The organism is Methylobacterium sp. R2-1, assembly GCF_014191355.1.
In the GTDB taxonomy this organism is placed as follows: domain Bacteria; phylum Pseudomonadota; class Alphaproteobacteria; order Rhizobiales; family Beijerinckiaceae; genus Methylobacterium.
This window is the reverse complement of record NZ_JACHWM010000011.1, coordinates 1-111,226: the sequence shown is the minus strand read 5'-3', so window position 1 is coordinate 111,226 and position 111,226 is coordinate 1. Positions and strand designations below refer to the sequence as shown.

The 111,226-nt window shown below is 68.1% G+C and carries 107 protein-coding genes, 2 tRNA genes, 1 other RNA gene and 1 pseudogene (1 of these 111 cut by a window edge); 52 read left to right on the top strand and 59 right to left on the bottom strand.

Annotated features, from left to right (window positions below):
* The 4 genes in view from FHU13_RS16355 to FHU13_RS16340 are tightly spaced (at most 26 nt apart) and all read left to right on the top strand, a layout consistent with a single transcriptional unit that may run on beyond the window.
* Positions 1-921 carry the 3' portion of an NAD(P)-dependent oxidoreductase gene (locus FHU13_RS16355; RefSeq protein WP_183436910.1) on the top strand. Its footprint begins 51 nt before the window's first position, so only the last 921 of its 972 coding nucleotides appear in the window; its start codon lies beyond the left edge, outside the window; the stop codon is at positions 919-921.
* Between the two features lie 9 nt (positions 922-930).
* Positions 931-1,869 carry a GDP-L-fucose synthase gene (locus FHU13_RS16350; protein WP_183436909.1) on the top strand — a complete coding sequence of 313 codons (939 nt, stop codon included), beginning with the start codon at positions 931-933 and terminating at the stop codon, positions 1,867-1,869.
* Positions 1,870-1,888: 19 nt separating this feature from the next.
* Positions 1,889-2,740, top strand: a complete 852-nt coding sequence (locus tag FHU13_RS16345; RefSeq protein ID WP_246714701.1) for a WecB/TagA/CpsF family glycosyltransferase — start codon at positions 1,889-1,891, stop codon at positions 2,738-2,740.
* A gap of 26 nt (positions 2,741-2,766) precedes the next feature.
* Complete coding sequence (locus FHU13_RS16340) at positions 2,767-3,978, top strand: glycosyltransferase (protein ID WP_183437017.1); 1,212 nt, start codon at positions 2,767-2,769, stop codon at positions 3,976-3,978.
* Between the two features lie 306 nt (positions 3,979-4,284).
* On the opposite strand, the gene FHU13_RS16335 is transcribed toward FHU13_RS16340, so the two are convergent.
* The 5 genes from FHU13_RS16335 to FHU13_RS16315 form a co-directional block, all read right to left on the bottom strand.
* Complete coding sequence (locus FHU13_RS16335; RefSeq protein WP_183436907.1) at positions 4,285-6,834, bottom strand: condensation domain-containing protein; 2,550 nt, start codon at positions 6,832-6,834, stop codon at positions 4,285-4,287.
* An 11-nt stretch (positions 6,835-6,845) separates the two neighbouring features.
* Positions 6,846-10,325, bottom strand: coding sequence for a non-ribosomal peptide synthetase (locus FHU13_RS16330; RefSeq protein WP_183436906.1), 3,480 nt, complete (start codon positions 10,323-10,325; stop codon positions 6,846-6,848).
* A gap of 329 nt (positions 10,326-10,654) precedes the next feature.
* A complete protein-coding gene (locus tag FHU13_RS16325; RefSeq protein WP_183436905.1) occupies positions 10,655-11,917 on the bottom strand; it encodes a hypothetical protein in 1,263 nt (420 codons plus the stop codon).
* Positions 11,918-12,025: 108 nt separating this feature from the next.
* Positions 12,026-12,553, bottom strand: coding sequence for a SixA phosphatase family protein (locus tag FHU13_RS16320; RefSeq protein ID WP_183436904.1), 528 nt, complete (start codon positions 12,551-12,553; stop codon positions 12,026-12,028).
* The gene (locus tag FHU13_RS16315) at positions 12,553-13,533 is read right to left on the bottom strand and encodes an aldo/keto reductase (protein WP_183436903.1); all 981 of its coding nucleotides are present in this window, start codon (positions 13,531-13,533) and stop codon (positions 12,553-12,555) included. The genes FHU13_RS16320 and FHU13_RS16315 overlap by 1 nt, the downstream gene beginning before the upstream one ends.
* Before the next feature lie 228 nt (positions 13,534-13,761).
* Between FHU13_RS16315 and FHU13_RS16310 the strand changes: the two genes are divergently transcribed.
* Complete coding sequence (locus FHU13_RS16310) at positions 13,762-14,727, top strand: catalase family peroxidase (RefSeq protein WP_183437016.1); 966 nt, start codon at positions 13,762-13,764, stop codon at positions 14,725-14,727.
* Between the two features lie 21 nt (positions 14,728-14,748).
* Here the strand turns inward: FHU13_RS16310 and FHU13_RS16305 are convergent, their stop codons facing one another.
* On the bottom strand, positions 14,749-15,600 hold the full coding sequence (locus FHU13_RS16305; protein WP_183436902.1) for a MoxR family ATPase: 852 nt from the start codon (positions 15,598-15,600) through the stop codon (positions 14,749-14,751).
* 381 nt (positions 15,601-15,981) lie between these two features.
* Between FHU13_RS16305 and FHU13_RS16300 the strand changes: the two genes are divergently transcribed.
* Both FHU13_RS16300 and FHU13_RS16295 read left to right on the top strand, forming a co-directional pair.
* Positions 15,982-16,854, top strand: a complete 873-nt coding sequence (locus FHU13_RS16300; protein WP_183436901.1) for an N-acetylmuramoyl-L-alanine amidase — start codon at positions 15,982-15,984, stop codon at positions 16,852-16,854.
* 44 nt (positions 16,855-16,898) lie between these two features.
* The gene (locus FHU13_RS16295) at positions 16,899-17,558 is read left to right on the top strand and encodes a glycoside hydrolase family 19 protein (RefSeq protein WP_183436900.1); all 660 of its coding nucleotides are present in this window, start codon (positions 16,899-16,901) and stop codon (positions 17,556-17,558) included.
* Positions 17,559-17,677: 119 nt separating this feature from the next.
* Here the strand turns inward: FHU13_RS16295 and FHU13_RS16290 are convergent, their stop codons facing one another.
* Both FHU13_RS16290 and FHU13_RS16285 read right to left on the bottom strand, forming a co-directional pair.
* Positions 17,678-18,331, bottom strand: coding sequence for a hypothetical protein (locus FHU13_RS16290; RefSeq protein WP_183436899.1), 654 nt, complete (start codon positions 18,329-18,331; stop codon positions 17,678-17,680).
* Positions 18,332-18,458: 127 nt separating this feature from the next.
* Positions 18,459-19,682 (bottom strand): ATPase, encoded by a 1,224-nt coding sequence (locus FHU13_RS16285; protein ID WP_183436898.1) that lies wholly within the window; start codon positions 19,680-19,682, stop codon positions 18,459-18,461.
* Positions 19,683-20,068: 386 nt separating this feature from the next.
* On the opposite strand from FHU13_RS16285, the gene FHU13_RS16280 reads away from it, so the two are divergent.
* On the top strand, positions 20,069-21,973 hold the full coding sequence (locus tag FHU13_RS16280) for a cation:proton antiporter (protein ID WP_183436897.1): 1,905 nt from the start codon (positions 20,069-20,071) through the stop codon (positions 21,971-21,973).
* An 8-nt stretch (positions 21,974-21,981) separates the two neighbouring features.
* Here FHU13_RS16280 and murD read toward each other — a convergent pair whose 3' ends face one another.
* The 9 genes from murD to ligA form a co-directional block, all read right to left on the bottom strand.
* Positions 21,982-23,358, bottom strand: coding sequence for a UDP-N-acetylmuramoyl-L-alanine--D-glutamate ligase (murD, locus tag FHU13_RS16275; RefSeq protein ID WP_183436896.1), 1,377 nt, complete (start codon positions 23,356-23,358; stop codon positions 21,982-21,984).
* Between the two features lie 26 nt (positions 23,359-23,384).
* On the bottom strand, positions 23,385-24,467 hold the full coding sequence (gene mraY / locus FHU13_RS16270; RefSeq protein ID WP_183437015.1) for a phospho-N-acetylmuramoyl-pentapeptide-transferase: 1,083 nt from the start codon (positions 24,465-24,467) through the stop codon (positions 23,385-23,387).
* Between the two features lie 104 nt (positions 24,468-24,571).
* Complete coding sequence (locus tag FHU13_RS16265) at positions 24,572-26,035, bottom strand: UDP-N-acetylmuramoylalanyl-D-glutamyl-2,6-diaminopimelate--D-alanyl-D-alanine ligase (protein ID WP_183436895.1); 1,464 nt, start codon at positions 26,033-26,035, stop codon at positions 24,572-24,574.
* A complete protein-coding gene (locus FHU13_RS16260; RefSeq protein WP_183436894.1) occupies positions 26,032-27,510 on the bottom strand; it encodes a UDP-N-acetylmuramoyl-L-alanyl-D-glutamate--2,6-diaminopimelate ligase in 1,479 nt (492 codons plus the stop codon). Before FHU13_RS16260 ends, FHU13_RS16265 begins: the two co-directional genes overlap by 4 nt.
* Before the next feature lie 57 nt (positions 27,511-27,567).
* Positions 27,568-29,469, bottom strand: a complete 1,902-nt coding sequence (locus FHU13_RS16255; RefSeq protein WP_409518509.1) for a peptidoglycan D,D-transpeptidase FtsI family protein — start codon at positions 29,467-29,469, stop codon at positions 27,568-27,570.
* A 7-nt stretch (positions 29,470-29,476) separates the two neighbouring features.
* Positions 29,477-29,908 (bottom strand): hypothetical protein, encoded by a 432-nt coding sequence (locus FHU13_RS16250; protein WP_183436893.1) that lies wholly within the window; start codon positions 29,906-29,908, stop codon positions 29,477-29,479.
* Positions 29,905-30,990, bottom strand: a complete 1,086-nt coding sequence (gene rsmH / locus FHU13_RS16245) for a 16S rRNA (cytosine(1402)-N(4))-methyltransferase RsmH (protein ID WP_183436892.1) — start codon at positions 30,988-30,990, stop codon at positions 29,905-29,907. Before rsmH ends, FHU13_RS16250 begins: the two co-directional genes overlap by 4 nt.
* 463 nt (positions 30,991-31,453) lie before the next feature.
* Positions 31,454-31,858: RNase P RNA component class A (gene rnpB, locus FHU13_RS16240), an RNA gene on the bottom strand.
* 53 nt (positions 31,859-31,911) lie between these two features.
* Positions 31,912-34,359, bottom strand: a complete 2,448-nt coding sequence (gene ligA, locus FHU13_RS16235; RefSeq protein ID WP_183436891.1) for an NAD-dependent DNA ligase LigA — start codon at positions 34,357-34,359, stop codon at positions 31,912-31,914.
* A 115-nt stretch (positions 34,360-34,474) separates the two neighbouring features.
* Here ligA and FHU13_RS16230 point away from each other — a divergent pair, with 115 nt between their 5' ends.
* Complete coding sequence (locus FHU13_RS16230; RefSeq protein ID WP_183436890.1) at positions 34,475-34,795, top strand: hypothetical protein; 321 nt, start codon at positions 34,475-34,477, stop codon at positions 34,793-34,795.
* 363 nt (positions 34,796-35,158) lie between these two features.
* Positions 35,159-36,172 carry an adenosine kinase gene (locus tag FHU13_RS16225; protein ID WP_183436889.1) on the top strand — a complete coding sequence of 338 codons (1,014 nt, stop codon included), beginning with the start codon at positions 35,159-35,161 and terminating at the stop codon, positions 36,170-36,172.
* A gap of 66 nt (positions 36,173-36,238) precedes the next feature.
* Here FHU13_RS16225 and FHU13_RS16220 read toward each other — a convergent pair whose 3' ends face one another.
* Both FHU13_RS16220 and FHU13_RS16215 read right to left on the bottom strand, forming a co-directional pair.
* Positions 36,239-36,661: an FKBP-type peptidyl-prolyl cis-trans isomerase gene (locus FHU13_RS16220; RefSeq protein ID WP_003602245.1), complete on the bottom strand. Its 423-nt coding sequence runs from the start codon at positions 36,659-36,661 to the stop codon at positions 36,239-36,241.
* A gap of 67 nt (positions 36,662-36,728) precedes the next feature.
* A complete protein-coding gene (locus FHU13_RS16215; RefSeq protein ID WP_183436888.1) occupies positions 36,729-37,196 on the bottom strand; it encodes a hypothetical protein in 468 nt (155 codons plus the stop codon).
* A 345-nt stretch (positions 37,197-37,541) separates the two neighbouring features.
* Between FHU13_RS16215 and FHU13_RS16210 the strand changes: the two genes are divergently transcribed.
* On the top strand, positions 37,542-38,762 hold the full coding sequence (locus FHU13_RS16210; RefSeq protein WP_183437013.1) for a CaiB/BaiF CoA transferase family protein: 1,221 nt from the start codon (positions 37,542-37,544) through the stop codon (positions 38,760-38,762).
* 25 nt (positions 38,763-38,787) lie between these two features.
* The gene (locus FHU13_RS16205; RefSeq protein WP_183436887.1) at positions 38,788-39,612 is read left to right on the top strand and encodes an enoyl-CoA hydratase; all 825 of its coding nucleotides are present in this window, start codon (positions 38,788-38,790) and stop codon (positions 39,610-39,612) included.
* Between the two features lie 107 nt (positions 39,613-39,719).
* Here the strand turns inward: FHU13_RS16205 and FHU13_RS16200 are convergent, their stop codons facing one another.
* The gene (locus FHU13_RS16200; RefSeq protein WP_183437012.1) at positions 39,720-40,397 is read right to left on the bottom strand and encodes a GntR family transcriptional regulator; all 678 of its coding nucleotides are present in this window, start codon (positions 40,395-40,397) and stop codon (positions 39,720-39,722) included.
* Between the two features lie 272 nt (positions 40,398-40,669).
* Here FHU13_RS16200 and FHU13_RS16195 point away from each other — a divergent pair, with 272 nt between their 5' ends.
* Positions 40,670-41,716: a threonine aldolase family protein gene (locus FHU13_RS16195; protein ID WP_183436886.1), complete on the top strand. Its 1,047-nt coding sequence runs from the start codon at positions 40,670-40,672 to the stop codon at positions 41,714-41,716.
* 106 nt (positions 41,717-41,822) lie between these two features.
* Here FHU13_RS16195 and FHU13_RS16190 read toward each other — a convergent pair whose 3' ends face one another.
* From FHU13_RS16190 to FHU13_RS16170, 5 genes are all read right to left on the bottom strand, one after another.
* Entirely contained in the window at positions 41,823-42,368 is a 546-nt protein-coding gene (locus FHU13_RS16190) for a DUF4142 domain-containing protein (protein WP_183436885.1), read from the bottom strand.
* A gap of 83 nt (positions 42,369-42,451) precedes the next feature.
* On the bottom strand, positions 42,452-43,579 hold the full coding sequence (locus tag FHU13_RS16185) for a carboxylate-amine ligase (protein ID WP_183436884.1): 1,128 nt from the start codon (positions 43,577-43,579) through the stop codon (positions 42,452-42,454).
* Between the two features lie 68 nt (positions 43,580-43,647).
* Complete coding sequence (locus FHU13_RS16180; protein ID WP_183436883.1) at positions 43,648-44,019, bottom strand: hypothetical protein; 372 nt, start codon at positions 44,017-44,019, stop codon at positions 43,648-43,650.
* Entirely contained in the window at positions 44,016-45,680 is a 1,665-nt protein-coding gene (locus FHU13_RS16175) for a S10 family peptidase (RefSeq protein ID WP_183436882.1), read from the bottom strand. Before FHU13_RS16175 ends, FHU13_RS16180 begins: the two co-directional genes overlap by 4 nt.
* An 85-nt stretch (positions 45,681-45,765) precedes the next feature.
* The gene (locus FHU13_RS16170) at positions 45,766-46,218 is read right to left on the bottom strand and encodes a DNA polymerase III subunit chi (protein WP_183436881.1); all 453 of its coding nucleotides are present in this window, start codon (positions 46,216-46,218) and stop codon (positions 45,766-45,768) included.
* A gap of 162 nt (positions 46,219-46,380) precedes the next feature.
* Between FHU13_RS16170 and FHU13_RS16165 the strand changes: the two genes are divergently transcribed.
* Complete coding sequence (locus FHU13_RS16165) at positions 46,381-46,692, top strand: hypothetical protein (RefSeq protein WP_183436880.1); 312 nt, start codon at positions 46,381-46,383, stop codon at positions 46,690-46,692.
* 79 nt (positions 46,693-46,771) lie between these two features.
* Here FHU13_RS16165 and FHU13_RS16160 read toward each other — a convergent pair whose 3' ends face one another.
* The 5 genes from FHU13_RS16160 to secG all read right to left on the bottom strand — a co-directional run bounded on the left by FHU13_RS16160 (position 46,772) and on the right by secG (position 51,278).
* Entirely contained in the window at positions 46,772-47,935 is a 1,164-nt protein-coding gene (locus FHU13_RS16160) for a glutathionylspermidine synthase family protein (RefSeq protein ID WP_183436879.1), read from the bottom strand.
* The gene (locus tag FHU13_RS16155) at positions 47,935-48,567 is read right to left on the bottom strand and encodes a DUF1190 domain-containing protein (protein WP_183436878.1); all 633 of its coding nucleotides are present in this window, start codon (positions 48,565-48,567) and stop codon (positions 47,935-47,937) included. Before FHU13_RS16155 ends, FHU13_RS16160 begins: the two co-directional genes overlap by 1 nt.
* 4 nt (positions 48,568-48,571) lie before the next feature.
* Positions 48,572-48,970, bottom strand: coding sequence for a DUF350 domain-containing protein (locus tag FHU13_RS16150; protein WP_183436877.1), 399 nt, complete (start codon positions 48,968-48,970; stop codon positions 48,572-48,574).
* Positions 48,971-48,987: 17 nt separating this feature from the next.
* Positions 48,988-50,616 carry a CTP synthase gene (locus FHU13_RS16145; protein ID WP_183436876.1) on the bottom strand — a complete coding sequence of 543 codons (1,629 nt, stop codon included), beginning with the start codon at positions 50,614-50,616 and terminating at the stop codon, positions 48,988-48,990.
* A 191-nt stretch (positions 50,617-50,807) separates the two neighbouring features.
* Positions 50,808-51,278: a preprotein translocase subunit SecG gene (gene secG / locus FHU13_RS16140; RefSeq protein ID WP_183436875.1), complete on the bottom strand. Its 471-nt coding sequence runs from the start codon at positions 51,276-51,278 to the stop codon at positions 50,808-50,810.
* Between the two features lie 269 nt (positions 51,279-51,547).
* On the opposite strand from secG, the gene FHU13_RS16135 reads away from it, so the two are divergent.
* Both FHU13_RS16135 and FHU13_RS16130 read left to right on the top strand, forming a co-directional pair.
* The gene (locus tag FHU13_RS16135) at positions 51,548-51,829 is read left to right on the top strand and encodes a hypothetical protein (protein ID WP_183436874.1); all 282 of its coding nucleotides are present in this window, start codon (positions 51,548-51,550) and stop codon (positions 51,827-51,829) included.
* Between the two features lie 23 nt (positions 51,830-51,852).
* On the top strand, positions 51,853-52,359 hold the full coding sequence (locus FHU13_RS16130) for a cysteine hydrolase family protein (RefSeq protein WP_183436873.1): 507 nt from the start codon (positions 51,853-51,855) through the stop codon (positions 52,357-52,359).
* Here FHU13_RS16130 and tpiA read toward each other — a convergent pair.
* On the bottom strand, positions 52,347-53,111 hold the full coding sequence (gene tpiA / locus FHU13_RS16125; protein ID WP_183436872.1) for a triose-phosphate isomerase: 765 nt from the start codon (positions 53,109-53,111) through the stop codon (positions 52,347-52,349). The genes FHU13_RS16130 and tpiA overlap by 13 nt on opposite strands.
* Before the next feature lie 233 nt (positions 53,112-53,344).
* Here tpiA and FHU13_RS16120 point away from each other — a divergent pair, with 233 nt between their 5' ends.
* The 12 genes from FHU13_RS16120 (at position 53,345) to FHU13_RS16065 (ending at position 65,240) form a co-directional block, all read left to right on the top strand.
* Entirely contained in the window at positions 53,345-55,249 is a 1,905-nt protein-coding gene (locus tag FHU13_RS16120; protein WP_183436871.1) for a SurA N-terminal domain-containing protein, read from the top strand.
* A gap of 9 nt (positions 55,250-55,258) precedes the next feature.
* Complete coding sequence (trpE, locus tag FHU13_RS16115) at positions 55,259-56,794, top strand: anthranilate synthase component I (protein WP_183436870.1); 1,536 nt, start codon at positions 55,259-55,261, stop codon at positions 56,792-56,794.
* Positions 56,795-57,010: 216 nt separating this feature from the next.
* Positions 57,011-57,613 (top strand): anthranilate synthase component II, encoded by a 603-nt coding sequence (locus FHU13_RS16110; protein ID WP_183436869.1) that lies wholly within the window; start codon positions 57,011-57,013, stop codon positions 57,611-57,613.
* Between the two features lie 89 nt (positions 57,614-57,702).
* Positions 57,703-58,716 carry an anthranilate phosphoribosyltransferase gene (gene trpD / locus FHU13_RS16105; protein ID WP_183436868.1) on the top strand — a complete coding sequence of 338 codons (1,014 nt, stop codon included), beginning with the start codon at positions 57,703-57,705 and terminating at the stop codon, positions 58,714-58,716.
* Between the two features lie 33 nt (positions 58,717-58,749).
* Entirely contained in the window at positions 58,750-59,607 is an 858-nt protein-coding gene (trpC, locus tag FHU13_RS16100; RefSeq protein ID WP_183436867.1) for an indole-3-glycerol phosphate synthase TrpC, read from the top strand.
* Positions 59,604-60,089 (top strand): cyclic pyranopterin monophosphate synthase MoaC, encoded by a 486-nt coding sequence (moaC, locus tag FHU13_RS16095; protein ID WP_183436866.1) that lies wholly within the window; start codon positions 59,604-59,606, stop codon positions 60,087-60,089. Before trpC ends, moaC begins: the two co-directional genes overlap by 4 nt.
* Entirely contained in the window at positions 60,086-61,312 is a 1,227-nt protein-coding gene (gene glp, locus FHU13_RS16090; protein WP_183436865.1) for a gephyrin-like molybdotransferase Glp, read from the top strand. Before moaC ends, glp begins: the two co-directional genes overlap by 4 nt.
* A gap of 158 nt (positions 61,313-61,470) precedes the next feature.
* Positions 61,471-61,932, top strand: a complete 462-nt coding sequence (gene fabZ / locus FHU13_RS16085; RefSeq protein WP_183437011.1) for a 3-hydroxyacyl-ACP dehydratase FabZ — start codon at positions 61,471-61,473, stop codon at positions 61,930-61,932.
* 5 nt (positions 61,933-61,937) lie between these two features.
* Positions 61,938-62,744, top strand: coding sequence for an acyl-ACP--UDP-N-acetylglucosamine O-acyltransferase (lpxA, locus tag FHU13_RS16080; protein ID WP_183437010.1), 807 nt, complete (start codon positions 61,938-61,940; stop codon positions 62,742-62,744).
* Between the two features lie 11 nt (positions 62,745-62,755).
* Positions 62,756-63,604, top strand: a complete 849-nt coding sequence (locus FHU13_RS16075) for an LpxI family protein (protein WP_183436864.1) — start codon at positions 62,756-62,758, stop codon at positions 63,602-63,604.
* A complete protein-coding gene (gene lpxB / locus FHU13_RS16070) occupies positions 63,601-64,761 on the top strand; it encodes a lipid-A-disaccharide synthase (protein WP_183436863.1) in 1,161 nt (386 codons plus the stop codon). Before FHU13_RS16075 ends, lpxB begins: the two co-directional genes overlap by 4 nt.
* Positions 64,758-65,240, top strand: a complete 483-nt coding sequence (locus FHU13_RS16065) for a YaiI/YqxD family protein (RefSeq protein ID WP_183436862.1) — start codon at positions 64,758-64,760, stop codon at positions 65,238-65,240. The genes lpxB and FHU13_RS16065 overlap by 4 nt, the downstream gene beginning before the upstream one ends.
* Positions 65,241-65,285: 45 nt before the next feature.
* Here the strand turns inward: FHU13_RS16065 and gltA are convergent, their stop codons facing one another.
* A complete protein-coding gene (gene gltA / locus FHU13_RS16060) occupies positions 65,286-66,575 on the bottom strand; it encodes a citrate synthase (RefSeq protein ID WP_183436861.1) in 1,290 nt (429 codons plus the stop codon).
* A gap of 477 nt (positions 66,576-67,052) precedes the next feature.
* Positions 67,053-68,477 carry a glutamate--tRNA ligase gene (gene gltX / locus FHU13_RS16055; RefSeq protein ID WP_183436860.1) on the bottom strand — a complete coding sequence of 475 codons (1,425 nt, stop codon included), beginning with the start codon at positions 68,475-68,477 and terminating at the stop codon, positions 67,053-67,055.
* 157 nt (positions 68,478-68,634) lie between these two features.
* Between gltX and FHU13_RS16050 the strand changes: the two genes are divergently transcribed.
* The gene (locus FHU13_RS16050) at positions 68,635-70,893 is read left to right on the top strand and encodes a ComEC/Rec2 family competence protein (RefSeq protein ID WP_183436859.1); all 2,259 of its coding nucleotides are present in this window, start codon (positions 68,635-68,637) and stop codon (positions 70,891-70,893) included.
* Here the strand turns inward: FHU13_RS16050 and lexA are convergent.
* Positions 70,887-71,612 (bottom strand): transcriptional repressor LexA, encoded by a 726-nt coding sequence (gene lexA / locus FHU13_RS16045; RefSeq protein ID WP_183436858.1) that lies wholly within the window; start codon positions 71,610-71,612, stop codon positions 70,887-70,889. The two genes, FHU13_RS16050 and lexA, sit on opposite strands and share 7 nt — an antisense overlap.
* Positions 71,613-71,777: 165 nt before the next feature.
* Positions 71,778-72,620, bottom strand: a complete 843-nt coding sequence (locus FHU13_RS16040; protein WP_183436857.1) for a DUF1236 domain-containing protein — start codon at positions 72,618-72,620, stop codon at positions 71,778-71,780.
* Positions 72,621-73,082: 462 nt separating this feature from the next.
* Here FHU13_RS16040 and FHU13_RS16035 point away from each other — a divergent pair, with 462 nt between their 5' ends.
* On the top strand, positions 73,083-74,438 hold the full coding sequence (locus FHU13_RS16035) for an MFS family transporter (RefSeq protein ID WP_183436856.1): 1,356 nt from the start codon (positions 73,083-73,085) through the stop codon (positions 74,436-74,438).
* 12 nt (positions 74,439-74,450) lie between these two features.
* On the opposite strand, the gene FHU13_RS16030 is transcribed toward FHU13_RS16035, so the two are convergent.
* From FHU13_RS16030 to FHU13_RS15975, 12 genes are all read right to left on the bottom strand, one after another.
* Entirely contained in the window at positions 74,451-75,275 is an 825-nt protein-coding gene (locus FHU13_RS16030; protein ID WP_183436855.1) for a 3-keto-5-aminohexanoate cleavage protein, read from the bottom strand.
* A 13-nt stretch (positions 75,276-75,288) separates the two neighbouring features.
* Complete coding sequence (locus FHU13_RS16025; RefSeq protein WP_183436854.1) at positions 75,289-76,368, bottom strand: tartrate dehydrogenase; 1,080 nt, start codon at positions 76,366-76,368, stop codon at positions 75,289-75,291.
* A 72-nt stretch (positions 76,369-76,440) separates the two neighbouring features.
* A complete protein-coding gene (locus tag FHU13_RS16020; protein ID WP_183436853.1) occupies positions 76,441-76,890 on the bottom strand; it encodes a hypothetical protein in 450 nt (149 codons plus the stop codon).
* 108 nt (positions 76,891-76,998) lie between these two features.
* Entirely contained in the window at positions 76,999-77,880 is an 882-nt protein-coding gene (locus FHU13_RS16015) for an aldo/keto reductase (RefSeq protein WP_183436852.1), read from the bottom strand.
* Between the two features lie 142 nt (positions 77,881-78,022).
* Positions 78,023-78,169, bottom strand: a complete 147-nt coding sequence (locus FHU13_RS16010) for a hypothetical protein (protein WP_246714699.1) — start codon at positions 78,167-78,169, stop codon at positions 78,023-78,025.
* Between the two features lie 215 nt (positions 78,170-78,384).
* Positions 78,385-79,896 (bottom strand): Do family serine endopeptidase, encoded by a 1,512-nt coding sequence (locus FHU13_RS16005; protein WP_183436851.1) that lies wholly within the window; start codon positions 79,894-79,896, stop codon positions 78,385-78,387.
* Positions 79,897-80,011: 115 nt separating this feature from the next.
* Positions 80,012-80,749, bottom strand: a complete 738-nt coding sequence (locus FHU13_RS16000; protein ID WP_183436850.1) for a DUF2459 domain-containing protein — start codon at positions 80,747-80,749, stop codon at positions 80,012-80,014.
* On the bottom strand, positions 80,746-83,466 hold the full coding sequence (locus FHU13_RS15995) for a valine--tRNA ligase (protein WP_183436849.1): 2,721 nt from the start codon (positions 83,464-83,466) through the stop codon (positions 80,746-80,748). The genes FHU13_RS16000 and FHU13_RS15995 overlap by 4 nt, the downstream gene beginning before the upstream one ends.
* Before the next feature lie 134 nt (positions 83,467-83,600).
* Positions 83,601-84,194 carry a PopZ family protein gene (locus FHU13_RS28245; RefSeq protein ID WP_183436848.1) on the bottom strand — a complete coding sequence of 198 codons (594 nt, stop codon included), beginning with the start codon at positions 84,192-84,194 and terminating at the stop codon, positions 83,601-83,603.
* 124 nt (positions 84,195-84,318) lie between these two features.
* Positions 84,319-85,716, bottom strand: a complete 1,398-nt coding sequence (locus FHU13_RS15985; RefSeq protein WP_312889598.1) for a TolC family outer membrane protein — start codon at positions 85,714-85,716, stop codon at positions 84,319-84,321.
* 433 nt (positions 85,717-86,149) lie between these two features.
* Positions 86,150-86,800 carry a protein-L-isoaspartate O-methyltransferase gene (locus FHU13_RS15980; protein ID WP_183436847.1) on the bottom strand — a complete coding sequence of 217 codons (651 nt, stop codon included), beginning with the start codon at positions 86,798-86,800 and terminating at the stop codon, positions 86,150-86,152.
* A gap of 168 nt (positions 86,801-86,968) precedes the next feature.
* Positions 86,969-87,042, bottom strand: a tRNA-Cys gene (locus tag FHU13_RS15975).
* A gap of 245 nt (positions 87,043-87,287) precedes the next feature.
* Between FHU13_RS15975 and FHU13_RS15970 the strand changes: the two genes are divergently transcribed.
* A tRNA-Asn gene (locus tag FHU13_RS15970) sits at positions 87,288-87,363 on the top strand.
* 77 nt (positions 87,364-87,440) lie between these two features.
* Here FHU13_RS15970 and FHU13_RS15965 read toward each other — a convergent pair.
* The 10 genes from FHU13_RS15965 to FHU13_RS15920 all read right to left on the bottom strand — a co-directional run bounded on the left by FHU13_RS15965 (position 87,441) and on the right by FHU13_RS15920 (position 93,818).
* On the bottom strand, positions 87,441-88,643 hold the full coding sequence (locus FHU13_RS15965) for an integrase (protein WP_246714698.1): 1,203 nt from the start codon (positions 88,641-88,643) through the stop codon (positions 87,441-87,443).
* Positions 88,606-88,911 (bottom strand): hypothetical protein, encoded by a 306-nt coding sequence (locus FHU13_RS15960; protein ID WP_183436846.1) that lies wholly within the window; start codon positions 88,909-88,911, stop codon positions 88,606-88,608. The genes FHU13_RS15965 and FHU13_RS15960 overlap by 38 nt, the downstream gene beginning before the upstream one ends.
* Positions 88,904-89,362 (bottom strand): SLOG family protein, encoded by a 459-nt coding sequence (locus FHU13_RS15955; RefSeq protein WP_183436845.1) that lies wholly within the window; start codon positions 89,360-89,362, stop codon positions 88,904-88,906. The genes FHU13_RS15960 and FHU13_RS15955 overlap by 8 nt, the downstream gene beginning before the upstream one ends.
* On the bottom strand, positions 89,352-89,564 hold the full coding sequence (locus FHU13_RS15950; protein WP_183436844.1) for a hypothetical protein: 213 nt from the start codon (positions 89,562-89,564) through the stop codon (positions 89,352-89,354). The genes FHU13_RS15955 and FHU13_RS15950 overlap by 11 nt, the downstream gene beginning before the upstream one ends.
* Before the next feature lie 67 nt (positions 89,565-89,631).
* Positions 89,632-90,165, bottom strand: a complete 534-nt coding sequence (locus FHU13_RS15945; RefSeq protein WP_183436843.1) for a DUF1643 domain-containing protein — start codon at positions 90,163-90,165, stop codon at positions 89,632-89,634.
* Positions 90,162-90,947 carry a hypothetical protein gene (locus tag FHU13_RS15940; RefSeq protein WP_210287680.1) on the bottom strand — a complete coding sequence of 262 codons (786 nt, stop codon included), beginning with the start codon at positions 90,945-90,947 and terminating at the stop codon, positions 90,162-90,164. The genes FHU13_RS15945 and FHU13_RS15940 overlap by 4 nt, the downstream gene beginning before the upstream one ends.
* A 103-nt stretch (positions 90,948-91,050) precedes the next feature.
* On the bottom strand, positions 91,051-91,704 hold the full coding sequence (locus tag FHU13_RS15935; protein ID WP_183436841.1) for a hypothetical protein: 654 nt from the start codon (positions 91,702-91,704) through the stop codon (positions 91,051-91,053).
* Between the two features lie 25 nt (positions 91,705-91,729).
* Complete coding sequence (locus tag FHU13_RS15930) at positions 91,730-92,737, bottom strand: hypothetical protein (protein ID WP_246714696.1); 1,008 nt, start codon at positions 92,735-92,737, stop codon at positions 91,730-91,732.
* Entirely contained in the window at positions 92,734-93,453 is a 720-nt protein-coding gene (locus tag FHU13_RS15925) for a YqaJ viral recombinase family protein (RefSeq protein WP_183436840.1), read from the bottom strand. Before FHU13_RS15925 ends, FHU13_RS15930 begins: the two co-directional genes overlap by 4 nt.
* A 5-nt stretch (positions 93,454-93,458) precedes the next feature.
* The gene (locus tag FHU13_RS15920; protein WP_183436839.1) at positions 93,459-93,818 is read right to left on the bottom strand and encodes a hypothetical protein; all 360 of its coding nucleotides are present in this window, start codon (positions 93,816-93,818) and stop codon (positions 93,459-93,461) included.
* Between the two features lie 229 nt (positions 93,819-94,047).
* Here FHU13_RS15920 and FHU13_RS15915 point away from each other — a divergent pair, with 229 nt between their 5' ends.
* The 14 genes and pseudogenes from FHU13_RS15915 (at position 94,048) to FHU13_RS15850 (ending at position 101,551) form a co-directional block, all read left to right on the top strand.
* Positions 94,048-94,218, top strand: coding sequence for a hypothetical protein (locus FHU13_RS15915; protein ID WP_183436838.1), 171 nt, complete (start codon positions 94,048-94,050; stop codon positions 94,216-94,218).
* A 631-nt stretch (positions 94,219-94,849) separates the two neighbouring features.
* Positions 94,850-95,023, top strand: a complete 174-nt coding sequence (locus FHU13_RS15910; RefSeq protein ID WP_183436837.1) for a hypothetical protein — start codon at positions 94,850-94,852, stop codon at positions 95,021-95,023.
* A gap of 64 nt (positions 95,024-95,087) precedes the next feature.
* Entirely contained in the window at positions 95,088-95,672 is a 585-nt protein-coding gene (locus FHU13_RS28405) for a Gp49 family protein (RefSeq protein ID WP_312889597.1), read from the top strand.
* Positions 95,673-95,674: 2 nt separating this feature from the next.
* Positions 95,675-95,995, top strand: a complete 321-nt coding sequence (locus FHU13_RS15900) for a hypothetical protein (RefSeq protein ID WP_183436836.1) — start codon at positions 95,675-95,677, stop codon at positions 95,993-95,995.
* A gap of 71 nt (positions 95,996-96,066) precedes the next feature.
* Positions 96,067-96,333: pseudogene (locus FHU13_RS15895) on the top strand (DUF2312 domain-containing protein); the annotation flags it as partial.
* A gap of 246 nt (positions 96,334-96,579) precedes the next feature.
* A complete protein-coding gene (locus FHU13_RS15890; RefSeq protein WP_183436835.1) occupies positions 96,580-96,936 on the top strand; it encodes a hypothetical protein in 357 nt (118 codons plus the stop codon).
* On the top strand, positions 96,933-97,175 hold the full coding sequence (locus FHU13_RS15885; RefSeq protein WP_183436834.1) for a hypothetical protein: 243 nt from the start codon (positions 96,933-96,935) through the stop codon (positions 97,173-97,175). The genes FHU13_RS15890 and FHU13_RS15885 overlap by 4 nt, the downstream gene beginning before the upstream one ends.
* Positions 97,172-98,578: a DNA-methyltransferase gene (locus FHU13_RS15880; protein WP_183436833.1), complete on the top strand. Its 1,407-nt coding sequence runs from the start codon at positions 97,172-97,174 to the stop codon at positions 98,576-98,578. The genes FHU13_RS15885 and FHU13_RS15880 overlap by 4 nt, the downstream gene beginning before the upstream one ends.
* Before the next feature lie 5 nt (positions 98,579-98,583).
* Entirely contained in the window at positions 98,584-98,937 is a 354-nt protein-coding gene (locus tag FHU13_RS15875; RefSeq protein WP_183436832.1) for a DUF1376 domain-containing protein, read from the top strand.
* Complete coding sequence (locus FHU13_RS15870; protein WP_312889596.1) at positions 98,873-99,496, top strand: hypothetical protein; 624 nt, start codon at positions 98,873-98,875, stop codon at positions 99,494-99,496. Before FHU13_RS15875 ends, FHU13_RS15870 begins: the two co-directional genes overlap by 65 nt.
* Positions 99,489-99,953 (top strand): hypothetical protein, encoded by a 465-nt coding sequence (locus FHU13_RS15865; protein WP_183436831.1) that lies wholly within the window; start codon positions 99,489-99,491, stop codon positions 99,951-99,953. The genes FHU13_RS15870 and FHU13_RS15865 overlap by 8 nt, the downstream gene beginning before the upstream one ends.
* A gap of 56 nt (positions 99,954-100,009) precedes the next feature.
* On the top strand, positions 100,010-100,462 hold the full coding sequence (locus tag FHU13_RS15860; RefSeq protein ID WP_183436830.1) for a MucR family transcriptional regulator: 453 nt from the start codon (positions 100,010-100,012) through the stop codon (positions 100,460-100,462).
* A gap of 231 nt (positions 100,463-100,693) precedes the next feature.
* Positions 100,694-101,134 carry a MucR family transcriptional regulator gene (locus FHU13_RS15855; protein ID WP_183436829.1) on the top strand — a complete coding sequence of 147 codons (441 nt, stop codon included), beginning with the start codon at positions 100,694-100,696 and terminating at the stop codon, positions 101,132-101,134.
* An 18-nt stretch (positions 101,135-101,152) separates the two neighbouring features.
* On the top strand, positions 101,153-101,551 hold the full coding sequence (locus FHU13_RS15850; RefSeq protein ID WP_183436828.1) for a hypothetical protein: 399 nt from the start codon (positions 101,153-101,155) through the stop codon (positions 101,549-101,551).
* 274 nt (positions 101,552-101,825) lie between these two features.
* Here FHU13_RS15850 and FHU13_RS15845 read toward each other — a convergent pair whose 3' ends face one another.
* Positions 101,826-102,740 carry a hypothetical protein gene (locus FHU13_RS15845; protein ID WP_183436827.1) on the bottom strand — a complete coding sequence of 305 codons (915 nt, stop codon included), beginning with the start codon at positions 102,738-102,740 and terminating at the stop codon, positions 101,826-101,828.
* 599 nt (positions 102,741-103,339) lie between these two features.
* Between FHU13_RS15845 and FHU13_RS15840 the strand changes: the two genes are divergently transcribed.
* From FHU13_RS15840 to FHU13_RS15820, 5 genes are all read left to right on the top strand, one after another.
* The gene (locus FHU13_RS15840; RefSeq protein ID WP_183436826.1) at positions 103,340-104,014 is read left to right on the top strand and encodes a hypothetical protein; all 675 of its coding nucleotides are present in this window, start codon (positions 103,340-103,342) and stop codon (positions 104,012-104,014) included.
* A gap of 1,014 nt (positions 104,015-105,028) precedes the next feature.
* On the top strand, positions 105,029-105,265 hold the full coding sequence (locus FHU13_RS15835; protein ID WP_183436825.1) for a hypothetical protein: 237 nt from the start codon (positions 105,029-105,031) through the stop codon (positions 105,263-105,265).
* Positions 105,266-105,351: 86 nt separating this feature from the next.
* Positions 105,352-106,869 carry a recombinase family protein gene (locus FHU13_RS27840; protein ID WP_312889601.1) on the top strand — a complete coding sequence of 506 codons (1,518 nt, stop codon included), beginning with the start codon at positions 105,352-105,354 and terminating at the stop codon, positions 106,867-106,869.
* Positions 106,859-107,131 (top strand): hypothetical protein, encoded by a 273-nt coding sequence (locus tag FHU13_RS15825; protein ID WP_183436824.1) that lies wholly within the window; start codon positions 106,859-106,861, stop codon positions 107,129-107,131. The genes FHU13_RS27840 and FHU13_RS15825 overlap by 11 nt, the downstream gene beginning before the upstream one ends.
* Before the next feature lie 11 nt (positions 107,132-107,142).
* On the top strand, positions 107,143-108,732 hold the full coding sequence (locus tag FHU13_RS15820; RefSeq protein WP_183436823.1) for a hypothetical protein: 1,590 nt from the start codon (positions 107,143-107,145) through the stop codon (positions 108,730-108,732).
* On the opposite strand, the gene FHU13_RS15815 is transcribed toward FHU13_RS15820, so the two are convergent.
* Complete coding sequence (locus FHU13_RS15815; protein WP_183436822.1) at positions 108,719-109,744, bottom strand: Hint domain-containing protein; 1,026 nt, start codon at positions 109,742-109,744, stop codon at positions 108,719-108,721. The two genes, FHU13_RS15820 and FHU13_RS15815, sit on opposite strands and share 14 nt — an antisense overlap.
* A 172-nt stretch (positions 109,745-109,916) precedes the next feature.
* Between FHU13_RS15815 and FHU13_RS15810 the strand changes: the two genes are divergently transcribed.
* Together FHU13_RS15810 and FHU13_RS15805 are read left to right on the top strand one after the other, a co-directional pair.
* Positions 109,917-110,273 carry a septal ring lytic transglycosylase RlpA family protein gene (locus tag FHU13_RS15810; RefSeq protein ID WP_183436821.1) on the top strand — a complete coding sequence of 119 codons (357 nt, stop codon included), beginning with the start codon at positions 109,917-109,919 and terminating at the stop codon, positions 110,271-110,273.
* A gap of 143 nt (positions 110,274-110,416) precedes the next feature.
* A partial coding sequence (locus FHU13_RS15805; RefSeq protein ID WP_183436820.1) for an N-acetylmuramidase family protein occupies positions 110,417-111,226 on the top strand: 810 nt, incomplete at its 3' end.

Here is a 111,226-nt window from a genome sequence, read left to right as displayed (position 1 = left end):
ACCCGCGCGCTCCTGTCCGAGGGGCACGAGGTCGTCGCGATCGACAACTACATCCGCGGTCAGGCTTCGCGCCTGGCCAGCGCTCAGGGCGCGATCGAGCGCGCGACGCTCGACGTGCGTGACAAGGATGCGCTGGTCGAGGCGCTCCGGGGCGTCGAGTGCGTGTTTCATCTGGCCGCCGTCAACGGCACGGAGAACTTCTACACGCAGCCGCAGCTCGTGCTCGATGTCGGCGTGCGCGGTGCGCTCGCCGTCACCGAGGCCTGCATCGAGGCCGGCGTGCCCGACCTCGTCGTTGCCTCCTCGGCGGAGGTCTACCAGACCCCGCGCGTCGTACCGACGAACGAGGACATCGAGATGGTGATCCCCGACTCATTGAACCCGCGCTACTCCTACGGCGGGTCGAAGCTGATCTCGGAGCTGATCGCCTTCAACTACGGCCGCGACAAGCTGCGCAAGATCCAGGTCTTCCGGCCGCACAACGTCTACGGACCCGACATGGGCTGGAAGCACGTCGTGCCGCAGCTGATCGAGAAGATCGTCGCGGCCGGCGACGGCGGGTCGATCACGCTTCAGGGCGACGGCAGCGAGACCCGCGCCTTCTGCTACGTCAGCGACGTCGTTGACGGCATCGTCCGGATGTGGCGCTCGGGCGAGAGCATGAACGTCTACCACATCGGCTCGATGGAGGAGGTCGCGATCCGCGATCTCGCCCGGATCACCGCCGAAGCGCTCGGGACCCGGGTCGATCTGATTGCCGGACCGGCCGCCGCCGGGGCGACGCCGCGCCGCTGCCCCGACATCGGCAAGATGCGGGCGATCGGCTACGCGCCGGGCGTTTCCCTGGTCCAGGGCATCGAGCGCACGGTCGCATGGTACCGCGAGAACCCGGCACCGACCGATTCCAACCCGCTTCTGTAAGGACGCTCCATGTACAGCTTGGCGGGCAAGACCGTCTTCGTGGCCGGACACCGCGGCCTCGTCGGAAGCGCCCTGATGCGGCGTCTGAAGGGCGAGGATTGCGAGATCCTCACCGCCACCCGTGCGGAACTCGACCTGCGCGACCAGGCAGCGGTGCGTGCCTGGATGCGCGACCGGCGGCCGGATGCGGTGTTCCTGGCCGCGGCAAAGGTCGGCGGCATCCTCGCCAACGCGACCTACCCGGCCGACTTCCTCTACGAAAACCTGATGATCGAGGCCAACGTCATCGAGGCGGCGTTCCGCGAGAATGTCGGCAAGCTGCTGTTTCTCGGATCGAGCTGCATCTACCCGAAATTCGCCGAGCAGCCGATCGTCGAGTCGAGCCTGCTGACCGGATCGCTGGAGCCGACCAACGAGTGGTACGCGATCGCCAAGATCGCCGGGATCAAGCTCGCGCAAGCCTATCGCCAGCAGCACGGCCGCGACTTCATCTCGGCCATGCCGACCAACCTCTACGGACCCGGCGATAATTTCGATCTGACGTCGAGCCACGTCCTGCCGGCCCTGATCCGCAAGGCTCACGAGGCCAAGCGCAACGGGGCCAAGGAGATGGTGATCTGGGGCACCGGCTCGCCGCGCCGCGAGTTCCTGCACGTCGACGACTGTGCCGACGCCTGCATCCACCTGATGAAGACGTACTCGGAGGCCGAGCACGTCAATGTCGGCTCGGGCGAGGATATCCCGATCTACGACCTGACCCGCCTCGTCTGTGACGTCGTCGGGTTCGAGGGCGAGATCGTGCGCGATCCGACGAAGCCCGACGGCACTCCGCGCAAGCTGATGTCCGCGGACAAGCTGCGCGGCCTCGGCTGGACGCCGAAGATGCCGCTGCGGGACGGTATCGCCGCGACCTACGCGTGGTTCCGGGAGCATGTCGCCGATGCCTGAGATCGATGGATGCGTGACGATGAGTGATGCTGCCGCCATCCCGGCTTCCGGGCCCTACGCACTCCGGATCAACCGGAACGATCCCTACCTCGTCCAAGCGAACGGGCCGGCGGCGCACCGCCTGCCGGCGACCCGCATCCTTGGGGTCCCGGTAAGCGTCATCGACATGCCGTTCGCCGTGCGCACCATCATCGGCTGGGCGCGGGCGCGGCGCACCAGCATGATCTGCGTGCGCGACGTGCACGGGATCATGTGCGCCCAGGATCAGCCCGACCTGAGGGCCGCGCACGAGCGGGCGAGCATGATCACTCCCGACGGGGCACCGCTCACCATCATCAGCCGGTTCCTGCGCGCACACGGCACCGGCCGCGTGCCGGGGCCCTCGCTGATGGAGGAGATGTTCTCGGCAACGCAGAACATGGGCATCCGCCACTATCTCTACGGCGGCAAGGAAGGCGTGGCCGAACAGGTCGCGGCCAACTTCGCGCGCAAGTATCCCGGCACGCAGGTCTGTGGGCTCGCCTGCCCGCCTTTCGGTGCCGTCCCGCCGGACCTCGACGCGGAGCTCACCGATGCGATCAAGCGGGCCGAGCCGCACATCGTCTGGGTCGGCATGTCGACGCCGAAGCAGGACATCTGGATGAACGACCATCTCGACCGCCTGCCCGGCATGGTGCTGATCGGCGTCGGCGCCGCCTTCGATTTCCATTCCGGGGCGGTGAAGCGGGCGCCGAAGATCATGCAGGTGCTCGCCCTCGAATGGCTGCACCGGCTCGTCAGCGAGCCCCGGCGCCTCTGGCGGCGCTACCTCGTCATGGCGCCCGTCTTCCTCTGGAAGATGGCGCGGCAGCCCGAGCCGCGCCGGTCCTGAGGAGCGAGCCCAACGTGAGTCAGCCCTTGCGCGTCCTCATCGTCCACAACCACTACCAGATCCGGGGCGGCGAGGACGCGGTGGTGGAGCACGAGGCCGCGGCACTCGCCGCGGCCGGCTGCACGGTCGAGACACTGGCCTTCCACAACGACGACATCCGCACGCCCCTTGATCGCCTTCGCACGGCGTTCGAGGCGCCGCACGCGCCACGCGGCGTCGCCCGGGTCGTCGCGGCGGTGGAGCGTTTCCAGCCCGACGTAGTCCACGCCCACAACACCTTTCCCCTGGTGTCGCCCGCCATGCACGGGGCGGTGCGGGCGCTCGGCCCGGTGACGGTGCAGACGCTGCACAACTTCCGACTCGCCTGCGCCGGCGCCATGCTGATGCGCGACGGTGCCCCCTGCGAGACCTGCCTCACCGGCTCCTCCTACGCGGCCGTGCGCCACGCCTGCTACCGCGGCTCGCGGCTCGGCACTTTTGCCGTGGCGCGGATGATCGACCGGCACCGCCGCGCCGGTACCTGGACGCGGGACGTCGACGCCTTCGTCGCGTTGACCGAGTTCGCCCGCGGGCGCTTCGTCGCGTCGGGGCTGCCCGCGCACCGCATCTTCGTGAAGCCGAACGGTCTGCCCGATCCGGGGCCGCCGCCCGTGGGTCCGCGCGAGGGAATTCTGTTCGCCGGTCGCCTCAGCCCGGAGAAGGGCGTCGAGATCCTGAAGCAGGCCGCCGAGCGGCTCGCCACGCCCGTCGAGGTCGCCGGCGAGGGGCCGCTGCGGGCGACGCTGGAGGGTGCGGCCGGGCTGACCCTTCTCGGCGCCCTGCCCCGTGCGGAGATGCGGGCCCGGATGGGGCAGGCCACCGCCCTCGTCGTGCCGTCCCTCTGGTACGAGGGTCTGCCGATGGTCGTGGCCGAGGCTTATGCCGCGGGTACGCCGGTCATCGCTTCGCGGATCGGCGCCCTGGCCCACCTCATCGAGGACGGCGTGACCGGCCTGCTGGTGACGCCGGGTGATCCCGCCGCCCTGGCGGGAGCCATCGAGCGGCTGCGAGCCCGGCCGGAGGAAGCCCGGCAGATGGGCGCGGCCGCCCGCGCCGCCTATCTGCGCGACTGGACCGAAGAGGCGACGACCGCCGCGCTGCTGACGATCTATCGGACGGCGCTGGCCGCGCGCCTGCGGGATCAGCGTGAGAGCGCGTCACGAGCGCCGAGCCGCCTCATCCAAGGACAGATAGCGTAATCTCTCCTTCTCGATTTCCGACAACGCTTGTTCCTGTTCGAGTTCGTCCTCGTAGGGTGCATTCCTGAGTTCGTGTAGGAGAAACAGCGCTGCCATGAGGCCAAAGCCCGTCGCTCCCCAGATCACAAGCGAAACGGTCGTCATTGGCCCCCGCTTATCATTGAATAGTCTTTAACATAATTTACTCATTCTGGAACAGGTAGGGCAATCAGTTCATCGTTTGACGTCGATAGACGGGCAAATGGCACTGATGTCCGCGCGCTTGCCCTTCCGGTGCCCGCTGAGATCCTTCGGCAACGGGCTGAGTTACCGCCAAGCCATCAGGCTGATCTTGGCGGCCATCACCTGGCATCCGGCCGCTGAGAAGGCTCCTTCGTGGCCGAAGCCCGGAACGCTGACGGTCTCGCCATTCTCGGCAAAGGCGCGCCAGCCCAGCATCGGGTCGAGTGCCGGGCCGACCGGGATGCTCTCGCTGCGCACGATCAGCACCTGTCCTGAATGAGGGCGCGGCTCGTAGGCCAGGGCGAGCGCGTCGAGATCGTCGGTCACTTGCCAGAATGCTTCCTCGGGATTCGGCGCTGCGAACCCCGCCCGATGCATGCGCCGCCGCAATCCGCGCCAGGCCCGGTTCGAGCGGAGCCGGAGACGCGCCCGCGAGACGAGGTAGCCGGCGCCATCGCGGCGCAGGTGGCGGACGAGCGCGGCGAGCCGCCCGCGCCGGTAGGCGGAAGCGGCCCGGATCCGCTCGCGCGGCTCGAGACGCCGGAAATAGCCGGGCTCCCAGCAGTCAATGAGGACGACGAGGGCGACGTCGCGGCCCCTTTCCGCGAACTGGCGAGCGATTTCGAAGGCGAGGACGCCGGAGCGGCAGAACCCGACGAGGCGGATCGGTCCTCGCGGCTGCGCGGCATCGATGGCATCGCGATAGGCGCCGGCGAGCCGCTCCAGCGTCTCCTCGTGCGGCGGAAGCCGGCTCTCGAGCTGCAGCGTCGCGAAGGGCTGGTCCACGCCCAGGGCCTCGGCCAGCGGTCGGTAGAGTTCCTGATCGGCTGCGGCATGATGGATCGCGGTGAAGCCGGGCCGTGTCTCCGCCTTCACATCCTGCAGCGAGCGGTGCCGCACGCCCGCCGAGGCCTTGCCGCTCAGCAGGGCGCAGAGCCGCGCGACCGTGCCCGCCTCGAAGAAGGACCAGAGCGGAACCGATCGGCCCGTTGCCGCCTCGATCCGGGCGACGACGCGGGCCGCCAGCAGCGAGTGGCCGCCGGACGCGAAGAAATCGTCGTCGTCGGAAAGGTTCGGGCGCCCCAGCATCTCGCGCCAGATCGTCCGCATCGCGGGCAGGAGGTCATCGGACCCGCCACCCATCTCCGGGAACGTTTCGGGCCCGTTGATCTCGTCGCTGGCTGGATCCACGGGCCCGTCCCGAGGGGCATCCTCGGGCACGACCCCGGCCACACTCCCAACAGCATCTCTCGCGAAGGGTGCCGGATCGGGAAGGCGCGCACCGACCGCTGCGCAGGCGGCGCGTTCGAAGTCTGCGAGCAGGCCGGCCACGGTCAGTGCCTCGTAGAGGCTTGCATCGTACTCGCAGACCAAGCGCCATCCCGCCTCGGTCGGCGCAAGTTCGAGGTCGAGGTCGAAGAAGCTGCCGCTGGCGGCATAGTCGAGTTCGACGAGGCGGACCGGAGCGGTTCCCTCGGCCGACCCAGCCGTGGGCCGTGTCGCCCCGGGCGTCGGGCGCAGCCGAATGTTGACCGAGACCAGCGGCGGCCGCAGCCCGTCGCGGCAAGGCGCCAGAGCCTGCACCACCCGGTCGAACGGGGCGAGCGCGTGATCGCAAGCCTCGAGGATCGTCCGGCGCGTCGCCGCGAGCCGCTCGGCGAAGCTCTGCTCCGTTCCGAGATCGGCCCGGAGGACCAGCGTGTTCACGAAGGTGCCGACGACCCCTTCCAGCTCGATCTCGTCGCGCCCGAGCACTTGCGTCCCGATGGCGATGTCGAGGCGCCCGGTCCGCGCGCTCAGGAGCCCGAACAGGATGGTGCAGGCGAGAACGAAGGGCGTGGCGCCGTGCTCCCGCGCGTAAGCCTCCATGCGGGCGCCGAGTTCGGCGGGCAGCAGGCGGGTCTCGGCAGCGAAGCGGCGCTCCCGGCCGGGGCGGCGCGGATGGTCCGGCGGCAGCTCGAAAGGTGTGAGGTCGCGCAGCGATCGCGCCCAGAATGCGAGGTCGCGCTCCGCGGCCGCGGCGATGGCGGGTGAGATCTCCCATTCGGCGAAGTCGGCGTAATGCAGGGCCGGAGGGGCCGGAGCCGGTGCCTGCCCCCGGCTCAGGGCGCCGTAGATCGCGACGAACTCCCGCGCCAGCACCACCATCGACCAGCCGTCGCAGACGCTATGATGGGCGGTGACGAGCAGCAGGGAATCGCCGCGCCCGAGCCGCAGCAGCGTCACGCGCAGCAGTGGCGCGCGCGCCAGATCGAACGGCTTCCTGGCTTCCGAATCGGCGATCTCTCGTGCCTCGCCGAGGCGGTCGCCGGGCAGGCCGGAAAGGTCGATCTCGGAGAACGGCAGCGGCACGGATCCGGCGATCCGCTGCACCGGCCGCCCGCCCTCCCCGACGATCGACGTGCGCAACGCCTCGTGCCGCTCGAGAAGGATGCGGAAACCGCGAACGAGGATCTCGGCATCGAGCCGCCCGGCGATGCGCCAGCGGGCGGCGACGTGCAGGCTCGGGTCGCCGGGCCTCAATTGGTCGAGGAGCCAGAACCGCGTCTGGCTGTGGGAGCAGCGGGCGGTGAAGGCGTCACCGCCCTGAACCTCACCGAGCGCGGCCGGCGTTTCCTGCGTGAAGTGCCGCATCCTGCCCGCCCTCACGCCTGACCGACCGCGGCGCGCTCGGCGTCCGCGGGTCGGGGGCGCCGGATCGGCGCGATCGGCGCCCGACCGGCCGGCAGTTCTCCGCCCTCCCCGAGGCGACCGTGCAGCAGGGCCGCAATCCGAGCGATGGTGCGCTCCTGGAACAGGTCGCCGGCCCCGAGCGGCAGGTTCTCCCGCCGAGCCCGCGCGACGATGCGGAACATGCTGAGCGAATCTGCGCCCAGGGCAATCAGGTCATCCTCTCGCGCGACGACGGAGAGACCCAGCACCTCCCGCCAGATCGCCGCCAGCGTCGCTTCCAAGACATCGTCCGCTGTCGTGACCGGCTCGGGCGCGGGTTTGAGGAGAAGCGGTATCGCGGCGGCCGGCTCGGCGAAGCCTGAAGGCCGGGTCTCCGGGGCGGGCAGCGCCTTGCGGTCGATCTTGCCGCTCGCCGTCAGCGGCAATGCCGACAACCGGACCCATTCCGAGGGGATCATGTAGTCCGGGAGTTCGCGGGCGAGCGCCGCGCGCAGGTTTCGTAAGGTGGGGGCTGCCTCGCCGTCGGAGCGCACGAAGTAGCAGACGAGGCGATTCTCGCCATCGCGGTCGGGGCGCAGCACCACGACGGCGTGCAACCCTGTCTGGCGCAGCAGCACCGCCTCGATCTCACCGGGCTCGATCCGAAAACCGCGCAGCTTGATCTGGTGGTCGACCCGTCCCAGGATCTCGATGCGTCCGTCCGGCCGGTAGCGGGCGCGGTCGCCGGTTCGGTAGAGCCGCGCCCCGGAGCATTCCGGCAGGGTGCTCACGATGAAGCTCCGCTGCGTCAGGTCCGGCCGACCGAGATAGCCGCGGGCGAGCCCGACGCCGCCGATCAGCAATTCGCCCGTGACACCGACCGGTACCGGCTCGCCCTGCGCATCGAGGATGAAGAGGCTCGTGTTGTCGATTGGCCGTCCGACCGTGACCGTCTCCTCACCCGGATCGACCCGCGCGGCCGAGGACCAGATCGTCGTCTCCGTCGGCCCGTAGAGGTTCCACAATTCGCCGCCGCCCTCGGTGAGACGCCGTGCCAGATCGAGCGGCAGGGCCTCCCCACCGCACAGCATCTTGAAGCCGGGGCGGGAGCGGAAACCCGCCTCCAGCAGGAGCCGCCATGTCATCGGCGTCGCCTGGAGCACGGTGGCTTCGCTCCGTTCGAGCCGCGCGAGGAGAGCGTGGCCGTCGCGCGCCTCCTCGGCGGAGGCAAGCGCGATCTCGGCGCCGCGGATCAGCGGCAGCAGCAATTCGAGCCCGGCGATGTCGAAGGTCACTGTCGTCACCGCGAGAAGGCGATCGTCGCGCCCGAGCCCCGGCGCCCGCGCCATGGAGAACAGCAGGTTCGAGAGCCCACGATGGAGTACTTCGACGCCCTTCGGCGCGCCGGTGGTGCTCGACGTGTAGATCAGGTAGGCCGCCCGCTCGGCCGGAACGCGCGGGAAGCGGGTCGGTGCTGGCCCGTCGAGCCGGTCGACCTCGATGACCCGCGGGCCGGCCTCGGGCATGAGGGCGCGGTCGGCGGCGAGGGTGAGCATCGCGCCGATCCCGGCATCCGCGACGATGCCTGCGCGGCGGGCAGGCGGCATCGCCGGGTCGAGGGGGACGTAAGGGATGCCGGCGCGCAACGCGCCGAGCATCGCCGCGACGAGGCCGGGCGAGCGGCGCATGAGGAGGCCGACGCGGGCGCGCTCGGGCAGAGCGCTGTCCAGCAGGGAAGCGGCGACACGGTCGGCCCATCGGTCGAGGGCGCCGTAGGACACGGTTTCCTCACCGAAGCGGATCGCGATCCGGTCCGGGTCGCGCCGCGCATGGAGCCTGAAGGCGCGGAGTGCCCCGACATTGAGAGGATGCGCGGTCTCGGTCGCGTTCCAGGCCACCAGCATGGTCTGCCGCTCGGCCGCATCGAGCAGCGGAACGCGCCCGACCGCCTGCGCCGGATCGCGAGCGAGATGCCCGAGAAGGGTGAGATAGTGCCCGATCCAACGCTCGATCGTGGCGGGCTCGAACAGGGCGCGGTTGTAAGTGGCGTCCAGGGTCAGTCCGTCGGCTGTCTCGCTCAGGCTGACGGTCAGCTCGAAGGTCGAGAACCGCTTCGGAGCCGGCGCGATGACGCCGCGCAACCCTGCTCCGAAGTCGATGGCTTCGGGGAAGCGCTGGAGGTTGAACTGCACCTGCGCCAGCGGCGGGCGCGCAGGGTCGTGCGGCCGGTCGAGCTGGCGCAGCAGACGCCCCAGGGTGCAGTCGGCGTGGACGGCAGCCTCCGCCAGGGAGGCGCCGGTGCGGGCGAGATGGGCGGCGAAGGGCTCGCTCGGGTCGAGCCGGGCCCGCAGCGGCAGAAGGTCGGCGTGGTGCCCGACGAGGCCGGGCTCGCCGAGGCGTGGCTGCCCCGCCACGGGCAGACCGACGACGAGGTCGTCCTGGCCGGAGAGACGCGCGAGCAGCACCTGGAAGGCCGCGAGCATCGTGGCGGTCAACGTCTGACCCTGCCGCGTTGCGAGCGCTTTCAGCGCGGTCACAAGCGGCGGCGGCAGGGCGGCGCTTCGCGTGTCGCCGGCAAAGCCGCGCAGCTTCGGCCGCGGATGATCGGCCGGCAGATCGAGCGGCTCGGGCAGGCTCGCATAGAGCGCGGCCCAGTAATCCAACGCCCGTTTCGCCCCCGCCTCCGACGGTGCGCCGCCACCTTTTTGCGTGGCTGGCGCCAGCCGCTCCGGGCCGGAGCGGTAGGCACTCGCGATCTCTTCGGCCAGGACTGCGAAAGACCAGCCGTCGCAGGCGATGTGGTGGGCCGAGAGGGCGAGGACATGAAGCCGCTCGCCGAGGCGTACGAGGTCGGCCCGCGCCACCGGGCCGGCGACGGGATCGAACGACAGGCCGGCCAGCGCGTGGAGCTCGGTGGAGAATGCCGCCTCCGGCTCGACCTCACGCGAGAGATCGGCCCAGCGCACCGGCACGGAGCCCGCGGGATCGATTCGCACCGTCTCGCCGCTCGGGGAGAAGCGGCTGCGCAGGGCGCCGTGACGGCCGAGTACCGACCGGACCGCGACCAGAAGGCGCTCGGCGTCGAGGGGGCCTTCGAGTCGAAGGGTGACGATCTCGGTCATCGCGGCGTTGGCGTCCGCGCCGAACTGCGCGGCGAGCCAGATCTCGGCCTCGCCGTCGGTCAGAGGCCGAGACGCCGCCCCATCCGCCCGCGGCAGAACCGGGACGGTCTCCTCCAGTACCTGCGGCTCAAGCGGCCTCGTGCGGGTGGATGCGAAGGTCAGCGTCAGCGTGCGAAGCTGCTCCTCCACGACCCGGCACACGGCGTCGAGCTGGTGCCGGAAGACCTCCTGCAGCTCCTCCGGCGTCAGGGTGGCGGGCGGCACGACCGACCGGTTCTCCCCGCCCTCGCCCAGCGCGGTCCGTGAGGATCCCACCGCCTGGAAAACAGCCTCGCTGTCGATGCAGGACATCCCGATCCTCGTCTGGCCGTGCGGCTCGTCGACGAGGGCCGGGCATCCCGCACAGGACTCCCGCCGTGCCGCCGGGGTCGAACCGGGCGCTCTCGGCGATCGGGCGTCCGATGAGGCACACCTGCCTTCGCGTCATGAGCAGGAGAGTCATCGCGTCGCCAGGAGTGCGAAAACCGGTGTCTCGGCCGGTTTCCTTCAAGCCCCCGAAGGACGTTGCCGCGACCATACCAGCGGGAGGAAGTCGATCATCTGCCTCCTTGGGAGTAGTGCTTCTCCGCTACCCGCGGGTCATCTCGCCGGGACAGGCCGGTGCTCTTCGAGGCAAAGCCCTATAGTGCGGAGTTGGGCCGCGACTCCGACGAAGCGGTGCCGGAGAGACGTGCCTCCAGCCGCTCGATCGCCGCACTGACCAGCGCTTTCGATGCGTGCAGCGTGCCGAGTTCGACCGAGGACATGGCCAGCATCACCGGCAGGAGATTGTTGGTCGGGCGGCCGTCGTCGCGGAAGAGGCGGAGGTCGTCGTCGGGCTTGAGGCCGACGCTTGCAGCGATCCGGGCTGCGTAGTTGCGGATCCGCGTCTCGTCGCTGGCGCAGACCGGGGCCGGCAGGCTCAGATCGAGCAGGCTGCCCTTCGGCAGCGAGGCCGCGATCGAGGGCAGCGCCGCTGCCTCAGCTGCCAGCCGGTCAGACGCCAGCAGGGCGGCGGGATTGGCCGCACCGGAGGGGATGGACGAGCGGACCGCGGAAGCCGGCGGCGTCGGAGACTTGGCCGCCGCCATGTGCGCCGCCTTCGGCACCGCCGCGGCATCCCGAGCCGTGGACTCGGTCAGGCCCGCTGCGATGTCGGCTGCCGGCCGTGGCGCGGAGACGGTCGATCGTGGCGCGGCATGGAGCGCGCGACCGGGATACCCGGCGAGCCGGGCACGGGCCGACCAGGGTTGCACCCGCAAGCCCCCCGTGGCGGCGGGCGCCGCCCGCGCCACACCGCCCCGCCCGTGCCGCGCGAGGAAACGGGCGCGCAGCGTTCCGCCGATGCCTTGGGGTGCGATCGTCTTGGACACGGCGGCCATCGGCGCCTGTCGCGCCGGACGCCTCGGCTGTCCTCCGAAGGGCGCCGCAGCCATCACGGGCCGAGGTGAACCGCATTCGGCCGGAGCCCAGCGGCGAACGATGGCGAGCGCCGAGCGCCTCCCGTAATCGCGCTGGTAGCGGCGAAGGAGCTGCGCCGCCGCATCGGCACCGTCCGCGGCGGTGGCGAAGCCGGTATGGCCCTCCGCGTCGCCGCCGAGTTCGCCGCTCCAGCGCGCCTGCTTGATGCACCAGTAATTGTTGAGCCGCACGCAACGGGCGACGAAGCCTGGCTCCGTTGCCGCGTGCCGGACGACGAAGGCGAGCGAGCCCGGGGCGAGGTTCTCGCCTGCCTGTTCCCGCCAATTGGAGACGGCCCGCGCCACGAGGCTGAAGCTCGGCGGCGGAGCGGGCGCCGCCTCGGCCGCGCGGGGAAGAGCCGGCAGGCGCGCCCGCGCCGCGTCGAGCGCGGGCTCGATTCGTGGCGCCAGAAGCGTCAGGGCGAGGAGCGTTTCGAGGAGCACGCCGGTCTTCCCTCACACAGTGTCAGCTCGGCTGTTCTCGTCAGGGAACGGCGCGGGGCGGCGAAGGGTTCGGTGATCGCTGCCGGAACCTCTCAATCATCGTCCATGTCAATCATCGTCCATGTCCGCCGCGAGCTGGCGTGGGCGCACGAACCGCAGGAGACGCCCGGCACCCGTGGCGATGTCCTCCCAGCCCTCCGCGTCGAACTCCAGCACGGCGAGCGCCGCGGTCGGAAACTTTTCGCGCAGATCCTTCTGCAATTCCTTCGGCCCCTCCCCCACGAGCCGCAGGGCAAGGTCACCGAGGCCGGGATTGTGCCCGATGACGAGCAGGCTCTTCGCCTCCGCGGGGGCGGTGCGGATCACGTCGAGGATGCGCCCGGCAGGCGCCTCGTAGATCGAGGGTATCGTCTCCATCGGCGTCTCGGGCAACTCCGCCCGCGCCCCCTCCCAGGTCTCCTGGGTGCGCCGGGCCGGCGAGACCATGACATGGTCGGGCGTCAACGCTTCGCGGGCGATGTAGGCGCCCATCAGCGGCGCAGCCTCGCGCCCGCGGGGATTGAGCGGGCGGTCGATATCGCCCACGCCCTGTGGGTAGGCGGATTTGGCGTGGCGCAGGAGCAGCAGGCGGCGCATCACTGGAATCCGACCACGGCGTGCGGGACATAGGAGGCTTCGAGCCGCGCGATCTCGTCCCGCGTCAACGTGAGATCAAGGGCGGCGATGGCATCGTCGAGATGCTGGGGTTTCGAGGCGCCGATGATCGGTGCGGCCACGCCCGGCTTCTGGATCACCCAGGCGAGCGCCACCTGCGCCCGCGGCACACCGCGGTTCCGCGCCACCTCGGCCACCGCCTCGACGACCTGCCGATCGGATTCGACCGTGGCGTCGTAGAGCTTCTTACCGACGAGGTCGCTCTCCTGCCGGGCGCTTCCGGCATCGAAGTCGCGGGTGAGCCGACCGCGGGCGAGCGGACTCCAGGGCAGGAGCGGGATGCCCTGGTCGGCGCAGAGAGGGATCATCTCGCGCTCCTCCTCGCGGTGGAGCAGGTTGAGGTGGTTCTGCATGGTGGCAAACCGCGTCCAGCCGTTCAGGTCGGCGGTGTAGAGCGCCTTGGCGAACTGCCACGCGAACATCGATGAGGCGCCGATATACCGGACCTTGCCAGCCTTCACGACGTCGTGGAGCGCCTCCAGCGTCACCTCGATCGGCGTGGCATAGTCCCAGCGATGGATCTGGTAGAGATCGACGTAATCCGTGCCGAGTCGCTTGAGCGAGGCGTCGATCGCCGAAAAGATCGCCTTGCGCGATAGGCCCCCGGCATTGGGCTGACTTGTCAGCGGGTAATAGACCTTGGTGGCCAGCACGATGCTGTCGCGGTCGGCGTAGTCTTTCAGCGCGCGCCCGACAATCTCCTCCGAGGTGCCGTCGGAATAGTAGTTCGCGGTGTCGAAGAAGTTGATCCCGAAATCGAGCGCCCGCTTGATCAGCGGCCGGCTCTCCTCTTCCCGCATGGTCCACGAATGTGGACCCCGCTCCGGCACGCCGAAGGTCATGCAGCCGAGGCAGAGGGGCGAGATGTCGAGGCCGGTGCGGCCGAGTTTTTTCGTCTTCATGTCAGTGCATCGCAGTACTTCACGCGGGTGGTCGACGCGCAGTTACATGGGGCGCTGCCGGGGATCGTCACCGCGGGTCTGAGCGGTTCGCGTCCTTGGGATCCGTTGCCCTGTGACGAAGCCGTGACGAACACCACGCTTGTAAAAAGATTGCGCGCAATTCATGACGGGAGGCGTCCCGCTTGGCGTGATTCTAAACCGAGAGACTGTCCCATGATCCGGCTTCGCATGCTCCTTGGTTGCACGGCCGCGGTCGGCTGTCTCATGGGCGCCGCGCGCGCCGAGGAGGCCGACCCGGCCGCTATTGTCGCCGGAATGTTTGCGGCCGGCGGAAACCATACGGGGGTGCGTGCCAGCGGGGCCAAGGGTATCTGCCTCAAGGGCGAGTTCACCCCTGCGCCCGGCGCTGCCGCCCTGTCGAAGGCACCCCAGTTCCAGAAGGCGGTGCCGGTGACGGCCCGTTTCTCGATGGGCGGCAGCAACCCGAAGATTTCGGACAAGGCCAAGCCCGTCACCCGCGGCTTCGCCATGCGGATGAGCGATCCTTCCGGCGACATGGTGTTCGTCGTGATCTCCGCGCCGATCTTCTCGACGCGCACCCCGGAGCAACTTCTGTCCTTCCTCCAGGCTCGGGCGCCGGGTCCGGACGGCAAGCCGGATGCCGAGAAGGTCAAGGCTTTCGGGGCGGCGAATCCGGAGACGGCCCGTCAGGCAGCCTGGCTCAACGCGCGGCCAGTGCCGGCGAGCTTCGCCGGCGTCGATTACTGGGGTGTCCACGCCTACACGCTCACGAATGCGAAGGGCGAGACCAAGACGGCGAGGCTGAAGTTCGTGGCCGCCGAGAAGGCGGGTCTCAGCGACGAGGAGCTGAAAGTGAAGCCCGACAACTTCTACGCCGACGAGTTGAAGGAACGTCTGGGCCGGGGACCGGCCCGCTTCGACCTCGTCGCGATCCTGGCGGAGCCGGGCGACCCGACCGGCGATCCGACCGTCCAGTGGCCGGAGGAGCAGCGAAAGACCGAGATGCTCGGCACTCTCGCAATCACGGCGATCGAGCCGGATGCCACCTGCGACGCACGAACCTTCGACCCGGTGGTTGAACTGCCGGAGGGGATCGCCGGCCCGACCGACGATCCGATGTTCGCGGTCCGCTCCCCGGCCTACGCGGTCTCGCTCTCGCGCCGGACGAACTGACCGGCCTGGGAACGGGGCGGCTCAGCCGCCCCTGCCCTCTCGCCGCATCATGAAGGCGAGCTTCTCGAACAGGCTCACGTCCTGCTCGTTCTTGAGCAGTGCGCCGTGCAGCGGCGGGATCAACTTGGTACGATCGCGCTCGCGCAGGGTCTCGGGCTGGACATCCTCGGAGACGAGGAGCTTGAGCCAATCGAGCAGTTCCGAGGTCGAGGGCTTCTTCTTGAGGCCGGGCACCTCGCGGGTCTCCAGGAATACCCGCAGCGCCTCCTCGACGAGGCGGTGCTTGATGCCCGGATAATGCACCTCGACGATGGCCTTCAGCGTCTCGGCATCGGGGAACTTGATGTAGTGGAAGAAGCAGCGGCGCAGGAAGGCGTCCGGCAGCTCCTTCTCGTTGTTCGAGGTGATGATGACGATGGGGCGGTTGACCGCGCGGATCGTCTCGCCGGTCTCGTAGACGTGGAACTCCATACGGTCGAGTTCGGTCAGCAGGTCGTTGGGGAACTCGATATCGGCCTTGTCGATCTCATCGATCAGCAGCACCGGCCGCTGCGGGGCGGTGAACGCCTCCCACAGCTTGCCGCGGCGAATGTAGTTGGCGATGTCCGAGACCCGCGGGTCGCCGAGCTGCGAGTCGCGCAGCCGCGAGACCGCGTCATACTCGTAGAGGCCCTGCTGCGCCTTGGTCGTGGACTTGATGTTCCAAGTCAGCAGCGACGCGCCGAGGCCGCGGGCGATCTCCTCGGCCAGAACGGTCTTGCCGGTGCCGGGCTCGCCCTTCACCAGAAGCGGGCGCTCCAGCACGATCGCGGCGTTGACCGCCGTGGTGAGATCGGGCGGCGCGACGTAGGACTCGGTTCCGGTGAAGCGCATCGTTTACTCATGCGGAAGGGCTGAGCACGGTAGTTAGATTGTACGATGCATCGCCGCAAGTCTCCGGCGGCACCTAGCTGATTGCACCATGAGTTGAGAAGATTAGTGAGATATTTCATCATCACGCGTGATCGTGAGATTTAACGTTTCCCTGCCGCCTGCAATTTTCAGGAGATATCGTTTCAGGGGAGTTCGTTCTGCTTTTCGGCCATGAAGCACCTCTGCCGGGGGATCAAATCGGCCGTACGGTTGAAGCAGTTGTGGGATGATTTGACACCGGCCCTTCGGTGTGCAGAGTTGTGAGCATTGCATTTTGATTCTGCTCGAATAACATTTGAATAGAAATATTCAACGGCTTTGCTGACGGAGGTAAGATTCACGATGAGCTTCACATTCAATGATGACGCTATAATCCCCTTGAAAGCTGGTCACTCCGTCTCGAAGGGATGGACGAGCGCCACGGATCACAAGCCGATGGGCGTGACGTGGCACTGGACCGCAATCATCGACTTGGCGACGACGCGTCGCGTGCTCGGCGGCGAGAATGCGACGAACAAGGGGGTCTCATCGGCGCATTACGGTATCGGACGGACATTCGCTGAAGGTGTCGATCGATACGTCCGTCTTGATAATCGCTCGTGGCATGCCGGGAAAGAACAGCGGCTCCGTTGGGACGGCAAGAAATCAGACGGAAAAACCAAGGGTGCTCGTGCCTGTATCGGTATCGAAACATGCAATGTGGGCTACGAGCGGGCCGGCTTTCCCGCGAAGGACGACTGGATTACCGCTGTCGACACGGACTCCAAATGGGTGATGAAAGTCCAGCCCTGGACCGATGAACAAGTTGAGATGATGATTTCCGTCGGCAAGGAAATCATCGCGCGGTGGCCTCATATTCCGCATGCCCATCATCATGGCCATCATGACATCTGCCCAGGCTACAAGCAGGATGTTGCCGGATTTCCCTTCGCTACCGTTCTCCGCGGTATCTATGAGGATCCTTCGATCCCAGACGTGTGGACAGTCTTCTGGAGTACGATCGCGCGGCAGAAAGCCTTGTTATTTCTGGGATACGACCTTGGCCCATGGGGAGCCGACGGAAGTTGGGGCGAGTGGAGCCAACGGGCGCTGGATCAATTCCAAAATGATATTGGCGCGGTCAGACTTCCCTACTGGACAAGCTTTACCTGTTGGGACATGCACCGGGCCATCCGGGCCCGGGGAAAAACGATCGAGGATGTTGCTTTGTCTTGACTGAGTTGAAGTTTCTTTCCGAAGCTATTCTTGGGAGAGGTGCGATGACCGAACCGGTGGTCGATCGGCATTATTTTAAGCAGCACTTTCCAAGCTCTGCCCTCAATGGCAAGTCTCTCACGCCGGAGCGCATGCATGGCTTCGATGCCATATTCGATGTCTGGGATAAGATCGTTTCCTATGATGCCCTGGAATGGCTCGCCTACGAGTTGGCCACTGCATGGCATGAAACTGGCGCGCGCATGCAGCCCGTTCGAGAGGGATTTGCGACGACAGATAAGGATGCATATGACACGGTTACGAAATACTGCGCTAAAAAGGGCATCTATAATTACGCCACTCGTCATCCGAATGGGAATTCCTACTACGGAAGAGGATATGTCCAGCTCACACATGGCGTGAATTATAAAAAGATGGGCAAGCATCTCGGGATGAATGATCGGTTGTACGATGACCCGGATGCTGTCCTCGATCCGGCACTCGGGGCGACAATCCTCATTACGGGAATGATGGATGGGCTCTTTCGCCCTGCGAGTGGAACACTGTTTGATTACTTCAATGGCTCATCACAGCGCTGGTTCGATGCGCGCGCTCTGATCAACGGCGACAAGAATGTGAAACCGAAATGGGCCGGCGGCAAGAAAATTGGAACGATCGTTGGTGATTATGGCAAAGCGTTTTTGACGGCTTTGAAGTATCAGTAGTTTCGTTGGGCGGCGGCGCAATTCTTACGATAGCGGGCAGGCGATGCAGCGGATGCGCCTCGGTTGATCTGATGCCGAGGTTTTTCGCTTCCGCTCGATCGTCGAAGCTCATGACCCGGCTACAACGTCTTCCCGTCATGCCACACGCAGTTGGTGGCCAGGATGCCGAGGTTCACGTCTGACTTCTGCGGCTGCGGAAGCGTCTTGCCGTCCATGGCGAGGTCGATCTTGATTTCGACCTGTCCCTTCGACTCGTTCGAGCGACGGGAGAAGTAGCAATATTGCTGGAACGGCCGTTCCTCGTTGGCCTTGAAGTTCCAGCCGGTGACGATCTGCCCGTCGAGATAGGGCACCTGCTTGAACACCGTGAAGGTCGTATTCACCGGCGCCTGCGAGGCCGGCACGGCGTCGGTGCCGAGCTGGGCCTTGGTCGGCGTCGGCACCGCGTTGGCTTTCTGCGCCGGCAGGGCTTCGATCTTCAGTGTGTTGTCGGTGAGCGTGACCTCGCCCTTGGTCTTCAGCGTCACATCGGAGAGCGCCGTCTGCATGGCGCTGGCGATCTTTTCCGCCGCCGAGTCGAACTGGTTCATGTAGGCGTAGCCGTAGCAGGCGGCGCCGATACCGATCCCGGCGAGCGCCGAGAAGGCGCCGGCTCCGATCGCCCGCAGCAGGAAGGCGCGGGCGAAGTGCATCCGTGCTTCCGCCCGCAGGCGGCCGTTGACATGTTGCGCGAGCACGATGTTCTCGTGCGTGCCCTCGGTGTGGATGCTCATGGCCGGGCGCTCGACTTGAAGCAGCGCTCTCCGCCGAAGTGGCCGCCGGTTCGGCGCAGGAGAGCGCGTTGAAACAGGGATTCGAACCGCTCCCGATCACAGCGTGATCGGGAGCGGTTCGAGGAACTTACGCGGTCACGCCGGTCGGGGCGTTGCCGGATGTGTTGGCGGGCGGCGGGGGCGGCGGCACCACGGGCGCCGTGCGCCGCTCGAGCGGGATCACCGATGCGTCGCGCGTGACGGGTCTCGGCTGGGCCAGCGCCATCTCCTGGCGCACGCCCTCGGCGATGGAGGCGAGCAGGTAGGGCGTGGCCTCGGGGTTCACGGTAGCACCGAGATCGTCCTCGTCCATGAAGGTCTTGCGCACCGAGACGGCCGAGAGCGCCAGGATCGTCGAGGCGAAGGCGGCGCAGAGCGCCGGCACGAACACGAAGATGCGCAGGAAGGCGTGGACCTGCGCGTCGCTGACGTCGATCGGATCGACGCCGTAGACCATGGCGGTGAAGGAGTGGAGCTGCGAGCGGTTGACCGCGTTGCGGTAGGCCTGCTCGGCATCGGCGACCTTGCGGTCGGCGGCGCCCCGGTCGAGGAGCCCGCGCGCCTTGCGTGCCTCCTCCAGTTCCTTGACGATGCCGCTGCGGTCGTTCCCGGCCTTGGCCACCGCGGCGTTGAGGGTCGCGGTGCGCGGGTCGGTGACGCATTTGAGGTTCGAGTAGCGCATGCCGCGGCTGTTGGTGCCGTAGACGCGCTCGCAGCGCTGCGCCGGGAGCCCGGCGAGCTGAGAGGCGTTCTCGGCCGAGCGCTTCTCGATCTGCTCCAGTTCGTTCGTGTACTGCTCGACACGGGCGTTGGCGGCGGCGATCCGGGTATCGATGCTGTCGCGATCGGCCTGCGCGTCCTTGAGGGCGGTCTTGGCCTTGGCCGCATCCATCAGGCGGGGATGGAACATCATCTCGCCGAGCTGCGACACCGACTTGGTCGTCACGCCCGCGGCGAAGATGATGCCGATGATCGCTAGACCTTTCACGAACCACGAGCGCTGCGTGCGCGCCAGGATGCCGAGCGGCACGCGGCACAATTCCACCGCGGCGTAGACCAGCGGCGCGAGCAGCATGAAGTAGAACGCCCGCTCGTCGCCGTCGCTGTAATAGCCCGCGAACAGCCACGCGCCCCACAGCGAGGCGCCGATCACCATGAACTCGACGAGATAGGCGATGGCGACGTAGCCCCACTTGATGCGGTACCCGCGCTCGATGTCGCGCTCGTGCTTCCAGCGCTGCTGGTCGAGCACCCAGTCGCGCCGCTCGCGCTGCACGTCCCGGTTCGGAGGCTGTCTGCGGAAGAAATTCATGCGCTTCTTGGACTGCTGCGGGCCTCCGGAGGCGGCGGACCCGCTACCTCCTAACATCGCGTTACCCGAGCGTAAGCGCGTATTGTGCCGAAGTTGTGCCGGCCAGAGCGATGAGCGGTGGATGGCGGCGGAGCCTGACCGCCCAGGCTGGGTGTCTCCCGCGAAACGCACGCCGCGCTTTCGTCGCCGGAGCGAGAATGGTCCGAGATCGGGCGCGTTGTGAGGCACCCTGAAGCCGGGGCGCGAAAACCGCGGGCCGGCGCTGAAAACGGTTGCTCCGCGACCGGCTCGCCGCCCATGATGCGCCTGGATCCCCTGGCGGCATCGAAGCTGCAAGGAGCCGGACCGCCCTCCTTCTCGTCTTCCAGCGTCAGCGTACAACCCCGATGACCGACCCCGTGCAGGCCGGAACCCAGATCGCCGCGCAAGCGGGCGCGCATGCGGGCGGCTACCGGGAGGCGATCCTCTTTCTCGTCACGGCCGGGATCGTCGTGCCGCTGTTCCACCGCCTGAAGATCAGTCCGGTGCTCGGCTTCCTCGGCGCCGGAGCGCTGCTCGGCCCGTTCGGTCTCGGCCGCTTCGCCGACGCGCATCCGTGGCTTGCCCCCTTCACCATCGGCAACCGCTCGGAGATCGCGCATCTCGCCGAGTTCGGCGTCATCTTCCTGATGTTCATGATCGGGATCGAGCTGTCCTGGGAGCGCCTGAGGGTGTTGCGCCGGCTCGTGTTCGGCCTCGGCGCGATCCAGGTGGCGGCGTCCGCGGCCGTCATCGCCGCGATCCTCGTTGCGCTGGATCAGCCGGTGGCCGGCGCGGTCCTGGTGGGGCTCGCGCTCGCTCTCTCCTCCACCGCCGTGGTGCTGCCGGTGCTCGCCGAGCAGAAGCGGCTCGGCACGCCGGCCGGGCGCACCAGCTTCGCGATCCTGCTGTTCCAGGATCTGGCGGTCGCCCCGATCCTGTTCGCCATCGCCGTGCTCGGCCGGAAGGATGGCGGTGACCTCGGCGGCGCCCTCGCCCTTGCGCTCGGTCAGGCGGCGGTCGCCCTTGTGGTGATCGTAGTGGCCGGCCGGATGGCGCTCCGCCCGCTCTTCCACCTCGTGGCGCGAACCCGCTCGCCCGAGCTGTTCATGGCCGCCTGCCTGCTCGTCATCGTGGCGACGGCGCTGGTCGCGGCCGGAAGCGGCCTGTCGATGACGCTTGGCGCCTTCGTCGCCGGCCTGTTGCTCGCGGAGACGGAGTATCGCCGGGCGATCGAGGCGACGATTGACCCGTTCAAGGGGCTCCTGCTCGGCGTGTTCTTCGTCTCGGTCGGCATGAACCTCGACCCGGCCCAGCTCGTCGCCGCGCCGGGCGCGATCCTCGGCCTGTCGCTGGGGCTGCTCCTGATCAAGGGCGCGGTGGTGCTGGGGGGCGCCCGCATCATGGGGATCTCCCGCGCGGTCGCTCTGGAGACGGCGCTGCTGATCGGCCCCGGCGGCGAGTTCGCCTTCGTGCTGATCGGCGGTGCCATGGCCGCGGGACTGGTTCCGGAGCCGGTGGGGGGCGCCGCCCTCATCGTCACCACCGTGACTATGATCGCGATCCCCGGCCTCGCGGCGCTCGGCCGCCGGATCGGAAAGCGGGTGTCCAGGGAGGCGCTCGGCCGGGCGCGGGCCGAGCCGGTGCCGGACCCGCAGCAGAACCGGGTGATCGTCGCGGGCTACGGCCGGGTCGGGCGGCTCGTCGGCGAGATGCTGAAGCGCCACGCCATCCCCTACATCGCCCTCGATTCGGACCCCGCCCGCGTCGGCGAGCAGCGCCGGCTCGGCAGCCCGGTCTATTTCGGTGATTCCGCCAACACGGAGATGCTGCGCCGCTGCGACATCGCCACGGCCCGTGCCCTCGTGGTGACCCTCGACAATCCGCGTGCGGTGGAGGCGGTGGTGCAGGCGGCCCGCGCCGAGCGGCCGGACCTCACCATCGTCGCCCGCGCCCGCGACGCGCGCCACGCCACGCAGCTCTACGAGATGGGTGTGGACGACGCGGTGCCAGAGACGATCGAAGCCTCGCTGCAGCTCTCGGAGGCCGTGCTCGTCGATGTCGGCGTGCCGATGGGCCACGTCATCGCCTCGATCCACGAGCGGCGCGACGAGTTCCGCACCATGCTGAAGCGGCGGGAAGCGGAGGCGCGGCCCGCCTTCCGCGCCCGCCGCACGGTTGGCAAGGGGCGCCACACGGAGCGCGAGAGCGCGGTGGAAATTAACGCCGCCGAGGTGCCGGCCGAAGCGCAGCCGATCGGGAAGAGCGCCTGAGAGCGGGATCAGTCCGCCGCAGCGCCCGGCAGGGCAGCGACGAGACCGCGGAACCGGTCGCCGCGGACCTCGAAATTCGGGAACTGGTCGTAGGAGGCGCAGGCCGGCGACAGCAGCACGACGGGCGCCTCCGTCCCGGACCTGCGGGCGGCCTGCGCCGCCGCTTCGGTCGCGGCCTCCAGCGTGCCGCAGTGGGTGAAGGGCACGCGCCCTTCGAGCGTCGCGGCGAAGGCGTCGCTCGATGCGCCGATCAGGTAGGCGTGGGCCACGCGGTCGAACAGCGGCGCCAATGGTTCGATGCCACCCTCCTTCGCCTTACCGCCGACGATCCAGTGGATGTCGCGGAAGGCCAGCAGGGCCTTCTCGGTCGAATCGGCGTTGGTCGCCTTTGAATCGTTGACGAACAGCGTCGCACCGATCCGGCGCAGGGGCTCCATGCGGTGGGCGAGACCGGGGAAGCTCTTCAGCCCCGCTGCAATGGCCTCGCCGCTGAGGCCGAGCCGGATCGCAGCGGCGACCGCCGCGGCGGCGTTCTGGAGGTTGTGGTCGCCGAGCAGGGACTGGATGCCGGAAACCTCCGCGATCACGGCACCGTCGGGACCACGCACCGTGCCGGCGGCGCCGACGTAGTCGCTCGCCCCGTTGCCGTGGCCCTCGACATGGAGGCGGATGCGCTCGCCCGTGCGGCGCTCCGCGATGGCGGCGCAGTAGGCGTCATCGACGCCGATCACCGCCAGATCCGCGCCTGCCACCAGCCGCTCCTTGATCGCGGCGTAGTTCTCCATGGTGCCGTGACGGTCGAGATGGTCCGGCGTCAGGTTGAGCAGGATGCCGACGCTGGGCTTCAGCGAGGGCGTCAGGTCGATCTGAAACGAGGACAGCTCGACCACGTGGATGCGGTTCGAGGCGGGCGGCTCCAGCGACAGGATCGCGGTGCCGATATTGCCGCCCATCTGCACGTCGCGTCCGGCATGGCGCAGCAGGTGGGCGGTGAGTGCGGTGGTGGTGGACTTGCCGTTGGTGCCGGTGATGGCGACGAAGGGCGCGTCCGGCGCCAGGGCCGCGCGCTCGCGGCAGAAGATCTCGATGTCGCCGATGATCGGGAGGCCGGCCTGCTGCGCCAATCCGACCGTCCAGTGCGGCTCGGGATGGGTCAGCGGCACGCCGGGCGCCAGCACCAGGGCGGAGAAGCCCGACCAATCGGCCTCGTTGAGATCCGTGACGGTGATGCCCTGCTCGCGGGCGCGGTCGCGGCTGCCCGCGTTGTCGTCCCAGGCCAGGACGTCGGCACCGCCGGCCAGGAGCGAGCGGACCGTGGCGAGCCCGGACCCGCCGAGGCCGAACAGGGCGACCTTCTGGCCGACAAAGGTGGTGGCTGGCGTCATGGTTGTGTCTCTCGTCCGGCCGAGGCTCAGCGCAGCTTCAGCGTGGCAAGCCCGACCAGCGCCAGAATGACCGCGATGATCCAGAAGCGGATCACGACCTGCGGCTCCTTCCAGCCCTTCTGCTCGAAATGGTGGTGGATCGGCGCCATGCGGAAGACGCGCTTGCCCGTGAGCTTGAACGACAGGACCTGGATGATCACCGACATGATCTCCAGGACGAACAACCCGCCGACGATGGCGAGCACGATCTCGTGCTTGGCGGCCACTGCGATCGAGCCGAGCAGACCGCCGAGTGCCAGCGATCCGGTATCGCCCATGAAGATCTGCGCGGGCGGTGCGTTGAACCAGAGGAAGCCGAGCCCCGCCCCGATCACCGCGCCGCAGACGACGGCGAGTTCACCGGTGTCGCGCACGTAGTTCACCTGCAGGTAGCCGGCGTAGATGACGTTGCCGACGAGGTAGGCGATCACACCGAAGGTGGCGCAGGCGATCATGACGGGCACGATGGCGAGCCCGTCGAGACCGTCTGTGATGTTGACCGCGTTGCCGGCGCCGACGATCACGAAGGCGGCGAACGGCACCCAGAACCAGCCGAGATTCAGCAGCGCGTCCTTGAAGACGGGGAAGGCGAGCTGGTTCTGCAGCGCGGGCGGCGAGTAGATCGAGATCATCAGGCAGGCCGCGCCCGCGATCGCGAATTCGAGCAACAGGCGGAAGCGGCCCGAGAAGCCCTTATGCGACTGCTTCGTCACCTTGAGGTAGTCGTCGTAGAAGCCGATCGCGCCGAAGCCGAGGGTTACGGCGAGCGTCACCCAGACGTAGTGGTTGTGCGGATTGGTCCAGAGCAGGATCGAGACTACGGCGCCGGCCAGGATCATCAGGCCGCCCATGGTCGGCGTGCCACGCTTGGTCAGGTGGGTCGCCGGACCGTCCTCCCGGATCGGCTGGCCCTTGCCCTGGCGCAGGCGCAGGAGCGAGATGATCCAGGGCCCGAACCAGAACACGAAGAAGCCCGCCGTGAACAGCGCCCCGCCCGTGCGGAAAGTGATGTAGCGGAACACGTTGAGCGGCGTGAGCGTGCCGCTCAGTTCCGACAGCAGATAGAGCATGCGTTCGTCCGCCCGCGGCAGGTTCTTTGTCGACACGCCCGGCACGGCGTCGTGCACGGCCGGAAGGAACGGCCGGGCGCGGGGCCTGACCGGTGATCGGAAAGTCAGCGGACCGCGTTCAGCGAGGCTTCGCGCGGGTCCGGCGCGACCGCGTAGCGGGCTTTCACGACTTCGACAATGCGCACCATGCGCATGGAGTTGGAGCCCTTGACCATCACCGCATCGCCCGGCCGCAGCGTCGCGAGGACGGCGTCGGTAACGCCCTCGGCGGTCGGCGCGGCCGTCCCCCGCACCGGCACCGGCAGCGCCTCGAACAGGTGCGCCATCAAGGGGCCGACGGCGAAGACGAGGTCGATGCCGTTCGCGGCCACCGCATCCGCGAGTTCGCGGTGAAGCGCCTCGCCGGCCGCGCCCAGCTCCTTCATGTCGCCGAGTACGGCAATGCGCCGGCCCTTGGCGCCGGTCTCGATGCCGGCGAGCGTCGCCAAGGCGGCGCGGACCGAGGCGGGGTTGGCGTTGTAGCTCTCGTCGATGAGGAAGGCCTCGCCCTCCCCGATCCGCAGCGCGGTGCGCTCGCCGCGCCCGACCGGCGGCTTCAGACCTGCCAGCGACAGGGCGGCGCGGGCAAGGTCGGCGCCGAGCGCATGGATACAGGCCAGAACGCCGAGCGAGTTCATCGCCACGTGCCGGCCGGGCGTCCCGAGCTGGTATGTGACGGGAATGCCCATCACGGTGGCATCGACCACCGAGACGTCGGGCCGCGTCAGGATGCGGTTGGCCCGCACATCCGCTGCCGGGTGCTCGCCGAAGGTGATGACGCGCCCGGCCCGCGAGGCGTGGGCGTGGGCCAGCAGCCGCTCGTAGTTCGGATTGTCGCGGTTGATCACCGCGACGCCGCCGGGCTTGAGCCCGGAGAAGATCTCGCCCTTCGCGTCGGCGATCGCCGAGAGCGATTGGAAATGCTCGATATGGACCGGCTCGACCGTGGTGATCAGCGCCACGTCCGGCCGCACCATCGCGGTGAGCGGCAGGATCTCGGCGCCGTGGTTCATGCCGATCTCGAACACGCCGAAGCGGGTGCCTTCCGGCATCCGCGTCAGCGTCAGCGGCACGCCCCAATGGTTGTTGTAGGAGGCGATCGAGGCATGCGTGGCGCCTTGCGCCGAGAGCACGTGGCGCAGCGCCTCCTTGGTGCCGGTCTTGCCGACGGAGCCGGTCACCGCGACGATGGCGGCCCCGGTTCGGGCGCGGGCGGCGAGCCCAAGGCGGTGCATGGCCTCCAGCACCGGATCCTCGCCTTCCCCCGGCACCGCGAGAACCGGTCCGATTCCCTCGAATTCCCTCGCGCGCGAGGCTGCGACCACCGCGGCACCCGCGCCCTTTTCCAAGGCGGCCGCCACGAAGTCGTGCCCGTCCCGCGCCTCGCCGCGGATGGCGAAGAACAGGTCGCCGGGCTCCAGGCTGCGGGTGTCGATCGAGGCGCCCATAATGGCGCGCGGCGCGCCGATCAGGTGCCCGCCGGTTGCGGTCTCCAGGGCCGCCGGAGTCCAGAGGGGGGCGTCGGTCATCCATTCAACTCCGCGATCGCGGCGCGCACCGTGTCGTGATCCGAGAACGGGAGCACGCGTGACCCGACGATCTGGCCGGTTTCATGACCTTTGCCAGCCACCACGAGCACATCGCCCGGCTCTAAGCCGCGCACGCCCGCTCGGATCGCCTCGGCCCGATCGCCGATCTCTTCCGCCTCAGGAGCAGCGGCCAGAATGGCCGCGCGGATCGCGGCGGGCTCCTCGTTGCGAGGGTTGTCGTCGGTGACGATGACCCGGTCGGCGAGGCGCCCGGCGATCGCGCCCATGATCGGGCGCTTACCGGCGTCGCGGTTGCCGCCGCAGCCGAACACCACGACGAGGCGCCCGCCGGCGAAGGGGCGGAGCGCCGTCAGCACGTGCTCCAGCGCCTCCGGCTTATGAGCGTAATCGACGAGGCAAAGCCCCCCGTTCGCCTGGCCGATGCGCTCCATGCGGCCCGGCACGCCGGTCAGCCCTTCGAGAGCCGCGAAGACGCCCGCCGGATCGGCCGCGCCCGTGGGCGTCGCCAGGGCCAGGCCCGCCGCGACGAGGGCGTTCTCGACTTGGAACCCACCGACGAGTGGCAGGCTCACACGGTATTCCCTGTCGTCATGAGCCAGTGTCAGCCGCTGCGAAAAACCTTCCGTGCCTGCCTCGATCAGGCGGATGAAGTCGCCGTTGCGTCCCGTGGTCCGGATGATGTGCCCGGCGGCGTCGGCTACGCCGATGACGCGCTCGGCGTAGGCACCGTCGGCGTTGACGATGACCGGGCGGCCCTTCGGCAGCAGCGTCGTGAACAGCCGGAGCTTGGCTTCCAGATAATCCTCGATGGTCGGGTGGTAATCGAGGTGGTCGCGGCCGAGATTGGTGAAGGCGGCGGCCGTCAGCTCCACCCCGTCGAGGCGGCGCTGCTCGATGCCGTGGGAGGAGGCCTCCATGGCGAGATCGGTGATGCCCTCCCCCGCCAGCCGTGCCAGCGTCTCGTGCAGGGTAACGGGATCGGGCGTCGTCAGCGAGCCGTAGGCCGCGCCCCGGTTCGTGACGATGCCGACCGTGCCGAGGCTCGCCGCCTCCTGGCCGAGGCGCGACAGGATCTGGCGCACGAAATCGGCGACCGAGCTTTTCCCGCTGGTGCCCGTGACCGCCACCACCGTTTCCGGCTGGCGCCCGGACAGACGGGCGGCGGCGAGCGCGAGTGCCCGGCGGGCATCCGCCACTTCGATCCACGCCGTCGCTTCGGGCAGGTCCTCCGGGCGCCTCCCCTCCCCGGCCACGGCCACCGCGCCGGCCGCTGCTGCGGCGGCGGCGAAGAGTCGGCCGTCGGCAGCCGTGCCGGGCACCGCCACGAACACGCCGCCGGGCACGACCCGGCGGCTGTCGGCGGTGAGACCGGCGACCGGACGGCCGGCGATCGCCGCGTCCGCCTCCGGAAACAGGTCGCCAAGAGACCGGTCAGCAAGCGTCGGCTGGCTCATGGGGAAACGTCCTCGGAAGCGTCCGTGCGGGTCAGGCCGACCGGGTACAGGATGCCGTCACTGCCCGTCCACCATCGTCGCGTGGTAGGCGCCGAGCTTCACCATCAGCGGGAACGGCTTGACCGGCGGGTCGAAGCGCGGCGCCAGTCCGAGGATCGGCGCGGCCCGCTCGATGATCTTGCCCGTTACCGTGCCGGAATTGTAGGCCGCCGTGGCATAGCCGCCGGTCTCGGGCAGCCCCTGCGGCTCGTCCATGATCGTCAGGAACAGGTATTTCGGCTTATCCATTGGGGCTGCCGCCATGAAGGTCGTGAACAGGCGGTCCTTGGCGTAGCGCCCGTTGATGACCTTCTCCGCCGTGCCGGTCTTGCCGCCGACGTAATAGAGCGGAATCGACGCCTTCTTGGCCGAGCCCTCGGTGGCGTTGAGGCGCATGATGAAGCGCATCGCCTCGCTGGCCTCCGGCTTGAGCACGTGGCTGGCCTTGGCCCGCGCGGTCGGCTCGTCGGTCTTGAGGAAGGTCGGCGTCATCAGGTCGCCGCCGTTGACGATCGCCGCCACCGCCGCCGCCGCCTGGATCGGCGCCACCGCGATGCCGTGGCCGAAGGCGATGGTGATGGTGTTGATCTCGGCCCAGCGCGGCGGAAGGATCGGCGCGGCCGATTCCGGCAGCTCGGTGCGCATCCGGTCGAGCAGGCCCATCTTCTTGAGGAAGGCGCGGTGGCCGGGGACACCGACGCCGAGCGCCATCTTGGCCGAGCCGATGTTGGAGGAGTGGGTGAACACCTCCGGCATGGTCAGCACGCGGCCGGTGGCGTGGTAGTCGTGGATCTTCTGCCGGCCCCAGTGCAGCACGCCGCCGCGGGTGTCGAAGGTCGAGTTGACGTTGTACTTGCCGGAATCGAGCGCCATGGCGAGCGTCATCGCCTTGAAGGTCGAGCCCATCTCATAGACGCCGACATTCATCCGGTTGATGCGGTCGTCCGAGAGGGCGTCCTTCGGCTCGTTGGGGTCGAAATCCGGATAGGAGGCGAGCGCGACGACCTCGCCGGTGGTCACGTCGAGGATCATCGAGGCGCCGGCCTTGGCCTTGAACTTCTCCACGCCCTTCACGAGCTCGTCGCGTAGGGCGAACTGGGCGCGCAGGTCGAGGGAGAGCTGGATCGGCGAGAGGTCGGTCTGCTTGGCGACGAGCCCGAACTCGTTGAGCGCCTTGTTCCCGCGGTTGTCGATGTACTTCTCGATCCCCGCAATGCCGATATTGTCGAGGTTCGTCGCGCCGATGATGTGCGCCGCCGCGACGCCGTTCGGATAGACGCGCTTGTGGTCGGGCAGGAAGCCGACGCCGGGGATGCCGAGGCGGTGAACCTCGAGCTGCTGCTTCGGCGTGATCTCGCGCTTGATCCAGACGAAGCCTTTCTTCGAGGACAGCTTGGCGCGCAGCTCTGCCGCGTTCAGCTCCGGCAGCACGGCGGTCAGGAGCTCGACCGCCTCATCGGTGTCGAAGGTGCGCGCCATCCGCTTCGGCTCGGCGAAGACCGAGACGGTGCGGATGTCGGTGGCCAGGATCTCGCCGTTGCGGTCGATGATGTCCGGGCGGATCGTCGTTGTGGCGGCCGCCGCCACGCGGTGCTCGTCGCTGTTGCTGGCCGGAGTCGCCGCCATCACGATCAGCCGCACGCTGATCGTCACGAACACTGCCGTGAAGGCCAGTCCGACCAGCGCCACGCGGGCGTGGGAGCGCTCGATGGCGAGGCGGAACATCATTCCTGCGAGCCGCGTCAGTGCCGAGGCCGGGGGCTCGCTCTTCACCACGCGCTCCGGAACCGGATCCGCCGCCGGGATGGCCGCTGAGACGGTCATGTCCGGCGCAAGCGCGTCCGACGCCTCCTGCGAAGGATCGAGCGAGGGAGCAGGCAATGGATCGTGCGACGGATCGTGCGACGGATCTTGGGACACGGGAACGCTACCTCGAGGCCGTCGGTGGACGGGTGGAGACGGTGCGGGTGGTGACCGAGCCCGTTGTGCGCGGCTCGTCGCGGGTGCTGGACGGCTTGTCCTTCGGCGTCACGGTCGGGGTCGCCGTGGAGGCCAGGAGACGGCCGATCTCGTCGCCCCGGTCGGGCCGGTTCGGCAGATCGGAGAGGCGGGCGAGATGCCCGTCGCCGATGGGCTCGAGGGTCAGATGACGTTCGACCGCTGCCTGGAGCCGGTCGGGCCGAGTCAGGAGCTGCCACTCGGCGCGCAGCACCGCGATGGCCTGCCGCTCCTTGTGCAGAGCCGTCTTCAGCTTGGAGACCTGCCCGGCCTGATAGAGCGTGTCGTACTTGATCGAGTAGGCGTAGACCGCCGAGCCGATCAGGCCGACGATCGCCAGCACGTTGAGAAGCCGGATCATCGCCGTGCCACCCGTCCCTGCGGAGCCGGCAGGCTCGCCAGCGTTTCGATGGCGCTCAGCGGCGGCGGCGCCGGTGCGTCGGTCCGCTCGCCGGCGCGCAGCTTGGCCGAACGCGCCCGCGGATTGACGTCCGTCTCCGCCTGCGAGGGCAGGACCGGACCCTTGGTCACGAGCCGGAAGCTCTTGGGCGCCGGCCGCTCGACGCCGGGCAGGTGGCGGGAGGCCTGCGCCGCCCGGCCGCTGCGGGCGGAAAAGAACTGCTTCACGATGCGGTCTTCCAGCGAATGGAACGTCACCACGGCGAGCCGGCCGCCGGGCTTGAGCACCCGCTCGGCGGCGTGGAGGCCGCGAACCAATTCCCCGAGTTCGTCGTTCACCGCGATTCGCAGGCCCTGGAAGCTGCGGGTCGCCGGATGGATCGGGCTGCCGGGTTCGGGCCGCACCACGCCAGCGATGAGCTCGGCGAGCTGCGCCGTCGACTCGATCGGGGCGCGGCGGCGCGCCTCGACGATGGCGCGGGCCACGGCTCGCGAGCGGCGCTCCTCGCCGAAATGGTAGAGGATGTCGGCAATCGTTGCCTCCTCCTCGCCGTTCAGGAGATCGGCCGCGCTCGGGCCGTCGCCGCCCATGCGCATGTCGAGCGGTCCGTCGTGGCGGAACGAGAAACCGCGCTGCGCCTCGTCGAGCTGCATCGAGGACACGCCGATATCGAGCACCACCCAATCGGCCTGCGCTTCGTCCTGCTCGGCGATCAGGGTATCGAGATCGCCGAAGCGGCCCTGGACCAGTCGCAGACGGCCCGCGGACGCGTCCAGGAGACCGGCGCCGGACCGGATCGCGGTGGGATCGCGGTCGATGGCGATCACTTGGATCTCGGGAGCGGCATCGAGGAGCGCGCGGGTGTAGCCGCCGGCACCGAAGGTGCCGTCCACGGCGAGGCCCGGACGGTCGAGGGTGAGCGCGGCGAGAACCTCGGCGAGAAGAACGGGAATGTGACGGACGGGCTCGGCCGTCGACGTCCCAGCCTTCGACGGCCCAGCCTTCGACGTCTCGGCTTTCACCGTGCGAGGCGTCCGGCTCATCGGCATTGCCCCGCGGCGCTCTCGCGGAATCCGGAGAAAGCTCGGGCGCCATCCGGCGAGGGACGAGTCATGAGGGCCTGCTGAGTGGACGGACCGCACGGCGGCCCGATCGGATGTGGCGACGCCGATCCGCGAGCGGCTCCGGCCATGCGCGCGCAGTCCCGCGAGGCAACCTGAGCGAGTGTTGGCCGATCCAGAATAGGGCGTCAACGGGATGGCTCGGGGTAACATGGGCCCTCGAAACGCGTCAACGAGCTTGACCATGCAGGCTGCTCTGATCTGACCGCATCAAGGTTAACCGAGCGTCAATGGAGCGCGCGTTTTCTTGAGGTTTACCCGCCGAGCGAACGGCAACTCATGCGCCGGCACCGGACTCGCAGCCGTTCATTTTGCGAAGTTCAAGAAGCACTTCGCCGTGCCGAATTTGGAAAGCACTCTTCATGGACTCTTCGGGAGCGCCGGGTGGATCAGCCGGCCTGTAAGCCGGGTTCTGTAGGGCCCGTGAGATGAACTCACGGGCGTGGCAGCCATTCCTCTGGGACGGCCGTTGCCGGCCGCCTCGAGCAACCAACCCGGGCGACGAGCCTGGAGAGTGGGCCTGCCCTCTCCTCGCGGAGAGGGCGTGTCGCCCCTATTCGGTTTTGCTCCCGGTGGGGTTTGCCGTGCCGTCCGCGTTGCCGCGTCCGCGGTGCGCTCTTACCGCACCCTTTCACCCTGACCTTGCGAAGGACGAGCCTTGGCAAGGCGGTCTGCTCTCTGTGGCACTTTCCCTGGGGTCGCCCCCGCCGGAAGTTATCCGGCACCGCCTCTCCATGGAGCCCGGACTTTCCTCCCCACCCAAAGGCGGAGCGGCCGCCCGGCCGGCTGATCCGGGGCACGGATTGCGCCGCGGGAGGCGCGGGGTCAAGGCTCGTCGGGGAATTACGCTTCCGCCAGCATCGCCAGCCAATCGTCCTCGGAGACCACCTTCACCCCGTGCCGCTCGGCGTCCTTGAGCTTCGAGCCGGCGCCTGGACCGGCGACCACGAGGTCGGTCTTGGCCGAGACCGAACCCGAGACCTTGGCGCCCAGGCGCTCGGCGGTGGCCTTGGCCTCGCTGCGGGTCATCTTCTCGAGGGTGCCGGTGAACACCACGGTCTTGCCGGCGAAAGCCGCCGCCGAGGCGGCCGGGGCGGCGAGCGGTTCGGTGCCCACCTCTTCGAGTAGCGCCCGAACCGCCGCGTCATTGTGCGGCTCGGAGAAGAACTGGATCAGCGAATCCGTCGCGACGGGACCGATTTCGCCGTCGTCGGCGAACAGCCGGTAGGCGTCGCCGGGCCGCTGCGTCGCCGCCCGTTCGAGGGCCGCATCCGTTTCCGCCTCACTGCCGTAATGGGCAAGCACCGCCTCGCGCTGAGAGGGCGTGAGCCGTCCGCGCAGGCGTGCGCCGAGGCTTAAACCCTGCATCGCCTCGCCCGGTAGCGGATCGAGAGTCTCGAACAGCCGGTCACGGGTGCCGGGCCCGATCCGGGGGAGCGCCGAGAGTTCGAGCCAGTCGCGCCCCGCCTGCTCCCGCGTTGCCGCGTCGAGCGCCGCCATCAACGCCGGCATGTCGGGGAAGCGCTTGGTCAGGGCCTTCGCGGTCGACTCACCGATCTGCGGGATGCCGAGCGCGAACAGGAAGCGGTTGAGCGGGATCTTTCGGCGCGCCTCCAGGGAGGCGAGCAGGTTCTTGATCGCCTTGTCCTCTTCCTCGCCCTTCTTCTTGGTCGGCTTCTTGGGCGCCGCTTCACCCTCGGCGCGGCGCTGCGCGGACAGCGCTTCGCGCCGCGCGACGATAGCTGCCTTCAAGGGCTCGAATTGGAGACGGAACAGGTCGGCGGGTTGCTTCACGAGGCCCGCCTCGAACAGCACTTCGATATAGGTCTGGCCGAACCCTTCGAGATCGAAGCCGTTGCGCGAGACGAAGTGCTTCAGCCGCTCCACCCCCTGTGCCGGGCAGATCAGCCCGCCGGTGCAGCGGCGGATCGCGTCGAGTTTTTTCGTACGCGGGTTGAGTTCGCGGACCGCCCGGCTGCCACAGGCCGGGCATGCCTCGGGGAAGACGTAAGGCACGGCATCGGCCGGGCGCTTGTCGAGCACCACGTCCATCACCTTGGGGATCACGTCGCCCGCGCGGACCACGATCACGGTGTCGCCGACGCGGATGTCGCGGCCCTCGCGGATCGGCTCGCCGTCGGCGCCCACGCCCTGGACGTACCCCTCGTTGTGCAGCGTCGCGTTCGACACCACGACGCCGCCGACGGTGACGGGCTTGAGGCGCGCCAGCGGATTGAGCGAGCCGGTGCGGCCGACATTGATGTCGATGGCGAGCAGTTCGGTGATCGCCTCCTGCGCCGCGAATTTGTGCGCCAGCGCCCAGCGCGGCGCGCGGCTGACGAAGCCGAGCCGGCGCTGAAAGCCGAGATCGTCCACCTTGTAGACGACGCCATCGATGTCGTAGCCGAGGCCCGCCCGCTCCGCCTCGATGGCACGGTAATGCGCGATCATTTCTTCAGCCGACCGGCACAGCTTCGTCCGCGGATTGACCGGGAGGCCCCAGCCCCGGAATCGCTCCAGCACCGCCGATTGCGTGTCGTCGAAGGGCTCCGAGACGTCGCCCCAGGCGTAGGCGAAGAAGCGTAGGGGCCGCGATGCGGTGATCGCCGGATCGAGCTGGCGGAGCGATCCGGCGGCGGCGTTGCGCGGATTGGCGAAAAGCGGTTTGCCCGCCGCCTCCTGGCGCGCGTTGATGGCCGCGAAATCCGCGTGCGAGAGATAAATCTCGCCGCGCACCTCCAACACGTCGGGGATGCCCTCGCCCGAGAGCGTCTCGGGGATGTCGTCCACGGTCTTGGCGTTGGCAGTGACATTCTCGCCGACCTCGCCGTCGCCCCGCGTCGCCGCGGTGACAAGGCGGCCCCCCTCGTAGCGCAACGACAGCGACAGCCCGTCGATCTTCGGCTCGGCGGTGAAGGCGACCGGCTCGTCGACGGCGAGGTTGAGGAAGCGGCGCACGCGGGCGACGAATTCCTCCACGTCCTCATCGGCGAAGGCATTGCCGAGCGACAGCATCGGCATCGCGTGCCGGATCTTGGCGAATTTTTCCGAAGGCTTTGCACCGACGCCCGCGCTCGCCTCAGTGGTGCCGGTCAGCGCGGGGAAGTTCGCCTCGATCGCCTCCAACTCCTGGCGCAGAGCGTCGTACTCGGCATCGGTGAGTTCGGGCGCATCCTCGTTGTAGTAGAGGTGGTTCGCCCGCTCGATCGCTCTCGACAGCTCGGCATGGCGCGCCTGGGCGGCGTCCTCGCTCAGAGATTCGACGACGGCGGAATGGGGCGTGCGCGGCATGGGCCGCGTTCTAGCCGATCTCGCGCGACGGTGCGTTAACGCCGGTGCCGCGGCGACCGCATTCCCGCCACAACTCGACGGACACAACCGTCGGAACAGGGCTTGGGAGCGGATCATGGCAGGACGCATCATCACGGCACTGGCGCTCGCCAGTTTCGCGGGGCCGGTGCTCGCCACCCCCTGCACGCCGCCGACGCCCCCGCCGGCCGAGGCTCGCCCGGAAAAGCCGAAGCTCCCCGAAAAGCCGGCCTGCCTCGACAAGAAGGATGGCTGCCCCGGCTGGGAGGCCTACAGCTACAACGACGCGATCAAGGCCTACAACGCACAGGCCCAGGCTTTCCAAGCGATCGCAGGAGCTTACGTGCAGAAGCTCAATGCCTACGTCAAGGCGAGCTCGGACTACGCGCAGTGCGAGGTGAAGGCGTTGCAGCAGTGATGTCAGTATCGTGGATGCGGGAACGAGGTCCGTTCCGCCTGGGTCCCATCGGCCGATAAGGGCAGCGGACGACAACCTTCGCGCGCATCGGGGCGTGTGATAGCCGCACTGGAATGCACGGTTCGCCCGCCCATCGTAGGACCGTCGTTTAGTTCATCGACTGGGCCGAGTGACGGCCTGGGCGCTACGAACTCGTTGATGGCGCGATCGTATCGATGCCGTCCCAATGCGTTCGGCATGTCGAAACGAAGTTCGCTGCCCAGACCGCCCTGTTCGCGGAGCCTTGAGGCGGCCTTTGCTTGACGCTTGTCGAGCGGGGTGCGACAGGCCCGGCCCATCTGTCACGCGAGACCGGACGGCCCGATGTCCCAATCCCTCGACCTCCTCGTCCTCGGCAACGCCATCGTCGATCTCATTGCCCATGCCGACGAGGATTTCCTTGTCCAGCAGGGCGTGGCGAAGGGCGCGATGCAGCTCATCGACGAGCCGCGGGCCGAGAACCTTTTCGAGGTGATGGGGCCGGCCACCGTCGTTTCCGGCGGTTCGGGAGCCAACACCGCCGTCGGCGCGGCTTTGCTCGGCGCCAAGACCGGCTTCGTCGGCAAGGTGCACGAGGACGAACTCGGCCGGCTGTTCAGCCACGACTTGAAGGCGACCGGGGTGCGGTTCGAGGTGCCGCCGGCCAGCGACGGCCCGGCCACCGCCCGCTGCTTCATCCTGGTGACGCCCGACGGCGAGCGCACCATGAACACCTATCTCGGCGCCTGCCAGGGCCTCTCGCCCGACGACGTGGACGAGGCGACCGTGCGCTCGGCCCGCGTCACCTATCTCGAAGGCTATCTGTGGGACCCGCCGGCCGCCAAGGACGCGTTCCGCAAGGCGGTGAAGGTGGCGCATTCGGCCGGCAATGCCGTGGCGCTGACCCTGTCGGACGCCTTCTGCGTCGGGCGCTATCGCGAGGAGTTCCTCGAACTCATCCGCAACGGCAGCATCGACATCCTGTTCGCCAATATCGGCGAGTTGCAGAGCCTCTATCAGACCGATGATCCGGAAGCGGCCGTCGCGGCCCTTCGCGAGGAGCGCGGCGTCAAGGGCACGCACCTGCTCGGCCTCGTTACCCGCTCGTCAAAGGGCGCACTGGTGGTGCGCGGCGGCGAGGTGCGGGCGGTGGACGCCTTCCCGGTGCGCGAGGTGATCGACACCACGGGGGCCGGCGACCTGTTCGCGGCGGGCTTCCTCGCCGGCTACACCCGCGGCATCGACTACGTGGCCTCGGCCCGTCTCGGTGCGCTCGCAGCAGCCGAGGTCATCGAGCATATCGGCGCCCGGCCGCAGCGCGACCTCCTGGCGCTGGCGCGCGAGCACAAGCTGGTCTGAGGACCTTCGCTCACGGGATCCGGCGCCCGCAGGGGCACCGGAGGGGATGCTGCGATCAGCGCGAGATCAGCGCGAGCCGATCAGCTCGACGTCGAAGATCAGCGTGGCGTTCGGCGGGATCACGCCGCCGGCGCCACGGGCGCCGTAGCCGAGATCCGGCGGGATCGTCAGGATGCGGCGGCCGCCGGCCTTCATCGTGGCGACGCCCTCGTCCCAGCCGCGGATCACTTGGCCCGCACCGATGGTGAAGGAGAAGGGTTGACCGCGGTCGCGGGAGGAATCGAACTTCTTGCCCCGCTTCCCGCCGCCCTCATCGAGCCAGCCGGTATAGTGGACGGTGACCTGCTGGCCGGACTTCGGCTCGGGGCCGGTGCCGACCACTTCGTCGGTGTAGCTGAGGCCCGAAGGCAGCGTGACGGGTTGGGCGGCGGAAGCGGCACTGGTCATGGCGAGGGCGATGGCTCCGGCTAGGGGAAGAATCGAGCGCATGAATCTCGTCTCGGCGCGTCGTCGCTGACGACGGGGCGCGCGGGTTAACACGCGCCCGGCTGCAAGGCTAATAGCGGGCGCTGATCGCCCCGCGCTCGATCGCCGGGCAGGCGCCGGCCTGCGGCCCGACGACGAGGTCGCCCTGGCGCGGATTGTTGAGGGCGAGCGGCCCCGTATCCTTCCGGCCGATGAAGCCGCCGCCGAGCTGCTCCTCGAAGAAGCCGTCGCCGAAGCGGATGTAGCAGCGGTCGATGATCGCCACCGTGTCGTAGCTCGCCCGATAGGCGGCCTGCTCCGGCAGAGCGCCGGGGCCGCAGGTCAGAGCCACGTCGATGCGTCCGGACTGATAATAGTTGATTGTCTGCGAGCGGCCCGGCCGCACCGCGACCCAGGGACCGCCGTCCCGGCTGACGAGGGCAATGTAGCCGGACTTGTTGACGATCCGGCGGGCGCAGGACGCATCCGCCAATGCCATCCCCGTCGCTGTCACCGCGAGTGCCGCCGCAAGTCCGAGTGCCGTCCTCAACCCGCGCATCGATCCCTCCGCTTACAGGGCCGGAAAGGGAGACACCCCGACGGCCACGCTTTCGCCGACAACCGGGAGCCGGCGAAGGCGTTCCATGGCCTCCGTCGAATGTGCCCCGCTTCCTGTTTCCTCCACGAAGATCGCATTCAAAATCGGTTGCCTCAGCCGCCGGACGGCCCGTAAAACCAATTCAAAATGCGAGCAGGCACAGCCGAGCTCGGCGGCCGAACGGTCGCTGTCTCGGGGCGGCTCGTGTCCGAAGGGAGATTCGTTCGATGGGTCGGTGGCAGGCATCCGATGGGCCGTCCAACTCGCCTTCTGCGTGCGGATCCGTTGCGAAGCGTGTCTGAGGCGATGCCGGAAGCCAGCAAGTCCGGCCCCCTGGCCGGCGTGAAGGTCGTCGAACTGGCCCACATCATGGCCGGGCCGGTCTGCGGGTTGATGCTCGGCGACATGGGCGCCGAGGTCATCAAGGTCGAGAAGATCGAGGGCGGCGACGACACCCGCCGCTCGGTCCCGCCCGCGATCGAGGGCGAGAGCGCCGCATACATGATGATGAACCGCGGCAAGCGCGGCATCGCCCTCGACCTCAAGAGCGCGGACGGCAAGGCGATTCTTCGCCGCCTGCTCGCCGACGCGGACGTGCTGATCGAGAATTACCGCGCCGGCACGATGGAGCGCCTCGGCCTCGGCTACGAGGTTCTCAGACAGGAATTTCCAGGGCTGATCTACTGCTCGCTCTCCGGCTTCGGCCGCTCGGGGCCCTACGCCGAACGGGCGGGATTCGACCTCGTGGCGCAGGGTATGAGCGGGCTGATGAGCATCACCGGCGAGGGGCCGGGCCGTCCGCCGATGAAATGTGGTCCGCCGGTCACCGACATCACCGCCGGCATCCTGGCGGCGATGGGCGTTCTCGCCGCCCACGTCCACAAGCTGAAGACGGGTCAGGGGCAGGTGGTCGATACCTCGCTGTTCGAGGCCGGCATCACCCTCACCTACTGGCAGTCGGCCATCGCCATGGCGACCGGAGTGGCGCCGGGGCCGATGGGCTCGGCCCATCCGCTGAATGCGCCCTACGAAGCGTTCGAGACGGCGGATGGCTGGATCACCATCGGTGCCGCCAACCAGACCAACTGGCTGCGCCTGCTCGCGGTGCTCGGCGCCGAGGATCTCGCCGCCGATCCGCGCTTCTCGGCCAATCGCGACCGCATGGAGAACCGTGAGGCGCTGGCCGCGGCCCTGGCCCCGCATTTCCGTAACGCGCCCTCCGCCGATTGGCTTGCGAGACTCGAGGCCGGCGGTGTGCCGGCTGGCCCCGTGCTCGACGTGCTGGCCATGCAGGCCGACCCTCAGGCGCGCGCCCGCGAGATGGTGGTCGAGGTCGAGCACACCCGCGCCGGACGGATGAGCACGCTCGGCCTGCCGGTGAAGTTCTCGGCGACGCCGGGGCGCGTGCACGGCCCCGCGCCGCTGCTCGGCGAGCATAGCCGCGCCATCTTGGCTCAAGCCGGCTATGACGGGGCGGCGATCGACGATTGGATCGCCCGGGGCGTCGTACGCGAGACGACGGCCTGAGAGACGCTTGACGAGGGACCGCTTCATGAACGCTGACGCCGAGACCGCCTCGACCGACGAACTGCTCTTCGCGGTGGACGCGGCAGGCATCGCCCGCATCACCCTCAACCGGCCGAAGGCGCGCAACGCGCTCACCTTCGCCATGTATCGCGGGCTGGTCGAGCTGTGCGAGCGGATCGAGGCGGATCGCGCGATCAAGGCCGTGATCATCACCGGCGCCGGCGACAAGGCGTTCGCCGCGGGCACCGACATCGCTCAGTTCCGCAGCTTCAGCAAACCGGAGGACGCGATCGGCTACGAGCGTTTCATTGACCGGGTGCTCGGCGGGTTGGAGCGGCTCCGGGTTCCGACCATCGCGGCGATCGCCGGGGCCTGCACCGGGGGCGGCGCGGCAATCGCCGCCGCCTGCGACATGCGCATCGCCAGCCGCGATGCCCGCTTCGGTTTTCCCATCGCCCGCACGCTCGGCAACTGCCTGTCGCAGAACACCATGAGGCGGCTGGCGAACCTTATCGGGGCGCCGCGGGTGAAGGACATCCTGTTCACCGCCCGGCTCGTCGAGGCACAGGAGGCCCTCGCGATCGGCCTGGTCAACGAGGTGGTGGAGGATGCCGCGGCCGTCGCAACCCGCGCCGACGCGCTCGCCGCCCTGCTCGCGAGCCATGCGCCACTCACCCTCCAGGCGACGAAGGAGGGCCTGCGCCGCATCGCCGAGGAAGGCGCAGCGGAGGCCGTGGAGGGCGAACGGCCCGGCGACGACCTGATCCTGATGACCTACATGAGCGAGGATTTCCGCGAGGGCATGGAAGCCTTCCTCGGAAAACGCCCGCCGAACTTCAAGGGCCGATGAGACGATCGCTCTTCGTCATCGCGAGCGTTGCGCCTCGTCCCGGACGCTGCGCAGCCTCCGCTCGCTTCCGCTTCACCTCGCGATGACGGCGCTGGGAAAAACGCGCCTCAGTTCCCCTCTTCGCCGTACATCGCGGCGATGACCGGCTTCTTCGCACGGATGTGCCGGCGCATCAGCGCGGCGAGGCCGTCGCCATCGCGCGCACGCAGCAGCGGGATCATCTGCTCGTGTTCCTCGACTGCCTGCGCCCACTGCGCCTCGGTCTGGTGAGCGCTGTAGCGGGAACGCTGGATGCGGCCGGTGAGGCCGAGATAGAGGCTCCGCAACTTGGAATTGCGACTGGCCAGCATGATGGCCTCGTGGATCTCACGGTTGAGGCGGAAATAGTTCGCCTCGTCGCGGGCCTGCCACGCCGTAACCATGTCCCGGTGCATCGCCTCGATCGTGCCCAGCTCATCCTCAGTGATCGACCGGCAGGCGAGTTCGCAGGCGGTTGCTTCCAGCCCGGCGACGACCTCGATCATCTCCTCGAGCTCGTTGCGCGAGATGCTCGCGACGCGCGCGCCGCGGTTGGGCAGCAGTTCCAAGAGGCCTTCGGTCGCGAGGATCTTGATCGCTTCCCGCAGAGGCGTGCGTGAAATCCCGAACCGTTCGGTCAGCTCGCTCTCGTTGACGCGTGCCCGCGGTTCCAGTTCACCCTCATTGATCAATTCGCGCATCCGGTCCGCGACCTCATCGTGAAGGTAGCGGCGGCTGATCCCGATACTGGGCTCAATTCTATTCATCGAGCTCTCAAAGAATTTTAAATGCGAAACTTCGCGTCGCAATTCCTAGACTTGCTGCTACCGCCTGTCGAGATACGTGGCCGTTCCCACCTTCGTGAGCCACATGGAAAGTGCCGTCCCGGCAGAGTGGGGTCGCTCCGCAACTGAACCGGGCCCCCATCTCGGCAGCTTGCGACCGATTGAATTTTTCATGCATTTAGCCGCGGCATGAGGGACCGGGCTTCGAGGGCAGCGAGGGGGCCGGCCGAACGCCCAAGATGAATGGATGCACTATGATCGACCTGTTCAGCGACACCCAGACGCGCCCGACACCGGGCATGCGCGAGGCCATGGCGCGGGCACAGGTCGGTGATGAGCAGTCGAACTCCGATCCGACCACCAATGCCCTGTGCGAGCGGGTCGCAGAGATGCTCGGCCAAGAGGCGGCCGTGTTCATGCCGTCGGGCACGATGTGCAATCTTACCTCGATCCTCGTCCATTGCCGGCCCGGCGACGAGATCATCGTCGATGACCAGTCCCACATCTACAACACCGAGGCCGCCGGCGCCGCCGCGATCGGCGGGGTGTCGGTGAAGGCGCTGCCGACACGGGTCGGTCTGTTCACCCTCGCTCAGGTCGAGGCGGCGATCCGGGTTCCGCAGCGCACGGCGCCGCGCTCACGGCTGGTCTCGATCGAGCAAACGACGAGCTTTTCCGGGGGCACAGTCTGGGACATCGGCGCAATGCGCCTGATCCGCGATTATGCCCAGGCGCGTGGTCTGAAAGCGCATATCGATGGGGCGCGGCTGCTCAACGCGGTGGTGGCGACGGGCCTTTCGGCGGCGGAGTACGCGAGCGGCTTCGACAGCACTTGGATCGATCTCAGCAAGGGGCTCGGCTGCCCGGTCGGAGCGGTCCTGTGCGGAACGCGGGATTTCATCGAGCAGGCATGGCAGTGGAAGTACCGGCTCGGCGGCGCCATGCGCCAGTCGGGTGTCCTGGCAGCAGCCGGGCTCTATGCCCTCGACCACCACATGACGCAGCTCGCCGAGGACAACGCCAATGCCGGCCGCTTGCATCGGCTGATCGCCGACGTGCCGGGCTTGGCCTTCGACCCGACGGCTGGGCAATCGAACATTCTGTGCTTCACGGTGGAGGCGTTGGGCGTCACCGCCTCGACCTTCGCCGCGGCCTGCCTCGACGAGGAGGTGCGCGTGCGAGCGATCGGAGCTCATCAGATCCGTGCGACCGCCAATCTCGACGTGGATCGCGCCGGCATCGACCGGGCGGCGGAGGTGATCCGGGCAAAGGCTGCGGAGTTCGCGGCAAAGGCCGCGTGACGGGAGCACGCCGGTCTCGTCCGGGGCCGAGCCGGTTGGCGCCCGGAAATCCGATCGCAAAAACGGGCGGCGCTCGCCGAAGAACGCCGCCCGAAAAAGAAGGAAACTACTTCTTGTTGTCGAGATCCTGAGCCATCTTCAGGTGCTCGTCGAGATGCGGCTTGGTCTTGATCGCAAAGGCCTTGAGCGCCGCGTTGTCGCCACCCTCGGCGTATCGCTTGTAGAGATCGGTGGCGTTCTTGTGCGCCGTCACCTGATCGTCGTGGTATTGTTTGGTGAAGTCCTCACCGCTCAGGCTCTTGAGCTTGTCGAGCTTGCTCTGATGACTCGAGTCCAGAGCGGTCGGTATGTTGAGCTTCATGTCGCCGGTCTGGACCACGGATTTCAGCTCGTCCGAGGTCTTCTTGTGGTCCTCGATCATCTTCTTGGCAAAGGCCTTGGTCTTCTCGTCGGCCTTTTCGAGAGCGAGCTTGCTCGATTGATCCTCGAACATGTCGCTGATCACGGCCTGCGTGACGAAGTCCTGAGCCGTGGGAGCGACGCCGATCAGTGAATTCACGCCGGTCTTCTCGCCGACCGACTGGGCATGGGCCGGCATCCCCGCAGCGCCCAGCAGGAGCAGGCAGGCGGCAGCGGTGAGGGGCGTTCTCATGGAGGTCTCCTAGGGAAGAATCGTACCTGTCGGAGCAACTGAAACGGGCGTCCGATGTTCCTGGCTGAGCCCGCCCGGAGCCGTCATGCGTCGCAGTTCGCGGTCTCACGGGCGAGCCAATCGATGACGCTGGAGAGCGCCTTGCGCTCGCTGCCGCCTGCGGAGAGCGCCGCTTCGTAGGTGCGGATCTGGCCGTCGGCGCTGGAGCCGCACTCGGCGATGGTGAGCGCATGAGCGACCTGGGCGGCGCAGCCCAGAGCCGCAGCGTCCTCGGCGACCAGATCGACCAAGCGCTCGACAAGGTGGCGCACCGGCACCGCCTCCTCCTTCGCCTCGTCGATCAGGGCGGCATGGATCCCGTCTCGCTGCGACCGCCACAGGTTCTCCATGACGAAGCCGCGGGAGGCACCGGTCGGCCGGGCATTCAGCTCGGGCCGGCGCACGCAGAGCCTCACGAGGCAGCGATAGAGCGCGGCGATGGCCAGCGTATCCTTGAGCCGGGTGCAACTGTCGGCGACCCGCAATTCGAGAGTCGGGTAGCGGATCGACGGTCGGATGTGCCACCAGAAATAGGTCGCGTCCTCGACCGCGCCGGCCCGCGTCATCACCCGCACGTAGCGCTCGAAGTCGTCGGCGCCGTCGAACAATTCGGGCAGGCCGGTGCGCGGCAGCTCGGCATAGGCCCTCAGACGGTACCCGGCCAATCCCGTGCGGTGGCGCTCGTAGAAGGGCGAAGAGGTGGAGAGAGCGAGCAGCACCGGCAGGAACGGCATCAGCCGGTTGATCAGGGCGATGCGCTCGTTCGGCTCGGGTACCTCGACATGGACGTGGAGGCCGCTGACGATGGAGCGCCGCCCCACCATCTGCAGGGTCTCGATCATCTTGCGGTAGCGGAGCTTGGCGGTCTCGCGCTGGTCGGTCCAGATCGCGGTCGGGTGGGTGCCCGCGGCGAAGACCTTCAGGCCGTGCTCGCGGCCGATGGCGCACAGGCCGGTACGGAGCTTGGCCAACGCCTCGTGTGTCTCGGCGAAGCTCACCGAGGGCTTGGAGCAGATCTCGGCCTGGCTCTCCAGCATCTCGCGCTCGACGCCTTCCAGGCGGCTCCGCGCCGCCTTGTGGAAGGCCGAGACCGATTCCCGCGGCGCCGCTCGGGTGCGGCTGCTCGCCAGGAACAGCTCCTCCTCGACGCCGAACCGGTACTCGTGTGCCATCGTGTGCCTCGCCTTCCCAGCCCGACCGATCGGGCTGGAAGCAAGCGCGGGCCCAATCGGTTCGCGCGTTAACGAACGATACGATCGAGGCGGTTGTTCACGAAGAAATACAGCTCCTTGGCGCCGGGCTCGGTGTAGAGCACCTGCACCTCGCGGCCGGACCGGCCCTCGCCGACCAGCACGTCGGTCGGCGGGCGGCCCTTGAGCCGCACGAGGTCGCATTCGCCGATCCCCGTCTCGATGGCGGTGGCCGTTCCCGGCGCCGGGCCGGTGCAGGCGCCATTGCCGTCGAGCACGGGGCCGAGCGCGGCGACCGGCGCCGCCGGAACCGCGGGCAGCACCGCGCTCGGTGGAGGCGGCGGCTGAATCGGTTCGCGGCGCTCAGCGGTGTTGCAGCCCGCCAGCAACAGGGCGGGAAGAAGTCCGAGACAAATCCTCAAGGCGTCGGTCTCTTCTCCGGCGTGGTCTCACCCGATGCGCTGCCGCCCTTCGCGCTCCCGTCGGAACGCGTCTCCAGCGCCCGAGCGAACAGGTCGGCGGCGTCGTCGTGGAAGGCGTTGCGCGAGTCCGGCCGCGTGTAGAACATGTGGCCGCCGGGATAAACCGAGAGCTTGAGGCGGTCGGCCGAGCCGTAGACCGGCATCTGGTCGAGGAGCATCTTCGAGGTGAAGTAGGGCGTCACGAGGTCGGTGAAGCCGTGGGCGACGAGCACCCGCATCCGCCCGTCGAGCGCCAGCGCGTCCTTCAGGGCGCCCATGGCTTCCGGGGCCGAGCGGCCCGAGCCCCAGTTCCAGCCGCGGTTGACCGCGCCGTTGAGCAACTCATAGCGCATGTTCTCGACCCGCCAGTTCAGGCGGCCCTGGTAGAGCTGCACCATGGCGGTGGTGAGCGGCGCCTGGAGTGCGTCGAGCACCGGATCCTCGAAGCTCGATTGCGGGGCTGTCGGATCCGGGTCCCATCCGGTCACGCCGGTATCGTAGGCCGAGAGGACGCGGCCGGCATCACGCCTGATCTCGCGCTGGTAGCTGTGGGCGGTGAGCCGCCCGGCTTGGCGCCTCACGGTCTCCGGATCGAGGCCGGTCAGCGCCGAAACCTTCTCAGTCAGCCGCGCCACCGCCTCCCGGTCGGCCGGACCTTTCAGAAGATCGGTGAGATAGGCGCCCGAAGCGTAGGTCTCGGCCTCCTTCATGAGCTCGCGGCTCGGCGTCGTGCCCGCGCGCTCCAGTGCGGCGGCGGCGAAGGAAGGTAGTTTGGTCACAAACCCCCACGGCGTGGTGCGGGGCGGCTGCAGCCACGCGAAGTCGAGCACGGGGGAGAGCAGCACGAGGCCCGACAGCCCGACGCCGACATCCTGCTGGAGCTTCTGCGCGATCAGCGGCCCGCGGAAGCCGCCGTAGCTCTCGCCGACGAAGAATTTCGGCGAGGCGAGGCGGTCGTTCTGGCGAAGATAGCGGGCGATGGCGGCGGCCAGCACCGACGCGTCCGCATCGACGCTCCAGTACTTCTTGCCGTCGCCGTCCGCCGCGCGGCTGTAGCCGGTGCCGACGGGATCGATGAAGACGAGGTCGGTGAAATCGAGCCAGGTGGCGGGGTTCGGCTGGAGCGCGATCGTCTGCGACGGGCTGATCGAGGCGCCGTCGGTCGGCAGGCGCCAGGGGCCGATGGCGCCGATATTGAGATAGGCCGAGGCCGCGCCGGGACCGCCATTGACGCCGAAGGTGATCGGCCGGGCGGCGGCCTCTTCGGGCTTGCCCGCCTTGGTGTAGGCGATGAAGGCGATCTCGGATTGAAGCTTGCCCTCCTCATCCACCAGGGAAAGGCTGCCGGCCGTGGCGGTGAAGGCGAGCGTGCGCCCGTTCGGCAAGCCGATGCTGTGCTCGGTGGTCGCGTCCGGCGGCAGGCGGCGCCCTTCCGGCGCCTTGTCCGGCCCCTTGCGCGGCTGAGCCTGCCCCTTTCCTTGCGTCTGGCTCGGCCCGTCGCTCTGCGACGGGCCATGCTGGGCGAAACCCGGCATCGGGCCCAGGCCGATCGCGAGCGAGAGGAGGCCGGCGAGGCAGAGCCGGGCCGTTCCGGTCCGGGGAGCAGGGAAGGCTTGCGTCATCGGTCTCTCGCGATCCTCGGCCGGTTGGTCGTGCGTGGACTGGCGCCTGTGTTCTTGCGCCTCACCATCGGACGACGCGTTGATCTCACGCCTTCTTGGTCCAGCGTCCGCTCTCGTCCTGCTGCCAGTAGGCGACGACGTGGCCGGCGGCCTTGGCGCCGCGCCACTGCTCACGGGCATGCAACAGCGCGTCGGTGTCGGTACCGTCGAACAGGATGCAGATCCGCTGGTAGGTCCCCGCATCCGCGGGCAGTTCGGCGCCCTCCACCAGGAAGCGGATCGAGGCGGCGTTGGGGTTGGTCTCCCGCAGGGTCAGCACCACGGGCTGGCTCGCCGCATCGGTGTCGCGGTCGGTGCCGTGGGGCAGGAAGCTCTCGTCGGTATAGGTCCACAGACCATCGTCGAGCGCCTGGAGCCGCGCCTCGCTCACCGCCTGGATCGCCGCCTGCCAGCCGCGCTCCAGCGACTTCTCGACGAGGCTCGGCAGCACCTTTTCGAGGGGCTGGCGCTGAAGGTGGTAGAACAGGATCTCGGTCACGGTATCGCTGCATATAGGATCGAGCGGCGCTTCGGCAGGGCGGACGCAGCGTCGCGGTCGCCCGGTCCCGGATCGGTAAACCTGAGGAGACGAGTTTGCTCTGAACCATGCCCCGAGCGGCGGGTTCGTCTTCCACGACCGATAACAGGGAAGGAACGAGCCATGCCGACCAAAACCATCGCTCTGGCCGCCGCGCTGACTCTCGCCGTCTCGGGGGCGGCTCTCGCCCAGTCGAGCACTGGCAAGGGCGGGACCGGCGGCACCACGGACAGCGCCAGCCCCATGCGGAACAACACCGGCGACAGCATGCGGCCCACGACCGGCAGCGGCGCCGGCGCCACCACCGGCTCGACCGGCACCATGGCCCCCCGGGCCACGACGGGCGGGGCTGCCGGTGCCGGCAACGCGCCCGGCGGCACCATGGGCGGCGGTGCCGGCAGCGCCGGGGGCGGCAACAGCGCCGCCGGCCGCTGAGCGACACGCATCCGATGATGAGAGGGGCCGGAGCCTGTCCGGCCCCTTTTTCGGGCCCAATCTCATTTCGAGCCCAGTCTCAACCCGGCTCGATCAGGTGCGGCACGAACAGCGCTCCGTCGCCGGTGATCGGGCCGTCCGATTCGCGGATACACAGCCCGGCCGGCGCCTCCCCGACGATCCAGGCGCCGACGAGCGGGCGGCGGCCGTCGAAGCACGGCAGTTCTGCCAGTCCCTGCCGAATGAAGCCTTCCGCTCCGTAGGGTCCCGGCTCGCCGGCCAGCCGCGTGCCCTCGGCTGAAAACATCTCGACATTGGCACCCTCGCGCGAGAGCAGCGGCTTGCGCACGGAGGCGCCGAGGCTCGCGCAGGCGGGATCACCTTCGAAATAGGCTGGCAGCAGGTTCGGGTGGCCGGGCTCGCGGGCCCAGAGATGGGCGAGCAGGCCCTTGTTGGAGAGCACCATCTTCCAGGGCGGCTCGAGGAAGCGCGTCGGTGAGGCCGCGACCGCTGGACCGAACGCGTCCTGAAACGCCCATTCCCAGGGGTAGAGCTTGAACAGTGCGGCGAAGGCCCGCTCGTCCGGCCCGCAGAAGGCACCGTCTGTCCTCAGGCCGATCTGGGCGAGGTCGAGCAGGATCGTCTCGCAGCCGGCCTGAACGGCGCAGTCCTGAAGGTAGCCGGCGGTACCGAGGTCTTCCGGGCCGCTCGAATCGGCGGCAAAGGCGAACAGGCCCGGCGGCGCGATCTCGGCAAGGCGGGCGATCAGCCGCTCGTGGACCGCGTTGAATTGGTCGCTGCCCGCGGGCAGGCGCCGGTCCCTCAGCCCCTGTTCGAGCCAGAGCCACTGGAACACCGCACTCTCGTAGAGGGCGGTCGGCGTGTCGGCGTTGTATTCGAGGAGTTTGGCAGGGCCCCCTCCGCCATAAGAGAAATCGAGACGTCCGTAGAGGCTCGGATCGGACCGGCGCCAGCTCGTCCGCACCGTGTCCCAGACCGGTTCGGGGATGGCGAGCGAGGCGAGGACGCGCTCGTCCTCCACCGCCTCGGCGGCGAAGGCGAGGCAGAGGGCGTGCAACTCGGCGCTCGACCCTTCGATGTCCTCTTCGATCTCGGCGAGGGAGAAGGCGTAGGCGTGGCTCTCATCCCAGTAGGGCGCGCCGTCGATGGTGTGGAAGGTAAAGCCCGCCTCCCGCGCGATCTCCCGCCAGCCGGGCCGCTCTCCGCAGGCGATGCGGCGCATCAGGTGCCGCCGAAGGAGGAGAAACCCTTGCCGCCGTCGCCGAAGCCGCCAAACTTCGTCGGTTGTCCGGCGGCCGGTTTGAGTGTGCCCGAGGAGGCGTGGCCCCCGCTTCCGGTCGCGACCTTGCCGCCCGAACCGGTGCAGTAACTTCCATGATGGCCGCCGTGACCCTGGCGGTGCTCGTAGACGGGTTCGGGCGTCACCCAGTCGGATGCGCGGCGGCCGAGCAGGTAGCCGGCCATCCGGGGAACGAATTGCGTCGGCGCATTCGGATCCGGCAGGCAGTGGGACGAGCCGTGGTGCCCTTCGCACTCCGCCGATGAGCGGTAATGCGGCGCGGTCGACGGGTAGGCCGCACGGGCGGTGGCATAGTCGCTGCGGCACTCGTCGGCCGGGCGGATGCCATCGGCGGCGCAGGCCGCCGCATCTGCGTAGACGAGGATGTCCTTCGAAGGCGCGGTCCGGTCGAGATTGCCGAGGCCGAGCGCGGCGAGGCCCGCACCCGCCACCAGTACCGTCGAGACGGTCTGCGACCGCTTGGTCGCGGCCTTGTCGGGTGGTCTGACGGCCGGTGCAGGCTCAACGGGCCTGCGCTGGCCGAAATTTTCCTGGGCCTCGCGGTCGTCCGCCACGGCGTCAGTAGCTCATGCAGGCGGCGTTCACGAGGCCGCCCGCCAGGGACGCGGCCCCGAGCAGGATTGCGGGCGCGGTCTGACCTTCGTCGATCCGCCGCGACAGGTTCGGCAGCAGCGGCCGCATCAGCCAGTAGATCGCGACCTGTACCACGAGGGCGACGAGGCCCCAGACGATGCAGTCGAGGAGCGACCCGGCGTAGCGCACCGCGGCCGAGAGCGGAATGGAGTAGCCGAGCAGGCTGCCCCCGAGCGCAAGTGCGGCGGCGAGGTTGCCCTCGCGGACCAGGGCGATCTCCCGGTGCGCCGTCGCGGTGAGGTAGGTCACGAGGTAGAGGGCGGTGAGCCCGAGGGAGACGACGAAGTAGGCGAGAAAGGCCGGCAGGCCCGAGATCGTCGTCAACCGTGCGTTCCTCTCAGTCAGACCAGCCGGCTCTGCTCGATCGCGGCGGCGATGAACCCCTTGAACAGCGGGTGCGGCTCGAAGGGGCGCGACTTCAACTCCGGGTGGAACTGGACGCCGATGAACCACGGATGGCCCTCGTGCTCAACCGTCTCCGGCAGGAGCCCGTCCGGCGAGGTGCCGGAGAAGCGCAGGCCCTTGGCCTCCAGGCATTCGCGATAGGCCATGTTGACCTCGTAGCGGTGCCGGTGGCGCTCCGAGATCTCGGTCTCGCCGTACATCCGCGCGATCTTGGTCTCCGGATGGAGCGTCGCCTTGTAGGCGCCGAGCCGCATGGTGCCGCCGAGATCGCTCTCGGCCGCGCGCCGCTCCAACTCGTTGCCGCGCATCCACTCGGTGAGCAGACCCACCACCGGCTCGTTGGTCTCCCCGAACTCGGTGGAATTGGCCCCCTCGATCCCGGCCAGCGAGCGTGCCGCCTCGATCACCGCCATCTGCATGCCGAAGCAGATGCCGAAATACGGGATGTTGCGCTCGCGCGCGTAGCGGGCCGCGCGGATCTTGCCTTCCGCGCCGCGCTGGCCGAAGCCGCCGGGCACGAGGATGCCGTGCAGGCCCTCCAGGAAGGGCGCCGGGTCCTCGCGCTCGAACACCTCCGCCTCGATCCATTCGAGGTTGACGCGCACGTTGTTGGCGATGCCGCCATGGGTCAGCGCCTCGGTGAGCGACTTGTAGGCGTCCTTCAGGCCCGTGTACTTGCCGACGATGGCGATGGTGACCTCGCCCTCGGGGTTGCGCACCCGCTCGAGGATGTTCTGCCAGCGGTCGAGCTTCGGCTCGCTCTCGGGCTCCATCTGGAAATGGGCCAGGATCTCCCGGTCGAGCCCCGCCTCGCGGTAGGAGAGCGGCACGGCGTAGATCGTGTCCACGTCGCGGGCCTCGATGACCGCGCTTTCCCGCACGTTGCAGAACAGGCCGAGCTTGCGCCGCTCGTCCTGCGGGATCGGCCGGTCGCAGCGGCAGAGCAGGATGTCGGGCTGGATGCCGATCGAGCGCAACTCCTTCACGGAGTGCTGGGTCGGCTTGGTCTTCAGCTCGCCGGCAGACGGGATGTAGGGCAGCAGCGTCAGGTGCAGGTAGCAGACGCTGCCGCGCGGGCGTTCCTGGCCGATCTGGCGGATCGCCTCGAAGAAGGGCAGGCCCTCGATGTCGCCGACCGTGCCGCCGATCTCGACGAGAACGAAATCGTAATCGTCGTTGCCGTCGAGCACGAACGCCTTGATGGCGTTGGTGACGTGCGGAATCACCTGGATCGTGGCGCCGAGATAATCGCCGCGCCGCTCCTTGGTGATGATGTCGAGGTAGATGCGGCCCGTCGTGACATTGTCGGCGCGCGAGGCCGGCAGGCCGGTAAACCGCTCGTAATGGCCGAGGTCGAGATCGGTCTCCGCGCCGTCGTCGGTGACGAACACCTCACCGTGCTGCGTCGGGCTCATCGTGCCCGGATCGACGTTGAGGTAGGGGTCGAGCTTGCGCAGGCGCACGCGGTAGCCGCGCGCCTGCAGCAGGGCGGCAAGTGCCGCTGAGGCGAGACCTTTGCCGAGGGAGGAAACCACGCCGCCGGTGATGAAGACGTACCGCGTCATGGGCTTTGGTCCATAAAGGGGCTCAAGCGATTCGCCAAACCGCAACGGTTGCCGCGCCCCGCTGGCCACACGGGGGGCGACACAGGGCGATGCCCTTCACGCCGTTGAGGAATTCGTCTCTCACATCCTCGCGGCCGATGCACCGGCCGCAAGGGTCTTATCCGCAGACGGTGCGGTTTGTCCGCCCGGCGTCAGCGCGACTGCGGTGCTTCCGGCGTGGTCGGTGCGGCCGGCGGCGCGCTCTGGGCGGGCGCGGGCGTTGCCGGCGTGGCGGGCGCGTCGGTCGGGACCGAGGCCGGTTGGCCGGGGGCCGCTTGGCCCGCGCCGCCGCGCAGCGTGTCGAGCAGGTTGTCCGCGTTCACCGGCTTGTTGGTTTGCTGCGTCTGGCCCGGCTGCGTCCCGGCCTCGTCGAGGATCGAACGGGGCGCGGCGCTGCGGTGAGCCATGATCGCCAGCGCGATGCTGGTCGTGAAGAACAGGGCCGCCAGGATCGCAGTGGCGCGGGTGAGCGCGTTCGCCTGTCCGCGGCCGGTCATGAATCCGGAGACGCCGCCGCTTCCGCCGCCGCCGAGCCCGAGCCCGCCCTCCGAGCGCTGCAGCAGCACCACGGCGATCAGCGCCAGCACGATGATAAGGTGGACGACGATGAGGACGGTCTGCATAGCGATTCCGGTGCCCGCTCGCGCGGACGCTGTCGGTGTGCCGGACAAGAAGCGCGCGCAAAAGCAGCGCGCCCGCGTATCCGCTGCACGAAGTGGGGGCTCCTACACCGTTTGCCCACCCGCGCCAACCGGCCTTCGCGTGTCATGCGGGTGTCATGCGCGTGTCGGGGCGGGAGTGAGGCCGGGCGCATCTCGCGCCAAGCCCGTGACGGCCGGGAAAACGCCGGGCGTGCATGGCCATAGGGCACGGCCCGTGCAAGGAGTCGGGGATGATCGATTTCCAGCACGAAGCCGGGCGGCTCGCCGCCTTCATTGACCGCGCCGACCGCGAGGAGATGGCCGCCGTCCAATCCGATCTCCTGCGGATCGCCCTCGAGCGGCCCGATCCGGCGGGACGGGCGGGGGCCCTCGATGAAGTGCAGGCCGCCCTCTCCGACCGGATCCGGCCGGACGGCATGAGCCCGCTGCAACAGGCGTTCTACGTCGCCGTGCTCTCGATGATCGAGCGGACCAAGGAGGCCGTGACGAAGGCGCCGGCCCGCCAGGACTGACGGCGGACCGGATCCCTGCCCGCATGGTGCTGGAACGGCAGGCCCTTCTCGTCGTCGACGTGCAGGCGAGCTTCCGCGTGCCGGAGACGATCGTCGCGGGCATCACCGCTCTGAGCCGGACGCTTCATACGGTAGCAACGGTCGAGCGGCACGACGAGGCGGTGACCCCATTTGCGCGGCAACTCGGCTGGACGCCGCCCTTGGACGAGGCGCCGCTGGTTCCGGCCGATCGGGTTTTCGTCAAGCACGGCTACCTGCCGCCGCCGGCGCTGATCGAGCACTTCAGGGCGCTCGCGGTCGAGCGCGTCCTCGTCTGCGGCGTTCAGGCGGAGACCTGCTGTCTCGCTGCCGGATTCATGCTGTTCGATGCCGGTCTGCACCCGACTCTTCTGCGATGGCTCAGCGTCGGGTCGTCCCTCGATCGCTCGGCCGCCCTCGGCACAGCCCTCTGGCGCCACCATTTCGGCAGCGTTGTGGATGTTCCCGACGCGTTGCCGCTCGCTCTGAAGCCCCTGCCCTACCCCTCGTAAGCGCGGCAGATCCCCAAAAAGTCCTCCGCCACGAGGCTGGCGCCGCCGACCAGAGCGCCGTCGACGTTCTCCACCGCCATCAGCTCGCGGGCGTTCGAGGGCTTCACAGAGCCGCCGTAGAGGATGCGGATCTTGTGTGCCTCCTCGCCGACGAGCTTGTCGAGCATCTCGCGCAAAGAGGCGTGAACCTCTGCGATCTCTTTCGCCGTCGGCGTGCGGCCCGAGCCGATGGCCCAGACCGGCTCGTAAGCGATCACAGTGTCGGCGCCGGTCGCGCCCTTCGGCAGGCCGATGGCGAGCTGTGCGCGCACGATGTCGAGCGCTCGGCCCTGCTGGCGCTCCTCCATGGTCTCGCCGACGCAGATGATGCCGCGCAGACCCGCGCGGCGGGCGCCCAGCGCCTTGGCATGGACCCCGTCATCGGTCTCGTAATGGTAGGCGCGCCGCTCGGAATGTCCGACGATGACGTAAGTCGCGCCGAGATCGGCGAACATCTCCGCCGAGATCGAGCCGGTGAAGGCGCCGCTCGGGCGGGCATGCAGGTTCTGGCCGCCGATGGCGATGGGCGATCCGTATACGGCCGCCACGCAGGAGGAGATCAGCGTCGCGGGCGGGCAGATCAACACGTCGATCCTGTCGGTGAGCGCGGGCGAGAGCCCGTCGCGGATCGCCTCGACGATCGGAACCGAGGAGCGCAGGCCGTTCATCTTCCAGTTGCCGGCAACCAGCGGACGGCGTCCCTCGCTTGCCATGGCGTCCCGGTTCTCCGTGTCTCGATCCAAGGGGTTCAACGTGTGCGCGGACCTAGCAGAGCAAGCTTAGGCGCGCAAACGACCTCTCCGGCGACTCTGCCGCCGTTTCGGGCCCGCGGAAGGCGCGCGGAACACATGCCCTTTGCGCCGCCGCCCCGATCGTCTATCGCGGGGCTCGAATTTGTTCCCTGCCCGCGTGGGCAGGGCCGTAGAGATCTAGGCCCGGGCGTCCGATGCTCCAGTCCATTCGCAGTGCCAGCCAGCATTGGCTCGGCAAGGTCGTGCTGACGGTGATCTTCACCTTCCTGATCGCGGGCGTGGCGATCTTCGGTGTGGAGGAGTTTTTCCGCGGCGGGTCGAGCACGACGGTCGTCACGGTCGGCAAGACGCCGATCTCGGCCGAGGAGGTGCGCACCGCCTACCAGAACCAGCTTCAGCGCTACCAGGCCCAGCTCAAGCGGACGCTGACGCCGGACCAGGCGCGGGCAATGGGCTTGGAGCGGCAGGTGCTGGCCCAGCTCATCACCGAGGCGGCGCTCGACCAAAAGACGCACGATCTCGGGCTCGCCGTCTCCGACGCGGCAGTGCTGCGGGCGATCCAGGACGAGCCGAGCTTCAAGAACGCCAATGGCAGCTTCGACCGAACCCTGTTCTTCCAGACGCTCCAGCGAGCGGGTCTGAACGAGGCGATGTTCGTGCGCGAGCAGCGTTCCGTCATTGCCCGCCTGCAGCTGGCCGATGCCATCGTCGCCGACCCGCCGGTTCCGCAGGCCATGCGCGAGGCGGTGCACCGCTACAGCACCGAGCGCCGCGATGCCGCCGTGCTGGCGCTGGCACCCTCCGCCGCCGGCGAGATCCCGGCCCCGAGCGACGAGGAACTCAAGGCCTACTACGACAACAACAAGGCCTCGTTCCGCGCCCCCGAATATCGCAGCCTCAACCTGCTGGTGCTCGACCCCGCCGCGCTCGCCAAGCCCGACGATGTGTCCGACGAGGAGGCGCGCAAGGTCTATGAGGCCAACACCGCTCGCTTCGGCAAGCCCGAGCGGCGCACGATCCAGCAGATCAGCTTCCCCGACGAGACCGCCGCCAAGGAGGCGCGCGCCAAGATCGAGAGTGGTGAGACGCCGTTCGAGGCGGTCGCCGCCGAGCGCGGGCTCGACCCGAAGCAGCTCGACCTCGGCACCCTGACGAAGGCGGAGCTGTTCGATCCGGCGGTGGGCGACGCTGCCTTCGCCCTGGAACAGGACAAGGTGAGCGAGCCGGTGAAGGGCCGCTTCGGAACCGTGCTCCTGCGTGTCACGGCGATTGAACCCGGCTCCGTCAAGCCGTTCGATGAGGTGAAGGACGAGGTTCGCAAGGAAATCGCGCTGCGGCGGGTGCGCGATGGCGGCTTCGACAAGGTGCAGGACGCGATCGAGGATGCCCGCTCGGCCGCCAAGCCGCTGGCCGAGATCGCCAAGGATCAGGGCCTGACGCTGCTCAGCATTCCCGCGGTCGATGCCCAGGGCAACGACCCGTCCGGCCAGCCGGTCGCCGGCATTCCGGACAAGGAGACCACGCTGCCGGCCGCCTTCCGCGCCGATGTCGGCAATGATACCGAGGTGCTGCGCACCAAGACCGGTGGCGCGATCTGGTACGACGTCGTCAAGATCGACCCCTCGCACGAGAAGCCGCTCGCGGAGGTCCGTGACGAGGCCGTGAAGGGCTGGACCAGAGCCGAGGCCGAGAAGCGCCTCGTGGCGAAGTCCAAGGAACTGACCGAGCGCCTGGACAAGGGCGACGCCATCGAAACCGTGGCGCAGGAGGCGGGCGTGCCGCTGAAGACCGTCACCGAGATCGCCCGCAACCAGAACAAGGATGATCTCTCCTCCGAGATCGTCGAGCGCATCTTCACGACACCAGTCGGCAAGGCGGCCTCGGCGCCGTCCGGCGAGGGCCGCGCGGTGTTCAAGGTCACCGCCGCGACCGTGCCGGCCTTCGTCCCCGGCACGCCGAGCGACCATCAGCTCGTGAATTCGCTGCGCACCGCGCTGGCCGACGACGTGCTCGGCGAATTCATCGCCGAGGTGCAGAAGAGTGCGGGCGTGAGTGTCAACCAGACCGCCCTCCGGCGGGCGCTCGGCGGCGAGTACTGAGGTCTGGCAATGACCGAACTCGGCCTTAGCGAACCTGCGCACGAAGCGGTGGCGCACGCCTACGAGGCTGGACGCGCAAGTCTGCTCGGCCTGACCCTGGTAGCCGATCTGGAGACGCCGGTCGCCGCCTTCCTGAAGCTGAAGGCGGGGCATGCCGGTCCCGGCTTCCTGCTCGAATCGGTCGAGGGTGGCGCGGTGCGCGGGCGCTACTCGATGATCGGGCTCGACCCCGACCTGATCTGGCGCTGTCGCGACGGACGCCCCGAGATCGCCCGCGATGCGGCGCTCACGGATTTCGTGCCGGACGAGCGGGCGCCGCTCGCCTCGTTGCGCGCCCTCATTGCCGAGAGCGCGGTGGGCGACGATGCGCAGAGTGCGGCGCTGCCGCCGATGGCCGCCGGCCTGTTCGGCTATCTCGGCTACGACATGGTCCGCGCCATGGAGCGGCTGCCCGAGCCGAACCCCGATCCGCTCGGTGTGCCGGACGCGATCCTGATCCGTCCGCGGGTAATGGTGGTGTTCGACGCCGTGGCCGACGCGCTCACCGTGGTCACTCCCGTTCGCCCGGCCGCGGGCGTGAGCGCGCTTGCCGCGCTCGAAGCCGCGCAGGCCCGACTCGACAGGGTGGCCGAGGCCCTCGAGGGCCCGCTGCCGATCGAGGCGCGGGCGGATGCGGCGGGCCTCGCCCTGCCCTCTCCGGTCTCGAACACCGATCCGGACGCATTCCTGGCGATGGTCGCAAAGGCCAAGGAATACATCGTCGCGGGCGACATTTTTCAGGTGGTGCTGTCGCAGCGCTTCGAGGCGCCCTTCACCCTCCCGGCCTTCGCGCTCTACCGCTCCTTGCGCCGCACCAATCCGGCGCCGTTTCTCTGCTACCTCGATTTCGAGGCGTTTCAGGTCGTCTGTTCCAGCCCCGAGATCCTCGTGCGAGTGCGCGAGGGCAAGGTCACGATCCGCCCGATCGCCGGCACGCGCCGCCGCGGCGCCACGCCGGCCGAGGATCGGGCGCTGGCCGACGAACTCCTGGCCGATCCGAAGGAGCGCTCCGAGCACCTGATGCTGCTCGACCTCGGCCGCAACGATGTCGGCCGCGTTTCGAAGATCGGCAGCGTCACCGTCACCGACTCGTTCTTTCTCGAATACTATTCCCAGGTCATGCACATCGTCTCGAATGTCGAGGGCGACCTCGACCCGAGCCACGACGCGCTCTCGGCGCTCGCCGCCGGGTTTCCCGCCGGCACCGTCTCGGGCGCACCGAAGGTGCGGGCGATGGAGATCATCGACGAGCTGGAGCGCGAGAAGCGCGGTCCCTATGGCGGCTGCATCGGCTATTTCGGGGCGCGCGGCGAGATGGACACCTGCATCGTCCTGCGCACGGCCATCGTGAAGGACGGCCGCATGCACGTGCAGGCAGGGGCGGGCATCGTGTACGATTCGGATCCGCAGTCAGAGCAGCAGGAATGCGTGAACAAGGCCAAGGCCCTGTTCCGCGCAGCGGAGGACGCGGTGCAGTTCGCGAGCCGGGCCAAGCGGGGGCAGTAGAGGCGTAGGCACGTCGTCTTGACTTGCCGGCTCCCCGTCGCCACCCTTTTCTGAACGGTTATCCGTCTCCTCCCTCATCCTGAAGTGCCGACGCGCAGCGTCGGCCTCGAAGGATCTTTCAGATCCCGCGCGACCCCTGAAGGATCCGTCGAGGCCGCTTCGCGGCACCTCAGGGTGAGGAGGGAGGCGGGAGTTTAAGCGCTACGGCTGAGCTCGATGTCCAACGTCCTCGTCATCGACAACTACGATTCCTTCACCTGGAATCTCGTCCACCTGATCGGCCCGCTCTGCGAGCGGATCGACGTGGTGCGCAACGACCAGATCGACGTCGCTGGCATCCGCGACCGGGCCCCGGACGCGCTCGTGCTCTCGCCGGGGCCTTGCACACCGAACGAGGCCGGCATCTGCCTCGACGCGGTGCGGGAGCTGGGTTCCGAGATCCCGATCTTCGGCGTGTGCCTCGGGCTCCAGACCATCGGGCAGGCCTATGGCGGCGACGTAGTCCGCGCCCCCTCCCCCATGCACGGCAAGGTCTCGACCATCCGCCACGAGGCGAAGGGCGTGTTCCGCGGCATCAACGAGGGCTTTGCCGCAACGCGCTACCACTCGCTTGTGGTGGATCGCGCGAGCTGCCCGCAGGATCTCTCGGTCACGGCCGAAGCCGACGGGCTGATCATGGGACTCCAGCACCGCGAATTGCCGGTCCACGGCGTGCAGTTCCACCCCGAGAGCATCCTCTCGAACCACGGCACGCAGATCCTGCGCAATTTCCTCGACATCGCCGCCGCTTGGCACAAGGAGTCGGCGGCCCGCGCGTGACAAGGTCGGCCGCGGCGTGCATTGACGGCTCCACGCCCCCTCCCTCCTCCTGATAGAGGGGAGAGGGCTCGAACAGAGCCACGACCCCGATGGACGCCTTCAAAACTCATCTCGCGACGGTTGCTTCCGGTGCTCCGCTGAGCCGCGAGCAGGCCCGCGCCGCCTTCGACGACCTGCTCTCGGGCGAGGTCACGCCGATCCAGGCCGGCGCGTTCCTCACCGCCCTCTCGGTGCGCGGCGAAAGCGAGGACGAGATCGTCGGCGCGGTCGCGGCGATGCGGGCGCGGATGCTCCCCGTGGCGGCGCCCGAGGGCGCCATCGACATCGTCGGCACCGGCGGCGACCATTCGGGCAGCTACAACGTCTCGACGCTGGCCGCGATCCTCACCGCCGCCTGCGGTGTGCCGGTGGCCAAGCACGGCAACCGCGCCGCGACCTCGCGCTCCGGCGCCGCCGATGTGCTGGCGGCGCTCGGCGTGAAGATCGGCCTCCCTCCCGAGGCCCTGGCGCGCTGCCTCTCGGAAGCCGGTCTCTGCTTCATGTTCGCACAGACGCATCACGGCGCCATGCGCCACGTCGCGCCGGTACGGACCGAACTGCCGTTCCGCACCATCTTCAACATGCTCGGGCCGCTCTCGAACCCAGCCGGCGTGACGGCGCAGGTGTTCGGCGTCTCGCGCGCGGCCTGGGCCGAGCCATTGACGCGGGTGCTGGCGACGCTCGGCAGCCGCCGGGTCTGGACCGTGCACGGCTCGGACGGGCTCGACGAGATCACCACCACGGGCCCGACCGCGGTGGTCGCGCTTGAGGACGGTGCGCTCTCGCGCTTCACCATCGATCCGCGCGAGGTCGGCTTGCCGCTCGCGACCCCCGACGACCTGCGTGGAGGCGACCCCGACCACAATGCCGCCGCGCTCGGTGCCGTGCTGGAGGGTGCCCGCAGCGCCTACCGCGATATCGCCGTGCTGAACGCCGGTGCCGGTCTCGTGGTGGCGGGCGCCGCGGACACCCTCGCCGAGGGCGTGGCGCGGGCGCAGGGCGCGATCGATTCCGGCGCGGCGCGGGCGACGCTGGCGCGCCTCGTCGCCATCTCCAATGCGTGATAGACGGCCTCGAACGGTTCCAAGGAATAATCGATGGACGACATCGTGGCCGACGTGACCGCCGGGCCTGTCGCGACCGCTCCCGCGCGGGCGAGCGTGCTGGCGCGGATCGAGGCCTACAAGCGCCGCGAAATCGCCGAGGCGAAGCTGCGCATTCCGCTGGCCAAGCTGGAGAAGCAGGTCGCCAAGGCCGAGGCCCCCCGCGGCTTCGCCGACGCCATCGCCCGGCATATCGGCGAGGGCCGTCCGGCGCTGATCGCCGAGATCAAGAAGGCTTCGCCCTCCAAGGGGCTGATCCGCGCCGATTTCGACCCGAAGACGCTGGCCAAGGCCTACGCCAAGGGCGGCGCAACTTGTCTCTCGGTTCTCACCGACACCCCCTCGTTCCAGGGAGCGCCGGACTTCCTGGTCGAGGCGCGCGCGGCCTGCGACCTGCCGGTCCTGCGAAAAGATTTCATGTTCGAGCCGTATCAGGTCTACGAGGCTCGTGCCTGGGGCGCCGATTGCGTCCTCGTCATCATGGCCTGTCTCGACGACGCGGAGGCCGCTGCCATCACCGAGACCGCACACGATCTCGGCATGGACGTGCTGGTCGAGGTCCACGACGCGCAGGAGCTGGAGCGGGCCCTGCCGCTCGGCACCCGGCTGGTCGGCGTCAACAACCGCAATCTCAAGACCTTCGAGGTCTCGTTCGAGACGGCGATCAAGCTCAAGCCCGGCATCCCGGCCGACCGGATCGCGGTGGCCGAGAGCGGTATCGGCGGACACGCCGACGTGCTGCGGCTGAAACAGCACGGGCTCGACACGATCCTCGTCGGCGAGAGCCTGATGCGGCAGGACGACGTGACCGCGGCGACGAAGGCCCTGCTGTTCGGGGAAGCCGGCCGGTGAGCGGCGCCTCCCTCACCCATATCGACCGGACCGGCGCGGCCAACATGGTCGACGTCTCGGATAAGGCCGCGACCTCGCGCACGGCCGTCGCCGAGGGCGTCGTGGTGATGCAGCCCGAGACCCTGGCGCTGATCCGCGAGGGCGATGCCAAGAAGGGCGACGTCATCGGCACGGCCCGGCTCGCCGGCATCATGGCCGCCAAGCGCACCCACGAACTGATTCCGCTCTGCCATCCGCTGCTGATCACCAAGGTGCGGCTGACCTGCGAGCCGGACGACGCCCTGCCCGGCCTGCGCCTCACCGCGGAGGTAAAGGTGCAGGGTCAGACCGGCGTCGAGATGGAGGCGCTCACCGCCGTGTCGATCGCGTGCCTGACCGTCTACGACATGGTGAAGGCCGCCGATCGCGGTATGCGCATCGAGGGCATCCGCCTCCTGTCGAAGGAGGGGGGAAAGTCCGGTGCGTGGAACGCCGGCTCATGAGCCTGCTCCCGGTCGCCGAGGCGCTCGAGAAAATCCTTGCCGCCATCCCCGGGCCTGTCGCGGTCGAAGAGATTCCCATCGCCCAGGGCGCCGGCCGCACCCTCGCCGCCGACCTGACGGCCCGGCAGACCCAGCCGCCCTTCCCGGCCTCCGCCATGGACGGCTACGCCGTACGCGCCGCCGACGTAGCGACCGTTCCGGCGCGCCTACGCCTGATCGGCACCAGTGCGGCCGGCCACGGTTTTTCCGGAACGTTGGGACCGGCCGAGGCGGTGCGCATCTTCACCGGCGCACCGGTGCCCGAAGGTGCCGACGCAATCCTGATCCAGGAGAACGCCGAGGCCGAGGGCGAGACCGTCACCGCCCGCGAACCGGTGGCGGCAGGCCGCTTCCTGCGCCGCGCTGGCCTCGATTTTCGCGCGGGCGAGACGCTCGTGCGGGCCGGCGAGACCCTCGATGCCCGCCGCCTCGCGCTGGCGGCCAGCGCCGGCTACGCCGTGTTGCCTGTGCGGCGAAAGCCCCGGGTTGCCGTACTCGCGACGGGTGACGAGCTGGTGCGGCCGGGTGAGCCGGCGGCGTGGGACCAGATCGTCGCCTCGAACGGCCTCGCGCTCGGAGCACTGAGCCTGGAGGCCGGCGCGGAGGTCATCGATCTCGGCATTGCCACCGACGATCTCGCCTCCTTACGCGAGGCGGTCGGCCGCGCGCGCACGGCCGAGGCCGATCTTCTGGTGACGCTCGGCGGCGCCTCCGTGGGCGACCACGACCTCGTCCAGGCGGCGCTCGGTGCCGAGGGAATGGAGCTCGGCTTCTGGCGGGTGGCTCTGCGTCCCGGCAAGCCACTGATGCACGGGCGGCTTGGGCCCATGGCGGTGATCGGCCTGCCGGGCAATCCGGTCTCCTCGATCGTCTGCGGTCTCCTCTTCGTGGTGCCGGCGATCCGCGCCCTCCTCGGCGATCCGCGCGCGGGCGAGGACCGCAGCGAGCCCGCTCTCCTCGGCCGCGACATGCCGGAGAACGACGCCCGCCAAGACTACCTGCGCGCCCGCCTCGAAACGGCGCCGGACCGGCTGCCGGTCGTCCACCCCGAGACGCGCCAGGATTCCTCGATGCTCTCGGTGCTCGGCACCAGTGAAGCGCTGCTGATCCGCCCGCCGCACGCGAGCCCAGCCAAGGCGGGCGACCCGTGCCGCATCCTCCGGCTGGATCGACGGATCGTCTGAATCCGCTTCACGATCGGTACCGCCGGCCGTGTCCGATGGAGCAAAAGTCTTGCATCCGCCCGATTTTCTGCTGAAGAGGGCGGCCTTCACCGGATAGAGGCCACCGGATCACGCGGCGGATGCCGCCGGGCAAGCATGGGCGGGGAGCATTGGGATCGATGAGCGAGACGCGGGAGCTGGGTTCAGCCGATATCCAGAAAGTGCTGGAACTGCTGCCCCACCGCTATCCCTTCCTGATGATCGACCGCATCATCGAGATCGACCGCGACGAGAGCTGCATCGGTATCAAGAACGTCACGGCGAATGAGCCGCAATTCACGGGGCACTTTCCAGGCCTGCCGGTCTTCCCCGGCGTTCTGCTGATCGAAGGCATGGCCCAGACGGCCGGCGCGATCTGCTGCCGCCACATCATGAGCGATGATTTGAAGACCAAGCAGGTCTTCTTCATGACCATCGACAAGTGCAAGTTCCGCAAGCCTGTCGTGCCGGGCGACCAGGTTCGCTTCCACATGACGAAGATGAATCAGCGCAAGACCATGTGGTGGTTCCGCGGCGAGGCCCGCGTCGACGGCGCGCTCGTGGCGCAGGCCGAGATCGGTGCCATGCTGGTGACGGGGTGAGCGCGGTGCGAGAGGGTATTCACCCGAGCAGCGTCGTCGAGGATGGCGCCCGGCTCGGGGACGGTGTGCGGATCGGCCCGTTCTGCCATGTCGGGCCCGACGTCGTGCTGGGCGACGGCTGCGAGCTGATCAGCCACGTCGTGGTCGCCGGCCGCACCACGATCGGCGCGCGCACGAAGATCTACCCGTTCGCCTCGATTGGCCACCCGCCGCAGGATCTGAAGTTCCGCGGCGAGCCCTCGACGCTCGCCATCGGCTCCGATTGCCTGATCCGCGAAGGCGTGACGATGAATCCCGGCACGGCCGGCGGCGGTCTGGAGACGGTGGTCGGCAACGGCTGCGCGTTTCTCGCCAACAGCCATGTCGGCCACGATTGTCGCGTCGGCGATCACGTCATCTTCTCCAACAACGTGATGCTCGCCGGGCATTGCACCGTCGGAAACTACGCCATTCTCGGCGGCGGCGCGGCGGTGATCCAATTCGCCCGCGTCGGCGATCACGCCTTCGTCGGCGGCCTCTCGGGGCTGGAGAACGACTGCATCCCCTACGGCATGGTGCTCGGTAACCGCGCCTACCTCTCCGGGCTCAACATCATCGGCCTCCAGCGCCGCGGTTTCTCGCGCGAGGACATCCACGCGCTGCGCCGGGCCTACCGGCTGCTCTTCGCCCAGGAGGGCACGCTGATGGAGCGCGTCGAGGACGTGGCGGCCGAGTTCGACACCCATCCGGCGATCCACGAAATCCTTGCTTTCATCCGCGCGGGTGGCAAGCGCTCGATCTGCACGCCCCGCCCCGTTTCCGCAGCGGCCTGAGGCGACGCGCCGTGATCGATCCCGCCCGGCCCCTCGCCCTGGTGGCCGGTGCGGGCCAGCTGCCGGAACTGGTCGCGGCCTCCCTCGATCGGGCGCGACGACCGTTCCGGATCCTCGCCGTGCGTGGCTTCACCGAGCGGGCAATGCGGCGGCGTGCGGATGCGGTCGTCGATCTCCTCGACATCCCCGGCACCCTGCGCATTCTCAAGGAGTGGGCCCCCGCTGCCGTGGTGCCGGCCGGCGGCGTCACCCGCCCGAGTCCGGCCGCGCTCCTCAATGCGGCACACGCCGTGCGCAACCGGGATATCCTGAAGAGCCTTGCCGGCGGCGACGACCGGCTGCTGCGGGCCGTGCTCTCGCTGCTGGAGGAGAACGGGCACCGGGTTCTCGGCGTCCACGAGGTCGCCCCAGACCTGCTCGGCCGGCTCGGCCGGCTCGGCCGGGGGGAGCCGGACTCCGACGCGGCTCTCTCCATCGCCACAGGACGTGCCATGCTCGCCGCCCTGAGCCCCTTCGATGTGGGGCAGGCTGCCGTGGTGGCCGGCGAGCGCGTGATCGCCGTTGAGGGACCCGAGGGCACGGACCGCATGCTCGCCCGTGCCCGGACGCTCAACCGCAAGCCCTTCGGCCGTGGCACCCCCGCCAAGGGGACCGTGCTCGTCAAGCTGCCGAAGCTCGGCCAGGATCTGCGCATCGATCTGCCGGCCATCGGTCCGCGCACCGTGCGCCGCGCGGTGGAGGCCGGATGCGCCGGGATCGCTATCGGGGCCGGTCATACCCTGGTGATCGACGGCGAGGCGACGGTCGCGGCTGCGGATGCGGCGGGTCTGTTCCTGATTGGTGTGGAGGTCGCCCCGTGACGCACCGGCGGATCTGGCTCGTGGCGGGTGAGGATTCCGGCGACCAGCTCGGCGCTAAGCTGATCCGGGCCCTGCGGGCGCTCTCGTCCGAGGCCCTGACGCTCGGCGGCGTCGGTGGCGAGGCGATGGAGGGGCAAGGCTTCCGCTCGCTCTTCCCCATCGATGACGTCGCGGTGATGGGCTACCTTCCCGTGCTCGCCCGCGCTCGTACCTTGCTGCGGCGCATCCGCGAGACGGTGGACGACGTCGTGGCGGGCAGGCCTGACGTGCTCGTCATCATCGACAGCCCTGGCTTCACCCACGCGGTCGCGACCCGCGTGCGCAAGCGCCTGCCGGATCTGCCCATCGTCGATTATGTTTCGCCGAGCGTCTGGGCGTGGCGGCCGTGGCGGGCCAAGGGCATGGTGCCCTTCATCGACCACGTGCTCGCCCTCCTCCCCTTCGAGCCGGAGGCGCATCGCCGGCTCGGCGGGCCGCCCTGCTCCTATGTCGGCCACCCGCTGATCGAGCGTCTCGCCGAGCTGCGCCCCTCCCCCGATGAGGCGGCCATCCGCGAGGGGCGCCCGCCGGTCCTCGTGGTCCTGCCGGGCTCGCGCCGCTCGGAGATCGAGCGCCTAATGCCGGTCTTCGGACAGGCGACCGCGGAACTCGCCCGGCGGGTCGGCCCCTTCGAAATCGAGCTGCCTGCGGTGAGCCGTCATCGCGCCCTGATCGAGCGGCTTGCCGCCGCCTGGGAACGGCATCCGCGGATCGTCCACGGGGAAGCCGACAAGTACGCCACCTTCCGCCGGGCGCGGGCCGCGCTCGCGGCCTCCGGCACCGTGACGCTCGAGCTCGCGCTGGCCGGTGTGCCGATGGTGGTGGCCTACAAGGTGTCGCGGGTCGAGGAAGTCATCGCCCGGCGGCTGATCCAGGTCCCGACGATCGTCCTGCCGAACCTGATCCTGTCCGAGAACGCCATGCCGGAATTCGTGCAGGGCGACTGCACACCGGAGCGATTGGTCGAGACGCTGGCGCCGCTTCTCGCCGGCGGCCCCGCCCGGCGAACCCAACTCGACGCGCTCGCCCGCATCGATGGCCGGATGCGGCTGGCCGGCGACGAGGAACCGAGCCGGGCGGCGGCCCGGATCGTGCTGGAGGCGCGGCGGGCGGCATGAGCGAGGAAGTAGCGACGCCGACGATCGCGATCTACGTCGATGCCGACGCCTGCCCGGTGAAGGACGAGGTGTACCGCGTTGCCGGGCGCTACGGCCTCCACGTGTTCGTCGTCTCGAACAGCTTCCTGAACCTGCCGCGTGAGCCGTGGATCGAGCGGGTCGTCGTGGGGGACAAGTTCGACGCGGCCGACGACTGGATCGCCGAGCGGGCGGGCCGTGGTGCCATCGTGATCACGGCGGACGTGCCGCTGGCGAGCCGCTGCGTGAAGGCCGGCGCAGTCGCGTTCGCGCCAAACGGCAAGGCCTTCACGGAGTCGTCCGTCGGTCTCGCGCTCGCCACTCGCAACCTGATGCAGGATCTGCGGGAGGCCGGCGCGATCACCGGCGGGCCGAAACCGTTCTCGCCGAAGGACCGCTCGGCCTTTCTCGGTGCGCTGGATCGGGTGATCGTGCGCTTGAAGCGCGATCTCAAGCTCTGATGGTGTTGCGCCTCCGGGCCACGAGGCCCGGAGGCGATCCTCGGCTCAGCTCCGCTGTCCGATCGGAACGTAGTCGCGCCGGTCGGGGCCGATATAGAGCTGGCGCGGGCGGCCGATCTTCTGGGACGGGTCCTCGATCATCTCGGCCCACTGCGCGATCCAGCCGACCGTCCGGGCCAGCGCGAACAGCACCGTGAACATCGAGGTCGGGAAGCCGAGTGCCTTGAGGGTGATGCCGGAGTAGAAGTCGATGTTCGGGTAGAGCTTCTTCTCGATGAAGTACTCGTCCTCGAGGGCGATCTTCTCGAGCTGCACCGCGACCTCCAACAGGTCGTCCTTCAGGCCGAGTTCGTTCAGAACCTCGTGGGTTGTCTTCTGCATGATGCGCGCGCGCGGGTCATAGTTCTTGTAGACCCGGTGGCCGAAGCCCATCAGGCGGAAGGGATCGTTCTTGTCCTTCGCCTTGGCGACGTATTTCTGCACGTTCTCGGGGTGGCCGATCTCCATCAGCATCTTCAGCGCCGCCTCGTTGGCGCCACCATGGGCAGGCCCCCACAGGCAGGCGATGCCGGCGGCGATGCAGGCGAAGGGGTTGGCGCCCGAGGAGCCGGCGAGCCGCACCGTCGAGGTCGAGGCGTTCTGCTCGTGATCCGCGTGCAGGATGAAGATCTTGTCGAGCGCCCGTGCATAGATCGGATTGATCACGTACTCTTCACACGGAACGGCAAAGCACATCCGCAGGAAGTTCGACGTGTAGTCGAGGTCGTTCTTCGGATACACGAAGGGCTGGCCGATCGTGTACTTGTAGGCCATCGCCGCCAGAGTCGGCATCTTCGCGATCATGCGAAGTGAGGCGATCATCCGCTGCTGCTCGTCCGAGATGTCGGTCGAGTCGTGGTAGAAGGCCGACAGCGCGCCGACGCAGGCCACCATCACCGCCATCGGGTGGGCATCGCGGCGGAAGCCCTGGAAGAAGCGGTTCATCTGGTCGTGCACCATGGTGTGGCGCGTGACCCGGTAATCGAAATCCGCCTTCTGGGCGGAAGACGGCAATTCCCCGAACAGCATCAGGTAGGCGGTCTCGAGGAAATCGCCCTGTTCGGCGAGCTGCTCGATCGGGTAGCCGCGATAGAGCAGCACGCCCTCGTCGCCGTCGATGTAGGTGATCTTCGACTCGCATGAGGCGGTCGAGGTGAAGCCTGGATCGAAGGTGAACTTGCCGGTCTGGGCGTAGAGCTTGCCGATATCGACCACGTCCGGGCCGATCGTTCCGGTCTTGATGGGCAATTCGACGTTCTTGTCGCCCACGATGATGGTGCTGGCGGAAGCGCTCATGGGATCGCGGACCCTTTCTCGCGACGGGAACAGCACCGGACCGAGAGACGTCGCCTCCCGCTCCGTTGTGGCGCCGCAGCAGAGCACTGCGCCCGCTCACTGAAGCACCGGGTTAGCGGATCGGTCGGCGCCCAGCAACGGTAGGCCTCTCCTCGCCTCTTCGCATATGCGAAAAACAGGCCCTGTCTGTCACTGCAAGAGCGGGATGAACTCGGCTCCGACTCGTTCTCCGCCGCAGTCCTCGATCGTTCTAAGCGCTCGAACAGAACGAAGATGACGCCGAAACACGCCGCTGGACAAGACTTTCCGGCCCTCGACGATACGATTTGCCGAAGTCGAAGACTGGGGCTGTCATTCGCGCCAGATTGTCATTCCGGCCGCTGCCGAGCCTGGGACGGTGCAGAAATCGCGTCCCGGCACCCCAGCTGAGCCGATGTACCGGGAGGTTTATGCGGTGATCCGTCGCGCGGGTGGTCTTCAGGCCGACAGGCGATCCCGCAGGCGCGCAAGCGCCTCGTCGCGACCCAGCACGGCCATTACGTCGAAGACCGGCGGAGAGGTGGCGCGACCCGTGAGCGCCGCCCGCAGGGGCTGGGCGATCTGACCGAGCTTGACCCCCTGAGTGTCGGCGAACCCGCGCACGGCGGCTTCCGTCGCCGCGGCGTTCCATTCCGGCAGGGCCTCCAGCTCCGGCAGAAGGGCACGCAGCCGCTCCGGCGCTTCACCGGCGAGCAGGCCTTCCGCCTTGGCGTCGAGCGCCAGCGGACGCGGGGCATAGAGATAGTAGGCGCTGTCGAGAAGTTCGACGAGCGTCTTGGCGCGTTCCTTCAAGCCGGGCATCGCCGACAGAAGCTTCGCGCGCAGGTCCGGCGTCAGAGCCGTCGGCAGGCCGCGCTCCGGGCCGCGGGCCGGCAGGATCGCGTCGATGGCATCCACCAGCACCGCGTCGTCGCTGCCGCGGATGTAGAGCCCGTTGAGGCTCTCCAGCTTGGTGAAGTCGAACCGCGCGGCCGAGCGGCCGATCGCCTTCAGGTCGAAGGCCGCAATCATCTCCTCGGTCGAAAAGACCTCCTGGTCACCGTGGCTCCAGCCGAGCCGCACGAGGTAGTTGCGCAGGGCCGCCGGGAGGTAGCCGCGGTCGCGGTACTCCTCGACGCCCAGCGCGCCGTGGCGCTTCGACAGCTTGGCGCCATCCGCCCCGTGGATGAGCGGGATATGTGCCATCGCCGGAACGTCCCAGCCGAGCGCCCGGTAGATCTGGCTCTGGCGGGCGGCGTTGGTGAGGTGATCGTCGCCGCGGATCACCTGCGTGATGCCCATGTCATGGTCGTCCACCACGACGGCGAGCATGTAGGTCGGCGTCCCGTCGGAGCGCAGCAGTACGAGGTCGTCGAGGTCGCGGTTGGCCCAAGTGACGCGGCCCTGCACGGCGTCCTCGACCACGGTCTCGCCCTCGGTCGGCGCGCGCAAGCGGATCACGGGCTTCACGCCCACCGGCGCCTCGGACGGGTCCCGGTCACGCCAGCGGCCGTCGTAGCGCGGGGCGCGGCCCTCGGCGCGGGCGGTCTCGCGCATCTGCGCCAGCTCCTCGGCGCTGGCGTAGCAGTGATAGGCGTTGCCCGAGGCGAGCAGGCTCTCGGCCACCTCGCGGTGCCGCTCGGCGCGGGCGAACTGGTAGATTACCTCGCCGTCCCAATCGAGGCCGAGCCAGCGCATCCCGTCGAGGATCGCGTCGATCGCCGCCTGCGTCGAGCGCTCCCGGTCGGTGTCCTCGATGCGCAGCAGCATGCGGCCGCCGAAGCGACGGGCGTAGAGCCAATTGAACAGGGCCGTGCGCGCTCCCCCGATATGCAGGAAGCCCGTGGGCGAGGGCGCAAAGCGCGTGACGACCGGTGACGACATCGGCTGCTGGGAGGCTTCTTTTGAAAAAAGTGCGGGACGGCGGGAGGGCGGCCGCGGCCGGTCTCGCCGGGCGTGTAGCACGAGCGAGCGGATGCGTTAAGAATTCGTCACGTTTGCCCGTCGCGCGGGCATTGCAGGTCTCGGGACGTGGCGGGGCATGGCGCAGGGCGGCGGCAGGGCGATGCGCGGGGCGGTTCCGGCCCTCCTCGCCGGTCGCGTTCCCGCCCCCTCGCAGCTTTGGCGGAGCACGATCGAGGGTTTGGGCGCAAGCCTCGGCCGCGAGGCCGAGCAGCGCCGGCTGTTCCCCTGGCTCGCCGTCGCCTTCGGGGCCGGCATCCTCATCTTCTTCACGGCGACGGATGGGGAACCTTCCCTCGCCGCCCCGCTGATCGCGGCGGGTCTCTGCCTCGCGGTGACGCCGCTGCTGCGAGCGCGCCCGGTGGCGCTTGCGCTGATGCTCGCCCTCGCCGCCCTCTTCCTCGGCTTCGCGTCCGGCGTCCGGCGCGTCGCTTCCGTCGCCGGGCCGGTGCTGACCCGCATCACCATCGCGCCGCTCACCGGTCTGGTCGAGGGACTCGACGAGCGCGAGGGCGGTGCGCGGCTGATCGTGCGGGTCGAGCGTTTCGGCGAGCTCGATGCGGCGCAGCGTCCGCAACGGGTGCGGGTCTCCTACCGCGCGGCGCAGGCAGTGCGGCCGGGCGATACGATCCGCGCCACCGCCCGACTGCTGCCGCCGCCGGAGGCGGTGCGGCCGGGCGGCTACGATTTCGCGCGCGACGCCTACTTCCGTGGGATCGGAGCGGTGGGATCGCTGGTGGGCAAGGTCGAGGTCGGGACTCCGGCCGAACCGTTGCCGCTGTCGCTGCGCCTCGCTGCCGCCATCGACGCGACCCGCAACGCCTTCACCCGCCGGATTACCGAGGCGATCGGCGGGCAGGCCGGGGCCGTCGCAGCGGCCCTCGTCACGGGAAAGCGCGGGCTGATCTCGAACGAGACCAACGATGTGTTGCGGGCGGCGGGCATCTATCACGTCGTCTCGATATCCGGGCTTCACATGGTGCTCGCGGCCGGCGTCGTATTCTGGCTGGTGCGGGCCGGGCTCGCGCTGGTGCCGGTGCTCGCCCTCGCCTGGCCGATCAAGAAGATCGCGGCCGGTGCGGCGATGCTGGGCGTGACCGCCTACTGCGCCTTCTCGGGCTGGGATGTCGCCGCGGAGCGGGCGCTGATCATGACGCTGGTGATGCTGGGTGCGATCCTCGTCGATCGGCCGGCGCTCAGCATGCGCAACCTCGCCCTCGCAGCGATCCTGGCACTGGCCCGCGAGCCGGAGGCGCTGCTCGGTCCGAGCTTCCAGATGTCGTTCGGGGCGGTGGCCGGTCTGATCGCCTGCGCGCCGCTCATCGACGGACGCGTCTTCCGAACCGAGAGTTCCTCACGGATCGCGCGGGCCGCGTCGTGGATGGCGACGGCGGTGGTCGGCACATTGGCCACGACGCTGGTGGCGCAGATCGCCACCGCACCTTTCGCGACCTACCATTTCCAGACGGTTCAGCCCTTCGGCCTTGTCGGCAACGCGCTGACCCTCCCCCTCGTCTCGCTCGCGGTGATGCCTGCGGCGGTGCTCGGGATGCTGGCCTACCCCTTCGCCCTCGATCGCCCGGTCTGGTGGCTGATGGGGCTCGCGGTGCGCGGCATGCTCGACATCTCAGCCTGGATCGCCGGGTTCGGGCAGGCCAACGTGGTGCTGCCGGCGTTCGGGACCGGTGCCCTGACGCTGCTCGCGGCTGCCCTGCTCCTCGCGACCCTTCCGGTCTCGCGGCTGCGTCTCCTCGCCCTGCTGCCGGCGGGTCTCGGCATCGCGCTGGCCGCGAGCCCAACCCGCTATGACATCTACATCGATCGCGACGGGGCCGGCGCCGCGGTCCGCGGCAAGGACGGGCGCCTCGTCGTCCTTGGGCGCCCACCCGGCTTCGTGCTGGAACAGTGGCTGAAGGCCGACGGCGACGGGCGCCGCCCGGACAGCGTCACCGGAGCGGCCATCCCGCGCTGCGACCGCCTCGGTTGCACCCTCGCGGCCGTCGACGGGCGCGCCGTCTCTCTCGTCACCGACAAGCGCGCCTTCGCCGAGGATTGCGCCCGGGCCGATATCCTGATCACGCGTCTGCGGGTCCCGCCGGGCTGCGCCGCGCCGCTGATCGCCGATCGCACCGTCCTGGCGGCGCAGGGAGCCACCGCGATCCGTCTCGGCGCGGCGGGGCCGGAGGTCGTTACGGCGCGCGCGGCCGGTCAGCCGAAGCCCTGGCAGCCGAGGCCCGCCAACGCGGCGACGCCGGCAGCCCAGCCGGAGTCCCAACCATCCAGCGATCCGGGTGCGGCGGATCCATCGGACCCGCCGCCCTCCGAAATTCCTCAGTAGCGGCGCACGAGACTTACGAGCTTGCCCTGAATGCGCACCCGGTCGGGCCCGAGCACACGGGTCTCGTAGGACGGGTTGGCGGCCTCCAGCGCGATCGAGGAGCCGCGACGGCGCAGCCGCTTGAGGGTCGCCTCCTCGTCGTCGATCAATGCCACGATGATGTCGCCGTTGTTGGCGGTGTCCTGCTTGTGGATCACCACGAGGTCGCCGTCGAGGATGCCGGCCTCGATCATCGAGTCGCCGCGCACTTCCAGGGCATAGTGCTCGCCACCCGAAAGAAAGTCGGGGGACATCGAGATCGAGTGGCTCTGGCTCTCGATCGCCGAAATCGGCGTACCGGCGGCGATCCGGCCCATCACCGGCACCATCACCGAACGTCCGTTTCCGTCGTGAGCCTGCAGCATCGCTGGCTTCGGTGCGGGAGACTTGGCCGAAAGACCGCCTTCGACCACGCTCGGGGTGAAGCGGCGCGGCTCGGAGGCAGGCGCCGGCCTGGCGGCCGGCATGTCGGGCATGCGCAGGATTTCGATCGCCCGCGCCCGATTCGGCAGGCGGCGCAGGAAGCCGCGCTCCTCAAGCGCCATGATCAGGCGGTGGATGCCGGATTTGGATTTGAGATCGAGCGCATCCTTCATTTCGTCGAAGGATGGCGGCACACCGCTCTCCTGCATCCTCTGCTGGATGAATTGGAGCAGTTCGAGTTGCTTGCGGGTCAGCATGCGGCACCTGCTGTCGACCGCGGGCCGGGGGCGCCGCAGAATCGTTAGAAACAAAGCGCGAACAGCCTAGACGTTCCTCTCCTGTTCCGCAAGGCGAACCGGAACACGCAGAGGGCGGCGGCACCCAAGCGCCGCCGCCCATCGTTGCGACGTGACTGATCCTGATCAGGCCGGGATCACGTCCACAATCTCGTAGGTGTCGGGATCGATGATGACGATGTCGTCCCCCACAAGGATGAACTGCAGGCCGCGATAGGCCGGCACCAGCGAGAGGATCGCCGGAGGCAGCGGGTGCAGCGACACCGAGCGTGGGATCGCCGTGCCGACGCGAACGGCGAAGTTGACGTTCGTGACGGCCCGGACATTGGACCGGGTGATCGACTGGCGGAACTCAGTGCGCTGCGTTGAACTCAGGCTTTTCGAGGCGCCGCGTGCCTCCGTGGCAGCACCTCGGCCACCGCGTTCGCCGGCTCCGTCGCGTGCCCCACGTTCGCCTGCTGCGTCGCGCCCGCCCCGCTCACCAGCCGCGTCACGGCCACCCCGGCCGTCGCGTTCACTTGCGCCGTTGCGGCCGGTGTCACGATTGCCGCGCTCACCCGACTCTCCGGCGCGGGACGGTCCGCCTTCTCGCCCGCCGCGTGGGCCGGCCTCACCCGCTTCGCCGCCGCGCCCGGCGCCGCCCGCCGCACCGCCCGTCTCGCCTCCGCGGGCGCCGCCCACATCAGCGCCGCCGCGGGTACCCCCGGCGCCGCCTGCATCACCGGCACCGCCCCGAGGCCCGCTCGCAGCCCCGCCGCCTGCACCGCCTACACTGCTTCCGGCCCCTCCTCCGGCGCCGCTCGCGCCACCGGCACCACCGGCTCCCATCCCGGCACCGCCGCCCGCGCCTCCGCCTGCGCCTCCGCCCGCGCCGCCTCCGGCGCCGCCGCCCCCACCCTGAGCGAGTGCGGTCGCCGCGCCGAGCACGAGGATGGCGGCCGTCGCCGTGCTGCGAAAGAACTTCGTCATGTTCCGTACCTGTCTTCTGCCGGCGGCCGACGCGGCGCCGAAACTCGTTTCGCAACGACGATCTCGCGAAAAGCGTTCCCAAAAGATGCATCGGGAAGCAATATTCCAGATGAGCGTAGCTGTGCGTACGGGTGGGTCGCGCATCTGTGCTGAGTTACTTGCGTATGTGTGTTATAACTATATGAATACATAAATGACTCAGGATATTTGCCCTTGGTATCGAGGCGACGCCGGGCCGCGATCCGTCGGCACGAGGGGTTGGTCATGTCGCACGGACGGACACGACATCCGACGCGCGATCCCCGGACGAACTTTGCTTGGGCTTGATCGACGCGGTCGGACTCATGGTTCGCTGACATCGGCCAGGGCGGGCCTGGCCTTGGCGGCTAGTCCATCTCGGTTGGGTACTTAGCTTTACAAGGCTCAAGGCCGCCCAGAGAGTGAATCACCAAGGGGGAATGCATGCCGGATATCACCGCGACGGCTGCGACAGGGGACGACGCGGCCGATCGCCGACGCCGCATCATGGCGATCGTCGGTTCCTCGTCCGGCAATCTCGTCGAGTGGTACGACTTCTACTGCTACGCCTTCTTCGCCCTCTACTTCGCCCCCGTCTTCTTTCCCGAAGGCGACAGCACCGGCCAACTCCTCAAGTCGGCGGCGGTCTTCGCGGTGGGCTTCTTCATGCGGCCGGTCGGCGGCTGGCTGTTCGGGCGCATCGCCGACCGACTTGGGCGCAAGACCTCGCTGATGATCTCTGTGCTGATGATGTGCGGCGGCTCGCTCGCCATCGCGCTGCTGCCGACCTACGCCACCGTCGGGCATCTTGCGCCGGTCCTGCTCGTCGTCGCGCGCATGGTGCAGGGCCTCTCGGTGGGTGGCGAGTACGGCACGAGCGCGACCTACATGAGCGAGGTCGCCACCAAGGGACAGCGCGGCTTCTACGCCTCGTTCCAGTACGTCACGCTGATCGGCGGCCAGCTCCTGGCCTCGCTGGTGCTGGTTGTGCTGCAAAGCCTGCTCACGGCCGAGCAACTCACCGCCTGGGGCTGGCGCATTCCCTTCGTGATCGGTGCGCTGGCTGCCGTGGTCGCCCTGTTCCTGCGCCGCTCGCTGTCTGAGACGATAAGCAAGGAGAACAAGGATTCGAAGGAATCGGGAACCCTTGCCGGGCTGTTCAAGCATTGGCGCGCCTTCGCCGTGGTGTTCGCCTACACGGCCGGCGGCTCGCTGTCGTTTTACACGCTCACGACTTACATGCCGAAATACCTGTTCAACACCGCCCACTTGGACAAGGTGGCCGCCTCGCAGATCACCACAGTAGCACTGTTCGTCTACATGGTGATCCAGCCCTTCTTCGGCTGGCTCTCGGACCGGATCGGCCGGAAGACGAGCATGATCCTGTTTAGCGGGCTCGGCATGGTGATGATCGTGCCGCTGATGACGGCGATCGGCGCCACCACGAGCCCGATCCTGTCCTTCGGCCTGATCATGATCGGGCTCGTGGTGATCAGCTTCTACACCGGCATCAGCGGCATCGTGAAAGCGGAGCTGTTCCCGACCCAGGTGCGCGCTCTCGGCGTCGGCCTGGCCTACGCGGTGGCCAACTCCCTGTTCGGCGGAACGGCAGAGGCGGTCGCGCTCTGGCTGAAGCAGGCCGGCGCGGAGAGCAGCTTCTTCTGGTACGTCGCGGTGATGCTCGCGGTCGCCTTCGTCGCCTCGCTGCTGATGCCGAACCCGAAGCGCCACGGCTATCTCGACGGCGACGGCACCGTCGAGGAGGCTCTGGGGCGCAAGACGAGGGCCGCGTTGGCGTGAGGAACGAGCCGTTCAGCCGAGGCGCAGAATCGCCCGCGCCTCGGCGGGCGTCGCCGGACGGGCGCCGTGCTCGGCGCAGGTCTTGGCGGCCAGGCGGACGAGTTCGGCGTTGCCGTCGGCGAGCCGCTCCTTGGAGAGGCGGACATTGTCCTCGAGGCCTGTTCGCACCCCCTGCGCGCCGCGCGCGAGCGCCCAGCCCATCACCGGGCTCTGGAAGCGGCCGATGCCGAAGGCGCCCCAGGTCGCGCCCGGCAGCAGGCGCCGGGTCTCCGCCAGCAGAATGTCGAGGAGGTGCGGATCGGGCGGCAGGGCGTTGCGGATGCCCATGACGAATTGGACATGGGGCTCGGCGCCGATCACGCCCTCGTCGACGAGGCGGCGGGCGTTGTGGAGATGGGTGAGGTCGAACACCTCGATCTCCGGGGCGACGCCCGCCTCCCGCATCCGTCGGCCGAGCGCGGTGAACGAGGCGGCCGGGTTTTCGTAGACCCCGTCGCCGAAATTGACCGAGCCCGTGGTGAGCGAGGCCATGTCCGGGCGGTGGATCAGGCAGGCGCCCCGCTCGGCCGGGTCGGAGCCCGCCCCGCTCGTCGAGAACTGCACGATCATGTCCGGGCAGTGCCGGCGGATGCCCTCCTGCACCCGCCCGAAGCGCTCGGGATCGAGCGACGGACTCTCGTCGTCCTCGCGCACGTGGATGTGGGCGAGCGCCGCGCCGGCTTCGTAGGCGGCGTGGATCGATTCGATCTGCTCGGCGGGCGTGATCGGCACGGTCGGGTTGTCGGCCTTGCGCGCGACCGATCCGGTGATCGCCACGGTGACGACGACGGGTCTCATCGCTGTCGACTCTTCAGCCCAGCGCCTGCTCGACCGCGCGTCCGCAGGCTTGCGTGTCGGCGTTCCCGCCGAGGTCGCGCGTGCGCAGCGTCCGCTCCGAGAGCACCCGCTCGATGCCGGCGACGATCTCGGCTGCGGCCTCGCGCTCGCCGAGATGCTCCAGCATCATCGCTCCCGACCAGATCTGGCCGATCGGGTTGGCAATCCCCTGCCCCGCGATATCGGGTGCCGAGCCGTGCACCGGCTCGAACACGGACGGGAAGAGCCGGTCCGGGTTGATGTTGCCCGACGGCGCGATGCCGATGGTTCCGGTGCAGGCCGGGCCGAGGTCGGAGAGGATATCGCCGAAGAGGTTCGAGGCCACCACCACGTCGAACCGGTCCGGGTTCAGCACGAAATGCGCGGTCAGGATGTCGATGTGGTACTGGTCCCACCGGACATCGGGATATTTTTGCGCCACCGCCCGCACCCGCTCGTCCCAGAACGGCATGGTGATCGAAATGCCGTTCGACTTGGTTGCCGAGGTCAGATGCTTCTTCGGCCGGCTCTGCGCCAGCTCGAAGGCGAATGTCAGCACGCGATCGACGCCGTGGCGGGTGAAGACCGATTCCTGCACCGCGAACTCGCGCTCCGTGCCGGGAAACATCCGCCCGCCCGCGTTCGAATACTCGCCTTCGGTGTTCTCGCGGACCACCCAGAAGTCGATGTCACCGGGTTTGCGGCCGGCGAGCGGGCTGGCGACGCCCGGCATCAACCGTACCGGGCGCAGGTTGACGTACTGGTCGAACTCGCGCCGGAACTGGATCAGCGAACCCCAGAGCGAGATGTGGTCCGGCACGCGCTCGGGCATGCCGACGGCGCCGAAGAAGATCGCATCGTGAGAGCCGACGCGCTCCTTCCAGTCCTCGGGCATCATCCGCCCGTGCGCCTCGTAGTAGTCGCAGCTCGCGAAGCCGAACCAGTCCTGCAAGATCTCGAAACCGTGGCGGGCGGCAGCCCGCTCCAGCACCCGCACACCCTCCGGCACGACCTCCTTGCCGATGCCGTCGCCGGGAATCACCGCGATCCGGTAGCTGCGCTTCGTCCCGCCCATGCTGCTCGCCTCGTGTCGGCCCCCGCGCCTCACTTGCGCCGGCAGCCGACGACGTCAATGGCAAGCCACGGATCAGTTGATCGATCCTGTCGTCTCGCCGGGGCAGGCTTCCTGAGCGCGGGCGCGCAGCACGCGCTTCAGCCGCAGCGGCTGCGCACCATCGGCGCCCTCCAGGGTGCCGACGAGCGCGTCGGGTCCGGCCTTGCCGCGGAAGTTGACCGGGCCGACGCTCGTCTCGACCCGGAAGGCGACGGCCTTGGTGATGTCGTCGATCGTCACGGCCGTCTCGACCGGCGCGGGGAGGCCAGCGCCCTCGTAGACGACGTTGTCGCCTTTGGGCCAGCGCTTGAGGGTGATGCGCCGACCGGCCCGCGCTCCGTCTTCCGGCATCGTGCAGAGGTCGGCGTAGATATAGGTGCCGGAGACCCAGCGCGTCTGTGCCAGCGCCGGAGCGGTGGCCGCGGCGACGAGCGCGAGACCACCGAGGAGTCCGGTACGAACGAGGTGGCCGGCCGATGTCATGTCGATCCTTTCCTTCAGGCGGTTTGCGCCGCCCCGGACATGAAAGAATCGCGCCAGGTCAGGTTCCCTCGCCGCCCGGTCGGGAGGTGTGCCGGAGCACGCTCGACCCTATCCGGCGCTCGTGCTTCGCCACGCTTCGCGGCCAGCGCGGTCGAGGACGGCAAAGTCCTCGTCGCTCAGGTGGAGATCGGCGCCGGCTACGTTTTCTTCGAGGTGACCCGGATCACCGGTGCCGGGGATCGGCAAGATCACCGGGGAGCGCTTCAGGAGCCACGCGAGCGCCACCGCGCCGCCGCTCGCGCCGACACGCGCTGCGATCGATTCCAGGGCGGAGCCCGGACCGGTCAGCGATCCTTTGTCGAGGGGAGCCCAGGGGATGAAGCCGATGCCGTGCTGCTCGCAATAAGCCAGCACCGCCTCGCTGGTGCGGTCGACAAGGTTGTAGCGGTTCTGCACGCTCGCCACCGAGAAATAATTCTGGGCCGCCTCGATGTCCTCGACCGAGACCTCGGAGAGACCGACATGGCGGATCAGTCCCTCCTCCCGCATCCGGGCGATCGCCTCGAACTGGACCTCGCGGGGGCAGTCCGGCCCGATCCGGTGGAGTTGCCACAGGTCGATGCGCTCGAGCCCGAGGCGCCGTAGGCTCATCAGCACGCATTGGCGCAGATAGTCGGGATTGCCGACGGGGCGCCAGATGTCGGGACCGTGACGGGTCAGGCCGCCCTTCGTGGCGATGACGAGACCTTTGTAGGGATGAAGCGTCTCCCGGATCAGATCCTCGCTGACGAAGGGGCCGTAGCTGTCGGCGGTATCGATCAGGTCGATCCCGAGACCGGGCACCGCCCGCAGCGTCACCTTCGCCTTCTCGCGATCCGGAGGATCGCCCCAGATGCCCGCCCCGGTGACGCGCATCGCGCCGAACCCGAGACGGTGAACGGTGAGATCTCCGCCGATCGCGAAGGTGCCGGATGCCTCGACGCTCGCCATGCCTGTCTTCCTTTCGCAGCGCTCCCCTTGAGGGGAGAACCCGAAAGGCCGCCGCCGGGTCCGCCGCGCCGCGACCGACCCTTTTTCGCCCATACCCTGCGCGAACGAAGCGGTTCGCCCATGGATCGTGCGGGCGGGCTCCTCAGGCGGCCCGGATCGCGGCGAGGAAGTCCTCGACGTCGCGCCGCACGTTCTCGGATTGGATCGACAGTTCGGACGAGGCCATCATCACCTGCTGCGCCGCCGACCCAAACCCGCTCGACAGCGCCTGCACCTGCGCCCCGCTCATCGAGACGTCCTGAGTGCCGCGCGCCGCCCCGGGGGCGCTGCGGGCGATCTCGTATAGGCGCTCTCCTGGGCCCCCGCCGGGCAGCCGGGTGAGTATCGTTGCAATATGGAGCGGCTATCAATAAAAATGCGCCCGCTCAGGGAGCGGGCGCGAAGTCAGGGGATATCCGGAGAGGTCAGCGGGACCGAAACGATCCCGCCTAGTTTCCGAAGAGGTCAGCCCTCCTTCTTGCCGAGCGCGACGGCGACGAAGCGGGTCTGGCCCTTGGCGCTCTTCACCCGCATCAGCACGGCCTTGCGACCGTTCGACTCGGCGGCGCGGATCTGCGCCTGCACCTCGGAGGGCTTCGAGACGCTGGTGCCGGCGACATCGAGGATCACGTCGCCCTGCGAGATGCCCTTGGCCGCGGCCGGCCCGTCGGGATCGACATCCATCACTGCCACGCCCTCGTCGCCGAGGCCGACATCGTTGGCCGGCGCGAGGCTCAAGCCGAGCCGCGGCTGGCCGCCGGACGTGCTGTCGTCGCGGCTCGCCACCTTGGCATCGGTCGGCAGCGTGCCGAGTTCGACCGTCGCAACGTCGCTCTTGCCGTTGCGCAGGTAGGCGAGCTTCACCTCGGTGCCGGGCTTGAGGCCGGCGATGCGACGCGACAGATCGCGGGCATCGTTGACGGGCGCGCCGTTGACCGACTCGATCACGTCACCCGATTTCAGACCGGCCTTGGCCGCCGGCGTGCCGCTCTCGGCGTGATCGACCAGCGCACCTTTCGCCTTGTCGAGGCCAAGGCCTTCGGCGATGTCCTTGGTGACCGGTTGGACCTGAACGCCGAGATAACCGCGCACCACCTTGCCGTCGGTGCGAAGCTGCTCGACCACCGCCTGGACCGTCTCGGCAGGGATGGCAAAGGCGAGGCCGACCGAGCCGCCGGACGGCGAGGCGATCGCCGTGTTCACGCCCACGACCTCGCCGTTGACGTTGAAGGTTGGGCCGCCGGAATTGCCCTTGTTGATCGGCGCGTCGATCTGCAGGAAGTCGTCGTAGGGACCAGCACCGATGTCGCGGCCGCGGGCCGAGACGATGCCTGCCGTCACGGTGCCGCCGAGGCCGAACGGGTTGCCAATGGCCACAACCCAGTCGCCGACCCGCGGCGCGCCCTTGCCGAACTGGACGTAGGGATAGCTGCCGCTCTCGGTGATCTTGAGCAGCGCGATGTCGGTCTTGGGATCCTTGCCGATCACCTTGGCGTCGAGGGTGCGGCTGTCGTCGAGCGTGACCTGGACCGTCTTGGCCTTGTCGACGACGTGGTTGTTGGTGACCACGTAGCCGTCCGCCGAGATGATGAAGCCCGAGCCGACCGCACCGCGCTCACCGCGCTGCGGCATGCCGCGCCCGCCCGGACCACCCGGACCGCCTTGGCCGAAGCGCTTGAAGAACTCGCGGAGCTGCGGCGGCACCTGCTGCATGTTGGGGCCGCCCGAACTGTCGTCGTCATCGTCGGCGCTGTTGTCGAGCTTCACCTTCACGGCGACGACACCCGGCTTCACCTTGTCGACGACGTTGGCAAACGAGCCCGGCGGGTGCTCGGGCGCCTCGATCGGGGTCTTGGGCAGGGCCTGGGCATAGGCCGGCGTGGCGGGCTCGGTCAGGCCGAATCCGGCCGCGCCGCCCGCGACGAGGGCAGCCGCGGCGACGGAGGCGAAGGCGCGGCGGCGGACGGTCAGGGTCATGGGGTTCTCCGACGGACAAGGGTTTGGACGACCGCCCGTACCGGTTGGGGCATCGGGCAGCGATCCGTGGGATGAGTCCTAGAGGCCCCAGCCTGACGGCCGGATGGCGTGAAGATTACGGTTTGGACAGGTCCGGCGCGGCATCAGAGCTGCCCACGATGTTCAGGCCCGCCCGCCAGCGCAGATCGGCGAGGAGACCTGCCGGATGCGTGTCGAGCACCGGCGTGATCGGCAGACCCGCGGCGTTCAGGAGACCCGCTGCCCAGTGATTGCAGACGTTGCTGTACGAGAAACGGCCCGCGCCTTCGTAGAACAGGCTCGGACCATAGAGCCCCGGCCCGAGAGCGGCGGGCATGCCGTCGGCGAGGCGAAAGCTGGCATCGAGGCGGGCGAGGAGCCGGGCGAAACCCGCCCGTGACAGCGGCACCGCGGCGATCTCGGCCTGCGGGAAGCTCTCGCGAACGGGCTGGGCGAGCCCGACCACCTGGATCACGCCCTCGCTGCCGCCAGGCGTGAACAGGGCCGAAAGGGCAAGTCGCCAGTCGAAGGCGGCCAGCGTCGGCGTCGCCCGGTAGAAGCGCGCCTCGCCCCAGCCGAACTCGACATCGTCAAAGGCGCGAAACCGCGTCGCGATATTGCGCAGGGCCGCGCCGGCCCCCTCCCCCGTCAGGCTCTCACGGCGCAGGACCAAGCCCGCATGCCAGCCGTGGCTGACGAGGAATACGGTCTCTACGTCGGGGCCGGACGGCGGGTAGAGGCTCGGATCGCCGGGCTGCGCCGTCCAGAGTGTGAGCGCAACAAGCGCGGCGGCCAATCCGGCAAGCGCCAGAGCCAGCCGCCGCAGCCCCCTCACGCGTCGCTGAGCCGGGTCAAAGCTTCCTCGATCTTGACGAGCCGGGCCGCTTCCGCGTCGCGGCGCTCACGTTGCTCGTCCACCACCTCTTCGGGGGCGCGGGCGAGAAAGTCGGCATTGCCGAGCTTGCCGTCGATCTTGCCGATCTCGGTCCGCGCCTTTGCAGCCTCCTTCTTCAACCGCGCGACTTCCGCCGCGAGATCGACGATGCCCTCGAGCGGAAGCGCCGCCACGCTGCCGCGCACGAGGAGCTGCACCGCGTTCTTCGGAGCGGCCTCGGCGAAGCCGATCTCGGAGAGCCGGGCGAGGCGGACCAGCGTCTCGCTCCAGCGCTCGACGCGCTCACGCACCGCGGCGTCGGCGGCGACCAGCACCAGCGGTATCTGGGCGCCAGCGGGCACGTTGGTCTCGGAACGGGCCGAGCGGACCTCGGAGATCAGATCGACCAGCCAGCCGATCTCGGCCTCGGCCCGTGCGTCCTGATAGGCCGAGAGATCCGGCCAGGATTCGAGCGCGAGCAGGCCGCGCGGCGTCGGCAGCGCCTGCCCCTTGATCGCCCACAGCTCCTCCGTGAGGAAGGGCATGAACGGGTGCAGCAGCTTGGCAATCTGGTCGATCAGGAAGGCGACCGTCGCTTGCGTCTCCGCCCGCGCGGCCGGATCGACGCCCTCGCCCTGAAGCACGGGCTTGGCGAGTTCGAGATACCAGTCGCAGAAGACGTTCCAGACGAAGCGGTAGGCGGCCGCCGCCGCGTCGTTGAAGCGGTAGACGGTGATGGCCTGCGCCACCTCGGCCAATGCCTTGGCGGCCTCGGTGAGCGCCCAGGCGTTGAGCGTCTGCCGAACGTCTTCGGGCCGGAAATCGGCTTTGAGCTCGCAGCCGTTCATCTCGGCGAAGCGCGCCGCGTTCCAGAGTTTGGTCGCGAAGTTGCGGTAGCCCTCGACCCGTTGCGGCCCGAGCTTGATGTCGCGGCCGGGGGCGGCGAGCGCGGCCAGGGTGAAGCGCAGGGCATCCGCACCGAAGCGGTCGATCAGGTCGACCGGATCGACCACGTTGCCCTTCGACTTAGACATCTTCGCACCTTTCTCGTCGCGGACGAGGGTGTGCAGGTAGACGGTCTCGAACGGCGCCTGATCAGTCAGGTGCAGGCCCATCATCATCATCCGGGCGACCCAGAAGAAGATGATGTCCTTGCCCGTCACCAGGGTGTTGGTGGGGTAGAAGCGGGCCAGCTCCGGCGTCTTGTCCGGCCAGCCGAGCGTCGAGAATGGCCACAGCGCGGAGGAGAACCACGTATCGAGCACGTCGGGATCGCGGGTCAGCGTGACCTCGGAGCCGTGCTTGGCCTTAGCCTGAGCGAGCGCCTCCGCCTCGCTCTCCGCGACGAAGATGCCGCCCTCCGCATCGTACCAGACGGGAATCTGGTGGCCCCACCAGAGCTGGCGCGAGACGCACCACGGCTCGATGTTCTCCAGCCACTGGAAGAAGATCTTTTCGTAGTTCTCGGGCACGAACTTCGTCTGCCCGTCGCGCACCGCCTGCAGCGCGCGCTCGGCCAACGGCTTGACGTTCACGTACCACTGATCGGTCAGGTACGGCTCGATCACCACGCCCGAACGGTCGCCATGCGGCACCGCGTGGGTGTTCGGCTCGACCGCGCGCAGCAGGCCGCGCTCCTCCATCAGGGCGACGACCCGTTTGCGCGCCTCGAACCGGTCGAGGCCGTCGAGTGCCAGCGCCGCCTCTTCCGGCTCCGCATCGGTGAGGAAGTCGGCATTGCCGGCGATCTGGATCCGCGCCTCGGCATCGAGCACGTTGATCGGGCGGCAACTGTGACGGCGCCCGACCTCGAAATCGTTGAAATCGTGGGCCGGGGTGATCTTGACCGCGCCCGTGCCCTTTTCCGGATCGGAATAGGCGTCGGCGACGATCGGGATCAGCCGGTTGACCAGTGGCAGGCGAACGCGCTTGCCGACGAGATCGCGGTAGCGCTCGTCGTCCGGGTGGACGGCGACCGCCGTGTCGCCGAGCATCGTCTCGGGGCGGGTGGTCGCCACGGTGATGACCGCGCCGGTCTCCGCGCCGGTCTCGTCCACGACGGGGTAGTCGAAGTGCCAGAGGTGGCCCTTCACCTCGATCTGCTGCACCTCAAGGTCGGAGATCGCGGTCTGGAACTTCGGGTCCCAGTTCACCAGGCGCTTGTCGCGGTAGATCAGCCCCTGGCCGTGCAGGTCGACGAAGGTCTTGAGCACGGCCCGACTCAGGCCCTCGTCCATGGTGAAGCGCTCGCGCGACCAGTCGCAGGAGGCACCGAGCCGCTTGAGCTGGCCGATGATCGTGCCGCCGGATTCCTCCTTCCAGGCCCAGACTCGGCGCAGGAATTCTTCGCGGCCCAGCTCCCGGCGGCCCGGCTGCTGCGTCTCCATCAGCCGGCGCTCGACCACCATCTGCGTGGCGATGCCGGCATGGTCCGTGCCCGGCTGCCACAGCACGTCCTTGCCCCGCATCCGCTCGAAGCGAACGAGGATGTCCTGAATCGTGTTGTTCAGCGCGTGACCCATGTGCAGCGAGCCCGTCACGTTCGGCGGCGGGATCACGATGCTGAAGGGTTCGGCGCCGGCGCGCTCGGGACGGCCGGCGCGGAAGGCCTGGCCCTCTTCCCAGGCCGTTGAGACACGCGCCTCGACGGCGGCGGGGTCGAAGGTCTTGTCCATCATGGGCGGAGCGGGCTTTTCGAGGCGGCGTTCTGAAGAAATGTCGCCGCCGCTATCGGCCCGCCGCGGTGCCGCCGTCAACCGTCGGCCCGCTTATGCCGAGGGTTCGACCGTTCTGCCGGCGAGCGCTGGGTGTGTCAGCGCCCGCGGGCCACCCGCTCGATTTCGACGCGCACCATCCGCTCGACCATGTGCGGAAGGTTGTCATCGAGCCAGCTCTTCAGCATCGGCCGCAGCATCTCTTGGACCAAGTCCTCCAGCGTGCGGGCGTTCTGCGACAGCACCGTATGCGCGAGGAGCTGAAAGTTCTGGCCGACGCTCTCGACGGTGCGGGACGAGACGAGCCGCTCCGTCGCCTCCTCCTCGACCGCCGCGCGGACGCGCTCGCTCACCTTCGGAGCGGGTGCGGGCTCGGGCTCGAAGTCGAAGGGATCAGGCTTCGGGGGCGCAGGCTCGAAGGCGGGTTCGGGTTCCGGGTCGAATTCCGACATCCGGAAATCGATCTCGGGCATGTCGAAGGCCACGGGCTCGGGCTTTCGCACCGGTTCGGCGACCTCGGCGAGATCGAGCACGTCGTCATCGTCCGGCGGCGGAGCCGGAGGCGGCGGTGCTTCGGCCTCGGCGGCCTTCGGTGCTTGGTCGTCGGCAATGATGCGGCGGATCGAGGCGAGGATCTCCTCCATGGAGGGTTCCTGCGTCTTGTCCTGAACCTTAGGGCTCGCTGCGCTCATCGGGACGATACTCGGTGACGATTGACAAGACGATGATTAGGTTAACGAATTATTTCATCGCCTCACCCGGCATCAACCAGGGTCCGCCGCCGGCCAACAGGAAAACGCCGCCCGGACGGGTCCGTCAGCGGCCGTCGGGCGTGCGCACGCCGAACCAGAGATCGCGGACCTGATCGAGGTGCTCGCGGGCGCTGTAGGGCGTGACCGGCAGGCTGGTGAAGCGCACCGTAAGCCGGCCGACCGCCTGGACCACGTCGTAGGAGTTCACCACGCGGTCGCGCTGCGCGCGGATCAGAGCGACGCGGGCACTGAGCAGTTCCTGCTGCGCGTTGAGCACGTCGAGCGTGGTGCGCTGGCCGACACGGGCCTCCTCGCGCACACCGTTCAGCGCCACCTCGTTGGCCTGAACCTGGGCCTGCGAGGCGATCACCTGCGCCTTCGAGGCCTCGAGATTGCCCCAGGTCCGCACGATCGAGGCGCGGATCGTGTCGCGATCCTGATCGGCGATGAGGCGGGCGCGCCCGACATTCTCCTTGGCCTGCCGGATCGCCGCGTACTCGCCGCCACCCTGGTAGAGCGGAATGTTGACCCGCCCGACGATCGAGGCGGTGACGCCGTTGTCGCCAGGGAACTGCTGGTCGTAGCGCTGCTGCACGGCGCCGGTCACCTGCGCCTGCGGGTAGAGCACGCCTTCGGCCACCTTCACCTGCAGCTCTGCCACGTCCACGGCGTGTAGCGAGGAGAGGATCTGCGGATGCTCCTTGAGGCCGATGAGGATCGCCTGATCGAGCGAGCTGGGCACGTAGCGGTCGAGCGGCCGGCCGGGAGCGAGCTGACGCGGCTCGACGCCGATGATCTGCCGGAAGATGCCGATCGAGGCGCGCAGGGCCGCCTCCGCCGCGCTGACCTGGGAGCGGGCGCCGGCGAGGCGCGCCTCGGCCTGCGCGACGTCGGTGCGGGTCACCTCGCCGACGTTGAAGCGATCGCGGGTCTGACGGAGCTGCTCTTCGAGCACCTCGACGTTGTTGCGCTGGAGTTCGAGCGTCGCCGTGTCGCTCAGAACGTTCATGTAGGCCTGAGCCGCGTTGAACAGCGTGTTCATCTCGGTCTGGCGCAGGCCCTCGCGCGTTCCGAGCACGGTCGATTCGGCGGCCCGGACCCGGTTGTCCGTCTGAAAGCCGTCGAACAGGTTCTGGTTGACCGTGAGGCCGGCACCGCCCGGCACCGTCAGCCCGCGGCGGCCACTGATCTGCGCGCCCGAGATCGACCCCTGGAACTGCTGGACGCCGATATCGGCGGAGATCGCCGCGTTCGGCCGGTAACCGGCCTGGAAGCGATTCACGTCCTCGTCCGTGGCGCGCAGATTCGCCCGCGCCGCGTTCAGCGCTGGGTTCGCCTGGTAGGCGCGGGACAGCGCGCTCTCAAGAGTCTCGGCGGCGGCCGGACTGGCAACGACCAGCACCGATGCGACGGCACCAGCCAGCCGGAGCGCGGACCGCGCCGCAGGGTTCCGTTCTTTCACGTCGATCAGCCCTTGCGGTTTCTCGATTTGCCGTCCCGCCGCACCGCCGTGCCCACCCGGTTCGTCGTCGCAGTTGCCCTCAGGACATCTGCCGGACGACCCGCACCGTGAGGGTCGCGACAGGGGTGCCGCATGCACGCCCGTGCGTTGGAATGGCCAGCCCGCCTCGTGCGTCAGAGTAGCCGAGCTTGCGCCGTCAGCGACAGCGTTTCCCGCACCGCGGCGTCCGATTGGCGGTGGGTGCCTCAAAAAAGCGACACCCCTTCGGACTTAATCCCTGGTCGCCAAAAGAGCCGCGCACGCAGAGTTCCGCGCGAGCGCGAGCGGCCTCGCCGCCGACGGTTCTAGGTGACGTGGATGCGAGGCAAGTTCGGGCGCGATGCGCGCCGATCATGGGGCAGCGATATGTCTGCGGACGGGAATCAGCCCTGATTCAGAACGCGAAGCCGGGCTCGGTCGCGAAGCTCTTGAGCGCTGGCAGCGATGCATCGAACAACGCGCGCGACCCGAAGGCGTCGCCCGCCCGCACGAACAGCGTTGCCTTGGCATTCCGGTGCGGGCCGAGCACGCAGACCAACCGCCCGTCATCGGCCAGCTGATCGAGCAGAGCCTGCGGCCGGATTTCGACGCGGCCCTCGACCAGGATGGCGTCGAAGGCGCCTCCCTTGACCGGGGCGGCCAGGGCGCCCTGAACCACATCGGCGCCGTCACCGAGACGTTCGCGCGCGGCGCCGACGAGATCAACGGAGGATTCGAGGGCGACGACCTCGGCGCCGAGCCGGCGCAGGATGGCTGCGCCGTAGCCGTAGCCGGTGCCGACATCGAGGGTGCGGGTGCCGGGGCGAATCTTGAGGGCCTGAATCATGCGCGCCAGCACCATCGGAGCCGGCATCGCGCGGATTCCGTCCTCACCTGCATCGAAGGTCAGCGTCTGGTCGATATAGGCGAAATCCTCGCGGCCTGGCGGGACGAAACGCTCGCGGGGCACGGAGTCGAAGGCGTCGAGCACCGCGACGTCATTCACATCGAAGGTCCGGAGCTGGCAATCGACCATGAGGCGCCGCGCCTGAGCATAATCGAGCATGAGCCGTCCATCCCCTGCCGCCGCGCCAGAGCATTTCTCCGCCCGCCCGTCGAGCGGCGCTGGTCCGAGCGGGTCGGGTTGTCGTGGATCGCTCCCGGAATTGCAAGGCTCGCGCGAGCGCTCTGCACCGGGCCGAATAGGGTCGATTATCCTGACTGATCGGAAGTTTGGAGGCCTCGCCCGGAATCGAACCGGGGTGCAAGGATTTGCAGTCCTCTGCGTAACCACTCCGCCACGAGGCCTCGCCGCGTCGATGCGCGACGCTCCGGGCCGAGCGGCCGCTCCGGAGCGAGGCGTCTCTAGCAGAGGCGTGACCCGCTCGGCAACGGCCTTGTCGCGCGATCGACATGAAGGCTGCCGCTTCACCTCGGCACCGGGGAAAAATCGCCTCGTCGGCTCAGAAGGTGCAAAAAGCGTCGAAAGGACCCTTGCGCCCGCCACCGACGAAGGCTAATGACCCGCCAGCGCCGCCGAGGCGGCCGGGTGATCCCCGATAGCTCAGTTGGTAGAGCAAGCGACTGTTAATCGCTTTGTCGCAGGTTCGAGTCCTGCTCGGGGAGCCAAATCTTTCAAGCACTTAGCTAGTCTTCGGTCAGAGCGTGTTACCGCGCCTGTTACCGTCGTTGTTCTCGGGCTGTTTTCAGCCTGCGGGCTTCGCCTTCCGCCGTGCCGTTCGTAGCTCGGCCACGCGGCCCGACTGAACCACCGACCCGCGATTATAAAGCATTGTCGTCGACATCTGTGTGTGCGTCGCGGTGCGCATCACGTCGGCCGGCGCCGCCCCTGCCTCGAAGGCCTCGCTAACCGCCCCTGCCCTGCTGTCCATGTTCCAGATGCCGTCCGGCCAGCCCGAGGCGCGTGCGATCTCGCGGAACGTGCGGCTGAAGTGTGAGCGTCTCCACGGCAGGCCGGAGCGCTCATCGATGACCAGGGGCCCGACGCCGCGCGGCGGCATCTCGGCGAGCAGCTCGGGGTAGTGGCTGAGATCGTGCTCGGCGACCTCATTGCCGTTCGACTTCGACGTCGGCTTGCGCAGGATGGTCCCGTCGATGTGGTTCCAGACGAGCCCCCAATCCCAAACCCATGCACCGTCGGTGATGGCCCCAGCGATCCGGGATCGGGCCTCTGCGTCCGGCCGGTCCCACTCGCCGATCACGTCTTTCTGGCGAAGCCCGAGCTCGAACTGAAGGGTAACTGCGAGCGCGATACTCGGCCGGCCCGCCTCATGGGCGGCGGCGCGAAGCGCGACGATCATCTCGTGGCTCGGGCGGAGCTTGCGGGCGCGCGGTTGCCGGAACGTCGTCTTCGACAGCACGGCCGCCAACTCGATTGCGTCCCGGTCCCGCAACTCGCAGCCGTAGTTCACGACCCTGCGGAGCGTCTGGATGCAGGCGTAGGCGCCGCGCTCGCCGAGATCGTCCGTCCAGGCACGGTGCCAGCGCCGCACGTCGCGTCCAATGATGTCGGCCATGTGCTCGTCGCCGGCCGCCTCGACGAGGTGGCGTATATATTTGCCGTAGAAGACGCGCGTGTCGCGACGGCGCTCATGGATCGGCGAATCGGGGTCGGTCTCGAAGGCGCGGCAGATACAGCCGACGGTGCCGAGGGCGAACGCGTTCCGGCCCGGCTCGCGGCCGGCAGCCCACTCCAACATCTCGGCCTGCAGGATCGCGCAGCGCGACGCGATCTCCTGCGACGGCCAGTCTCCGAACAGGCGAACTGTCTTCGGCGTGAACCCCTTGGCCGCGAGCTTCTCGTCGGCCACCCAATAAAGATCGACGCGCCCGTTGTGGCGCTTCATCCGTTTAAGACCGGGCGCGTGCAACTCGTGCTCCGCTGGCATGGACACCCTCCTCCCTCCGGCTCTGATGCCGGGAAGAGGCATGGTCGCCGGTATGGTGGTAGCGGTCCAGAAATTCTCGGACAGCCGGCCAGTAGCGGCCGCCCATCATCGGATCGACCTTCGGGAGGCCGCTGCGTTCGAGCACGGCGGCGAGACCGCCCCATGCCTTCGCGCGCTTCGGGCCGAGCACGACTCGCGCGAGTTCGGCTTCGTCGGGATACAGGCAGGACGGCTCTTGAGCGGGCCCCTGACTGCGAACGCTACCCACGATCCGATCTCCCTTCTGTGGAGTTGGGGGCGAGGGCAGCGATCTCGCGGACCTCAATGCCGGCGGCGCTCGCCCGGCGAACCATATCGGTGGTGCCGCGGCCGCCGGGGAAGGCCAGCACCAGATCGGGGCGCCCCTCGTCGATCATGCGCTGGTTGCGGATCGGCCCGGCCGCACGCCCGTGTTTCGACCAGTCCGCGAGGTAGACGCGCTTTCGGACGCCGTACACGGCGCACCATTCGTCAGCCAGCTTGTCCGCGCCGGTCGGGCATCCGCCGTGGATGACGATGTGCTCGCTAACCGCGTTCCACGGCACGGGCTTGTATGGCGCCAGCGCGCGCACGATCGCACCCTTGTCGGTAAAGTCCCGACCGCCGCAGACCAGAACCCGCTGCGGCCCCTTCTGGCGCACCGCCTCGATCTCCGCGGCAACGCTCTTCTCACTTGCCATGACGATCATCCTCCTTCTGCACGACATGCAGCTTCGAGCGCTCGACGGGCTCGGACGGGTCCACGGGGACGAAGCGGTCGCCCTCGACCTCGCTGGCGAGATGCACCCGCACGCGGCCGGTCAGCATCTCCTGCAGGACGACGACCTTGGCGCCGTGTCGTAGCACGGTGGAGGAGGCGAACTCCGCGTCACGCGACAGCACCTCATGGTCGCGGCCGGTGCGGGGATCTCGGACCCGCTCGCGCAGGGGACGGGGTCGTGCTCCGTGGTCATCGGGTAGGCTCTGCGGTGGGAGGGGCGAGGCTGCATCCGGGCGGCGACCACGGCACGAGGGGCCGGTCGTAGCCGAGCATCAGCGGGTGCAGCGGGTGGCCGTCCTGGGCGGTGCCGAGGCACATCAGTTCGCGCCCGAGCGCCTGCGCGAATCCGAACGGCCGGCGCCAGCGCGTGCGGAGGTGCGGCGGCACCTTGGCGACCGGGCCCCAAGCCACGATGATGCGCTCGGCGGCTTCGAAGATCGCCCGCAGGTGCTGGTCCGCATCGAGACCGATCGGGTCGGCCGCCGTGCGCAGCGCCTTGATGTCGGTCGCCCGGAAGGCGAACAGGTTGCCGACGATGATCCGGCCGGCGCCGAGGCGCTGAGAGAAGCCGATCACCTTGCGGATCGTGTGGTCGTCCTCGACCGCGTCCGCAGTCGACGGGTTGACCATGATCCAGGCGACCGTCGGCCCGGCGAGCATGCTGCCGAGATCGCGTTCGAGCCGGTAGCGATACAGGCCGCAGGGAGAGATGATCGCGCTCAAGGCCGGCCTCCTTCGATCTCGGACGGGGCGGGGTGAGAGGCGAGATCCTGCTCCGCGATGGCGCAGAGGAAGTCGCAGGCCGGCACGATGGCGTCCGTGGTCGGATGGTCGGCCGGGATCTCGTCGATGAAGGCGCGCTCGCCGTTCAGTTCGGTCAGGCGGGCGCCGATCTCGCGGGCATAGGCTGCCGTGCGGGCGAACTCGGCCGGGAAGTGCTTCCGGTAGAGCGCCCAATAGCGGGGCGACTTCGCCTTGCCGCATCCGGTCAGGAGGCAGTTCGCGTTCGGGAAGCCCATTGCGTAGCTACGCGGCAGCTTCAGCCCGGCTCGCTCCACCATCGCGAGCGTTGCCGCCTTGGTGATGCCCTGCTCGATCAGCGGCGCGCGCACCGTCAGCTCGAAGTAGGTCTCGCGCAGCCGCTCGAAGCGCTCCACGTCGCCGCGGTCGGCCGTGTAGCCGAACACATGCACATCGTCGGGCCGCTGGAACGCGAGCCGCGGCGCGACCTTCATCAGGGTCGTGCACTGCGCGCCGTTGATGCCGGCGATGTAGCGACGGCGCTGCCACACGTTCCAGACAGAGCGGTCGGTCTCTGCCTGAAGGATCGTCACGGAGGCGTTCAACCACCGCATCACATCCGCCTCGAAGCGGTAATTGTCGGGGTCTTCGTTGTTCGTCTCGCAGCGAGCGATGATGGCGGCCGGGTCTTCCCGCAGGGTGAGAGCGGCGGCGATCGCACTGGCGGCGCCAGTGGACCACCACATGAGAGTGCGTCCCGCCATCACGCGCGCTCCCCCTCTGCGGTCGGGGTGTCGGATGGGGGGAGGACGGCCTTCCCCCCTCTCTCGACTGCGGAGGCGAGGGAGGTCGTGTCGGGAGAGGAGGTCATGCCCCCTCTCCCTTGCGAGAGGGGGCGCTGGTGCTGGTGGCGTTAAACGCCTTCATCCAATGCTGTTCGCGCCGGGCAACTCCGCGCGTGCGGCCGAGTTGGCCAAGCGGAGGTACCCCATGACCGACACGACGAACCGAACCGACGATCTCGCTGTAATCCAGTACGGAGCGACGGACCCACGAGCCGTTCCACTTCCCAGTAATCAGCGGTCGCAGGCTCATGAACAGCCCGCCGACGCACAGGATTGTTCTGACGAAGTTCCCGAGCAGAAGCGAGGTGACGCGGCCGAGGGATGATGCTGCCTCCGCGAAACTGTCGATGTTGGTACGGTAACCGGCAAGGACAGGCGCGTTCTGCAACCGAACGTCTTTGATTGAATTGGTCTGATTGGGCGTCAGAATATTCTGCGTCGCCCGGCGGAGTACGACGCTATGCCGACCCGGCCGCAACATCAGACGTGTGATGTACCCGAACAGGGACTTCCGCCCTGGGACAATCTTGATCTGTCCAGTATCGTCGGCAGACTTCCGATAGATCGCAGAGCTGTCGATGCTGCTCGCCTGCGCAAGGATCGGATCGCGGCGCAGGCCCGAAAGCTCGCCCAGGCTTAGCTTGCCCGCGAAACTGTCGATGATGAGCGGGCGCATCAGGCGGCCCTCCCCATCCGGGCGTCTAGCGCCTCCAGCCGACGGGTCTCGTCGAGCAGGCGTCGACACTGGCGCTCGCCCTCGACGAGACCGAAGTCCCGCACGAGGTCGCGATAGTCATCGGCCAGCCCGGCGGCCCGGTACTCGTCCGGCACCCGCACGAAGGGCGGCATCTTCCACGTCGTCCGGGGCTTAGGCAGCACGGCCGGATGCTTGTTGCGGTAGCATTTCGAGATCCATTCGACGGTGGATCGGCGGCATCCGAGGGCGCGTGAGGCCGAGAGGCAGGTGTGTCCCTCGAGAAGGAGAGCGATGGCGGCGGCGTGATCGACGGTGCGGGAACGCGGCATCTCAGACGCTCGCCCCGCGCGGCGAGTTCGTCGTCGGCCGGGAATCGGTCGACGTCCGGCGTCGGGCTATCGTCGGTCTCGTTCGCCCGCTCGGCGGTCCGCTCCAGATCGGCGAGGATCGGGTCGAGCGCCCGGTCCTGCTGATCGGTCAGGGAAGCGCGGAAGTCAGAGAGCGCCGCAGTGCCCTTACCAGCGGCCTCGCGCGCAGCGGCGTAGAGACGGTCGCGGCCGGTCTGCGGCTTCGATCCATCGGGCTGAGAATCGCCCTTGTCCGAGCCCCTCCCCTGCTCGGGCGGCAGCGGCCTCACCGTGAACGGCTTGCGGTTCGCGCGCGTCACCGTCAGCGCCATCGTCACGGCGGCCGAGATGTTCGACATGTGGCTGATGCGGATGCCGCCGACGGCCACGCCGCCGAACTGCACGGTGTCGTCGCGGTAGAGCGTCATCCGGCGGCCGACGTAGGTCGTCCCGTCGTTGCCCCAGACCCGCACGAGCACGCGGCGCATGGACTTGCCGGGCTTGTAGGGCTTGCCGCCGTCACCCTCGAAGTTGATCGCGATCGGCTGGTCGGGCTCGCGCATCGGCGAGACGCGCGTGACCTTGATGGTGAGCGGGCCGGCGATCAGGTCGTCGGCGTTCAGTTGGTCGCTCTTGGGGGCGATGGTCTGCGACAGGTCGGTCACGCGAGGATCTCCCCCTCGACGCGGCGCACGGTCGGGATGTTGCCCGCCTTCTCGATGGCTTCGAGGTACTTGGCGCGGGCCTCCTCCAGGCGGGTCTCGAACCCCTCGGCAGCCTCGACGATCGCGGATTGGATCTTCGGGTCGGGGTACGCGCGGATGCGGGCCAGCGGCAGGCCGCCAGAGTACGAGATCAGGTCGCACCACGACCGCTCGCTGACCAAGAGCCCGGTCTGAACCTGGATCAGGAAGTCGCTCGGGATGGTCTCTTCGAGGACGTGAACGACGAAGGTCTCGACCTGATACTTCTGCCGGCGGGACTTGGTCTCGACCAAGCCGTCGGCGCCGACGAGGGCGTCGGGCGAGTAGCCCAGCGTGAAGCCCCACTTGTCGTTGGTGATGAAGCCGACGGCCTCGGTCGGGGCGAAGTGCCGGGCGTAGAGGGTGAGGGCCTCGATCTCGTCCTCTTGCCCGCGCAGCATGTCGTTGCTGACGAAGTGCGGCTCGACGTAGCCGCTGATGCGCTGGGCGAGCAGTTCGTAGAGGTGCGCCTTCTCCTTCTCGTTCTTGGCGACCTTGAACGTGGGGGTGATGATGAGCCCCATTTCGCTCGCGGTGAGCATACCGCAGCGGGCCGCGAGCCACTCCTCGGTGCCTTGGTACAGGTCGCGGTGGATGCGCACCGTGGGGCGCGTGCCGCCTTTCTCGATCATCTCCATGGGGGTCACTCCGCAGCGTCGGCGCGAGGGGTCATCCGGGCAGCCTGCGTGACAGCGATCAGGTGCTCGGGGTCGAAGGGGTCGGACGCCGCTCGGATCACGTCGGCCGTGAGAGGGCGCAGGACCGGGAGTGGTGCAGCCTCGTGGTCGGGCGTGCCGGTGGCCTTGTTGATCGCAGCGGCGGAGGCGAGCGCGCGAGCCCGGTCGGTGGACAGGCTGCCGGTCGGCGCTCCCATGAAGAGGGGCGTTCCGTCGGCCTCTGAGAGGCCGCGACCGTGCATCCCGCCCGCGCGGACGGGGAGCCGGATGCCGAGGGACAGGAACAGGTCGGCGAGCGCCTGCTGCTCGGGGGTGCGATCAGCCACGGTCGCGGCCCTCCCCGTCGTCGGCCGCCTGCTGGCGGTTGCCGTCGTAGATGCCAGAGACAGCCGGCCACGCGATCAGGGCGACAGCGGCGCCGACGACGATGGTCCGGTCATCGCGCTCCGGCGATGATAGCGGTGGCTCGGCACTCCCTCGCCTGCGGCGGCCAAGCTCTTGTGGCCATTGCCCTGCGCATTCGGGGTAGGTCGTTCGTCGTGGAGCGCGCCTGAGATGGCCGCGCTCGCTCCCGTCGCCGCTGCTGCAGCCGTCCTCTTCGGCCTGACGGCGTTGGTCGGTTTCGCCCGCGCTGCGGCCGTCGGTTGCCAGTTCTCACTCGCCGTCGGCGTGGTCGACGGTGCGGCCGCCGCGCTGTGCTGGCTCCCATCGAGGCTGCTCGCATGAGCCGCCCCCTCCCCCTTTTCCCATCGCGCGGAATGAACCGCGTGATCGCCCGGCCGACCTTTTCCCCCAAGATCACTGTTTTGGACGACAGCGCCGGGCGTCCCCATTCGCGCCGTTCCCGCGGCGCGCTCGTGGTCCGTCGCCCCGCGACTGACACGCCCCTCGTGGGCGTTCCTCCCAAGGACTTGGCCGCTCCCGTTCCCGCGGGGGCGGCCCTTTTCTCGGGCCGTTCCTACTCGCGCGTCTGCCTGCGCCTGCAAGCTCTCGGCCGTCGCGCTCCTGTGCCTCGTGCGTTCCGCTCCCTCCCTCATCTGCACGTCCTCTCTCAGTGGTCCGAAGAAACCACAGAGGGATTTGAGGGTGTGCAAAAAGCTTTTGCGGGTGGCGCAAATGTCTAGCGCTGACGTTTCACGGGCCCAGACTTGGGCCGACGACTTGATCCGCTGGGAAGCGACAGGTTGGGGCGATGCCGGCAACGCAATGCGCCGGGTCGCTACTCGGGCACGTGTCCCGTTCTCCAAGCTTTGGGCGCTGAAATACCGGCCGCCCAAGGAAATCGCCTCGCACGTCCTGTCCCGGCTCGAAGCCGTCCACGCCGCCGAACGCGAGCGGCAACTCAGGAAGCTCGCCGATGAAGCCTCGCTCACCGCCACTGTCGCCGGGCCTGATCACGCTGCTGTTCGCGCGGCTGAGGCTCTTCTTCGCGCGGCTGACAGCGCCGCTGTGGAGCCGGGTGCGGACGTGGCGTCGGCGGCTGTGGGACCGGCTGCTCGCCGACCGCGGCGGCCGGCTGCCTCCGAACTGACCGAGCTGCCCCTGTTCGGGGCGATGGAGCCGCGGCCGTAGCCGCTGAGCGAGAGGAGAGGACTGTGGGTCAGTTCACGAAGAAGCCCGTCACTGTCGAGGCGGTGCAGTTCAACAAGGCGGGCGACCATCCGGCGGTCGAGATTGGCGTCGGCGGCGGCTACGTAATCGAAGGCCGCCAGGGCTTCGTCGGCGTCAATCCGGGCGACTGGATCATCGCCGAGGCGAACGGCGTCGGCTTCTACCCGTGCGCTCCCGACGTGTTCGCAGCGACCTATGCGCCGGCCTCCATCCAGGCTGACAGCAAGGGAGAGCCTGCACTGAGCCTCGCCGAGACGCAGGCGGTGGTCGAGACGAAGACCGCTCCGCGCGTCACGGAAGCGTCGATCAAGGCGAAGATCGCGGACGTCGAGTATTTCCGCATTCGGCACCTGACGATCTGCCTCATCACCCTGCGCAACGGGTTCTTCGTCACGGGAGAGAGCGCGCCGGCCGCGCCGGAGAACTACGATCAGGCAGTCGGCGAGCGGTACGCCTACGAGAACGCCTTCCGGAAGATCTGGCCCTTCGAGGGCTACCTGCTGCGCGAGCAACTCGCCGCCCAGGAAACGCCTGACCGCGCCCACGACGATCTCGGCCGGGTCGCCTGACGATGAGCGCCCTCGCCGACCTGACCGATGCCGGCCTCGCCGACCTGATCGATACCGTGCGCACCGAGATCGTGCGCCGGAACGACCTGCTGCGGGATGCGGCTTCGGCGTCGGCGAGAAGCCTCGTCCAGGGCCGCCGCTACGCACTGGTCGCCCTCGCCCAGGCTGAGGAGCGGTTGCGGGCCGGTCCCTCGACGCCGCTGCCGGCGGCCGACCTGCCCGCGATCGACGAGCCCCGCGTGCCGCGCCGTCCGCCCATCGGCGGCGATCCCATGCGCCCGGTCAACGGCGAGCGCCTGCCACCAGGTCGCTACCACCCCTGAAACGCGAACCGCCCGGCCTGCTGGGGAGCGGGCGCCGGGCGGTTGCAATGTCCGAGATCAAGGTGAGACAGATGAGTGCCAGAAATGCGCCCGCGCCGCAAGTCGATCCGTCCTCGGTCGCGGCCGATCAACTGAAAACCATCATCGAGCGTATTGAACGGCTCGAAGAAGAGAAGGCCGGCATAGCGGGCGACGTGAAGGACGTCTACGCGGAAGCCAAGGCGAACGGCTTCGACACGAAGGTCATTCGCAAGATCATCGCCATGCGCAAGCGCGATTACGACGAGCGCATGGAAGAGGAGGCGGTCCTCGAGCTCTACTTGCAGGCGCTCGGCATGCTGGCGGACACGCCGCTCGGCCGTGCCGCTGTCGAGCGCGAGACGGCTCGCACCCGCGGCGGCAGCGAGCGCAGCATGCGCCAGCAGGTCGGGGACAAGGTGACCCGCGCGTTCGCTGGCATGGAGGGCGTCACCGTCACCGTCGGCGCCAGCGCCAGAACTGTCATCCGCGAGGCCGCGAAGCAGATGCGCGCGGATGGGGCGCAGGTCGACATCGAAGATGCCATTGCGGCGCGGGGCTGAGCCATGGCCCGCCGCTCCGTCCTGCGCGAATCCGCGATCCAAGCCGCCGTCGTCCAGCATTGGGAGACGCTCGGCCTGCCGGACACCCTCGTCGCCGCGATCCCGAACGCGGGGGCCCTCGGGCAAGCCGGACTGACTGCTGGTCTGTCCGACCTCCTGGTGCTGGGCGGACTCGTCCGGGTCGGCTTCCTCGAACTGAAGACCGCGCGCGGTGTCGAGAGCGAGGCGCAGGTCACCTTCCGGGAGCGCTGCGAGCGCCTCGGCGTCCCGTGCGTGCTGACGCGCGGCCGGGATGAGCCGATCGCGGTGCTTGAGCGCTGGGGCATCGTGCGTCGGCGGGTTGGGAGGCTCGCGGCATGAACGCGCTTCTCGACCTCGACGAGTTGATCGTCGCCAAGATCGCGGGCGTTTCCGAGCACCCAGCCGGGCTAGAGGATCTCCTCGGCTGTCTCGTCGCCGGTGCTGGCCTCGTGATCGCGATGGCTGCCGACGGCGATACCCTCACCGCGAACGACCTGTGCGAGCGGGTCAGCATCAACATCTTCGAGGCTGCGGCGTCGCAGGCGCGCCTCGTCGACATGGCGCGGGGGCGGGCATGACGGTCCGCATCCTCGTCGGCGACGTGCGCGAGCAGCTGCGCGCCCTGCCCGATGCCTTCTTCGACTGCGTGGTGACGAGCCCGCCCTATTGGGGCCTCCGCGATTACGGCGTCGCCGGCCAGATCGGTCTCGAGCGGACGCTGGGCGAGCACCTAGCCGTGATGGTGGAGGTGTTCCGCGAGGTTCGGCGCGTGCTGAAGCCTCAAGGCACGCTCTGGCTGAACTACGGCGATTGCTATGCGGCCTCGCCGAACGGGCGCGCCGCTGCCGACGTGGTGGGCGACGACCGGACGTTTCGGGACAAGCCGTTCTCGACGGTCGGGCCGGTCTACGATCCGACCTATGCAACGGCTCGAGGCGCCTTCACTGGCACCCAAGCCAACGCGGCCGGTGTCGGTCCGCGGCGCATCGATCACGGCGGGCGAGTGGTGGCCGGAGGCTTCTTGAAGCCGAAGGACCTCTGCATGATCCCGAACCGGCTCGCGATCGCCCTCCAGGATGACGGGTGGTGGGTCCGCTCGGAGATCATCTGGCACAAGCCGAATCCCATGCCCGAGTCGGTCTATGACCGGCCCACGTCGGCGCACGAGAAGGTTTGGCTCCTCACCAAGAGCGAGGACTACTTCTACAATCACGAGGCCATCCGCGAGCCGGTGACCGGCGGCGCCCATGTGCGCGCGGCGGCCCGCGGTACCGACACGGGCGTCGGCTGGGGCCGCCTCGACAAGCTCGACCCGGACCAGCCCGACCGCGGGCGCAACCGGGTCAAACGACCTGGCCCGAACTCGCGCCAGAACGTCGACCGGGTACCGCAGTCGCGGAAAGTGAAGGTGCCGGGCGGGTGGGCCGTTGGTCCTGGGACGCACGGCACCATCCATCCGGGTGGCAGGACCTCCGCGACCTATGTCGAAGAGCCTGCCGTCGCGCACTCCGGCGACAAAGCACGGAAGCTCGCCCGGCCGGGCAGCGGCACGAAGAACAACGCGAGCATGGATGCGGCGCTCGCCGAGCTGAGCCTCAACCCGCTTGAGACCCGCAACGCTCGGAACGTCTGGAGCATCGCGCCTCGCGCCTATCGCGAGGCTCACTTCGCCACGTTCCCGCCGGCCCTGGCCGAGCGGTGCATCAAGGCGGGTGTCCCGGCGCAGGCCTGCGGGCTCTGCGGCCACGCGCTCCCGCAGCCGAAGTGCGAGGGCCTGTGCCGCTTTACCCCGCCGGTCGCCGGCAGGGTGCTCGACCCCTTCGGCGGCGCCGGAACGGTCGGACTCGTCGCTGACGGGCTCGGCCTCGACGCCACGCTGATCGAACTGAACCCCGAATATGCGGCGATGTCCGCGCGTCGGATCGGCCTTGCGGCCGAGATCGTCGGCGCGCCCGCTCCGCTCGCCGTAGCTGCGGAGTAGCCGCCATGGCCTCAGAACGCCTTCCCTGGTTCCGCTGCGGCCCGAGCGCCCTGCTCGGCGCCCTGTCCGGCCTCCAGCCCGACGAGGGACTGATCTACGTGACGGTGCTGCTCCGGATCTATGAGACCGGCGGCCCGATCACGGACACCGCCCGTACCCTCGCCCGCCGCACCGGCCTAACGGAGCGGCGAGCCGGCGCCGCGATCGAGAGCCTCGCCGAGGCCGGTAAGATCACCCTCACGGGCGACAGCCGGATCGACAGCACCTCGACGCACGAGGAGTTGGAATTCCAGCGTGCTCGGAGCCACGACAGCGGAGCGTCGCGCGCTCTCCGCCGTCGCCGAGCGGGTGAAGGCTGAACTTCAGCCTTGCCGGGATCGGCGCTCGGTCGACGCGCTCGTGACGCGGATCCTGATCGGATTCGAGCAGGGCCGAGGGCGCGGTGATGACGAGAACGAAGTCCTGATCGCCGAGTACATCGAGGCGTTGAAGGATCTCCCGCTCGCCGGCATCCACGCGGCAGCCGGGCGGTTCCGCGACGGGACCCCGCTGCTGCCGTGGGTGCGCCGCTGGCGGCCGTCGCCGGCCGAGTTTGCGGCGGAGGTCCGGGAGGGGCTGATCCCGAAGCGGGCGCTCCTCGTCCAGATCCGCCGCATCATCGAGGCGGAGGTCTATGACCCGCCGTCGGACGAGGACCGGGCAAAGGTCGCCGAGATCGCGGCCTCCTGGCTGAATCGGGAAGGCGAGACGGAGCTTGGACGCCCTCGCCCGTCGCCTGAGGCGGTCGCCGCCGCTCGTGAGGACGTGCTGCACGAGGCCGGCGCCAAGTTCCGCGAGGTCGCTGCCGGCGGCTCGCTCGCGCAGCTCGCCGCGCGGCTCGATGCCAAGGCGTCGGCGCAGAAGGAGCGGGTTGCATGAGCGCCGCCCTCGCCTCACCGATTCCGCCCGCCTCGTCGCCTCATGGCGGGCCGGCGTGCTGAGCCTGCCGGAGCACCAGGTCCCCTGCCCCGGCATGATCTGGGTCGAGCCGGGCCCGAGAGGCAGGCCCGGCGTGTGGCGCTCGGTGCGCCGGGCGATGCTCGCCTTCCTCGACGATTGGGGCGAGGCCGCTGCCGACTTCGGGTGGAGCACGGAAGCGCTGTTCGGTGTCCACCGGACCGCCGGCGCCTCTCGCGCGGACTGCACGGGCACGATGGTCACCGTCTACCCGCGCCGCTGCGTCGCCCTGTGCGAGCGCGAGATCCACCTCGACCGCATCGGCGGCTCGGTCGTCGTTGATCGCCGGCCTGCAGTCATCCCGCCGGATTGCGTGCCGATCTGGGTGTTCCAGAAATTGCAAAATCAGATTGTGCGCAATGACGCAGGACATTTTTAAGTTGACGTGATAATAATGATTTTCGGATCAGCAAATCAGGAAATGAGGCTCATCAGATGACAAGCAATGCACCCGGCGCCCCACTTCGCGACGACCGGCTGGAACACGCTGCGGATATTGTCGTCGCCTACGTCGGCAAAAATGTTCTGCCACCAAGGGAACTCCCCAATCTTATCATCAGTGTTCATGCTGCGCTTGCGGGTCTTGGGAGTGCGCTGGCTGCTCCGGCAGGCGAGGACGTCGATGTCGAGAAGCCGACACCCGCTCAGATCCGCAAATCGATCACGCCCGATGCGCTGATCTCCTTTGTCGACGGGAAGCCATACAAGATGCTGAAGCGGCATCTCAGAACACACGGCTTGACCCCTTACTCGTATCGTGAACGCTTCGGCCTGCCCTCCGACTATCCCATGACTGCGCCGAGCTACTCGGAATTGCGGTCAGGCGTTGCCAAGGGCAACGGTCTTGGCCGACCTGGCGGGCGTTCAACTGCGCTGGCTGCGGAGTAAGCGCTCCCACCGGACCCAGATGCTTGCCTGCCCAGAACGACCACCCCCACCCCTGCGCTCTGCCGACCCGTGGAGCCGCCGCGGCAGGGTCGCGCTGTGGGCGTGCGCGACGCGGGCGCCCCGTTCATCCTGACGAAAATTTGATCCATCCCCCGTTTGCGGGATCGAAATTAGTGCAAAACGATTTTTGAAATTTAGCTTCGACTTTTTAGACTTAGGGGGGAGCAAAACGTGTCATATGAAAGTATTTCTCCGTCCTCGGGCGGCGGACTTGTCGATCTCACAGCCATGATTGTGATGGCTTATGTACGAAACCATACATTACCGGCAGAGGATCTGCCTGGGCTGATCGCCGACGTGCAGACTGCTTTGACGAGTCTGGCGGCACCGGCTGCGATCGCAATCGAAGTTGAAAAGCCGACGCCTGCACAGATCAAAAAATCAATTTCGCCCGCGGCGCTGATCTCTTTCGTTGACGGCAAGCCGTACAAGACGCTGAGACGGCACCTCAGCCACCACGGGCTTGACCCACACAGCTATCGGGTCCGCTACGGACTGCCCGCCGACTATCCGATGACATCTCCGGAGTACTCGGAACAGCGGGCGGCGATCGCGCGGGCGACCAGTCTGGGTCGGCAGCGCCGGACGTGGCCTGCCAAGGCTGCGGAGTGAGGGGCCTGCCCGGAGCGTATGGCGTTGCGTATCGAAGGGTGTAGCCCGCCCCCGCGCTCCAATGAACCGTGGACCCGTGCGGACGTCGAGCTCTGGCTGAAGGCTGCCTTCCGCGCGTTGCCCTACACGCCGATTTACGCACCGCGCGGCAACACGCTCCACGCGGTGCAAGCTGAGGTGCCGGACGCCACCTTCGATATGCTCGCCTTCTCCGGCACCGTGCTCGGCGACAAGAGCGAGGATCGGCAGGCGGTGCTCGTCTGGGCTCGAGCGATGGCCACGCACGGCGAGGTCGGTGGATCGATCGCCGAGTTCTGCCGCCTCACCAAGTGGTCGCGCGCAACCTTCGACCGGCGGCGCATCAAGGCCTGCGAGCGCATCGCGGCGGCGAAGAACACAGATGATCGCAGACCATAACCCTGAGATAAGATTGCAGGTGTAGCAATTTGGGTGTGCCGGCCGCAACTATCGAACCTTCTCGGGCCTCCAGGAGGTCTGCTTACCGCTGGTTTGCTTAGCCCAGAACAACCGAGGTTGGACGAATGCAAGCTGTTCACCTTTTAGTAGGTAAAGTAATAAATTGGATATGGCGAAATAATGCGTTCATTCCAGCATTCGGTAAATATATAGGCTGCTATCTAGATAAGTAATAACTTGTATTTACCTCAATGTTCACCGGTTTATCTGCGCATTATACGTGGATTATTTTGTGAATTTCCTGTATCGACTTTATGACGGCGCCAATGGCCCCGAATATCAGAGTAAAGACCGGCTTCTCACTTTCAACTAGTCGCGCCCATATCGTGAAGATAAATTTCTGCGCAGGCTGTAACAGATATGATAATAGAAATATAGCCAAAATCAACAGTCGAAATATATTGGTTAGCGCTGATAAATCGCCCGCACATATATTGACTAAAGTAAATCCATCATACCTAAAATCGAAAAATAACTCAAGATCATAATAGGGCCACCAAGACCAATTTTTAAACAGTATGGAAAATTCTCTGGATATTGAATGAAATGTTTCTTTCAATGGGTCGAATGGGATCTCAGAAATTCGCCATGTCGAAAGAACAGATATGATGGACAAAGATGCTCTAGCAAGCGCATAGCCTCCGAGTGCAATCACATACTGTATCAAAAATAGAATTGATGTATAAGCGAAACTCGCCGTCTTGCTCTCCGGAAGACGACGTTCCGCTAAGCGGCAGAACAAAATTGTTAGCGATATGCTGATGTTTAAGCTGGCAGTCGCCATTAAGATTGATCCAAGAGTGAGAAGAATGTCGAAAAAGTCATAATGCGCAAATCCGAATGTTAATCCGGGCCCAATTATGCTCAGAAAGAGGCCTGCACCCATGGCCGCAAAGCTAATGAGGAGCCGTCTTCGTGACAGGAATATGCCGAATGTAGCTATGAGCACACGGCCAGCGAACCCTGCTTCGTTTCGCCCGAAGTTCTCTAGCCTAAGATCGCTGAGACGTAACCACTGGTCTTCGAGCCAATCTCTGGCCCGTTTTTGTCCGCTCTTGCCGATGAAGAAATCGATAAAGGCGCCAATGGACGCGAAAGCTCCGATTACCGAGATGGCTTCTATCCACATTGCCGGTCGCCCTAGTTCGCTCGGTTCTGTGTTCTAGATATATTCGTCGGCCAATATAGCTTGAAAGATCAAGTCCGAAGTGTCGGAATTCGGCATTCCCAAGCCGCCTAGATCAAGTGGGGGCATATGGGTGGGGCTAATCGTGAGATCGCAAGGGCAACGATTGCTGCCGCTTGCTTCGTGTCCACCTACGACATTTCCTCTGCGGCTCGAAGTATCCGCTTCGGAACAGCAGGTTAGGATCGTTATATGACCGAAATGGCAGGAAGTGGAATGCCTGTTTTTGGACGGCCCTGCAAACGCTGCTCACCGCCGAGTCTGTGTGAAAACGCAGGAGCGTTGCGAAATTGTAGAACAATCATCTGCGTGGCAGGCATCCGGCATTCGGGGTGATGGTCCGGATGCCTCCAACACGCCTATCCCGGTGCCGCCCGCGGTTTTTTGAGGAGAAATCCATCTACCACTCATGCGTTTTCACACAGCCTCCACCCGCAGCGGACATGCCACTGATACGTGTCAGTTTCGATCACGAGGCTTCACGGGCGAAGCGCTGCGCTGCAATTATTCCTCTTGACTGTGAGGAAACGGACAATCGACCCATGATCTTACCGAGCGCCCAGACCGGTCGCGCTCCTTCCGAGGTCTGGCTCGTGTCCGTCGCCGCTTCGTCTATCTCGATCTCCGCCAGCAAGAAGAGCCGCCGCGCGGCCTCCTCGCGTCGTCCGCTCCCGCGCCTCGCCAGCGACCGCGAAATCGTCGTCGGCCGCGCCAACGTGCCCGATCCATTCGAGCCGGGCGCCTATCGCGAAGTCGCGATCAACCGCCGCGTCGACGTGCTCGCGCAAGAGCTTGCCTCGAAGCGCATCGAGCGCGCCGAGTTCGAGGTCGGCCGCATGATCCAGGCGGTTTTCGAGCGCGGCTCGGGCGCCCGTCTCGGCTCCGGTGGCTGGAATGCCGGCGGCTCCCGTGATCAGACCATCGCGCACGAGTTGGCGATCATCTACGCGATCGACGACGCCGAACGGGTCCGCAAGTTCACGGCACTGCTTGAGAAGGCGATCGGCGGCGTCGGCGTCCACTTCCTCCGCGCCATCCTCGCCGAGGGCCAGACCTTCGCCGCCTACGCCGCACGCACTGGCAAGGGATCGGGCGAGCGGGCCGCGACGGACGTGGCGAAGCGCTTCCGCTGGCTGCTGGAGTCCCTGACGGAGCAACAGCACACCGCGACCGGGGCGGAAGGGCAGCACATCCGGGGGACGCGAGAGCAATCATAGCCGTCACCAAAATAACCCCTATCTTAAGATCTTGCGCAAGAACGGGGGTTGCGATGGATCAAAGTGCTTGGCTCGGGTCTCAGGTTTGGTATTTTCACTTCGTAACTCAGAGCTTTAGCAGATGCATGATTAGGGCCGAAGAGGTCTATGGCCGGCGAGACACGAATTGGTCATTCGCCGGCTTCACCTTCGATGAGGACGGTCCACAGACGAGATATCCGATTGGCAAGGACAAACGCTTTATTGGAATTGAATTGAACACAAACGCGATAGGAGATCAGATGAGATCAACCTATCAGATTGCCCACGAAGTTGTGCATTGCTTAAGCCCGGACTTGGATGGTGCCAGAATGATCGAGGAGGGGGCGGCGGTTGCGCTATCGTTGGATCCCTATTTTGTCAGCTCCGGGGACTATCTACAACGATGTGAGGCGGGGCTTTCGGATAAATATCGGGAGGCTCTAGACTTATATAGACAGATTTCAGCGATCCATCCGGACGCGATCCGCCGCCTACGCCGAAAGTCAATTTCGTTCAACGGCATGACGCCAGCTTTTATTCAAAGGTGGTGTCCTGGGGTTTCGTCAAGGTTGGCCGAAGCACTGTCTGAGCGCGTTCAGATGCGCGACGCTGCGATAGCGGCCCCCGCTTGACCCGTCGGGCAAAACCCTGCATCTGATCAGTGTCGCGAGACGCGCGCCCGGGGCCTCACCGCCGCCGGGCGTTGTCGTTTCATCAACCTTTCTCCTGCTATAGATCCGGGGCGGAAGGACGTGGATGGCCTCGCAAGCCGTCTCTTCATCGAGCAGCTTCTGTCTCGTTGATGTGCCAGCCTCTGTGCCGTCCTTCCGCCGACAGCCTTGAGGCTCAGCCTCGGCGCCCTTCCGGCCCTCGAACCGACCCACAGCCACAGCCACGGCGTTGCCTGTGCGGGACGAACGAGAGCTTCTCTGCGATGATCGGCCCACGATGACGGACCGCGAGACAGCAGAGCGGGTCCACGACCTCGCTTGCATGGCCGATCGTCTCCGCGTGCCGGGGCATCGGCACACCGTCGAGACGTTCCTCGGCGAGATCGGCGAGCTTCGCATCGGTCTGCGCCGTCTCTACCGCGACCTGACCGGAGCCGAGCCGCCGCGCGATCTGGCGCGGAAGCCCTGCGCGACGGTGTTCCCGGCCGGTTCGATCGCTGGCACGCGGGCGGTTGTCCAGCATCGCAATCGTGCTCGCCGGGCAGTCGCAGGACGGTGATTTCCAAGTTCTCCTGAGATCTTGGAAATGAGCCTGTCTTCTGGTCGAATTAGGCCGAAAAGCGCAGCAAAATCATAGGCTTGCAAGTGGTCACCGGCTCAAAGCGCTTGGGCCGCCTGCGAGCCCGGACGAAAGTCCTACAGGAGGCCAAGGCGGCACGGGCGCCGCGGGCTGTCGGATACCTCCGGGTCTCGACGGAAGAGCAGGCCGCCACCGGCCACGGGCTCGACACGCAGGAAAAGGCGGTTCGCGCCTTCGCCGAGAGCCAGGGTTACGAGCTCGTCGAGGTCCTGACCGACGCCGGCGTCTCCGGCGCGACGAAACCGGCTGAACGCCCCGCGTTCGGCCGGGTGGTCGCCCTCGCGGAGGCCGGCGCGCTCGACGTGCTCCTCGTCGCCAAGATCGACAGGTTGTCCCGAGACATCCGCCACGCGATGACGACGGTCTCGGATCTGGCCGAGCAACACGAGGTCGCCTTCCGGTCGGTCACGGAATCGGTGATCGACACGTCCAACCCGATGGGCCGGACCTTCTTCGCGATCTTCGCCGGCATGGCGGAGAACGAGCGGTTCGTGATCCGGGACCGGACGGCCGGCGGCCGGGTGGTCAAGGCTGGCAAGGGCGGGTTCGCCGGGGGCAAGGCGCCCTACGGCTACGAGAAGGACCTGCAGGGCGGGCTCCGCGTGGTCGAGGATGCAAACAATAAGGTTCGCCCGTCGAAGCTCGACATTGGATCCATGGCCGCGAACCTCTGCCCCAACGGGGACATGGAGGAAGTCGCGGGCGGCGTACCGGCCGGCTGGACGCTGCTGAATGCGGTTGGTGCCGGCAGCGGGGTCTCGGCCTACATGGCCGCCGCGTATGCCGGAAAGACGTCGCTCCTGCTCAGCAAGGCGACGGCAACCACAAGCAGCGCGGTCGCGGCTCTGGGGCCGCGCATGGATGTCACTCCGGCGATCGCGCACGGGCTCACGTTCTTCGTGGCGCCGATGGCTGGCACGACCACGTCCGGCTTCAGTGTTCAGGCTCGCTACTACGACAAGACGGACGCGCTGCTCTCCGTCGATACTCGGTTGAACAACGGTCCCGTCAGCGCAGGGTGGACCGAGGTCGGCCTGCCGGTCACTCCTCCGACAACGTGCGCCTATGTTCGATTAGGGTTCGTCCTGTCCGAAGCATCGACGGCTCAGTACGTCGCCATTGATGCTGTCGTGTTCCAGCCTGCCTTTGGGTCCGTTGCGCTCCGGGATGCGGCGATCACGGCCGCGAAGTTCTACGCTCCGACCCGCGGGCAGTTCTTCCGCGCGCTGGAGAACTCCGGCGCGGGCCGTGTCGCGACGGTCGCTGGTCGTCTCCAATCCCGGCCTGGTCGAGGCTGTCTTTCCGGTCGGCTCGCTGCTCGACGTCCCGCCCGGCCTCTACGACGTGCGGGTCTTCGTCACCATCGGCCCGGAGACGGAGCAGGTTTTCTCCGAGCCGGTCGAATTCGCCTGAGGAGACCCCGCCATGCCGAGCTATCCGATCCGCCCGACATTCCCGATCGATGTGCGGTCGCCCTCTGCGACGGTGCGGGTCGGACGGCAAGGCACAGCAGTGACCCTTGATGTGGTCGGGAACGGCTCCGGCGACGGACAGGTCACGGCAAACCAATTCTTCGCGGCCCTCGAGGCGATACGCCCAGGCGCGACCGCGACCCTCCAGGATGCAGTGCCCTCCGATCCGGGCAACGCTGTCAACCGGGCGTATCGCACGACCGCGTTCGTCACCCCGGATTGCGCGCTCCTCACCTTCGTGAAGGAGACGCTGAACTTGAGCCTCGTGCAGGTGTCCGACCTGCTCCTCTCTGCCGCACTCCAGCCGAAGTGAAGGCTTTTCACATGATCAGCTCCATGCGACTCGCCTTGGCGGCGCTGGCAATCGCCGTCCTCGGTCCGTACGTCCCGCCTGCGTCGGCCCAGACCTTCACGCTGCCCGAACTCGGCCTCCAGAACAGCGGCGCGTGCCCGGACCTCGCGGTGCGGGAGCGGACCGGCAAGACGATGGTCTCGGTCGGCTGCGTTGACGGCACCGCCAAAACGATCCGCTGGAAGGGCGAGGGCTCCGGCATCAACGTCACGCCGACCACGTCGGCCGCCTCGGGTACGCTATCGCGACTTCTGGCGGACCGCGCCATGCGGGACAACCCGATCTTCACCGGACTGTCGAGACAGACGGACCCCGTTGCCTGCTTGTCGACGAGTGGAAGCTGGACAGGAGACGGGACCGCGACGTGGGTTCCAAGCTGCCTTGGCGTCTTCGCCGCCACCGCATCCTCTGCGATCCCCGTCCATGCTACCCGCGGAACCACGTCCTCGAACGGCAGATACCCGCCTGACCCTGAAGCAGGGACTCCGTTCATCCGCGGTGGCACGTATCATCTGATCAATGCAAAGGCGGACGGGGCCAGCCCCGGTCAGGTCAGCGGCTCATTCATCAACGTAGATGTGGTGGGTGGCGCCTATTCTGCGGCGCATCCGTCCGACGAGTTCAGCCCGAACACGACGGGACAGTTGATGTCCATGCACCAGCGTCCGGGCCCGAACGGCGAACAGCCTGCGACGATGTGGGGCCTAAATATCGACACCGTTATCGGTCCTGGGAGCAAGGGGGTTCAGACCTACGGCATCGAGTTGGATCATAGCAATTTCAACGGCGAATGCGTCGTTGGCCCAACCGGTCCGCCCGGGCAAAACTTCAACTGTATCTCGGCCTGGGTGTTTTACGGCGGGATCAACCCATATCCCAACCTAGCTGTGCACTACTTCGGCAACCCCGAGACCTATCATTATGATGGGACGCTTACGACATCGGGATCAACGTTCACGTATGTTTCCGACAATCAAGGGAAGGGCCGTTTCGACCACAAGATTGCTTTCATCGACTATGCAGGCCAGCGCTACAGGGTGACGTGCACGGATGGTCCCACCTGCCAAGCGGATCGTGCGATCGGCACGAACGCGACTCCCGGTGCATGGAGCGGACGCGGGGCCATGGCGCACTATGGCCTGTTCTTTCAGGACGGTCCGGGCGGGACTTACAACCAAGATGTCGATTTCTTTATGAACAATTCCGCCCACACCTTGATCAAGGCCACAGGCAATCACCGTGTCGGACTAGACTTCTCGCAAGACGCAATGCCCTACGCAGCATTCTTCAAGCCGGGTCAGCAGGTCTGCTATAACGGCGCGCTGATGTGCATGAGTTACAGTGGCGGGCTGAACGCTTGGATGCTTCATCCCGGAAATGATCAGAGTGCCTCCGTCGCCCGCATTGATGGCTCGGGGAACATGCGCCTTAACGGCTCGCTTGAAGCACTCGGCACCATCGCGACGGGAAGCTATGCTGCGAGCGGTGTTGCCGGTGTGTCGTGCAACGGCCCGCCCACGCAGCAGTTTCAGGTCGTTGGCGGGATCGTCACGCGATGCTGACAGGCTCGCACCAAAGTCTCGCCGGCTCCCACTCGCACTGCTCGCTCAAGGACCCGGAGAACACGGCGTCGAGCCGCGCCCGCTCGGCCTCGACGAGCGGGCCGTCCACGGCGACTGGCCGGCAGCGGCCGTTCCAGCCCGCGGGCACGAAGTCCGGGTTGTGCAGGGCATGGTCGGAGCCTTCGACAAAGAAGGCACGGTCGCCGCCGTCGATGTAGCTCTCGGCCGGCAGACCTTCGGCCAGCAGGATGTCGTGGGCATCGAGTTCGACGTGCCAGTAGGTGACGGTCTCGACCGGCATCCGGGCGATCGTGGTGCCGTTGATCAGGCACATCACGGGTACGAGCATGCCGCCCTCGCCGTCGGCCTCCGCGCCGATCAGCACCGGGTGGCCGGGCGAGAGGCTGAGGTCGCGAGCCGGCACACCCTGGCGGAAGGCACCGGCGCGGACACGCACCGGCTGCTGGTGGAAGGGGAGAGCCGCACCGGCGGCGGTCATCTCGCGGTGGCCGATCCAGGTGATGGGACGCAAGGTGCCGGAGGCGGTCACCGCGACGTCGCCGACCTGGAGATCCTCGACGGCAACCTCGCCACGAGATGTCCGAATGCGTGCTCCCGTAACGAAGCAGATGGGTTGAAATTGCGACTCAGTGCTGGCGTTCACCGCCACGTCGGTGCCATCGCTTGTCACGAGACGGGAGGGGCCAGTTGGCGGGAGGGGGAAAGTTGGGGTCGGGCCTTGCACATAGTAGCTGGTGCCGCCAGCCTCGAAGCCAATGCTGACGACTTCATACCGATAGACGACCCCACCTAATTGAGTGGTAATATTCTGGCGGTATACCGTATTCGTTGCGCCGTTGAAGGTGGATAGCCCGGAAATGGTTTGGGATCCTACGGTGCCGGTGATACCCAAAACCTGATTGGTGCTTGGATCTATCGACAGCGTACCTTGCGCAATAGGTGCCTGTGTTACGCGGTCTGAAATCGAAAAATCGACTTCCTGCGTCGCCATCGTCGCCCTCGCCCCACCATTCGGCTCTCAATCCAAAGAGGGCACGCTGAGGTTGCTGGAGTCGATGCCCGAAAAGCCACACTCACCTATCTTGGGTTGGTTGGGAGAGCGTCGGGCGAATAGCTGAACGCCGCAGCCCGCGGCGGTCGACCATCGAACAATCGGACCCACCATGCTCCTGCAACGCCTCGCGGTGCGGGCCGCTCTCGCTTGCCTCGTGCTCGGCGTGACGCCCGCCCGCGCCAACTGGACCGGCACCGCGTCCTTCTACGGACACGAGTCCGGCTCCCGGCGCGCGGACGGCAAGCCGTTCGTTCCGGAGGCGCTCGGCGCCGCGCACTGGACCCTGCCCCTCGGCACTCCGGTGCGTGTCACCGATCTCGCCACCGGCCGCCACGTCGATGTGCGGGTCAACGATCGCGGCCCGCACCCGCGTCTGGGCCGGCTGATCGATCTCTCGTTCGGGGCGGCCCGCGCCCTCGGCATCACGCATCGCGGGCTCGCCCGGGTGCGCGTCTCCCGCCTCTGATCCTCGCCGGCCTAATCGGTCAAAACCGGGTCAAATCTAGTCCACCCGCTAAGCCTCTGGTCCGGCGAGCTTTCGGCCCTTTTCAGGGGCGTCGGATCAAAGCCCGGTCAAGAACTCGTCCACCCCACAACCCGGAGCCGACTATGACCTCGTCCCCCGACGCGGGCGCGTTCGCGCGCCTGCGCGCTGCCGGCTTCGTCTGTGCCGCCGCTCGGCTGACCGATTACGACCTCCCCCGCGTCGGCCACACCATCGGCGTCGGTGAGGACGAGATCCACACCGTGATGGAGGTGGAGGCCTCGGGCGGCGGCTTCGACCGGCTCAAGCGGCCGAAGATGCTGTTCGAGCCGCACGTCTTCTGGCGCAACCTCTCGGGCGCTGCCCGCTCCCGCGCTGCCTCGCTCGGCCTCGCCTATGCCGCGTGGAAGCCCGGCGCCTATCCGAGCGACAGCTATCCGCGCCTCGCGCAGGCTCTGGCCATCGACGAGACCGCAGCCCTGAAGGCCTGCTCCTGGGGCCTCGGTCAGATCCTGGGCGAGAACTTCAAGGCGGCCGGCTACGCGACCCCGCAGGCGATGGTGCTGGCCTTCTGCAATGGCGGCGAGGCCGAGCACCTGGCGGCCATGGTCCGCTTCATCGTCACCAACGGCCTCGACGACGAGCTGCGCCGGCACGATTGGGGCGGCTTCGCAAAGGGCTACAATGGCGCGCAAAACGCGAAGCACGGGTACGACAAGAAGCTCGCGGCGGCCTTCGCCAAGTGGTCGAAGATCAAGGACACGCCGTGGTCGCCCGGCATGGGCGAGCCGGCGCCGGACCCGCTGGCGCCGATGACCGCCGCGCCCTCGCCTGCCCCGCAGCCCGCCCCCACCGGCGGGCTTCTTCGTTCCGGAGTCCAGGCGACAGGCGGCGCGGTCCGCTCCGGCCTCGCCGGTCTCTACGACCTGATCCAC

What these genes read in the sequence shown, in the direction of transcription:
- secG (WP_183436875.1), bottom strand. Translation starts at nt 51,278, where the DNA reads ATGCAGACCGTCCTCATCGTCGTCCACCTTATCATCGTGCTGGCGCTG.
- FHU13_RS16160 (WP_183436879.1), bottom strand. Translation starts at nt 47,935, where the DNA reads ATGCGCCGCATCGCCTGCGGAGAGCGGCCCGGCTGGCGGGAGATCGCG.
- FHU13_RS15995 (WP_183436849.1), bottom strand. Translation starts at nt 83,466, where the DNA reads ATGATGGACAAGACCTTCGACCCCGCCGCCGTCGAGGCGCGTGTCTCA.
- FHU13_RS15965 (WP_246714698.1), bottom strand. Translation starts at nt 88,643, where the DNA reads ATGCCAGCGGAGCACGAGTTGCACGCGCCCGGTCTTAAACGGATGAAG.
- FHU13_RS16110 (WP_183436869.1), top strand. Translation starts at nt 57,011, where the DNA reads ATGTCCAACGTCCTCGTCATCGACAACTACGATTCCTTCACCTGGAAT.
- trpE (WP_183436870.1), top strand. Translation starts at nt 55,259, where the DNA reads ATGACCGAACTCGGCCTTAGCGAACCTGCGCACGAAGCGGTGGCGCAC.
- FHU13_RS16130 (WP_183436873.1), top strand. Translation starts at nt 51,853, where the DNA reads ATGGTGCTGGAACGGCAGGCCCTTCTCGTCGTCGACGTGCAGGCGAGC.
- FHU13_RS16175 (WP_183436882.1), bottom strand. Translation starts at nt 45,680, where the DNA reads ATGACGCAAGCCTTCCCTGCTCCCCGGACCGGAACGGCCCGGCTCTGC.
- FHU13_RS16190 (WP_183436885.1), bottom strand. Translation starts at nt 42,368, where the DNA reads ATGAGAACGCCCCTCACCGCTGCCGCCTGCCTGCTCCTGCTGGGCGCT.
- FHU13_RS16020 (WP_183436853.1), bottom strand. Translation starts at nt 76,890, where the DNA reads ATGACATCGGCCGGCCACCTCGTTCGTACCGGACTCCTCGGTGGTCTC.
- FHU13_RS16320 (WP_183436904.1), bottom strand. Translation starts at nt 12,553, where the DNA reads ATGCGCCGCCTGCTGCTCCTGCGCCACGCCAAATCCGCCTACCCACAG.
- FHU13_RS16200 (WP_183437012.1), bottom strand. Translation starts at nt 40,397, where the DNA reads ATGAATAGAATTGAGCCCAGTATCGGGATCAGCCGCCGCTACCTTCAC.
- FHU13_RS16215 (WP_183436888.1), bottom strand. Translation starts at nt 37,196, where the DNA reads ATGCGCGGGTTGAGGACGGCACTCGGACTTGCGGCGGCACTCGCGGTG.
- FHU13_RS15955 (WP_183436845.1), bottom strand. Translation starts at nt 89,362, where the DNA reads ATGGCAAGTGAGAAGAGCGTTGCCGCGGAGATCGAGGCGGTGCGCCAG.
- FHU13_RS15925 (WP_183436840.1), bottom strand. Translation starts at nt 93,453, where the DNA reads ATGGAGATGATCGAGAAAGGCGGCACGCGCCCCACGGTGCGCATCCAC.
- FHU13_RS15840 (WP_183436826.1), top strand. Translation starts at nt 103,340, where the DNA reads ATGATCTTACCGAGCGCCCAGACCGGTCGCGCTCCTTCCGAGGTCTGG.
- FHU13_RS28245 (WP_183436848.1), bottom strand. Translation starts at nt 84,194, where the DNA reads ATGAGCGCAGCGAGCCCTAAGGTTCAGGACAAGACGCAGGAACCCTCC.
- fabZ (WP_183437011.1), top strand. Translation starts at nt 61,471, where the DNA reads ATGAGCGAGACGCGGGAGCTGGGTTCAGCCGATATCCAGAAAGTGCTG.
- FHU13_RS16280 (WP_183436897.1), top strand. Translation starts at nt 20,069, where the DNA reads ATGACCGACCCCGTGCAGGCCGGAACCCAGATCGCCGCGCAAGCGGGC.
- FHU13_RS16290 (WP_183436899.1), bottom strand. Translation starts at nt 18,331, where the DNA reads ATGAGCATCCACACCGAGGGCACGCACGAGAACATCGTGCTCGCGCAA.
- gltX (WP_183436860.1), bottom strand. Translation starts at nt 68,477, where the DNA reads ATGTCGTCACCGGTCGTCACGCGCTTTGCGCCCTCGCCCACGGGCTTC.
- gltA (WP_183436861.1), bottom strand. Translation starts at nt 66,575, where the DNA reads ATGAGCGCTTCCGCCAGCACCATCATCGTGGGCGACAAGAACGTCGAA.
- FHU13_RS16015 (WP_183436852.1), bottom strand. Translation starts at nt 77,880, where the DNA reads ATGGCGAGCGTCGAGGCATCCGGCACCTTCGCGATCGGCGGAGATCTC.
- FHU13_RS15815 (WP_183436822.1), bottom strand. Translation starts at nt 109,744, where the DNA reads ATGGCGACGCAGGAAGTCGATTTTTCGATTTCAGACCGCGTAACACAG.
- FHU13_RS15885 (WP_183436834.1), top strand. Translation starts at nt 96,933, where the DNA reads ATGAACGCGCTTCTCGACCTCGACGAGTTGATCGTCGCCAAGATCGCG.
- FHU13_RS15940 (WP_210287680.1), bottom strand. Translation starts at nt 90,947, where the DNA reads ATGGCGGGACGCACTCTCATGTGGTGGTCCACTGGCGCCGCCAGTGCG.
- FHU13_RS15915 (WP_183436838.1), top strand. Translation starts at nt 94,048, where the DNA reads ATGGCCGCGCTCGCTCCCGTCGCCGCTGCTGCAGCCGTCCTCTTCGGC.
- FHU13_RS16030 (WP_183436855.1), bottom strand. Translation starts at nt 75,275, where the DNA reads ATGAGACCCGTCGTCGTCACCGTGGCGATCACCGGATCGGTCGCGCGC.
- FHU13_RS16295 (WP_183436900.1), top strand. Translation starts at nt 16,899, where the DNA reads ATGACCGAACCGGTGGTCGATCGGCATTATTTTAAGCAGCACTTTCCA.
- FHU13_RS15935 (WP_183436841.1), bottom strand. Translation starts at nt 91,704, where the DNA reads ATGCGCCCGCTCATCATCGACAGTTTCGCGGGCAAGCTAAGCCTGGGC.
- FHU13_RS16285 (WP_183436898.1), bottom strand. Translation starts at nt 19,682, where the DNA reads ATGAATTTCTTCCGCAGACAGCCTCCGAACCGGGACGTGCAGCGCGAG.
- ligA (WP_183436891.1), bottom strand. Translation starts at nt 34,359, where the DNA reads ATGCCGCGCACGCCCCATTCCGCCGTCGTCGAATCTCTGAGCGAGGAC.
- FHU13_RS16145 (WP_183436876.1), bottom strand. Translation starts at nt 50,616, where the DNA reads ATGACGCGGTACGTCTTCATCACCGGCGGCGTGGTTTCCTCCCTCGGC.
- FHU13_RS16225 (WP_183436889.1), top strand. Translation starts at nt 35,159, where the DNA reads ATGTCCCAATCCCTCGACCTCCTCGTCCTCGGCAACGCCATCGTCGAT.
- FHU13_RS16135 (WP_183436874.1), top strand. Translation starts at nt 51,548, where the DNA reads ATGATCGATTTCCAGCACGAAGCCGGGCGGCTCGCCGCCTTCATTGAC.
- tpiA (WP_183436872.1), bottom strand. Translation starts at nt 53,111, where the DNA reads ATGGCAAGCGAGGGACGCCGTCCGCTGGTTGCCGGCAACTGGAAGATG.
- FHU13_RS16050 (WP_183436859.1), top strand. Translation starts at nt 68,635, where the DNA reads ATGGCGCAGGGCGGCGGCAGGGCGATGCGCGGGGCGGTTCCGGCCCTC.
- FHU13_RS16040 (WP_183436857.1), bottom strand. Translation starts at nt 72,620, where the DNA reads ATGACGAAGTTCTTTCGCAGCACGGCGACGGCCGCCATCCTCGTGCTC.
- trpD (WP_183436868.1), top strand. Translation starts at nt 57,703, where the DNA reads ATGGACGCCTTCAAAACTCATCTCGCGACGGTTGCTTCCGGTGCTCCG.
- murD (WP_183436896.1), bottom strand. Translation starts at nt 23,358, where the DNA reads ATGACGCCAGCCACCACCTTTGTCGGCCAGAAGGTCGCCCTGTTCGGC.
- FHU13_RS16165 (WP_183436880.1), top strand. Translation starts at nt 46,381, where the DNA reads ATGCCGACCAAAACCATCGCTCTGGCCGCCGCGCTGACTCTCGCCGTC.
- FHU13_RS16195 (WP_183436886.1), top strand. Translation starts at nt 40,670, where the DNA reads ATGATCGACCTGTTCAGCGACACCCAGACGCGCCCGACACCGGGCATG.
- FHU13_RS16010 (WP_246714699.1), bottom strand. Translation starts at nt 78,169, where the DNA reads ATGAGCGGGGCGCAGGTGCAGGCGCTGTCGAGCGGGTTTGGGTCGGCG.
- FHU13_RS16005 (WP_183436851.1), bottom strand. Translation starts at nt 79,896, where the DNA reads ATGACCCTGACCGTCCGCCGCCGCGCCTTCGCCTCCGTCGCCGCGGCT.
- FHU13_RS16120 (WP_183436871.1), top strand. Translation starts at nt 53,345, where the DNA reads ATGCTCCAGTCCATTCGCAGTGCCAGCCAGCATTGGCTCGGCAAGGTC.
- glp (WP_183436865.1), top strand. Translation starts at nt 60,086, where the DNA reads ATGAGCCTGCTCCCGGTCGCCGAGGCGCTCGAGAAAATCCTTGCCGCC.
- FHU13_RS16305 (WP_183436902.1), bottom strand. Translation starts at nt 15,600, where the DNA reads ATGCGCTTCACCGGAACCGAGTCCTACGTCGCGCCGCCCGATCTCACC.
- FHU13_RS16350 (WP_183436909.1), top strand. Translation starts at nt 931, where the DNA reads ATGTACAGCTTGGCGGGCAAGACCGTCTTCGTGGCCGGACACCGCGGC.
- FHU13_RS15845 (WP_183436827.1), bottom strand. Translation starts at nt 102,740, where the DNA reads ATGTGGATAGAAGCCATCTCGGTAATCGGAGCTTTCGCGTCCATTGGC.
- trpC (WP_183436867.1), top strand. Translation starts at nt 58,750, where the DNA reads ATGGACGACATCGTGGCCGACGTGACCGCCGGGCCTGTCGCGACCGCT.
- FHU13_RS16315 (WP_183436903.1), bottom strand. Translation starts at nt 13,533, where the DNA reads ATGAAGACGAAAAAACTCGGCCGCACCGGCCTCGACATCTCGCCCCTC.
- FHU13_RS16330 (WP_183436906.1), bottom strand. Translation starts at nt 10,325, where the DNA reads ATGTCCTGCATCGACAGCGAGGCTGTTTTCCAGGCGGTGGGATCCTCA.
- FHU13_RS15980 (WP_183436847.1), bottom strand. Translation starts at nt 86,800, where the DNA reads ATGCTCGATTATGCTCAGGCGCGGCGCCTCATGGTCGATTGCCAGCTC.
- FHU13_RS15875 (WP_183436832.1), top strand. Translation starts at nt 98,584, where the DNA reads ATGGCCTCAGAACGCCTTCCCTGGTTCCGCTGCGGCCCGAGCGCCCTG.
- FHU13_RS16335 (WP_183436907.1), bottom strand. Translation starts at nt 6,834, where the DNA reads ATGCGGCACTTCACGCAGGAAACGCCGGCCGCGCTCGGTGAGGTTCAG.
- FHU13_RS15820 (WP_183436823.1), top strand. Translation starts at nt 107,143, where the DNA reads ATGATCAGCTCCATGCGACTCGCCTTGGCGGCGCTGGCAATCGCCGTC.
- lexA (WP_183436858.1), bottom strand. Translation starts at nt 71,612, where the DNA reads ATGCTGACCCGCAAGCAACTCGAACTGCTCCAATTCATCCAGCAGAGG.
- FHU13_RS16250 (WP_183436893.1), bottom strand. Translation starts at nt 29,908, where the DNA reads ATGATCCGGCTTCTCAACGTGCTGGCGATCGTCGGCCTGATCGGCTCG.
- FHU13_RS16025 (WP_183436854.1), bottom strand. Translation starts at nt 76,368, where the DNA reads ATGGGCGGGACGAAGCGCAGCTACCGGATCGCGGTGATTCCCGGCGAC.
- FHU13_RS16230 (WP_183436890.1), top strand. Translation starts at nt 34,475, where the DNA reads ATGGCAGGACGCATCATCACGGCACTGGCGCTCGCCAGTTTCGCGGGG.
- FHU13_RS15890 (WP_183436835.1), top strand. Translation starts at nt 96,580, where the DNA reads ATGGCCCGCCGCTCCGTCCTGCGCGAATCCGCGATCCAAGCCGCCGTC.
- FHU13_RS16260 (WP_183436894.1), bottom strand. Translation starts at nt 27,510, where the DNA reads ATGAGCCAGCCGACGCTTGCTGACCGGTCTCTTGGCGACCTGTTTCCG.
- mraY (WP_183437015.1), bottom strand. Translation starts at nt 24,467, where the DNA reads ATGCTCTATCTGCTGTCGGAACTGAGCGGCACGCTCACGCCGCTCAAC.
- FHU13_RS16185 (WP_183436884.1), bottom strand. Translation starts at nt 43,579, where the DNA reads ATGGCACACGAGTACCGGTTCGGCGTCGAGGAGGAGCTGTTCCTGGCG.
- FHU13_RS16065 (WP_183436862.1), top strand. Translation starts at nt 64,758, where the DNA reads ATGAGCGAGGAAGTAGCGACGCCGACGATCGCGATCTACGTCGATGCC.
- FHU13_RS16345 (WP_246714701.1), top strand. Translation starts at nt 1,889, where the DNA reads ATGAGTGATGCTGCCGCCATCCCGGCTTCCGGGCCCTACGCACTCCGG.
- FHU13_RS16300 (WP_183436901.1), top strand. Translation starts at nt 15,982, where the DNA reads ATGAGCTTCACATTCAATGATGACGCTATAATCCCCTTGAAAGCTGGT.
- FHU13_RS15860 (WP_183436830.1), top strand. Translation starts at nt 100,010, where the DNA reads ATGACAAGCAATGCACCCGGCGCCCCACTTCGCGACGACCGGCTGGAA.
- FHU13_RS16220 (WP_003602245.1), bottom strand. Translation starts at nt 36,661, where the DNA reads ATGCGCTCGATTCTTCCCCTAGCCGGAGCCATCGCCCTCGCCATGACC.
- FHU13_RS15835 (WP_183436825.1), top strand. Translation starts at nt 105,029, where the DNA reads ATGGCCGATCGTCTCCGCGTGCCGGGGCATCGGCACACCGTCGAGACG.
- FHU13_RS16210 (WP_183437013.1), top strand. Translation starts at nt 37,542, where the DNA reads ATGCCGGAAGCCAGCAAGTCCGGCCCCCTGGCCGGCGTGAAGGTCGTC.
- FHU13_RS16265 (WP_183436895.1), bottom strand. Translation starts at nt 26,035, where the DNA reads ATGACCGACGCCCCCCTCTGGACTCCGGCGGCCCTGGAGACCGCAACC.
- FHU13_RS16205 (WP_183436887.1), top strand. Translation starts at nt 38,788, where the DNA reads ATGAACGCTGACGCCGAGACCGCCTCGACCGACGAACTGCTCTTCGCG.
- FHU13_RS15850 (WP_183436828.1), top strand. Translation starts at nt 101,153, where the DNA reads ATGGCGTTGCGTATCGAAGGGTGTAGCCCGCCCCCGCGCTCCAATGAA.
- FHU13_RS15910 (WP_183436837.1), top strand. Translation starts at nt 94,850, where the DNA reads ATGAAGCCTCGCTCACCGCCACTGTCGCCGGGCCTGATCACGCTGCTG.
- FHU13_RS15900 (WP_183436836.1), top strand. Translation starts at nt 95,675, where the DNA reads ATGAGCGCCCTCGCCGACCTGACCGATGCCGGCCTCGCCGACCTGATC.
- FHU13_RS15810 (WP_183436821.1), top strand. Translation starts at nt 109,917, where the DNA reads ATGCTCCTGCAACGCCTCGCGGTGCGGGCCGCTCTCGCTTGCCTCGTG.
- FHU13_RS15880 (WP_183436833.1), top strand. Translation starts at nt 97,172, where the DNA reads ATGACGGTCCGCATCCTCGTCGGCGACGTGCGCGAGCAGCTGCGCGCC.
- FHU13_RS16035 (WP_183436856.1), top strand. Translation starts at nt 73,083, where the DNA reads ATGCCGGATATCACCGCGACGGCTGCGACAGGGGACGACGCGGCCGAT.
- rsmH (WP_183436892.1), bottom strand. Translation starts at nt 30,990, where the DNA reads ATGAGCCGGACGCCTCGCACGGTGAAAGCCGAGACGTCGAAGGCTGGG.
- FHU13_RS16310 (WP_183437016.1), top strand. Translation starts at nt 13,762, where the DNA reads ATGCTCCTTGGTTGCACGGCCGCGGTCGGCTGTCTCATGGGCGCCGCG.